This window comes from Rhizobium sp. No.120, assembly GCF_054558365.1.
Genome location: NZ_BAAJNQ010000001.1, coordinates 667109 through 778704 on the forward strand (window position 1 = coordinate 667109; position 111596 = coordinate 778704).

108 protein-coding genes, 1 tRNA gene, 1 other RNA gene and 1 pseudogene (2 of these 111 running past the window's edge) are annotated in these 111596 nt (G+C 59.2%); 59 read left to right on the top strand and 52 right to left on the bottom strand.

Annotated features, from left to right (window positions below):
* Both gcvA and ACYJRZ_RS03310 read left to right on the top strand, forming a co-directional pair.
* Nucleotides 1–618, top strand: partial view of a transcriptional regulator GcvA gene (gene gcvA, locus ACYJRZ_RS03305; protein WP_459456045.1) — the 3' portion only. 273 nt of this gene lie to the left of the window's left edge; only the last 618 of its 891 coding nucleotides appear in the window; its start codon lies off the left edge, out of view; it ends in the stop codon at nt 616–618.
* 173 nt (nt 619–791) lie between these two features.
* Nucleotides 792–2177 carry a polysaccharide biosynthesis protein gene (locus ACYJRZ_RS03310; RefSeq protein WP_459456047.1) on the top strand — a complete coding sequence of 462 codons (1386 nt, stop codon included), beginning with the start codon at nt 792–794 and terminating at the stop codon, nt 2175–2177.
* Between the two features lie 5 nt (nt 2178–2182).
* On the opposite strand, the gene ACYJRZ_RS03315 is transcribed toward ACYJRZ_RS03310, so the two are convergent.
* From ACYJRZ_RS03315 to ACYJRZ_RS03330, 4 genes are all read right to left on the bottom strand, one after another.
* Complete coding sequence (locus ACYJRZ_RS03315) at nt 2183–3268, bottom strand: glycosyltransferase family 4 protein (RefSeq protein WP_459456049.1); 1086 nt, start codon at nt 3266–3268, stop codon at nt 2183–2185.
* A gap of 79 nt (nt 3269–3347) precedes the next feature.
* On the bottom strand, nt 3348–3971 hold the full coding sequence (gene pncA, locus ACYJRZ_RS03320; RefSeq protein WP_459456051.1) for a bifunctional nicotinamidase/pyrazinamidase: 624 nt from the start codon (nt 3969–3971) through the stop codon (nt 3348–3350).
* 111 nt (nt 3972–4082) lie between these two features.
* On the bottom strand, nt 4083–5366 hold the full coding sequence (fucP, locus tag ACYJRZ_RS03325) for an L-fucose:H+ symporter permease (RefSeq protein WP_459456053.1): 1284 nt from the start codon (nt 5364–5366) through the stop codon (nt 4083–4085).
* Between the two features lie 283 nt (nt 5367–5649).
* On the bottom strand, nt 5650–6180 hold the full coding sequence (locus ACYJRZ_RS03330) for a TetR/AcrR family transcriptional regulator (protein ID WP_459456055.1): 531 nt from the start codon (nt 6178–6180) through the stop codon (nt 5650–5652).
* 243 nt (nt 6181–6423) lie between these two features.
* On the opposite strand from ACYJRZ_RS03330, the pseudogene ACYJRZ_RS03335 reads away from it, so the two are divergent.
* Nucleotides 6424–7159 (top strand): annotated as a pseudogene (locus ACYJRZ_RS03335) (SDR family oxidoreductase).
* Nucleotides 7160–7321: 162 nt separating this feature from the next.
* On the opposite strand, the gene ACYJRZ_RS03340 reads toward ACYJRZ_RS03335, so the two are convergent.
* The gene (locus ACYJRZ_RS03340) at nt 7322–9775 is read right to left on the bottom strand and encodes an ATP-dependent helicase (protein WP_459456057.1); all 2454 of its coding nucleotides are present in this window, start codon (nt 9773–9775) and stop codon (nt 7322–7324) included.
* 523 nt (nt 9776–10298) lie between these two features.
* Between ACYJRZ_RS03340 and ACYJRZ_RS03345 the strand changes: the two genes are divergently transcribed.
* Both ACYJRZ_RS03345 and ACYJRZ_RS03350 read left to right on the top strand, forming a co-directional pair.
* A complete protein-coding gene (locus ACYJRZ_RS03345; protein WP_459456927.1) occupies nt 10299–11273 on the top strand; it encodes a flagellin N-terminal helical domain-containing protein in 975 nt (324 codons plus the stop codon).
* A gap of 316 nt (nt 11274–11589) precedes the next feature.
* Nucleotides 11590–12258 (top strand): OmpA family protein, encoded by a 669-nt coding sequence (locus ACYJRZ_RS03350; protein WP_459456059.1) that lies wholly within the window; start codon nt 11590–11592, stop codon nt 12256–12258.
* 59 nt (nt 12259–12317) lie between these two features.
* On the opposite strand, the gene ACYJRZ_RS03355 is transcribed toward ACYJRZ_RS03350, so the two are convergent.
* The gene (locus tag ACYJRZ_RS03355; RefSeq protein WP_459456061.1) at nt 12318–12725 is read right to left on the bottom strand and encodes a DUF2000 family protein; all 408 of its coding nucleotides are present in this window, start codon (nt 12723–12725) and stop codon (nt 12318–12320) included.
* A 14-nt stretch (nt 12726–12739) separates the two neighbouring features.
* Here ACYJRZ_RS03355 and ACYJRZ_RS03360 point away from each other — a divergent pair, with 14 nt between their 5' ends.
* Nucleotides 12740–13627: an AraC family transcriptional regulator gene (locus tag ACYJRZ_RS03360; protein WP_459456062.1), complete on the top strand. Its 888-nt coding sequence runs from the start codon at nt 12740–12742 to the stop codon at nt 13625–13627.
* Nucleotides 13628–13642: 15 nt separating this feature from the next.
* Here ACYJRZ_RS03360 and ACYJRZ_RS03365 read toward each other — a convergent pair whose 3' ends face one another.
* From ACYJRZ_RS03365 to ACYJRZ_RS03380, 4 genes are all read right to left on the bottom strand, one after another.
* On the bottom strand, nt 13643–14368 hold the full coding sequence (locus ACYJRZ_RS03365) for an amino acid ABC transporter ATP-binding protein (protein WP_459456064.1): 726 nt from the start codon (nt 14366–14368) through the stop codon (nt 13643–13645).
* Nucleotides 14346–15005: an amino acid ABC transporter permease gene (locus ACYJRZ_RS03370; RefSeq protein ID WP_113332945.1), complete on the bottom strand. Its 660-nt coding sequence runs from the start codon at nt 15003–15005 to the stop codon at nt 14346–14348. Before ACYJRZ_RS03370 ends, ACYJRZ_RS03365 begins: the two co-directional genes overlap by 23 nt.
* Nucleotides 15002–15673, bottom strand: coding sequence for an amino acid ABC transporter permease (locus ACYJRZ_RS03375; protein WP_459456067.1), 672 nt, complete (start codon nt 15671–15673; stop codon nt 15002–15004). The genes ACYJRZ_RS03370 and ACYJRZ_RS03375 overlap by 4 nt, the downstream gene beginning before the upstream one ends.
* Nucleotides 15674–15736: 63 nt before the next feature.
* A complete protein-coding gene (locus ACYJRZ_RS03380; protein WP_459456929.1) occupies nt 15737–16516 on the bottom strand; it encodes a transporter substrate-binding domain-containing protein in 780 nt (259 codons plus the stop codon).
* Nucleotides 16517–16860: 344 nt separating this feature from the next.
* Here ACYJRZ_RS03380 and ACYJRZ_RS03385 point away from each other — a divergent pair, with 344 nt between their 5' ends.
* Both ACYJRZ_RS03385 and ACYJRZ_RS03390 read left to right on the top strand, forming a co-directional pair.
* A complete protein-coding gene (locus ACYJRZ_RS03385) occupies nt 16861–18273 on the top strand; it encodes an FAD-binding oxidoreductase (RefSeq protein WP_459456069.1) in 1413 nt (470 codons plus the stop codon).
* Nucleotides 18274–18516: 243 nt separating this feature from the next.
* Nucleotides 18517–22224 carry an AsmA family protein gene (locus ACYJRZ_RS03390; RefSeq protein WP_459456071.1) on the top strand — a complete coding sequence of 1236 codons (3708 nt, stop codon included), beginning with the start codon at nt 18517–18519 and terminating at the stop codon, nt 22222–22224.
* 76 nt (nt 22225–22300) lie between these two features.
* Here ACYJRZ_RS03390 and ACYJRZ_RS03395 read toward each other — a convergent pair whose 3' ends face one another.
* The 4 genes from ACYJRZ_RS03395 to ssrA form a co-directional block, all read right to left on the bottom strand.
* Nucleotides 22301–22513: a ribbon-helix-helix domain-containing protein gene (locus ACYJRZ_RS03395; protein WP_459456073.1), complete on the bottom strand. Its 213-nt coding sequence runs from the start codon at nt 22511–22513 to the stop codon at nt 22301–22303.
* A 104-nt stretch (nt 22514–22617) separates the two neighbouring features.
* Entirely contained in the window at nt 22618–22812 is a 195-nt protein-coding gene (locus ACYJRZ_RS03400; protein WP_459456075.1) for a DUF4169 family protein, read from the bottom strand.
* Between the two features lie 55 nt (nt 22813–22867).
* Nucleotides 22868–23380, bottom strand: coding sequence for an SspB family protein (locus tag ACYJRZ_RS03405; RefSeq protein WP_459456077.1), 513 nt, complete (start codon nt 23378–23380; stop codon nt 22868–22870).
* A gap of 118 nt (nt 23381–23498) precedes the next feature.
* Nucleotides 23499–23869: a transfer-messenger RNA gene (ssrA, locus tag ACYJRZ_RS03410) on the bottom strand.
* Nucleotides 23870–24050: 181 nt separating this feature from the next.
* Between ssrA and ACYJRZ_RS03415 the strand changes: the two genes are divergently transcribed.
* Nucleotides 24051–24971, top strand: coding sequence for a thymidylate synthase (locus ACYJRZ_RS03415; RefSeq protein WP_459456079.1), 921 nt, complete (start codon nt 24051–24053; stop codon nt 24969–24971).
* On the opposite strand, the gene ACYJRZ_RS03420 is transcribed toward ACYJRZ_RS03415, so the two are convergent.
* Nucleotides 24968–25411, bottom strand: a complete 444-nt coding sequence (locus ACYJRZ_RS03420; protein WP_459456081.1) for a DMT family transporter — start codon at nt 25409–25411, stop codon at nt 24968–24970. The two genes, ACYJRZ_RS03415 and ACYJRZ_RS03420, sit on opposite strands and share 4 nt — an antisense overlap.
* Nucleotides 25412–25423: 12 nt before the next feature.
* A complete protein-coding gene (locus ACYJRZ_RS03425; protein ID WP_459456083.1) occupies nt 25424–25951 on the bottom strand; it encodes an N-acetyltransferase family protein in 528 nt (175 codons plus the stop codon).
* Nucleotides 25952–26250: 299 nt separating this feature from the next.
* Here ACYJRZ_RS03425 and ACYJRZ_RS03430 point away from each other — a divergent pair, with 299 nt between their 5' ends.
* The 6 genes from ACYJRZ_RS03430 to ACYJRZ_RS03455 all read left to right on the top strand — a co-directional run bounded on the left by ACYJRZ_RS03430 (nt 26251) and on the right by ACYJRZ_RS03455 (nt 32527).
* Entirely contained in the window at nt 26251–26817 is a 567-nt protein-coding gene (locus ACYJRZ_RS03430; protein ID WP_459456085.1) for a helix-turn-helix domain-containing protein, read from the top strand.
* A 102-nt stretch (nt 26818–26919) separates the two neighbouring features.
* Nucleotides 26920–27756, top strand: coding sequence for an NAD(P)-dependent oxidoreductase (locus tag ACYJRZ_RS03435; RefSeq protein WP_459456088.1), 837 nt, complete (start codon nt 26920–26922; stop codon nt 27754–27756).
* Between the two features lie 105 nt (nt 27757–27861).
* Nucleotides 27862–28380, top strand: coding sequence for a dihydrofolate reductase (locus ACYJRZ_RS03440; protein WP_459456090.1), 519 nt, complete (start codon nt 27862–27864; stop codon nt 28378–28380).
* 178 nt (nt 28381–28558) lie between these two features.
* Nucleotides 28559–29683 (top strand): FtsH protease activity modulator HflK, encoded by a 1125-nt coding sequence (hflK, locus tag ACYJRZ_RS03445; RefSeq protein ID WP_459456092.1) that lies wholly within the window; start codon nt 28559–28561, stop codon nt 29681–29683.
* Complete coding sequence (hflC, locus tag ACYJRZ_RS03450) at nt 29683–30621, top strand: protease modulator HflC (RefSeq protein ID WP_459456094.1); 939 nt, start codon at nt 29683–29685, stop codon at nt 30619–30621. The genes hflK and hflC overlap by 1 nt, the downstream gene beginning before the upstream one ends.
* A 193-nt stretch (nt 30622–30814) precedes the next feature.
* Entirely contained in the window at nt 30815–32527 is a 1713-nt protein-coding gene (locus ACYJRZ_RS03455; RefSeq protein WP_459456096.1) for a DegQ family serine endoprotease, read from the top strand.
* A gap of 3 nt (nt 32528–32530) precedes the next feature.
* Here the strand turns inward: ACYJRZ_RS03455 and ACYJRZ_RS03460 are convergent, their stop codons facing one another.
* The 3 genes from ACYJRZ_RS03460 to serB are packed head-to-tail and all read right to left on the bottom strand — an operon-like array spanning nt 32531 to nt 34584.
* Nucleotides 32531–33100 carry a GNAT family N-acetyltransferase gene (locus ACYJRZ_RS03460; protein WP_459456098.1) on the bottom strand — a complete coding sequence of 190 codons (570 nt, stop codon included), beginning with the start codon at nt 33098–33100 and terminating at the stop codon, nt 32531–32533.
* Nucleotides 33097–33660, bottom strand: a complete 564-nt coding sequence (locus ACYJRZ_RS03465; protein WP_459456100.1) for a GNAT family N-acetyltransferase — start codon at nt 33658–33660, stop codon at nt 33097–33099. Before ACYJRZ_RS03465 ends, ACYJRZ_RS03460 begins: the two co-directional genes overlap by 4 nt.
* Before the next feature lie 33 nt (nt 33661–33693).
* Nucleotides 33694–34584 carry a phosphoserine phosphatase SerB gene (serB, locus tag ACYJRZ_RS03470; RefSeq protein WP_459456102.1) on the bottom strand — a complete coding sequence of 297 codons (891 nt, stop codon included), beginning with the start codon at nt 34582–34584 and terminating at the stop codon, nt 33694–33696.
* A 13-nt stretch (nt 34585–34597) separates the two neighbouring features.
* On the opposite strand from serB, the gene miaA reads away from it, so the two are divergent.
* Nucleotides 34598–35479 (top strand): tRNA (adenosine(37)-N6)-dimethylallyltransferase MiaA, encoded by an 882-nt coding sequence (gene miaA, locus ACYJRZ_RS03475; protein WP_459456104.1) that lies wholly within the window; start codon nt 34598–34600, stop codon nt 35477–35479.
* Between the two features lie 9 nt (nt 35480–35488).
* Here miaA and ACYJRZ_RS03480 read toward each other — a convergent pair whose 3' ends face one another.
* The gene (locus ACYJRZ_RS03480; RefSeq protein WP_459456106.1) at nt 35489–37519 is read right to left on the bottom strand and encodes an ATP-binding protein; all 2031 of its coding nucleotides are present in this window, start codon (nt 37517–37519) and stop codon (nt 35489–35491) included.
* 328 nt (nt 37520–37847) lie between these two features.
* Between ACYJRZ_RS03480 and ACYJRZ_RS03485 the strand changes: the two genes are divergently transcribed.
* From ACYJRZ_RS03485 to ACYJRZ_RS03495, 3 genes are all read left to right on the top strand, one after another.
* Nucleotides 37848–39641, top strand: coding sequence for an acetolactate synthase 3 large subunit (locus ACYJRZ_RS03485; RefSeq protein ID WP_459456108.1), 1794 nt, complete (start codon nt 37848–37850; stop codon nt 39639–39641).
* A gap of 85 nt (nt 39642–39726) precedes the next feature.
* Nucleotides 39727–40299 (top strand): acetolactate synthase small subunit, encoded by a 573-nt coding sequence (gene ilvN / locus ACYJRZ_RS03490; protein ID WP_459456110.1) that lies wholly within the window; start codon nt 39727–39729, stop codon nt 40297–40299.
* A gap of 143 nt (nt 40300–40442) precedes the next feature.
* Nucleotides 40443–41474: a capsular polysaccharide export protein, LipB/KpsS family gene (locus tag ACYJRZ_RS03495; RefSeq protein ID WP_459456112.1), complete on the top strand. Its 1032-nt coding sequence runs from the start codon at nt 40443–40445 to the stop codon at nt 41472–41474.
* Nucleotides 41475–41476: 2 nt separating this feature from the next.
* Here the strand turns inward: ACYJRZ_RS03495 and ACYJRZ_RS03500 are convergent, their stop codons facing one another.
* Nucleotides 41477–42322, bottom strand: a complete 846-nt coding sequence (locus ACYJRZ_RS03500; RefSeq protein WP_459456114.1) for an aldo/keto reductase — start codon at nt 42320–42322, stop codon at nt 41477–41479.
* A gap of 206 nt (nt 42323–42528) precedes the next feature.
* On the opposite strand from ACYJRZ_RS03500, the gene ACYJRZ_RS03505 reads away from it, so the two are divergent.
* The 5 genes from ACYJRZ_RS03505 (at nt 42529) to ACYJRZ_RS03525 (ending at nt 45381) form a co-directional block, all read left to right on the top strand.
* Nucleotides 42529–43122, top strand: a complete 594-nt coding sequence (locus tag ACYJRZ_RS03505; RefSeq protein ID WP_459456116.1) for a LysE family translocator — start codon at nt 42529–42531, stop codon at nt 43120–43122.
* Nucleotides 43123–43145: 23 nt separating this feature from the next.
* Entirely contained in the window at nt 43146–43793 is a 648-nt protein-coding gene (gene nthA / locus ACYJRZ_RS03510; RefSeq protein WP_459456118.1) for a nitrile hydratase subunit alpha, read from the top strand.
* Nucleotides 43790–44449: a nitrile hydratase subunit beta gene (nthB, locus tag ACYJRZ_RS03515; RefSeq protein ID WP_459456120.1), complete on the top strand. Its 660-nt coding sequence runs from the start codon at nt 43790–43792 to the stop codon at nt 44447–44449. Before nthA ends, nthB begins: the two co-directional genes overlap by 4 nt.
* Nucleotides 44436–44807, top strand: a complete 372-nt coding sequence (locus ACYJRZ_RS03520; RefSeq protein ID WP_459456122.1) for a nitrile hydratase accessory protein — start codon at nt 44436–44438, stop codon at nt 44805–44807. Before nthB ends, ACYJRZ_RS03520 begins: the two co-directional genes overlap by 14 nt.
* A gap of 175 nt (nt 44808–44982) precedes the next feature.
* Nucleotides 44983–45381, top strand: coding sequence for a hypothetical protein (locus tag ACYJRZ_RS03525; RefSeq protein ID WP_459456124.1), 399 nt, complete (start codon nt 44983–44985; stop codon nt 45379–45381).
* Between the two features lie 51 nt (nt 45382–45432).
* Here ACYJRZ_RS03525 and ACYJRZ_RS03530 read toward each other — a convergent pair whose 3' ends face one another.
* From ACYJRZ_RS03530 to ACYJRZ_RS03540, 3 genes are read right to left on the bottom strand one after another with little or no spacing between them, the layout of a single operon-like run.
* On the bottom strand, nt 45433–46236 hold the full coding sequence (locus tag ACYJRZ_RS03530; RefSeq protein WP_459456126.1) for an anti-sigma factor family protein: 804 nt from the start codon (nt 46234–46236) through the stop codon (nt 45433–45435).
* The gene (locus ACYJRZ_RS03535; protein WP_459456127.1) at nt 46233–46787 is read right to left on the bottom strand and encodes an RNA polymerase sigma factor; all 555 of its coding nucleotides are present in this window, start codon (nt 46785–46787) and stop codon (nt 46233–46235) included. Before ACYJRZ_RS03535 ends, ACYJRZ_RS03530 begins: the two co-directional genes overlap by 4 nt.
* Nucleotides 46771–47151 carry a COG4315 family predicted lipoprotein gene (locus ACYJRZ_RS03540; protein ID WP_459456129.1) on the bottom strand — a complete coding sequence of 127 codons (381 nt, stop codon included), beginning with the start codon at nt 47149–47151 and terminating at the stop codon, nt 46771–46773. The genes ACYJRZ_RS03535 and ACYJRZ_RS03540 overlap by 17 nt, the downstream gene beginning before the upstream one ends.
* A gap of 151 nt (nt 47152–47302) precedes the next feature.
* Here ACYJRZ_RS03540 and ACYJRZ_RS03545 point away from each other — a divergent pair, with 151 nt between their 5' ends.
* Nucleotides 47303–48430 (top strand): ATP-dependent DNA helicase, encoded by a 1128-nt coding sequence (locus tag ACYJRZ_RS03545; protein WP_459456131.1) that lies wholly within the window; start codon nt 47303–47305, stop codon nt 48428–48430.
* Nucleotides 48431–48596: 166 nt separating this feature from the next.
* Nucleotides 48597–49349, top strand: coding sequence for a pyridoxine 5'-phosphate synthase (locus ACYJRZ_RS03550; protein ID WP_459456133.1), 753 nt, complete (start codon nt 48597–48599; stop codon nt 49347–49349).
* A gap of 238 nt (nt 49350–49587) precedes the next feature.
* On the opposite strand, the gene ACYJRZ_RS03555 is transcribed toward ACYJRZ_RS03550, so the two are convergent.
* Nucleotides 49588–50475 (bottom strand): SDR family oxidoreductase, encoded by an 888-nt coding sequence (locus tag ACYJRZ_RS03555; RefSeq protein WP_459456135.1) that lies wholly within the window; start codon nt 50473–50475, stop codon nt 49588–49590.
* Between the two features lie 138 nt (nt 50476–50613).
* Here ACYJRZ_RS03555 and ACYJRZ_RS03560 point away from each other — a divergent pair, with 138 nt between their 5' ends.
* Both ACYJRZ_RS03560 and ACYJRZ_RS03565 read left to right on the top strand, forming a co-directional pair.
* On the top strand, nt 50614–51030 hold the full coding sequence (locus ACYJRZ_RS03560) for a winged helix-turn-helix transcriptional regulator (RefSeq protein WP_459456137.1): 417 nt from the start codon (nt 50614–50616) through the stop codon (nt 51028–51030).
* Nucleotides 51031–51038: 8 nt separating this feature from the next.
* A complete protein-coding gene (locus ACYJRZ_RS03565; RefSeq protein ID WP_459456139.1) occupies nt 51039–52286 on the top strand; it encodes an FAD-dependent oxidoreductase in 1248 nt (415 codons plus the stop codon).
* Here the strand turns inward: ACYJRZ_RS03565 and ACYJRZ_RS03570 are convergent, their stop codons facing one another.
* The 5 genes from ACYJRZ_RS03570 to ACYJRZ_RS03590 all read right to left on the bottom strand — a co-directional run bounded on the left by ACYJRZ_RS03570 (nt 52287) and on the right by ACYJRZ_RS03590 (nt 56575).
* A complete protein-coding gene (locus tag ACYJRZ_RS03570; protein ID WP_459456141.1) occupies nt 52287–53501 on the bottom strand; it encodes an MFS transporter in 1215 nt (404 codons plus the stop codon).
* Nucleotides 53502–53553: 52 nt separating this feature from the next.
* A complete protein-coding gene (locus ACYJRZ_RS03575) occupies nt 53554–54171 on the bottom strand; it encodes a TetR/AcrR family transcriptional regulator (protein WP_459456143.1) in 618 nt (205 codons plus the stop codon).
* Between the two features lie 90 nt (nt 54172–54261).
* Nucleotides 54262–54768, bottom strand: a complete 507-nt coding sequence (locus ACYJRZ_RS03580) for an N-acetyltransferase family protein (RefSeq protein ID WP_459456145.1) — start codon at nt 54766–54768, stop codon at nt 54262–54264.
* Nucleotides 54769–54854: 86 nt separating this feature from the next.
* Nucleotides 54855–55784 (bottom strand): bifunctional helix-turn-helix transcriptional regulator/GNAT family N-acetyltransferase, encoded by a 930-nt coding sequence (locus tag ACYJRZ_RS03585; protein ID WP_459456147.1) that lies wholly within the window; start codon nt 55782–55784, stop codon nt 54855–54857.
* A 71-nt stretch (nt 55785–55855) separates the two neighbouring features.
* A complete protein-coding gene (locus ACYJRZ_RS03590; RefSeq protein WP_459456149.1) occupies nt 55856–56575 on the bottom strand; it encodes an aspartate/glutamate racemase family protein in 720 nt (239 codons plus the stop codon).
* Between the two features lie 155 nt (nt 56576–56730).
* Here ACYJRZ_RS03590 and ACYJRZ_RS03595 point away from each other — a divergent pair, with 155 nt between their 5' ends.
* Nucleotides 56731–57195, top strand: a complete 465-nt coding sequence (locus tag ACYJRZ_RS03595) for an Lrp/AsnC family transcriptional regulator (protein ID WP_459456151.1) — start codon at nt 56731–56733, stop codon at nt 57193–57195.
* 110 nt (nt 57196–57305) lie between these two features.
* Nucleotides 57306–58568, top strand: a complete 1263-nt coding sequence (locus ACYJRZ_RS03600; RefSeq protein ID WP_459456153.1) for an NAD(P)/FAD-dependent oxidoreductase — start codon at nt 57306–57308, stop codon at nt 58566–58568.
* A 54-nt stretch (nt 58569–58622) separates the two neighbouring features.
* On the opposite strand, the gene ACYJRZ_RS03605 is transcribed toward ACYJRZ_RS03600, so the two are convergent.
* A complete protein-coding gene (locus ACYJRZ_RS03605; protein WP_459456155.1) occupies nt 58623–59666 on the bottom strand; it encodes an NAD(P)-dependent alcohol dehydrogenase in 1044 nt (347 codons plus the stop codon).
* A 201-nt stretch (nt 59667–59867) separates the two neighbouring features.
* Here ACYJRZ_RS03605 and ACYJRZ_RS03610 point away from each other — a divergent pair, with 201 nt between their 5' ends.
* The 3 genes from ACYJRZ_RS03610 (at nt 59868) to ilvC (ending at nt 62602) form a co-directional block, all read left to right on the top strand.
* On the top strand, nt 59868–60779 hold the full coding sequence (locus ACYJRZ_RS03610; RefSeq protein WP_459456157.1) for an AraC family transcriptional regulator: 912 nt from the start codon (nt 59868–59870) through the stop codon (nt 60777–60779).
* A gap of 108 nt (nt 60780–60887) precedes the next feature.
* Entirely contained in the window at nt 60888–61538 is a 651-nt protein-coding gene (locus tag ACYJRZ_RS03615) for a TetR/AcrR family transcriptional regulator (RefSeq protein ID WP_459456158.1), read from the top strand.
* 44 nt (nt 61539–61582) lie between these two features.
* The gene (gene ilvC / locus ACYJRZ_RS03620) at nt 61583–62602 is read left to right on the top strand and encodes a ketol-acid reductoisomerase (protein ID WP_037202641.1); all 1020 of its coding nucleotides are present in this window, start codon (nt 61583–61585) and stop codon (nt 62600–62602) included.
* Between the two features lie 49 nt (nt 62603–62651).
* Here ilvC and ACYJRZ_RS03625 read toward each other — a convergent pair whose 3' ends face one another.
* Nucleotides 62652–63239, bottom strand: a complete 588-nt coding sequence (locus ACYJRZ_RS03625) for a class I SAM-dependent methyltransferase (RefSeq protein ID WP_459456161.1) — start codon at nt 63237–63239, stop codon at nt 62652–62654.
* 158 nt (nt 63240–63397) lie between these two features.
* On the opposite strand from ACYJRZ_RS03625, the gene ACYJRZ_RS03630 reads away from it, so the two are divergent.
* A complete protein-coding gene (locus ACYJRZ_RS03630; RefSeq protein WP_459456163.1) occupies nt 63398–64627 on the top strand; it encodes an aminotransferase-like domain-containing protein in 1230 nt (409 codons plus the stop codon).
* A gap of 18 nt (nt 64628–64645) precedes the next feature.
* Here the strand turns inward: ACYJRZ_RS03630 and ACYJRZ_RS03635 are convergent, their stop codons facing one another.
* Nucleotides 64646–65704, bottom strand: coding sequence for an aldo/keto reductase (locus ACYJRZ_RS03635; RefSeq protein ID WP_459456165.1), 1059 nt, complete (start codon nt 65702–65704; stop codon nt 64646–64648).
* Nucleotides 65705–65875: 171 nt separating this feature from the next.
* Between ACYJRZ_RS03635 and ACYJRZ_RS03640 the strand changes: the two genes are divergently transcribed.
* The 8 genes from ACYJRZ_RS03640 (at nt 65876) to ACYJRZ_RS03675 (ending at nt 73751) form a co-directional block, all read left to right on the top strand.
* Nucleotides 65876–66856, top strand: a complete 981-nt coding sequence (locus ACYJRZ_RS03640) for an ABC transporter substrate-binding protein (RefSeq protein WP_459456167.1) — start codon at nt 65876–65878, stop codon at nt 66854–66856.
* Between the two features lie 17 nt (nt 66857–66873).
* Complete coding sequence (locus tag ACYJRZ_RS03645) at nt 66874–68568, top strand: ABC transporter permease (protein WP_459456169.1); 1695 nt, start codon at nt 66874–66876, stop codon at nt 68566–68568.
* Nucleotides 68556–69587 (top strand): ABC transporter ATP-binding protein, encoded by a 1032-nt coding sequence (locus tag ACYJRZ_RS03650; RefSeq protein WP_459456171.1) that lies wholly within the window; start codon nt 68556–68558, stop codon nt 69585–69587. The genes ACYJRZ_RS03645 and ACYJRZ_RS03650 overlap by 13 nt, the downstream gene beginning before the upstream one ends.
* Before the next feature lie 77 nt (nt 69588–69664).
* Entirely contained in the window at nt 69665–70660 is a 996-nt protein-coding gene (locus tag ACYJRZ_RS03655) for an isopenicillin N synthase family dioxygenase (RefSeq protein WP_459456173.1), read from the top strand.
* A 48-nt stretch (nt 70661–70708) separates the two neighbouring features.
* A complete protein-coding gene (locus ACYJRZ_RS03660; protein ID WP_459456175.1) occupies nt 70709–71824 on the top strand; it encodes an endonuclease/exonuclease/phosphatase family protein in 1116 nt (371 codons plus the stop codon).
* Complete coding sequence (locus ACYJRZ_RS03665) at nt 71821–72564, top strand: NUDIX hydrolase (protein ID WP_459456177.1); 744 nt, start codon at nt 71821–71823, stop codon at nt 72562–72564. The genes ACYJRZ_RS03660 and ACYJRZ_RS03665 overlap by 4 nt, the downstream gene beginning before the upstream one ends.
* 69 nt (nt 72565–72633) lie before the next feature.
* Entirely contained in the window at nt 72634–73551 is a 918-nt protein-coding gene (locus ACYJRZ_RS03670) for a PhzF family phenazine biosynthesis protein (protein ID WP_459456179.1), read from the top strand.
* A gap of 124 nt (nt 73552–73675) precedes the next feature.
* Nucleotides 73676–73751: transfer RNA gene (locus ACYJRZ_RS03675), tRNA-Lys, on the top strand.
* Between the two features lie 172 nt (nt 73752–73923).
* Here the strand turns inward: ACYJRZ_RS03675 and ACYJRZ_RS03680 are convergent.
* Nucleotides 73924–74220, bottom strand: a complete 297-nt coding sequence (locus ACYJRZ_RS03680; RefSeq protein ID WP_459456181.1) for a hypothetical protein — start codon at nt 74218–74220, stop codon at nt 73924–73926.
* A 137-nt stretch (nt 74221–74357) separates the two neighbouring features.
* Nucleotides 74358–74480, bottom strand: a complete 123-nt coding sequence (locus tag ACYJRZ_RS03685) for a hypothetical protein (protein ID WP_459456183.1) — start codon at nt 74478–74480, stop codon at nt 74358–74360.
* Between the two features lie 859 nt (nt 74481–75339).
* On the opposite strand from ACYJRZ_RS03685, the gene ACYJRZ_RS03690 reads away from it, so the two are divergent.
* On the top strand, nt 75340–76800 hold the full coding sequence (locus tag ACYJRZ_RS03690) for an FAD/NAD(P)-binding protein (protein WP_459456185.1): 1461 nt from the start codon (nt 75340–75342) through the stop codon (nt 76798–76800).
* A gap of 208 nt (nt 76801–77008) precedes the next feature.
* Nucleotides 77009–77476, top strand: a complete 468-nt coding sequence (locus tag ACYJRZ_RS03695; RefSeq protein WP_459456187.1) for an RrF2 family transcriptional regulator — start codon at nt 77009–77011, stop codon at nt 77474–77476.
* A gap of 21 nt (nt 77477–77497) precedes the next feature.
* On the opposite strand, the gene ACYJRZ_RS03700 is transcribed toward ACYJRZ_RS03695, so the two are convergent.
* A complete protein-coding gene (locus tag ACYJRZ_RS03700; RefSeq protein WP_459456189.1) occupies nt 77498–78715 on the bottom strand; it encodes an SfnB family sulfur acquisition oxidoreductase in 1218 nt (405 codons plus the stop codon).
* Nucleotides 78716–78944: 229 nt separating this feature from the next.
* On the opposite strand from ACYJRZ_RS03700, the gene ACYJRZ_RS03705 reads away from it, so the two are divergent.
* The 5 genes from ACYJRZ_RS03705 (at nt 78945) to ACYJRZ_RS03725 (ending at nt 86397) form a co-directional block, all read left to right on the top strand.
* The gene (locus ACYJRZ_RS03705; RefSeq protein WP_459456191.1) at nt 78945–79091 is read left to right on the top strand and encodes a hypothetical protein; all 147 of its coding nucleotides are present in this window, start codon (nt 78945–78947) and stop codon (nt 79089–79091) included.
* A 306-nt stretch (nt 79092–79397) separates the two neighbouring features.
* A complete protein-coding gene (locus ACYJRZ_RS03710; protein ID WP_459456193.1) occupies nt 79398–80813 on the top strand; it encodes an FAD/NAD(P)-binding protein in 1416 nt (471 codons plus the stop codon).
* Between the two features lie 419 nt (nt 80814–81232).
* Nucleotides 81233–83830 carry a mechanosensitive ion channel family protein gene (locus ACYJRZ_RS03715; protein WP_459456195.1) on the top strand — a complete coding sequence of 866 codons (2598 nt, stop codon included), beginning with the start codon at nt 81233–81235 and terminating at the stop codon, nt 83828–83830.
* 220 nt (nt 83831–84050) lie between these two features.
* Complete coding sequence (locus tag ACYJRZ_RS03720; protein ID WP_459456197.1) at nt 84051–84890, top strand: response regulator; 840 nt, start codon at nt 84051–84053, stop codon at nt 84888–84890.
* A gap of 175 nt (nt 84891–85065) precedes the next feature.
* A complete protein-coding gene (locus ACYJRZ_RS03725) occupies nt 85066–86397 on the top strand; it encodes a diguanylate cyclase (protein WP_459456199.1) in 1332 nt (443 codons plus the stop codon).
* A gap of 40 nt (nt 86398–86437) precedes the next feature.
* Here ACYJRZ_RS03725 and ACYJRZ_RS03730 read toward each other — a convergent pair whose 3' ends face one another.
* From ACYJRZ_RS03730 to ACYJRZ_RS03740, 3 genes are all read right to left on the bottom strand, one after another.
* Complete coding sequence (locus tag ACYJRZ_RS03730; protein ID WP_348627044.1) at nt 86438–87457, bottom strand: GlxA family transcriptional regulator; 1020 nt, start codon at nt 87455–87457, stop codon at nt 86438–86440.
* A 303-nt stretch (nt 87458–87760) separates the two neighbouring features.
* On the bottom strand, nt 87761–87964 hold the full coding sequence (locus ACYJRZ_RS03735; protein WP_459456202.1) for a DUF1127 domain-containing protein: 204 nt from the start codon (nt 87962–87964) through the stop codon (nt 87761–87763).
* A gap of 67 nt (nt 87965–88031) precedes the next feature.
* Nucleotides 88032–88277 carry a hypothetical protein gene (locus tag ACYJRZ_RS03740; RefSeq protein ID WP_459456204.1) on the bottom strand — a complete coding sequence of 82 codons (246 nt, stop codon included), beginning with the start codon at nt 88275–88277 and terminating at the stop codon, nt 88032–88034.
* A gap of 123 nt (nt 88278–88400) precedes the next feature.
* Between ACYJRZ_RS03740 and ACYJRZ_RS03745 the strand changes: the two genes are divergently transcribed.
* Nucleotides 88401–89300, top strand: a complete 900-nt coding sequence (locus ACYJRZ_RS03745) for a LysR family transcriptional regulator (protein ID WP_015340229.1) — start codon at nt 88401–88403, stop codon at nt 89298–89300.
* Between the two features lie 18 nt (nt 89301–89318).
* On the opposite strand, the gene ACYJRZ_RS03750 is transcribed toward ACYJRZ_RS03745, so the two are convergent.
* The 7 genes from ACYJRZ_RS03750 to ACYJRZ_RS03780 all read right to left on the bottom strand — a co-directional run bounded on the left by ACYJRZ_RS03750 (nt 89319) and on the right by ACYJRZ_RS03780 (nt 95633).
* Entirely contained in the window at nt 89319–91319 is a 2001-nt protein-coding gene (locus tag ACYJRZ_RS03750; RefSeq protein WP_459456931.1) for an ASKHA domain-containing protein, read from the bottom strand.
* Between the two features lie 54 nt (nt 91320–91373).
* Nucleotides 91374–91703, bottom strand: coding sequence for a hypothetical protein (locus ACYJRZ_RS03755; protein ID WP_459456206.1), 330 nt, complete (start codon nt 91701–91703; stop codon nt 91374–91376).
* A 1-nt stretch (nt 91704) separates the two neighbouring features.
* A complete protein-coding gene (locus ACYJRZ_RS03760; RefSeq protein ID WP_459456208.1) occupies nt 91705–92673 on the bottom strand; it encodes a methyltetrahydrofolate cobalamin methyltransferase in 969 nt (322 codons plus the stop codon).
* 103 nt (nt 92674–92776) lie between these two features.
* Nucleotides 92777–93883: a methylenetetrahydrofolate reductase gene (locus ACYJRZ_RS03765; RefSeq protein ID WP_459456210.1), complete on the bottom strand. Its 1107-nt coding sequence runs from the start codon at nt 93881–93883 to the stop codon at nt 92777–92779.
* 3 nt (nt 93884–93886) lie between these two features.
* Nucleotides 93887–94465, bottom strand: a complete 579-nt coding sequence (locus ACYJRZ_RS03770; protein ID WP_459456212.1) for a methylenetetrahydrofolate reductase C-terminal domain-containing protein — start codon at nt 94463–94465, stop codon at nt 93887–93889.
* On the bottom strand, nt 94458–94760 hold the full coding sequence (locus tag ACYJRZ_RS03775) for a virulence factor (RefSeq protein ID WP_095435163.1): 303 nt from the start codon (nt 94758–94760) through the stop codon (nt 94458–94460). The genes ACYJRZ_RS03770 and ACYJRZ_RS03775 overlap by 8 nt, the downstream gene beginning before the upstream one ends.
* A 234-nt stretch (nt 94761–94994) precedes the next feature.
* Nucleotides 94995–95633 carry a DUF1638 domain-containing protein gene (locus ACYJRZ_RS03780; protein WP_459456214.1) on the bottom strand — a complete coding sequence of 213 codons (639 nt, stop codon included), beginning with the start codon at nt 95631–95633 and terminating at the stop codon, nt 94995–94997.
* A 19-nt stretch (nt 95634–95652) separates the two neighbouring features.
* Between ACYJRZ_RS03780 and ACYJRZ_RS03785 the strand changes: the two genes are divergently transcribed.
* Nucleotides 95653–95811 (top strand): entericidin domain-containing protein, encoded by a 159-nt coding sequence (locus ACYJRZ_RS03785; RefSeq protein ID WP_113333012.1) that lies wholly within the window; start codon nt 95653–95655, stop codon nt 95809–95811.
* Between the two features lie 66 nt (nt 95812–95877).
* Here the strand turns inward: ACYJRZ_RS03785 and ACYJRZ_RS03790 are convergent, their stop codons facing one another.
* Nucleotides 95878–96579 carry a corrinoid protein gene (locus tag ACYJRZ_RS03790; protein ID WP_459456217.1) on the bottom strand — a complete coding sequence of 234 codons (702 nt, stop codon included), beginning with the start codon at nt 96577–96579 and terminating at the stop codon, nt 95878–95880.
* A gap of 257 nt (nt 96580–96836) precedes the next feature.
* Here ACYJRZ_RS03790 and ACYJRZ_RS03795 point away from each other — a divergent pair, with 257 nt between their 5' ends.
* From ACYJRZ_RS03795 to glf, 6 genes are all read left to right on the top strand, one after another.
* Nucleotides 96837–98417, top strand: a complete 1581-nt coding sequence (locus ACYJRZ_RS03795) for a trimethylamine methyltransferase family protein (protein WP_459456219.1) — start codon at nt 96837–96839, stop codon at nt 98415–98417.
* Between the two features lie 101 nt (nt 98418–98518).
* Complete coding sequence (locus tag ACYJRZ_RS03800) at nt 98519–99211, top strand: ferredoxin (RefSeq protein WP_459456221.1); 693 nt, start codon at nt 98519–98521, stop codon at nt 99209–99211.
* 65 nt (nt 99212–99276) lie between these two features.
* Nucleotides 99277–100023, top strand: a complete 747-nt coding sequence (locus ACYJRZ_RS03805; RefSeq protein ID WP_459456223.1) for a phosphodiester glycosidase family protein — start codon at nt 99277–99279, stop codon at nt 100021–100023.
* Between the two features lie 132 nt (nt 100024–100155).
* Nucleotides 100156–101088 (top strand): CgeB family protein, encoded by a 933-nt coding sequence (locus ACYJRZ_RS03810; RefSeq protein ID WP_459456225.1) that lies wholly within the window; start codon nt 100156–100158, stop codon nt 101086–101088.
* A gap of 81 nt (nt 101089–101169) precedes the next feature.
* Nucleotides 101170–102144, top strand: coding sequence for a hypothetical protein (locus ACYJRZ_RS03815; protein ID WP_459456227.1), 975 nt, complete (start codon nt 101170–101172; stop codon nt 102142–102144).
* 36 nt (nt 102145–102180) lie between these two features.
* Entirely contained in the window at nt 102181–103356 is a 1176-nt protein-coding gene (gene glf / locus ACYJRZ_RS03820) for a UDP-galactopyranose mutase (RefSeq protein ID WP_459456229.1), read from the top strand.
* A gap of 121 nt (nt 103357–103477) precedes the next feature.
* Here the strand turns inward: glf and bmt are convergent, their stop codons facing one another.
* The 4 genes from bmt to ACYJRZ_RS03840 form a co-directional block, all read right to left on the bottom strand.
* Nucleotides 103478–104491, bottom strand: coding sequence for a betaine--homocysteine S-methyltransferase (gene bmt / locus ACYJRZ_RS03825; protein WP_459456231.1), 1014 nt, complete (start codon nt 104489–104491; stop codon nt 103478–103480).
* A 166-nt stretch (nt 104492–104657) separates the two neighbouring features.
* Nucleotides 104658–105710 carry a quaternary amine ABC transporter ATP-binding protein gene (locus ACYJRZ_RS03830; RefSeq protein WP_459456233.1) on the bottom strand — a complete coding sequence of 351 codons (1053 nt, stop codon included), beginning with the start codon at nt 105708–105710 and terminating at the stop codon, nt 104658–104660.
* Nucleotides 105703–106614, bottom strand: coding sequence for an ABC transporter permease (locus ACYJRZ_RS03835; RefSeq protein ID WP_459456235.1), 912 nt, complete (start codon nt 106612–106614; stop codon nt 105703–105705). The genes ACYJRZ_RS03830 and ACYJRZ_RS03835 overlap by 8 nt, the downstream gene beginning before the upstream one ends.
* Nucleotides 106615–106861: 247 nt before the next feature.
* Nucleotides 106862–107860 carry an ABC transporter substrate-binding protein gene (locus tag ACYJRZ_RS03840; RefSeq protein WP_459456237.1) on the bottom strand — a complete coding sequence of 333 codons (999 nt, stop codon included), beginning with the start codon at nt 107858–107860 and terminating at the stop codon, nt 106862–106864.
* Between the two features lie 769 nt (nt 107861–108629).
* Here ACYJRZ_RS03840 and ACYJRZ_RS03845 point away from each other — a divergent pair.
* Nucleotides 108630–109052 (top strand): hypothetical protein, encoded by a 423-nt coding sequence (locus ACYJRZ_RS03845; protein WP_459456239.1) that lies wholly within the window; start codon nt 108630–108632, stop codon nt 109050–109052.
* Complete coding sequence (locus ACYJRZ_RS03850; RefSeq protein ID WP_459456241.1) at nt 109049–110503, top strand: cobyric acid synthase; 1455 nt, start codon at nt 109049–109051, stop codon at nt 110501–110503. Before ACYJRZ_RS03845 ends, ACYJRZ_RS03850 begins: the two co-directional genes overlap by 4 nt.
* On the opposite strand, the gene ACYJRZ_RS03855 is transcribed toward ACYJRZ_RS03850, so the two are convergent.
* Nucleotides 110500–111596, bottom strand: the 3' portion of a protein-coding gene (locus ACYJRZ_RS03855; RefSeq protein ID WP_459456243.1) for a chloride channel protein. The gene runs 700 nt beyond the window's last position; only the last 1097 of its 1797 coding nucleotides appear in the window; its start codon lies off the right edge, out of view — the gene reads right to left on this strand; it ends in the stop codon at nt 110500–110502. The two genes, ACYJRZ_RS03850 and ACYJRZ_RS03855, sit on opposite strands and share 4 nt — an antisense overlap.

The following is a 111596-nucleotide window of genomic DNA, read 5'->3' on the forward strand; positions in this document are numbered from 1 at the left end:
CCGCAACCTCTCAGGCTCACCATCAGCACCACGCCGACATTTGCATCGAAATGGCTGATACCGCGCCTGCCGAATTTTACGGCTCGTCATCCGGATCTCGATCTTCATATCCTCGCCACGGACAGTATGTCGGGCTTTCAGGCGGATGGAGTGGATCTTGCAGTCCGCTATGGGCGACCGCCTTTCGGGCCGGGACTGGCGACCGAACTGCTCTTCGAGCAGGAGATTATCGCCGTTTGTAACCCAGCATTGCTGCAGCACCGAAAGCCGCCGAAGACTGCGGAAGAACTTGCCGATTACGCGCTGCTTCATGATGCCCATAATTCCTGGCCCGAATTCATCGACAAGCATTTCGGGCGGGCGGATCACGCCTCCTATAAAGGGATCAGCTTCAACCAGACATCGCATGCGATCGAAGCGGCGATCGCCGGGCAGGGAATCGTCCTGGCCAACCGCGATTTCGTCGCGCGAGACATGGTGGAAGGTCGTTTGACGCAGGTCATCCAGGGATCGCTAAGCGGCCCCTCTGACTTCTATCTCGTCTGGCCGCGCTATCGCAAATCCGCGGCCCTTGAGACGCTGATCGCTTGGATGAGAGGAGAGGCGAGCAGGAAATAGGGAATAGCGCTCGCCTGGTGTTGCGAACGAGCCGGTTTTTCAGGAATGAAATGCTCGCTGGTTTTCGAAGGCGGGCCATCAGGCGCCGTCGCGCTGCCGAATGCTGCAATTGACCTTCGAGGGTTAGCGCTTTCCTCAATCTTTTCCTGTTATCTGCAGCTATGGCGAAGATCGTGGCATTGGCTGCATATTTCTATCAGGCCGCGGTGGCTTTCGGGCTGCTGATCGCGGTGGCGCATTTGCTGACGCCAGCGGATTATGCTGCCTATTCGCTGTTCATCTCGATCAGCCAGTTTGCCGCGATTCTCTGCTTCGAATGGGTTCGCTTCGCCTGCAGCCGTTTCTATCCGGGACATGGGCCTGGGAGCGAGGCGCTGGAGCGCAAAGCGCTGACGGTAGAATTCGCGGCATGCTCGGCAATCTGCCTGATCGCCGCTTCCGTCTCGATCTTCTTTTCTGTCTCGGCAGAGATTGCCGTGCTTGGCGGCCTGGTTGCAATCTTCCAGGGTGGCAGCGACCTGCATCTTACCATGCTGCGCTTCCGTCAGGAGTTTAGCGTCTTTTCGCGGCTGCAGGGTTCGCGTGCGACGATTCTGGCGATCGGTACGCTTGCGGGTGCGGCGATTGCCCCGACCTTCACATGGACCGTCGCCGGTCTGATGGCCGGCTATCTTGCCTATAGTCTTCTGGCCGTATTTCTGACCCGCAACAGTCTTCACGAAGCGGCTTCATTCGAGAAGGCGCTGGTGCGCAAGCATTTCGTCTATGGCAGCGTCGCTGCGAGCGCCTCCGTTATCGGCATGCTGACGCCGCTGGGATTGAAGTCCATCCTGACAGCCATGTTGGGGGCAGGCGGCGCGGCCGGCGCGTTGCTGGCGCTCGATTTGCTGCAGCGACCTTTCATCCTGATCGTTTCTGCGCTGCAAGCCATTCAATATCCCGATGTCGTGACGACCTATGATCGCGATGGAGCGACGCGTGCCTTTGCCAAGCAGCTTGGTGAATATTATTCGCTGCTGACCGGACTGACGCTGATGACGGCCGCCGGCATTTTCGCTCTGCTGCAACCGGTCGGGCAGTTGGTGATTGCGGCCGGCTTGCGCAACGAATTTCTTGCCGTCGCCCCCTTTGTCATCGGCCTTGCGACATGCCGTGCGCTGACGGCTAATATGCTGCCCACTCCTGCGCATCTACAGCACCGGCTACTGACGATCTTCCTGCTTGCGGTGCTGGATTGCCTATTGCTGAATGCGGGCACGATCATCGGCGGCTATTTCGGCTCTTACGATGATGCCGCCCTTATGGCCGGAGGCATGATCGGCGCGCTATGTGCCATGACGATCGGTGTGAAGGTGATGATGTCCCTTGCCTTCGATTTCGTCTGGCCGCCCGTTATCTTGTCTACCATCGGGCTCGCGGTGCCTGTGCTGGCGACAGTCGGTTTTGGTTACTCGCTGTGGATATCGGTGGCCGGCGGTGCGGTCGGTGGCGCGCTCTTTTGTCTGCTCGGTCTCTACAGCTATTTCGTCATCATGTTCCAGCGGCAAGCGCAGCCATAAAGCTCTCAAAGTGCTTCGAGCATGGAGAGAACGCGATCCGCGCTGCCATCCCAGGAAAAGCGCTTGATATTCTCGTAGCCACGCCGGCGCAAATCTTCGCGCAGCGCATCATCCGTGAGGATCCTGCGCATGGCATCGACGAATTCGTCCTGTCTGAAGGGATCGAAATAGAGTGCGGCGTCGCCCGACGCTTCACGCACGGCAGGTATATCGGCCGCAAGCACTGGGCAGCCTTGAGTCATTGCTTCCAATGGCGGGATGCCGAAACCTTCGTAGAGGCTCGGGAAAACGAAAGCTGTGGCATGGCGTTCCAGAGCGGCGATTTCCGCGTCGGCGAGCCGGCCGGGGAAGAGCAGGGTGTCGTTCGATTGCTGATCGTCCGATTTGAACACGGTCGGCGCGGAGCCGCCCACGACCACGAGCTTCTGATTGGTATCCTTGAGCGCCTCGAAGGCGCGGATCGCAAAAGCGAGGTTTTTGTTCGGCTTCATCGTGCCGACGAGCAGGAAGAAACCATTCGTCTTGAGATCGAGCCGCTGCATCACGGCTTCATCCGGCTCGATGGCGGCGTAATGATCGACGGCATTGTAGACGACGTCGATATCAGTCGATGGCACCCGAAATACGGAGGCAAGCTCCTGCCGCGAGAATTCGGAAACGGTACCGATCTTGGCGGTGCGCGTCAGCACGGTTCCAAGGGCGCCATGCAGCAAGCGGTAGCTGCGCTTGAAGGATTGCGGATGGCGGAAGATCGTCACGTCATGGATGACGACGGCCTGGCGGCGATGCAGCAGCGGCCCGCTGCCGCCAAAGCCGATGAGCCGGCTGCCGCGCGAGCGGGAAAACAGGGATGTCTGTTCCCAGACATGACCGGGGCCGGAGCCGAATTCATCGATTTCGATGGCGGAGAGTTTAAGATCGACGGGCGTGTTTTGCGGCACAGCTAGCCGCCAGAGGACGCCTTTCAGAGACGCCGGTAACATGCTTGCGGAAATCTTGCGATCGAGCGCGAGTGTCAGCTCGCGTGCGAAGCGCTGCACGCCCGAGAGCGGTTGGCCAAGGAAACGCCCGTTGATGACAATAGATTGCACGCACAAACCCGATATTTCATTGATCGGGAACAGCTTGCATCATTTTGTTTAGAGAAGGTTTAGCTGGACTTGCGCGATTTTACGCAAGCGCATCCTTGCTGCTGATCACGGCAACACCACGGGCTCGCATGTCGTCGATCGCCGCCTTGACGCCGGCAGGGTCGATGCCGCGGCTGGCGTCCTCGATAAAACGCACGTTGACACCGGGCAGCATTTCAACGGCGTCGAGGGCAGAGAATTTCACGCAGTAATCTGTTGCCAAGCCGCAAATATCGAGCTTGGTCACGCCCTGGCTGCGCAGATAGGCGGCCAAGCCGGTGAGCGCCGCCTGATCATTGTCGCGGAAGGCGGAATAGCTATCGACTGCGGGATTCTGGCCCTTCTGCTGGATAAAATCGACTGAGCCGATATGGAGATCGGGATGGAACTCGGCATCTTTGCTGTTCTGGACGCAGTGGTCGGGCCACATCATCTGCGGCTTGCCCGAGAGCATGCCGATTTCAAAGGGCTTCTTGCCCGGATGGGAGGAGGCGAAGCTGCCGTGACCAGGCGGGTGCCAATCCTGTGACGCGACGATGAGATCGTATTTGCCGCTGTCGATAAGTTGGTTGGCGACAGGCACCACCTGGTCTCCCTCCGGGACAGGAAGGTTGCCGCCAGAGCAGAAGCCGTTCTGGATATCAATGAGCAGCAGCGCTTTCATGAGGCCTGTCCTTCCGTTTTGTTGCGCTGCACGATGCCAAGCGAAGCGCTTCGGATCAAGCCCCTTACGCCCCGCCGAGGAAGGCGGCGAGGCGCGATGGTTTGTACGGGCCTATGCCGGCTTGTGGCCCTTGAGGCCGTAGAAGGCAATGTAGACGTAGCAGATGATCGGCATCAGGAAGGCGAGGTGGATGCCGATCGTATCGGCAAGGCCGCCCTGGATAACAGGCAGGATCGCGCCGCCGACGATGGCAAGGCACAGAATGCCGGAACCCTGGCTCGTATATTTGCCGAGACCATGCAGCGCGAGGCTGAAGATCGTCGGAAACATGATAGAGTTGAACAGGCCGATCGCCAGCACGGACCACATGGCGACATGCCCCGTCGTCAGCACCGTCACCAGCAGGAGGATCATCGCGGCGATAGCATTGAAAGCAAGCGCCTTGCCGTCATCGATGTGGCGCATGATTGCCGAGCCAACGAAGCGTCCGACCATCGCGCCGCCCCAGAAATAAGAGACGTAATGGGCGGCATCGGCCTCGGAGAGATGGGCGATGTCCGGTTGGCTGAGGAAGTTGACCAGGAAGCTGCCGACGCTGACTTCCGCACCGACATAAACAAAGATGCCGATAGCGCCGAGCACGAGATGGCGATATTGCCAGGCAGAGCCGCCGCCGCGCATCGGCTCGATGGCCTCCTCATCCTCGACTTCCGGAAGTTTCAGCGCCGCAAAGACGGCTGCGAGCACCAGGAAAGCGGCGGCAAGGAGCAAATAGGGGAATTTGACCGCGCCGGCTTCGGCAAGCCGCATGGCGTCTAGCTGTTCCGGTGTCGCGTTGGTGGTTGCAACAGTCGCGGCAGACAGGATCAACATCGCGCCGAAGTAGGGGGCAATCGTCGTGCCGAGCGAGTTGAAGGCCTGCGTCAGATTCAGGCGGCTGGCGGCCGTATCCGGCGGTCCCAATACGGTGACATAGGGGTTGGCGGCAACCTGCAGGATCGTGATGCCAGTGGCGAGCACGAAAAGCGCGCCCAAGAAAAGGGCGTAGACGCGGTAGGTGGCGGCAGGAATAAACAGGGCGCAGCCGACGGCCGCGATCGCAAGGCCGACGACGATGCCCCATTTATAGGTGATGCGCTTCACGAGCGTGCCGGCAGGCAGCGATATGATGGAGTATGCGCCGAAAAAGCAAAGCTGGATGAGCATTGCCTGCGTGTAATTGAGCTGAAAGACGCTTTTCAGGTGCGGGACCAGAATGTCGTTCAGGCAGGTAATGAAGCCCCACATGAAAAAGAGTGAGGTGAGTGCAATGAGCGCGAATTGGTAATTGCCCTGGCCTTGGCGTGCGGACGCACGGGCGCTGGTGGGCGCAGAGCTTGTTGCTGAGCCAGCCACTTTTTTATCCTCGGTTCTTGTTGTTACCAGGCTTCGAGATTCGAGCCGGACGAAAAAGCCCGAACGGGCCGAAAGAAGAACTGGCAGCGGCTTGCCGAGACCTCCGCAGGAAACGCAGAATCCCGAAGCCGCTTCAATCGATATAATCGATTGGATTATCATTGGTAGCTTGCTAGGCATGCGGATTCTGCAATGCTGCAATGCAATCGCTTGCAAGGGCGGAATGTCTAGCCATGCCTTACGGCTTTTTGGGCGGTACATTCGAACGGGGCCGCTGCCGACGTCAGTCGAGGCTGTGCAAATAGCCAAGAACGGCGCGTTTCACGCGCAGAGCCAGCTGGTATCTATTGGTCTCGCCATGTTCTCCGGCGGAATCGACCATTCCCTTAATGATCGCGACCACATCGCGGCTCGCCACATCGATATCGGCCTGCGGCGGTAGATCCGGCCGCAGCAGGGTGGTGCGGGTGAGCTCGAAGAAGCGCCTTTTGACCGCTTCGGTGGCGGCATCGAGCGGCAGCCGCGCTTCCTCGAAATCGAGCAAGCGGGCTAGTGCTGGCCGGCGAAGCTGCTGCTCGACGCAAGGGAGGATGAGCGCCGACAAGGCCTCGCTGCCGGTGGGCTTGTCGGCGGCAATTTCCGCCTCTGCGACGAGGCGGGAAGTCTCGCGCAGGATCAAGGCTCCGATCAGCGCATCCTTGCGTGGAAAATACTGATAGAGCGAGCCGACGCTGACACCGGCCTTCTCCGCGACGGCATTGGTGGAGAAGGCCTCATGGCCGCGCTCCTCCAAAATGCGAGCTGCAGCCTCCACGATCGCCTCAACTGTCGCGAGCGAGCGGGCTTGTCTTGGCGCTTTTCTCGGCGCGGCGCGGCTATGGAGAGGGCTTTCGGACATGTCCCTGGAATGCGAGTAGCAAAAAGCGAATTATCGCTCATATTACGGTTCGCGACCCAACGACACAAGAGCTCCCGCGACATCCGGGGATTGAGTTTCTCGGCGTGTTGGAGGCCTGCGCGACACTGATCGAGCCGCAAGGACAAAGGAGATAAATACATGTCCGGTGAAATCAGAACTGCAATCGTAACCGGCGCATCCAAGGGCATCGGCGCCGCCATTGCGAGGCAGCTTGCCGCGGACGGCTTTCAGACCGTCGTCAATTACGTATCGAGTTCCGGAGAGGCCGCCGATGTTGTTGCCGGCATCACGGCGGCAGGCGGCCGCGCGATTGCAATCCGTGCCGATGTTAGCGATGCCGCGGCAGTAACGGCATTGTTCGACCGCACCGAAGCAGAGTTCGGCAGGGTCGACGTGCTCGTCAACAATGCGGGCATCAGCAAATTTTCGCCGCTGGCTGAGGTTGCGGATGAGGATTTTCAGCAGCAAATCGCCGTCAATCTGACGGGCACGTTCAATGGGATGCGAGAAGGGGCGAAGCGGGTGCGCGATGCTGGCCGCATCATCAATCTTTCTACGAGTATCATCGGTCACTATTCCCCCGGTAATGGCGTCTACGCGGCGACCAAAGCGGCGGTGGAGGCTATGACCCATATCCTAGCCAAGGAACTCGGCACACGCGGTGTCACGGTCAATGCGGTCGCGCCGGGGCCGATCGCGACCGAATTGCTGTTCAAGGGGCGGTCTGAAGCGCTGATCCAGCGGCTGATAAACGACATTCCGCTCCGGCGCCTCGGACTGCCGGAGGACATCGCTCAGATCGTATCATTTCTCGCCGAGCCGCAGAGCGGTTGGGTCAATGGTCAGAATCAGGGCAAATGGCGGGCGTAACTGAGATCGTGGGTGAGGGCGCATAAGCCTTTGCGGGCTTATGTGTGGATCCTCGGGTCAAGCCCGAGGATGACGGCGTGTGTGGGAAGTGAGGAGGCCCAAGCGAGTCAAGTCCAGGCCGAAGATCGTCGCCACCCTCTGGTCCCAAACCAGACGACCTTACAGATCAAACCCTCTCCACAAACCCGTCCAGCACGCGCTTCTGCCCCGCTCGATCAAACTCGATCGTCAGCTTGTTGCCCTCGATCTCCGACACATTGCCGTTACCGAATTTGATATGGAAGACGCGGTCGCCGATGGCGAATTTGGAGGGTTCGGAGGAGGTGGATTTGGCCACCAGCTCGCCGTCGATGGTGCGCACTTTCGGGCCGCTTTCGCCGTAGCCGATGCGTTCGACGGCGTGGCCGGAGCGGCTGCCCCAGTTGTCGCGGGTCGCGTCGTTGCGGTTGGCCTGGGCGCGTTTCCAGCCTGGCGTGGAGTAGCTGTTGGCGAAGGGATCGGCCTTGTCGAAACGGGACTGGCCGTAGCCGCCTCGGCCGTATCCGCCATAGGATTGCTCGACTTCGGCGACCTGAACGTGCGTTTCCGGCAGTTCGTCGAGAAAGCGGGAAGGGATCGTGGATTGCCATAGGCCGTGGATGCGGCGATTGGAAACGAACCAGATGTGGCAGCGGCGCTTGGCGCGGGTGATGCCGACATAAGCGAGGCGGCGCTCTTCCTCAAGGCCGGCGCGACCGCTTTCATCGAGCGAGCGCTGATGCGGAAAGAGGCCTTCCTCCCAACCGGGCAGGAACACCGTGTCGAATTCCAGACCCTTAGCGGAGTGCAGCGTCATGATGGAGACGGCGTCGAGATTTTCGTTCTGCTCGGCATCCATGACGAGGGCGACGTGCTCAAGGAAGCCGCGCATGGATTCGAAGCTATCCATGGAGCGGATGAGCTCCTTCAGGTTTTCAAGTCGTCCCGGCGCTTCTGCTGATTTGTCGTTCTTCCACATGTCCGTATAGCCGGACTCTTCGAGAATCTGCTCGGCAAGATCGGTATGCGGCGTGTTTTCGAGCAGGCCCTGCCAGCGGCGGAAGGACTGCACGACGTCGAATAGCGCCTTGCGCGCCTTCGGCTTCATCTCATCCGTCTCGATGATATCGGCCGCTGCCGCCAGCATCGGGATATCGCGCACGCGGGCGTAATCATGTAGCGTGCGGACGGTGGTGTCGCCGAGACCGCGTTTCGGCGTATTGATGATGCGCTCGAAAGCGAGATCGTCGGCCGGTTGGCAGACCAGGCGGAAATAGGCCATGGCGTCCCGGATTTCGAGGCGCTCGTAGAAGCGCGGACCGCCGACGACGCGATAGTTCAGGCCGAGCGTGACGAAACGGTCTTCGAACTCGCGCATCTGGAAGGAGGCGCGCACGAGGATGGCGATGTCGTTGAGATTGTGCTTGTTGCGCTGGAGCTGCTCGATCTCTTCGCCGATCGCGCGCGCTTCCTCCTCGGAATCCCAGGAGGCGTGCACCTGCACCTTGATGTCGTCGGGGTCGGAGCGATCGGTGAACAGTGTCTTGCCGAGCCGGCCCTCATTATGGGCGATCAGATGCGCGGCGGCACCGAGAATATGCTCTGTGGAGCGATAGTTGCGCTCGAGCTTGATGACCTTGGCGCCCGGAAAATCCTTCTCGAAGCGCAGGATGTTGTCTACTTCCGCACCGCGCCAGCCATAGATCGACTGGTCGTCGTCGCCGACGCAGCAGACATTCTGCGGCTCGCCCTTCTGCCGCTGTGCCAGCAGGCGCAGCCACATGTATTGTGCCGTGTTGGTGTCCTGATACTCGTCGACCAGGATATAGCGGAAGCGTTGGTGATAATCCTTGAGGATATCGGGATTCTGCCTGAATATATTGATCGGATGCAGCAGGAGATCGCCGAAATCGCAGGCGTTCAGCGTCTTCAGGCGGTTCTGGTAGGCGGCATAAAGCTCGCGGCCCTTGCCGTTGGCAAAGGCGCGGGCGTCACCTTCCGGAATATCGGCGGGGCTCAGGCCCTTGTTCTTCCATGTGTCGATCATGCCGGCAAACTGCTTGGCCGGCCAGCGCTTGTCGTCGAGCCCTTCGGCCTGGATCAGCTGCTTGATCAGGCGGACAACATCGTCGGTATCGAGAATGGTGAAGCTGGAGGTGAGGCCCACCAGCTCGGCATGACGGCGCAAAAGCTTGACGCCGATCGAGTGGAAGGTGCCGAGCCAGGGCATGCCTTCGACTGCGCCGCCAACGAGCAGCGCGATACGCTCCTTCATCTCGCGGGCTGCCTTGTTGGTGAAGGTGACAGCGAGAATCTGGCTGGGGAAGGCGCGGTTGGTGGAGAGGATATGGGCGATCCGCGTCGTCAGGACGCGCGTCTTGCCGGTGCCGGCGCCGGCAAGCACCAGCACGGGGCCGTCGAGTGTTTCCACGGCTTCCGCCTGTTCGGCATTGAGGCCGGAAAGATAATCGGGCCGGCGGCCGTTGTCACGTGCAGCCATGGCGCGGGCCGCAATGCTGCCGGCAGCCGGCGCAGAACGGCGCGGTGCGGTGTGCTCCGGCTCCTCGTCAAAGAAGGGAATGTCGTCATGTCCAATGGTCATGCGGCCCAATGTAATGATTCTACCCCGAAAGGCAAAAGAAACGGGCCGAAATTAGAACAAAAAGTGCACATTTGCAGCTCTTAACGCACGTTCGAGACGCGTTTTCCGCGGTGGAGCGGACATGCCGACAAACAGATAAAACGTGTCGTTGTCTGTCTGAGGATTACACTTCTTTCGTGCCAAACATATCGACTCGGCGCTGCGCACGACGCTTGCCAATCCTCGCGCTGCGGAAATGGGGCGAGCATGTTGCGCCGAGCCACGTATGGGCCGGCGCCTAATTATGGTGAATTATGCGTTGTTCTTAGCGCATTTTTAAGCATGTTTGCTAATCATGGCGATATGTAACCGCCAGAGCTCAGGTGTTGTTTTTGCCTGGCTCCCGTTTGCCGACCCAATCGGCCCGCGCGCATGAGCGCCCGCGGCAAGGTTCCGATGTCTCCCTGTATGTGTTGCGTATTGTTGCGTTCGGAGTTCATGTGCTGTGAGTATTTTTTCGACCTTCATCAGGGTCAGTCCCTCTATGAATACAGCGCTGGAAGTGCTGAGGGACACCCAGGCTAAGCTGGGTAATGCCGAACGACAGATGTCGTCCGGCCTGCGGGTTCAAACGGCCAGAGACAATGCTACGTACTGGAAAATCTCGACCTTGACGCATACTGACGTCGGGGCGATTTCGTCGGTTCAGGACGCGCTGGGTCTAGCCGCCTCGACCGTCGGCACGGCTTCCACGGGTGTCGGCAGCGCGATCGATGTCGTGACCGAGATCAGGACGAAGCTTGTCAGTGCCTATGAGACCAGCGTCGACAAGACTAAACTCAATGATGAAATCACGCAGCTGAAACAGCAGCTGCGCAGCATCGGAGAGTCCGCGACCTTCAATGGCGTCAACTGGACCGTGCTGCGGGACGGCGCCAATCCCACGGATCCGCACGAAGTGCCGGGTTCGCTGATCCGCGGCAGCAACGGGACAGTCGCGATCGGCATGCTGAGCTATGCCGGTGTGAGATCGACGACAGGCCCGATCACCTCAGCCGACGCTCGTTATCTGATCGATGATCAGTCGAGCGGCTCCGGCGGATATGGCGTGCTGACTTCGACGTCTTTCGCGACCGAGGTTGGGGCCGCGAGGAATTATGTGCTCGTCAGCAGCCAGAACGGCAATACGAGCGGCCAGGTGGAGATCTCGCTCGATGCCAACACCACGCAGGGAGCCATCGCCGACATGGTCAACACAGTGACGGGAATGTTGAACCAGCTCAAGACGATCGGATCTGCCTTCGGCTCTCTCGAATCGCGCATCGATCTTCAGACCGAGTTCGCCAAGAGACTGAGCGATTCCTTGACCAGCGGTGTCGGGAAGCTTGTCGATGCCGATATGGAGCAGCAATCGAGCAAAGTTCTGGCGCTGCAGGCTCAGCAACAACTTGGGCTGCAATCTCTCTCGATCGCCAATGCAAGCTACAACACGACTTTGCAGCTTTTCCAGAATCTTTGAGAGCCAACCAAAATCATAAAAGGCAGAGTTATGCGTATCCTAATCGCCTCGGTGGCTTTAGCCGTTTTTTCGCTTGGCTGGAGTGTTCGCGGTGCTCTCAGAGGGAACGTCAATGCGATGGTGATATGGCTCGGCTTTGCAATGTTCTGGGGCCTGATGTCTATTATGTATTCGATGGCTCACGCGAGATATTGAAAGATTGTTGCCGAAAGTCGCTTCTATCCCAAAGATATAAGGGCGTTATAGATTTCTCTTCACGATATTGCCGCAATGCTTCATATCTGCTGCGGCCATCGAACCGGAGAGCGATGATTCCATGATCAAGAGAATTGCCATTCTTGCCCTAGCGGCAGCCTTTTTGAACGCATGCACGACCACCGATCCCTATACGGGGGAGCAGAAAGTTTCCAATACGGCCGGCGGTGCAGCGATCGGTGCCGGTGTCGGCGCTGTCGCCGGTCTTCTGATCGGTCACTCGCCGGCCTCGCGCCGCAATGCAGCGCTGATCGGCGCGGGCGTCGGTGCGCTCGCAGGTGCGGGCATCGGCAACTACATGGACCAGCAGGAATCCGAGCTGCGTGCGCAGCTGCAGGGCACCGGCGTCTCGGTGACCCGCGTCGGCGACCGCATCATCCTGAACATGCCGTCGGCAATCACCTTCGACGTCGACCAGGATGCGATCAAGCCGGAATTCTTCCCGACGCTCAATTCCGTCGCGATCGTGCTGCGCAAGTTCAACCGCACGTTGATCGACGTGAACGGCCATACGGATTCGACCGGCAGCCTGCAGCATAACCAGGATCTGTCCGAACGCCGCGCCGGATCGGTTGCGTCCTATCTCGGCAGCCAGGGTATCGATCAGCGCCGCATGTCGGCCATCGGCTTCGGTCCCTCGCAGCCGGTTGCAACGAACGCGACGGAGGCTGGCCGCGCGCAGAACCGCCGCGTCGAGATCCAGATCGCACCGATCACGCAGAACGGCTAAGCCTTTCCGAACAAAAACGGCCGGGTCTCGCGATCCGGCCGTTTTCTTTGCGCGTCCGATCACGCATGCATGCTCGCGCCCTTGGTGATCTTGTCGACGATTTTCCTGTCGGCGCGCAAGGCGATGCCGACGACCTTGGCATCTTCCGGCGCGAATTCGGAAAAGACGGCGCGGTTGGCCGCGTCATGCCCGGTTGAAAACATTTCTTCTATAAAGATGGAAGACATGACGCCTCGCTCCAGCGAGCGGCGATGGATGGCGGCTATGCTCTCCTTATCGGCCGTGAGCACGATGATGGGCTGGATCGACAATGCGTTGTAGACGTTGCCGGTGCGATCGCGATAGGCTTCGCCTATGATATCGGGATTTTGTCCAGCTATGCCTGTCGACAGGAAGGCCGTTACATTCAGCTTTTGCCAGGATTGAAGGTCGCTTCGCAGAACGATCGCGATTTTGGTATCGAACATCGATGGTCACTTTCATGCAGTCTGGAAATGGGACATTGCACGAGGATGTAGCCGGACAGATCTTCGAGGGTCTTGAACGTTTGTGCGTGACGCCGGAGAGCAATCGCATCCTGTCCGCGCCTGCCTATCCGGGCATCGAACGCATTCAGGCGCAGTTTCGCGGCGATGCCTTCGAACTGCACCGGCACGATACCTATGCGCTCGGCGTCACCATGCGCGGCGTGCAGACATTCCGCTATCGCGGCGAACAGCGCTACAGCCTGCCCGGGCGGGTGATCATCCTTCATCCGGACGAACTGCATGACGGCGGAGCCGCGACCGAGGATGGCCTCGTGTACCGGATGCTGTATTTGGAACCATCGGTGCTGTTTCAATGCCTTGAGTTGGCGCGTGTCGGCCTGCCTTTCGTCGATGACCCCGTGGTGGAGGACAATCGTCTCGCCGGCTTGTTGCTCGCGGCGCTTGGCGAGCTCGATCGCGAGCTGGATGAGCTCTTCGTCGACGATTTCGTCTCGCGGCTCACCGACGGACTTGTCCAGCATGCCCGTTTGCCGCAACGGCCCTTGGGCAGCATTGCTTGGGGGCAGGTGAAGACTGCGCGGGACTATCTCGAGGCGCATGTCACGCGGGGTGTGCGCTCGCAGGAATTGGAGCGCATCACCGGTCTTGATCGCTTTGCGCTTGCGCGGCATTTCCGCGCCGCCTTTGCAACAAGCCCGCACCGGTTCCTACTGATGCGGCGGTTGCAACAGGCAAAGGCGATGATCGGCGCGGGGCAGCCGATCGCGGAAGTGGCCGCCGCAACTGGCTTTGCCGATCAGAGCCATCTCACCCGGCATTTCAAGAAGGCATTCGGCATTGCTCCAGGTGCTTGGAACAACATGGTTCAAAGAACCGGTTAGCCGGGATTGCCCCTCTCAATGAAGGCCGAGGAACTGCTTGAGCTCCGGCGTTTGCGGATTGGCGAAGACTTTGCCGGGCGGGCCGATTTCGTGCACACGACCCTGGTGCATGAAGACGACGCGCGAGCAGACGTCCCGCGCGAATTTCATCTCGTGCGTCACCATCAGCAGCGTCATGCCTTCGCTTGCCAGCTCGCGTACGACCGCGAGAACTTCCGCGACCAGCTCCGGGTCCAGCGCGGAGGTGATTTCGTCGCAGAGCAGTGCGATCGGCTGCATGGCGAGCGCTCTCGCGATGGCGACGCGCTGCTGCTGGCCGCCGGAGAGTTCATCCGGATAGGCGTCGAACTTGTGCCCAAGGCCGACGCGATCGAGCATGCGCCGCGCCACCGCCTCGGCTTCGGCCTTGGCGGTCTTCTTGACGACCATCTGCGAGAGCATGACGTTGCGTCCCGCGCTCAGATGCGGGAAGAGATTGAACTGCTGGAAGATCATGCCGACCTTCAGCCGGAGCGCCTTCAGATGAAGGTCGTCGGGCAGTAGCTGTGCGCCCGCGACGGAGATCGAGCCGTCATTGATCGTTTCCAGCCCATTGATGCAGCGCAGCAGCGTCGATTTTCCCGAACCGCTCTTGCCGATAATGGCGATGACTTCGCCGGGCTCGACATCGAGGTTGATGCCCTTCAGGACTTCGTTGGTGCCGAAGCTCTTGCGGACTTCAGTGATTTCGATGAGCGACATTGAGCTTCCTCTCCAGGATCTGGCTGCTTTTCGACAGTGGCCAGCACAGGGCGAAATAGATGAGCGCGACAAAGCCGTAGACGGTGAATGGCTGGAAGGTCGCGTTGGTGATGACGGTGCCGGCCTTCGACAGCTCGACGAAGCCGATGATGGAGGTCAGGGCCGTGCCCTTGACGACCTGCACGGAGAAGCCGACCGTCGGCGGCACGGCGATGCGCAGCGCCTGGGGCAGGATGACGTAGCGCATCTGCTGCAGATAGCCCATCCCGAGACTTGCCGATGCTTCCCATTGGCCCTTGGCCACAGCCTCGACGCAGCCGCGCCAGATTTCGGTCAGGAAGGCTGATGACCAGAGGGTGAGCGCGACGCCGGCTGCCAGCCAGGCCGGAACGTCTATACCGAAGAGCCCGAGACCGAAGAAGGCAAGGAAGAGCTGCATCAGCAGCGGCGTGCCTTGGAACAGCTCGACGAAATATCTGACCGCAATGCGGCCGGCCTTGGCCTTGCCGATGCGAAGGAACAGCAGGATTGCGCCGACGATGGTACCGCCGGCGAACGAGACGAGCGACAGCAATACCGTCCAGCGTGCGGCCAGGAGCAGGCCGCGCAGAATATCCCATGTGGTGAATTGGATCATTGGCGGACCCTGCGTGGAAAGATCATCTTGCCCACGACCGCGAGTACCTGTCGAAGCAGGACCGCCAGCGCGAGGTAGATCGCCGTGGAGACGAAATAGGCTTCGAAGGCGCGGAAAGAACGCGACTGGATGAAGTTTGCGGCGAAGGTCAGATCCTCGGCGGCGATCTGCGAGACGACAGAGGAGCCGAGCATGACGATGACGACTTGCGACGACAGTGCCGGCCAGATGCGCTGCAGGGACGGAACGAGGATGACATGCCGGAAGGTTTCGAACCGGGTCATGGCAAGGCTGGCGCCGGCTTCGAACTGCCCGCGCGGCGTTGCCTGTATGCCGGCGCGGATGATCTCGCAACTATAGGCGCCGAGATTGATGATCATTGCGAGATTGGCGGCGGTCATCTCGTTCATCTGAACGCCGATGCCCGGTAGACCGAAGAAAATGAAGAAGAGCTGGATTAGAAACGGCGTATTGCGGATGAGCTCGACATAGGCGGCCACGAAGGGTTTGAGCCATCTGGGACCGAGTGCACGCGCCCAGGCGCAGGCAATTCCGAGGAGAATGCCAAGCACGGCACCGATAAGGGTCAGCTCCACCGTGACGAGAATGCCCTTGATCAGCGTAGGATAGTATTCGGCAAGCCAGCCGAAATCGAAATGATAGCGCATGGGAGAAAGCCTCGCTCGGACCGATCATGCCGCAGAATCACGGCACGATCGGTCCTGCGTTGATCAGAAGCCGGCCGGCAGGTCGGCGCCCAGCCACTTCTGCGACATCTTGTTCAGTGTCCCGTCCGCCTTGGCGGCGGCAACGATGTCGTCGACCTTCTTCTGCAATGCCGGCTCGTTCTTGTTCAGGCCGATGAAGCAGGGAGAGTTGGTGATGAGGAATTTCATCTCGGGCTTCTTCGGCGGGTTCTTGGCGAGAATGGCCGCCGCGACGACATTGCCGGTGGCAACCAGCTGGACCTGTCCGGACAGAAAGGCGGAGATGGTGCCGTTATTGTCCTCGTAGCGCTTGATTGTCGCATCTTGCGGTGCAACCTTGGTCAATGCCAGATCCTCGATCGCGCCGCGGGTGACGCCGATCGTCTTGCCGGAAAGCTCCTCCGGCTTTGCTGCCGCGACGTCGCCGGGGCCGAAGACGCCGTTGAAGAACGGGGCATAGGCTTGAGAGAAATCGATGACCTTTTCTCGGTCTGGATTCTTGCCGAGGCTCGAGATCACCAGATCCACCTTGTTCGTCTGCAGATAGGGAATGCGGTTGGCGCTGGTGACCGGGACAAGTTCCGTTTTCACACCAAGTTTTTCGCCGATCAGATTGGCCATGTCGATGTCATAGCCCATCGGCGCCATGTCCGTGCCGACGCTGCCGAAGGGCGGAAAGTCCTGCGGGACGGCGACGCGGAGCGTGCCGCGCGAGGTTATGTCGCTCAAGGCATCCGCCCGAGCTGCGCCAGGGGCGGAAATCGTCCCCATTGCCAGCATCGCAATTCCGAGTGCCATGAGCATTTGTCTGCGCTTCATCGAATGTCCTTCCAATCGTGGCTGTATGAAAGCTGCAAGGCGCAAGGCAAGACATATGCCAGTCGACGGAAGACTGCCCGCAGTGTTGCGAGATGGATGAAAGTGATTGCCCGGTGATCGTTGAAGGGAGGAGTTGATTAAAATATAGGCAGAATTCTGCCGCGATGCTTTTTCCGTCGAACGATCGTCACACCTTTGATCAATCGCACGAAACTTGAACTTATACGCGATAGCAGCTCGTTTTCATCACTGGACAGCGCCGCCCCAAATGCCTCATAGAACCAGTCGAGGGTTAACGCCCTTGATGACCGCGATGGGAGATTCAGATTATGGTTTTGGCTGATGCAAAGGCGGGAACGCGCAACGAGGCCGGCATATCCGCCGTTCTCGGTATTCTGAAGCAGGCTTTCGGTGAGCGTTTCCAGACCGGTGAAAGTTTTCGCGCGCAGCACGCCCATACCACCACCTATATTCCATCGCAGCTGCCGGACGGCGTGGTCTTTGCCGAAACGAGCGAGGACGTGCGGACTGTCGTCAAGGCATGTGCCGAACACAAGGTTCCTGTCATTCCTTTTGGTACCGGGTCTTCGCTGGAGGGACAGGTGAATGCGCCCCAAGGCGGCATTTCCATCGATTTCAGCCGCATGAACCGTATTCTCGAGGTCAATGCCGAGGATCTGGATTGCACGGTCGAGCCCGGCGTCACCCGCGAGCAGCTTAATACCTACTTGCGCGATACCGGCTTGTTTTTTCCGATCGATCCCGGCGCCAATGCCTCGATCGGCGGCATGGCATCGACGCGCGCATCGGGCACCAATGCCGTGCGCTACGGCACGATGAAGGACAATGTTCTGTCCGTGACCGTGGTGACTGCCAATGGCGAGGAAATCCGCACCGCTCGACGCGCGAAGAAATCATCCGCCGGTTACGATCTGACACGGCTCTTTGTCGGAGCCGAAGGCACGCTCGGCGTGCTGACTTCGATCACGCTGCGCCTTCAGGGCATTCCGCAGAAGATCGCCGGCGGCGCCTGCGCTTTTCCGGATATCAAGGCGGCTTCCGATGCCGTCATCATGACCATCCAGATGGGTGTTCCCGTCGCGCGCATCGAGCTGCTCGATGCCATGCAGATGCGGGCCTGCAACCGCTATTCCGGCCTAACCTACGACGAGAAGCCGACTCTCTTCCTTGAATTTCATGGCACCGACGAAACTGTTGCGCTGCAGTCGGCACAATTTGCCGAGATCGCAGCCGAATGCGGCGGCGGTGAATTCCTTTGGACAAGCAATGCGGAAGAGCGCAACAAGCTCTGGAAAGCCCGTCATGACGCCTATTGGGCCTGCCGCGCGCTGGCGCCGGAGCTGGCTGCGCTATCGACAGATGTCTGCGTGCCGATCTCACGCCTTGCCGAATGCGTCGCGGAAACCCAGGCCGATATCGAGGCGCATGGCCTGCTGGCACCGATCGTCGGCCATGCGGGCGACGGCAATTTCCATGTGCTCGTCCTGTTCGACGATAAGACCGCGGAAGGGATCGCCGTCGTCGAGGAGTTCGTCGCGCGTCTCAATGCACGCGCGCTTGCCATGGATGGCACATGCACCGGCGAACATGGCATAGGGCAGGGGAAGATGGCATTTCTGGAGCAGGAACTCGGCGATGCGGTCGATCTGATGCGTCAAATCAAGGAGTCGCTCGATCCGGACGGCATTTTCAATCCAGGGAAGATATTCCGCAGGCACTGAAAGATGGAATATTTTCATGATCTTGGCTTGCTACAGCCGCGAATGACGCTAGGCTGCATCCGCACTTTTCCGGTTTTTGCCATGAAAAGCCACTGACATGCGCTAGATGGGGCATATCTCCTGAAAAAAGCGGCTGTGACAGGCGGAGATCGGGTAGAACCGTGCATAGTCTAACTTATGTCGTGTGCGCTCTGACAAGCGACGCCTGCATATGTTGGGAATGAAGATTGGAGACGATACGCGTTGTTAGGTAGGGTCCTGGTTTTTCTGGGTGGATTGCTCGTGGCGGTGCTGTTCCTAGCGCTGCTCGCTCCGCTCTTCATAGACTGGACCGATTTTCGCAAGAATTTCGAAGAACAGGCAAGCCTCATTATCGGTAAGAAGGTGACCGTTCACGGCACGGTCGATGCCCGTCTTCTGCCGTTCCCGTCGGTGACGCTGCACGATGTCCGTGTCGGCCAGGAGGCTGATGGCACGCCGCTGGTGCAGGTGGCCGAATTCTCCATGGATGCGGAACTTGCGCCTTTCCTTTCCGGGGAAGCGCTGATCTTCGATATGCGGGTGTCCAAGCCCAAGGTACGGCTGCGGCTGCTGAAGGATGGCACGCTCGATTGGATGCGCGGCAGCCGGCCGGAAATTCCCGCAAAGTCCGTCGTGCTCGAAAGCGTTCATGTCGAAGACGGCGATATTCTCTTCATCGACGAGCAGACGGGCAGGACCCGGCATGTCACCGGCCTGAACGCACAGATGTCGGCCAGATCGCTTGCCGGCCCTTGGCGGATCGAGGGTGATGGGGCGCTCGACAACGAGCATGGCAATTTCACCGTTTCCAGCAGCCAGCCTGACGACAACGGCGTCTTGCGCGTCCGCACCCGGCTGATGCCGGATCGCCATCCGCTTAACGTCGACCTAGACGGCGAGTTGAAACTCGTCAACAGTAAGCCCGATTACATGGGCTCCTTCACAGCCGGGGTCAACGACAAGCAGACGCGCGATTCTGTCGACCAGAAGGCGCAACCGCGTATCAAGGGCCGTTTCGAGCTGACGAATGACCGCATTCGCGTTCCCGAATACCGCCTTGAAGTCGGTGCCGATGACGATCCTTACGTCGTTACCGGCGAGGCGACGCTGGATACAGGTTCCAAGCCGGAATTCCTGCTGACAGCCGATGGACAGCAGATCGACGTCAACCGTCTCGGCAATAATAAGGGCACGAACGGCAAGACCAATCGCAACCCGGCAATCTCGGCGCATCAGCGCCTGAACACTCTGATTGCGATTGCGGCTGAAATCCCGGTACCACAGGTTCCCGGCAAGGCGACCTTCCGGCTGCCGGCGATCGTGGCGGGTGACACAACCATACGCGACGTGCAGCTCGATCTCGAACCGGCGGGAACGGGATGGAAGATCGATCATGCGATCGGCACCATGCCCGGTCGCACGCAGGTCGAAGCTCGCGGCAATCTGATGCTGATGGGCGAGCCGAATTTCATCGGCAATCTGGTCGTTGCTTCCAACCAGCCGTCGGGATTGGCCTCATGGCTTGTGGGCTCCGTCGACCCGGCGATACGCCAGCTGCGTCAGGCCGGTTTCTCCGCTGATGTCAGCCTGAAGCATGACGAGCAGCGCTTCGAAAATCTTGAGATCGCAATCGGTCCGGCCACGCTGAAAGGCCGTATCGATCGCCAGAACGGGACGGACAAGAGCCCGGCAAAGCTTGCCGTCGATCTAACCGGCGATGCTCTCGACTTAGACGCGCTGAGGGCGCTGACCGGGCTCTTCACCGGCCAGGATAGCGGAGAATCCCTCTTCGATCATCGGATCACTGCGCATCTGCAGGCTGAAAAATTCATGGCCTTCGGCGTGCCGGCAGAGAATGTCGATACGTCCTTCTCCATCGCCGACGGCGCCCTGACGATCGATAAGCTTTCCGTGCGCAATGTCGCCGGTGCCGAAATTACCGCAACCGGCCGCGCCGACGGCTCGCCTTCCGACTACAAAGGATCGGGCGAGATCACCTTCAAGGCCGCCGATCCCGGGCCGTTCTTCGAAATGCTGCGCCAGCATCTGCCGCATCACCCCGTCATGGACCGGTTGGTGCGCAATGCCGCATGGTATGGAAATACGGCTCTTCGCGGGGCGGTGACGCTCGGCGGGGATCAGGACAATGCGCTGACGGTGACGCTTGCTGGCGTTTCCAACGGCAGCCGCGTCAATTTCGATTATCGCATGTCGGATCTTTCGGCTTTCACGGGCAAGGGCACAACGACGCTCGAGGGAACGCTCGAAAATTCGGTGACGTCGATCCTGTTCGGCCAGGCGGGTCTCGATCCGTTGCCCGTCGAAGCTGATGCCAATGGTCGTCTGACGCTGAAAGTGTCTGCAACCGGTACCGATCCGGCCGATGCCGCGCTGACCTTTGCGACCGACAAGACGTCGTTCACTGCAAACGGCAAGGTGGATGTCCGTCCTTCAACCTTCCTCAATGGCAACATATCGCTATCGCTCGAAAGCGCTGATATCGATCCTTATTTCGTAATGAACGGCATCGGTGTTCCCCAGATGGGTGCCGGCTTGCCGCTGAAGTTCCAGGCACATGCCGCGCTGAACCCGGACAAGATCGTATTTTCGGATATGAAGGGGTTGTTTGCCGACAACAACCTGTCCGGCACGCTGACCGTCGATCGGAAGGCTCCGAATTTGAAGGCATCGGGCGAGCTGACAGTCGATAAGCTGGATTTTGAATGGCTCGCGGAGTCCATCTATGGGCCGATTAGCGATCCGAAGACGGGCGTACTCAACAAGGACAAGCTCGGCCTTCCGGCCTTCAGCGGCATGGATATCGGCGTCAAACTTTCGGCAAAGCAGGTATGGCCCGGCATCTTCGGCCTCATTTCGAATTTCACCGCCAATGCGGCCTATAAGGGCGAGGAACTGCGGTTGAACGATCTGGCGGGCGGCTGGAGCGGCGGTACGCTCACCGGAAGCGCGATGTTCGCCAATTCCGATGGTACGGGCCTGCTGCAGACAAAGCTCAGCCTCGCCAATGGCGATCTTGCGACTGTTGCCTGGCAGCGCGATGGAGCGCCGCTTGCGACCGGCCGCTTCGGTCTTGCAATGAACGCGGAAGCGAGTGGCAAGAGCATTGCCGATCTTGCAGCCAACGCCAGCGGTTCGGGCGAAATCAAGCTCGGCGAGACGCATGTGCGGGGCCTCAATCTTTCCATCCTGCCGCCGCTGCTTTCGGCGACGGATCAGGTTCAGGGTGATGTTACCGCCGCTAAGGTGCTGCCGATCGTGCAGACGCTGCTCAATAATGGCGAAGCGGCCCTTCCAGCGACGAGCATCCCTTTCAACATTTCCGCGGGCGTGGTGCGGGCAACCAATATCGCCGCCAGCAATGATCTAGCAAAGCTTTCGGGCAATGCTGAAATCAGCCTGCCGGATGAGCGCATGCGCGGCTCTCTCGGCATCGATTTCAATGCTGGCGCGGAAGCGCAGAGTGGGGCGGAACCGGCCTTGCGTCTCGATTTCGCCGGACCGCTCTCCGCACCTGGCCGGACGATGGATATCACTGACGTCACCAGCTTCCTGTCGGTTCGCGCATTCGAGCGCGAGCGCCGACGAGTGGAGCGCTTGCAGGCTAATGTGCTTGAAAAGCAGCGGCTGCGCCGTGAAGTGGGGCTCTATAAATATGTGGCCGGCGTGCGCGAGGCTCAGCGCCAGCGCGACGCCGCCATCGAGCAGCAACGTCGTGCAGAAGAAGAACGGTTACGCAATTTAGCCCAGCAGGCGGCCGCTCAGAAGCAGGCGGAGGAAGAGGTGCGCGCGAAGCAGGCGGCGGAGGAAGCGGCCAAGGCCAAGGCGGCTGCCGATGCGCGAGCCAAGGCCGAAGCGCAGCATCCGCCGGCACCTTTGAATTTCAATGAGCTGCCGGGAGTTGCCCAGTAAACCAGGAAGTTATGGATCGATTCGCATCTGGTAGGTGAAGCGCTCACGACATCCTCGTGAGCCACTCTGCGACCCCTCAGTGGCGATCCTTCAGCCATTTGAGAACGTAGAGGCGAAGCGCAGAGGAGAGGTTGCTGCCGGCTTCGCGGCCATCGTCGATCTCGGAGATCAGCGCGGCGAGTGAGGTTCCACGCGCATTGGCGATAGCCTTCAGTTCTGCCCAGAAGGCATCCTCAAGGGAAAAGCTCGTGCGATGGCCATGCAGCGTCGCGGAATGTTTACGGATCATCGGCGGATCGATCAAAAATCGGAAATGGCGGGATATTTCTGAAAGTGATTCAAAATGCGGAAGTAAGCAACTGATTTCTGAAGTTTTTTATCTCAACACCCAAATTAGTCTTCGGTCTTATTGGTTTCGATTCGGCCGGCCTCGTGCGCCTTTGCGGTCTTTTCGTTAAGCGTTGTCGTCAGCTTCTTCTCAGCCTTGGTCCGTCCGAAGGCGATGCGGTTTTGCTCCGCTTGCTTTTCCTTGTCCGAGCGGGCCTGCTTCTTACGAAACTGGCGCAGGTTGACGATTTCGGCGCTCATCGATCTCTTCCCATTGCCGATATGAAAAAGGGAAGCGAATGCTTCCCTCCAATGACTATTGCTTCTTGCGGAACGCGTCGAGGGAGACGACCGATCCCGGCTTCTTTTCCTCGCCTTCTTTGGCTGCAGTCGCCGTCGGTTCCTCGCCTTCGACCGGCACCGGATAGGCCGTGATTTCGCCGGAGGACGTCTCCTCTTCTTCGTCGGCGAGCGGCACGTCGAATTCCAATTCGAAATTGACGGAGGGATCGTAGAAACCGCGGATGGCGTTGAAGGGAACGACCAGCTTTTCCGGAACGTCAGAGAAGGAGAGGCCAATCTCGAACTGGCTTTCGCTGATCTTCAGATCCCAGAACTGGTGCTGGATAACGATAGTCATCTGCTCGGGATACTTCGCCTTCAGGTGCTGCGAAATGCGCACACCGGGGGCGCCGGTCAGAAAAGTGATAAAGAAATGGTGGTCACCGGGCAGGCGGCCTGTAGCGCCGACCTCGGTCAGCACCTTGCGGATTACTCCTCGCAGGGCGTCCTGTGCCAAAATGTCGTAGCGGATATGATCCTGCCCCATGCTTTCCTGTCTTTCGTTGGCCATGCTTTTTATAGGCTTATGCCACGCTGAACGGCGCCGGAAAAGCCCTATGCGCGAGTCACCGCGTGTCGATCTATAATATAGCACTGGAGAAGAAGGTGAAGGCTTCTGTTGCCAGGTGCCTTCGAACCCCGCCTAAGAGTGCGACCCCTTAGGACTTTATTTGAAGTGCCACACCGCGATTAAGCAGCGAGACGAGCTTCCGCATAGTTGTCGTTTGCAACTACAATTTTAGCCCGATAACGGCGGTACAATGCCGAGCGAAAAGTCGATCTTTACACCCTTGTCGATCCTGTTTCGCCCCCATCAAAAGCCGGTCTGACGCCAGTCTTGCCGGCCGGTTTTTGGTGGAGGCGCCGGGTACCGCCCCCGGGTCCAATAGGTTTATTACACCGCTCATTTATCGCCATAGCCGGCCCGAAGACCGGCAAGGCTGATATAGTGTTTTCCGCAGGCGAAGGGAAGGGCAATTGTCATAAATGCTTCGCGGAAACATCGGTTTGCCCGCAAGGCAGCGAGATTTGCCTGAATTACGCTTGGCCGCGGTTGGTTTCGCAGCGGCTTGTCATTAGAATTGCAAGAAAGGAATCGGCAGGCCGCTGTAGGGCAGCCTTGCGGCCGAAAAATTCAAGCGATTTCGGAGCGGAAGATGGCTCGTCACCCGGAGTATCAATATCTCGACCTGATGGCGCATCTGCTGGAGCGTGGCGATCGCCGCATCGATCGCACCGGCGTCGGCACCTTGAGCGGTCTCGGCGCGATGATGCGCTTCGATCTCTCAAAGGGGCAGATTCCGATCTTCACGACGAAGCGGGTTTATTGGAAACTCGCCGTCAAGGAGATGCTCTGGTTTCTGACCGGCGACACCAATATCCGCAATCTGCTGAAGGAAAATGTGCGGATCTGGACCGATTGGCCGCTCGCCAAATATCGCAAGGCCACGGGCGAGGAGATCGATCAGGTTGCTTTTGAGAAGCGTATCTTGGAGGACGAGGCCTTTGCTCTGCAATGGGGCGATCTCGGCCCGGTCTATGGCAAGCAATGGCGACAATGGCGCGATGCCGAAGGCCGCGTGCATGACCAGCTTGCCGCTGTTATCAAGGATCTCAAGACCAATCCCAGCAGCCGCCGCATGATCTTCCACGCCTGGAATGTCGGCGAGCTTGCCGATATGGCGCTGCATCCTTGCCATATGGTCTATCAGTTCCACGTATCGAACATCTCGGCCGACGGGGGCAAGCGTCCGCGTCTCAGCCTGATGGTCTTCCAGCGCTCCTGCGATCTATTCCTGGGCAATCCCTTCAACATCTGCCAGCAGGCGGTTTTGCTCGCCATGGTCGCGCAGCAGGTCGATATGGATATGGGCGAGCTCGTCTGGTCGGGCGGAGACGTCCACCTCTATCTCAATCATCTGGATGCCATTCGCGAACAGCTCAGCCGCGAACCTAAGCCGTTCCCGACCTTGCGTTTGCTGCGCCATCCGGACAGCATAGATGATTATCGTATCGAGGATTTCGAGGTTCTGGGGTATGAACCACATGCGGCGATCGCGGCCGAAGTCGCGGTTTAGGCGTTTCGACCAGCAACGAGGACGGCGCCGCTGACGAGCAGCAATGCTCCGACAAGCTGCCATAGGCTGAAGCTGGGCATTGTCTTTCCGGAGATGGCGGCGTCGAATGCCAGGCCGGCCAGGAGCTGGCTTGCGACGAGCACGGCGATGGTGGGGGCCGCGCCGAGCCGTTGATATCCGAGGATACCTGCAAAGACGAAGAACGAGCCGAGCAGGCCCGGCAGCAAGGCCCATGGCCTGATTGCGCCGGCCGCTTCCGCAAGGCCGGCGAGGCCGTTGCGGGAAATCAGGATCGCAAGCAATGCGGTCAGCCCGACCGAGGAGTTGATGACCAGCGTGATCAGCACGGTAGACACTGACTGGGTGATCCGCACCATCAGCGCGTTCTGCAGAACCAGCGATATGCCGGCGAGAATGAGCGTTGCCACCGTGATCGGCATGATGTTTGAGCCTCAGACTGTTGGCTTGCTGTCCGGTTCTGTGCGTTGATCGAGCAGGAGCTGGAGAAATGCCAGATCGAGCCAGCGTCCGAACTTCGTGCCGACCTGTGGCAGAAGGCCGACCTGCTGGAAGCCGAGCTTCTCGTGCAGCCGGATCGAAGCCTCATTGCCTGCCTCGATGCCCGCAACCATCGCATGTTTGCCGATCGCCTGAGCACGCTCGATCAATTCGATTATCAGCGCCTTGCCGATGCCGCCGCGATATTGATCGTTGCGGACGTAGACGGAGTGCTCGACCGTATGCCGGTAGCCGTCGAAGGCGCGCCAGTCGCCGAACGAGGCATAGCCAATGACGTCGCCGCGATCGTCTGTGGCTACTAGCACGGGATAACCGAGCTTATGCCGATCCTGCAGCCACTGCCGGCGATTGGCGATATCGACCAGCGTTTCGTTCCAGATCGCGGCGGTATTGGCGACTGCATCATTGTAGATCGCGGTTATCCCCGCGAGATCCTCGTCTCTCGCATCGCGAATTTGCATTGGTTGGCTCCGTAGGGCATCCACTAAATTGGATGAATATGTGTTTTGTTGCTCTATCCTGTCATACACCGATTTCCATATCTGTCTACTATATTATTACGAAAATCCAGGAAAACAAAACGCTGCCGATGGTTTGTATCTCGGCAACTGCAATAAAATATGCAGAATTTTCAATAGTTAAGCTACTATTTGAGTGAAGCTGCACTTCTTTTCCATACTGCCGAGACCTGTGCGAGTCGATCTTTCGAAGGTGCAGGGCATCGATTGTCATCTCAGCAGAAGTCTACTATAGTAAACGCATGCCTCAACTTGATGATATCGATAGGCGCATAGGCGCACGCATTCGTATCGAACGGGAAAGCCGCGGCTGGTCTTTGACCGAGCTGGCGGACCGCTCCACCGTGTCCCGTGCCATGATCCATAAGATCGAACGCGGCGAAAGCAGCCCGACGGCGACGCTGCTCGGCAAGCTTTCCGGTGCTTTCAGCCTGAGCATGTCGACCCTGATGGCGCGTGCCGAGATGCAGCAGGGCCGGTTTCTCCGAAAGGAAGAGCAGCCCGTCTGGGTCGATCCGCAGACGGGCTATGAGCGCCGGCACGTTTCTCCGAAGTCGGACCTGCCGCTCGATCTGGTCCGCATCGAACTGCCTGCGGGCGCGGAGGTTCCGATGCCCGCATCGGCTTATGCCTTCATGCGGCAGCTCATCTGGGTGCTAGAAGGGCGGCTGACCTTTATCGAGGGGGATGCCAGGCACTCAATGTCGACGGGCGATTGCCTAGAGCTTGGTCCGCCGACGGATTGCGTTTTCAAGAATGAAAGCCGAGAGCCTTGCATCTATGCCGTCCTCGTGCTTCGCAACGCTTGACGGCCGGCGCTAAACTTAGCGTTACCGCAAGGCATTGCGCTCGTCCGGCCGGACGATAGGCGATATGCTGCTATCTTCCTCGATCGGAGAAGGAGATTGGCCGTGGAGATCGCAGTCATCGGGGCCGGTGCCATGGGAAGTGCCATTGGCCAGCGTTTGGTCGAAAACGGGGCGAGGGTGCTCACCTATCTCGAAGGGCGTTCGGCTTCAACTATCGAGCGGGCGAAGGCAGCCGGCATGGAGCCCGCCGGATTGGACGCTATCGCGGCGTCGCCTCTCATTCTTTCCATCGTTCCGCCTGCGGAGGCGATTGCCGTCGCCGAGCAGATTGCCGGCGAAATGCGGCGAAGCGGCCGTAAGCCAACATTCCTTGACTGCAATGCGATCTCGCCGAAGACGATGGCGGAGGTTGCGGCGATCTTCGGCGGCGACTGCGGCGTAGTTCTCGACGGCTCCATCATCGGCGGTCCCCCGAAGCCCGGCCAGAAGGGACCCAAACTTTATGTAAGCGGCGATACAGCGAACGACAGCGGCGTGCTTATGGACCATGGGCTTCAGGTCCGCCGCATCGATGGGGCGATCGGCGCGGCCTCGGCACTGAAGATGTGCTACGCCGGCATCAACAAGGGCGTGACGGGCCTCGGCACGGCCATGCTGCTTGCGGCGATCCGTTCGGGTGCAGATGCTGCCTTGAAGCGCGAACTTCAGGAAAGCCTGCCGGATCTCGATGCGAAATTCGTCTACGGCATTCCGGACATGTATCCGAAAGCCTATCGCTGGGTTGCGGAGATGGAGGAGATTTCCGAGTTCCTCGGCGAGGATGATCCAGCCGCCCTGATCTTCAAAGGCATGGCCGGGCTCTATCGGAAGATGGCCAGAGATCGGGAAAAGGGAGGCCCTTTGGCCGGTCAGCTCGATAAATTGAATAGCGGTGGCTGATGCGAGATTGCGACAGGCGACTTCCATCTGCCGTTGCGGCTAGCATGATGTAAAGTTGCCTCGCCGACTCGCACTGGCGTCGGCGAGGCAGAGCGAGGGAGACGCATGACCCAGCCGATCAAGACCATCGTCGTTGCTGTATCGCGCAACGGCATCATCGGGCGCGAAGGCGATATGCCCTGGCGATTGTCGTCCGATCTCAAACGGTTCAAGGCGATGACGCTCGGCAAGCCTGTCATTATGGGGCGCAAGACGTTCCAGTCGATCGGCAAGCCGCTGCCGGGCCGGCCCAATGTTGTCATCAGCCGTGACGCCGATTTTACAGCCGAGGGAATAATGGTGGCGCATTCGCTCGACGAAGCGATTGAGGCTGCATCCCGTCTGGCGACCGAGAGCAATGTCGACGAAATCTGCATTCTCGGCGGTGGCGAAATCTATCGGCAAGCGATCGGTATGGCAGACCGGCTGCTGGTCACCCATGTCGAGGCCGATGTAGAGGGCGACACACCCTTTCCAAAGATCGATCCGGGCATCTGGCAGGTAGATAGCGAGCTTGCCGTTCCAGCTGGAGAAAAGGATACTTATCCAACGCGTTTCGTTCGCTATTTCAGACGAAAGGCATGAATGCTGCTCCCGAAAAGCAAATATTTTCCAATGAATCCGACGAACTTCCTGAAGTCGCGTTGAAAGCAGGTGCTTCGATACCTATAACGGGAAACAATCGCTGCCGCCTGCGGAGTTCGAGCCATGAGCTCCGCAATTTTCGGCGCGATATCGGGAGTCAACAAACAAAGAGGTTTTGATGCCTTGGAGCAATCAGAATGGCGGCGGCGGTGGCCCATGGGGCGGCGGTGGCGGCGGAAATAATCAAGGACCTTGGGGGCAAGGACCGAACCGGCCGCGAGGCAGCGGCAACGGGGGGCCTCCGGACCTTGAGGATATCATTCGCCGCGGCCAGGACCGCTTGAAGGGCTTCGTGCCCGGTGGCTTCAATGCAGGCGTCGTTCTCATCATCATTGCAGTGATTGCCGTTTTCTGGCTGATCCAGTGCATCTATACCGTGCAGCCGGACGAACGTGGCGTTGAACTGCGCTTCGGCAAGCCGCGCGAGGAAATCTCGATGCCTGGCCTGCATTTTCATGTCTGGCCGATGGACCGCATCGAATTCGTGAAGGTCACTGAACAGCAGCGCAATATCGGCGGCCGCTCCTCGGCCGGTTCGAATGCTGGTCTGATGCTGACGGGCGATCAGAACATCGTCAACGTCCAGTTCTCGATCCTCTATACCGTGACCAACCCGCAATCTTATCTGTTCAATCTCGAAACCCCCGACGAGACTTTGCAACAGGTTGCGGAGAGCGCTATGCGTGAGGTCGTCGGTCGTCGCCCGGCTCAGGATATTTATCGCGACAAGCGTCAGGAAATCGCGACCGAAGTCAGAAGCATCATCCAGGATACGATGGATCGCTACGGCTCCGGTATCTCCATCAATGCCGTTCCGATCGAGGATGTGTCGCCGCCGCGCGAAGTTGCCGACGCATTCGAGGAAGTGCAGCGTGCGGAGCAGAACGAAGACCAGCAGGTGGAAGAGGCCAATCAATACGCCAACCAGAAGCTCGGTCAGGCCCGCGGCCGCGCGGCTCAGATCCGCGAAGAAGCGGCTGCCTATAAGGATCGTATCGTGAAGGAAGCTCAGGGTGAGGCACAGCGCTTCATCTCGATCTACGACGAATACGTCAAGGCGCCCGAAGTTACGCGCAAGCGTCTGTTCCTGGAAACCATGGAGTCTGTCATCGGCAATTCCAACAGCATCATCATCGACGACAAGCAGGGCGTCGTGCCTTATCTGCCGCTGAATGAAATCGGCAAGCAGTCCACGACCCAGGCGGGCAAGCCCGCTGCTGCAACTCAGCCGGAGGCCAAATAATGACATCCAGCCGTTTGCCAGCCATTCTTATCGCGCTTGCGGTAGTGCTGCTGCTTATCTATTCGTCGGTGTTCGTGGTCAATGCGCGTGAACAGGCGATCGTCCTGCGCTTCGGCCAGATTCGCGCCGTGAAGACGGAGCCGGGCATCTACTTCAAGCTGCCGTTTGCCTTCATGGATGCCGATCGCGTCCAGTATGTCCAGCAGCAGGAACTCCGCTTCGATCTGGACAATATCCGCGTCCAGGTTTCCGGCGGCAAGTTCTACGAAGTCGATGCCTTCGTGGTCTACAAGATCATGGACGCGCGCAAGTTCCGCGAGACCGTCTCCGGCGATCGCGATTCGGCTGAATCGCGTCTCAGGACGCGCCTCGACGCTGCTCTGCGTCGCGTCTATGGTCTACGCGGCTTCGAGGCGGCGCTTTCCAACGAACGTGCCGCGATGATGACGGAAGTACGCAACGATCTGCATCGCGATGCGGAAACACTCGGCCTCAACATTGAGGACGTCCGCATTCGTCGCACAGACCTGTCTCAGGAAGTGTCGCAGAACACTTACGACCGCATGAAGGCCGAGCGTCTGGCGGAAGCCGAGCTGATCCGCGCGCGCGGTAACGAAGAGGGCCAGCGCCGCCGGGCGGTCGCTGACCGTCAGGTCGTCGAGATCGTCGCCGATGCGCAGAAGGATTCGGAAGTGCTGCGTGGTGAAGGCGAAGCTGAACGCAACGGCATCTTCGCGGATGCCTCGAAGCGCGATCCGAACTTCTACGAGTTCTATCGCTCGATGGCTGCCTATAATAAGGCGCTTGCCTCGGGTGGCAAGACGCTTGTTCTGCCGCCGAACCAGTCGGACTTCTTCAAGTATTTTGACAGTCCTCAGGGTTCCGCACCCAATTCCGGGGCGCCGGCACTCGCCAATCCGACGCCACCAGCGAACTAAGGCGTTGGTGCTAGCAATGAAAGGGCTGCCTTCCGGCGGCCCTTTTCTTTATGGCGGATTGCATCACCTTTACCATCTCCACAGTGGTGGGACGGAGGTCCGGGGATTTCTCAAAAAGGTGATTTCACGCTTCATCATTCCGCCTTATGTTGATGCTTATACAAGTTTTCCCCTATCTTGATGAGGATGCCTGATGGCTTCGACCAATCGCCTGCCTTTCAGCCGTTCGTTTGCCTTGCTCGCAAGCATTGCACTGATTGCCGGCCCCGTCGCGGGCGTCACAGAACAGGCTTATGCGCAGACGCAGAACAGCGGTGCAGCCGCAGGTGCCCAGCCGCCGGCCGCGACCAACAATCAGACGCCGCCGGCGGCATCTCCCACGATCACGACAAACCCGGCGCTGAATGCCGGGCCGGCATCGGTCGCGGATCTCGCTTCCGGTTTGCTCGACGCGGTCGTCAATATTTCCACATCCCAGAAGGTCAAGGATGAGGGGAATGGACCAGCGACCCCGAAGGTGCCGGACAACTCGCCCTACCAGGATGAATTCAACGATTTCTTCAACAACAAGAAAGATGACGACAGCAATCGCAAGGTGAGCTCGCTTGGCTCCGGCTTCGTCATCGATCCCTCAGGCTACATCGTCACCAACAATCACGTCATTGAAGGGGCCGACGATATCGAGGCGATCTTTCCGAACGGCACGAAGCTGAAGGCCAAGCTGATCGGAACGGATACGAAGACCGATCTTTCGGTGCTCAAGGTTGAGCCGAAGCACCCGCTCACGGCGGTCAAATTCGGCGATTCCTCCAAGATGCGGATCGGCGACTGGGTGATGGCAATCGGCAATCCCTTCGGCCTCGGCGGGTCGGTGACCATCGGCATCGTCTCGGCGCGTGGCCGCAACATCAACGCAGGCCCCTACGACAACTTCATCCAGACGGATGCGGCGATCAACAAGGGCAATTCCGGCGGTCCGCTCTTCAACATGAAGGGCGAGGTGATCGGCATCAACACCGCCATCATCTCGCCGAGCGGCGGCTCGATCGGTATCGGTTTTGCCGTCCCGTCGGAACTGGCTGAGGGCGTCGTCAATCAGCTCCGTGACTTCGGCGAGACGCGCCGCGGCTGGCTCGGTGTGCGCATCCAGCCGGTCACGGACGATGTTGCCAACAGCCTCGGCCTATCCGAGGCCAAGGGCGCGCTCGTGGCCGGCGTTATCAAGGGAGGCCCTGTCGATAACGGCTCGATCAAGGCGGGCGATGTCATCCTCAAATTTGACGGTAAGGATGTGGAGGAGATGCGCGACTTGCCGCGCATCGTTGCTGAAAGCACTGTCGGTAAGGAAGTCGATGTCGTCATCTATCGCGATGGCAAGCAGCAAACCGTCAAGGTGACGCTTGGCCGGCTGGAGGACAGCGATCAGGCGGCAGCGGCAAGCGCCGACAAGAGCAAGAAGCCGCAGCTCGCACCCGATGATAAGGGCAATGGCGACGGTGTCATCAATCCCGACCAGGGAGATGAGGGTGACGACGACGGCATGGATGGGCAGGATCAGGGCGGCGATCCGCAGCAATCGCCGCAGGCTCAGCCGCCAGTTCAGGCGACCTCGAATATCCTTGGAATGAAGCTCTCGACGTTGACCGCCGAAAACCGCAAAAGCTTCGGCATTGCCGACAGTGTCGATGGCGTTGTGATCACTGAAGTGGCACCCGGCTCTCCGGCAGCGGAAAAGGGGCTGAAGCCCGGCGATGTCGTCGTTGAGGTCGCGCAGGAATTCGTCCAGACCCCGGCTGCAGCCTCGGAAAAGGTGGCCTCGCTGAAGCGAGAGGGCCGCCGCAATGCGCAGATGATGATTGCGTCTCCGAACGGTGACTTGCGCTTTATCGCCGTCGCGCTTGAGTAGAATTCAGCTCACCGCCTGCTGCGCCCGCCACTCGGCGGCGCTGAGGCGATAGACGACGTGACGTTTCAGGTGCGGATGTGTCTCCGGAATTTGCGGATGGTCGAAATCCCGGGCCGGATCAGGACGCATGCCAATCTTGCGCATGACCGCCAGGACGCGCCTGTTGTCATGGACGGCAATGGACAGGATTTCTTCGAGGGCCAGGACGGTGAAAGCGTGGCGCATAAGAGCAATGCCGGCTTCAGTCGCATAGCCCTTGCCCCAGTGCTGCGCCGATATTCGCCAGCCGATTTCCACGGAATTTCCGGGCAAATGAGGAGCGAGCTGCAGCCTGGACAGGCCCACGAAACCGATTGCCTTGCCGCTATGCTTCACGGCCAGAGCCAGAAATTCGAAGCCCGGTTCGGGCGTGATGTTTCGGATGATAGTGAAGATGGTATCGGCATCGTCACGGCTACGGCTGAAGGGAAAGAATTCAAGAATGGCCGGATCAGAGCTCAGCTCATAAAACAGCTCGCGATCCTCTTCCAGGCATGGCCGCAGGATCAATCGAGATGTTTCGAGTCTCGTCATTGTCTGGCGCGCCACTCGGCTGCGGTCAGCCGGTAGAGGACATGGCGCTGCAAATGAGGATGCGTGTCGGGAACGTTAGGGTGATCGAAGTCGCCGCCCTCGATGCGATGCATGCCGATCCGCTCCATTACGGCGGTCGATCTGACATTGTTGTGCACGGCGAAGGAAACGATTTGATTGAGGCCAAGCGTTTTGAAGCTATAGGCTAGCAATGCCCGCGCCGCTTCTGTGACCAGCCCCTTGCCCCAGTGGCGCGCCACCAGCCGCCAGCCGATCTCGATCGTTCCGGCCGGGACAAATGGTTCCAGATGATCCGTGCGCATCAGCCCGCAATAGCCGATCGCTTCACGGCTTTCCTTCAGCTCGAGCACGTAAAGGCCGAGCCCGGTTTCCGCGATCATGGACTGGACACGATCGAAGAAGGCGTCCGCTTCCGCGCGATTGCGGCGAAAGGGAAAGAACTCCATGATGGTCTCGTCGGAATTGATCTCGTAGGCCAGGTCGCGATCCTCTTCGCGCCAATTGCGGATGATGAGGCGTTCGGTTTCCGTAATGATCATGGGCGGCCCCCGAGTTCAGCGATTCGCGCTGCTCTATGGTTTGACGAAGTCCGTCTTACGATAGCCCTGGATATAGAGCAGAGCGGTCAGGTCACCGTGGTCAATGCGCATCCTGGCCTGTGCCGAAACGGTTGGCTTGGCATGGAGCGCGACGCCGGAGCCGGCAAGCTGCAGCATACCGAGGTCGTTCGCGCCGTCGCCGACGGCCAGCGCTTCATCGGTGGAAATGCCGAGCCTCTCGGCGATTTCATTCAGCGCATCCACCTTGGCCTGCTTGCCGAGGATGGGCTCCTCAACCAGGCCGGTCAGAATGCCGTTTTCTTCCAGCAGGACATTCGCCCGGTTCTCATCGAAACCGAGGGTCGCTCCGACCCGGCTGGTGAAGACGGTGAAGCCGCCGGAAACGAGGGCGGTGTAATAGCCCTTCGTCTTCATGGTGGCGATGAGCTCAGGGCCGCCCGGCGTCAGGGTAATGCGCTTGGCGACGACACCGTCGACAACTGAGAGCGGCAATCCCTTCAGGAGAGCGACGCGCTCGCGCAGGGCCGGTTCGAAAGCGATCTCCCCATTCATGGCGCGGGCGGTGATATCGGCAACCTTCTCCTTGAGGCCGACTTCGGCAGCGAGCTCGTCGATGCATTCCTGGCCGATCATCGTGGAATCCATGTCGGCAATCAGCAATTTCTTGCGGCGGGTTTCGGCTTCCTGGATGACGAGGTCGATCGGCGCGTTGCCGATCACTGCCAGGATATTGGCCTCGGCTGCCTCGATATCGGTGTCGTCACGCAGCGCGATATCGCAGGCAATACCGTCGGCAAGCCAATAGAGCCCGGACGCTTTAACGGCATCAGCCGCCTGTTCGGCGATGGCCGGAACGAGAACGGGGTTTGACGGATTGGCAATAAGCGTGGCAACGAAGGCCATGAGCAGAAACCCTATGAGCAATATCGACGCGATCCTGATAACCGGGCCGACCGCCAGCGGCAAGTCCGCACTAGCGGTAGAGTTGGCGCGTTCGCATGGTGGCGTCGTCATCAATGCCGACAGCATGCAGGTCTATGACACCCTGCGCGTGCTGACTGCGCGGCCGGATGAAGCAGATATGGAAGGCATTCCGCACCATCTTTACGGCCATGTTCCAGCCGGCCAAGCCTATTCGACTGGCGTCTGGCTGCGCGAGGCAGGCGCCTTGGTCGAACGCTTGCGCGGCGAGGGCAGAATGCCTGTCTTTGTCGGGGGGACGGGTCTTTATTTCAAGGCCTTGACGGGCGGGCTTTCCGATATGCCCGAGATTCCGCCTGGTATCCGCAATCGCCTCCGCGGGCGGTTGCTGGCGGAAGGAGCGGAAGCGCTGCATGGTGAGCTTGCGCAGCGCGACGCCGCCGTTGCGGAAACGCTGAATCCGCAGGACGGGCAGCGCATCGTTCGCGCCCTGGAGGTGATTGAAGCGACCGGCCGGTCCATCGCTGCTTTTCAGGGGAAGACCGGACCAATGGTCATCGATCCCGACCGGGCGCGAAAAATCGTGGTTCTGCCAGAGCGCGCTATCCTGCACGAACGCATCAACAGCCGTTTCGAGAAAATGCTGGCGATGGGAGCGGAAGACGAGGTGAGGGCTCTGTTGGCACTGGATCTTCCGCCGGAAATGCCGGTCATGAAAGCGATCGGTGTTGCGCAGGTCGCCGCGATGCTGAACGATGAGATGACGCGTGCCGAGGTCATCGAAACCGGATCGGCGGCGACCCGGCAATATGCCAAGCGGCAGATGACCTGGTTCCGCAACCAGATGGACGAAAGCTGGGAGCGCTTGAGCCCTTAGTTCCAGATGTCAGTCCTTGTCGTAGAGACTGCTCAAAGGCTTCTTCAGGATACTATCCCGCAACGAAGGGCCGGATTCCCGCCTGAGCGACGGTGGTTGCTCTCTTGCGGGCGTCGGGCGCGCGCCCGTATCGTCGCTGCGAATTTCGCGGCGCAACTCGGCCAGCCTGCTATCGATCGATGTTTGTGTTGAAGCGGTTGGCTGCACGGTGGCGGTGCGGGGCAGCATGTCCGGGCGATAGGGCTCGTTCGATGAAGTATTCGTGTCTGCCGAACGTCTTGCAGGTTGCTCGATGGGCATATCGTCGAATTCGTTTCTGAAATCGGCAGCGTTTTGCGTTGGTGCGGCATAGCTTTGCTGTGGTGCGCCGAGATCAGGCCCCGAGATCGAGCGCATGCGGCTGATGATGGTCCGCAGATCTACTGTGTCAGGTGACTCCTCGCTGACTTTCGCCGCATTGCCGCTGGCTTTCGGAAGCAGCTGTTCGTCAACGCGCGAGAAGCGCATGCGCATCGGAACCGCGATGGCCTCGCCGAAAGCAATGGCTTCGCCATTGCCTATCGAGGACAGGAAACTGATCGTCGAGATTGAAGAGTTCGGGATGGCTGAGCGGATGATTTCCTGGTCGTGATCGTTGGCAAGGCGCATGGCAAACAGCGTCGAGCATTGCGACAGGATCGTCTGATCGAGTTCGCCCGGCCGCTGGGTGATGATGCCGAGCGATACACCGTATTTGCGGCCCTCCTTGGCGATGCGGGCGATGGCTTGCCGCGTCGGGAAGAAGCCGAGATTCGGATCGGCTGGAATGTAACGGTGTGCTTCCTCGCAGACGACCAGCATATGGATCGCGCCGTCGCTCCAGAGCGCCAGTTCGAATGCCATGCGGCAAAGCACAGAAGCGACCGAATTGATGACTTCCGAGGGAATGCCGGCGAGCTGGAAAGTGCAGATCGGCTTGCCGTCGCCTGGAATGCGGAAGATCTTGGCAATGGTCTCCATGATCGTATCGGTGATCGTATTGTTGGAGAACATGAAGTGATAGCGGGGATCGTTGATCGCTGAGATGATGCGCATCTTCAGCGAGCGTAGATGCGGCTTTTCCTGACGGCCTTCCAAGCGGCCAATGCGCTCGTCTATCAGCGCCAGAAGATCGGCCATGCGATAGGGGACCGGCGTATCCGCCGTTACCGAAGACTTTTCCGTCTGGCGGCGCATCAGCGTGGAATCGCTGCCTCGGAAGGCGCGCCTCGCTTCGGGAATGAGATCGCGCAGGGCGTCGAGTTCTTCCGGCACTGCGGGACGGCCGCGGAAAACGACTTCGCTAAACTCGTCGAGCCGCATCAGCCAGAAGGGCAAATCCAGCGTATCTGTGTCGATGACGACGGAGTGCCTCGGAAAGGCGGCGGCGAATTCGTTGTGCGGATCGAGGATCAGCACGCGCAGTTTCGGATCGGCTGTGATCGCCTTGTGCAGCAGCAGCGACACGGCGGTGGATTTACCGACGCCCGTGGAGCCGACGACCGCGAAATGCTTCGACAGCATCGACGGAATATGAATGGCAGCGTCGATACTTTCGTCCTGCGTCAGCTTGCCGATGACGCAGCTATTGCCCTTGCCGGCATCGAAAATGCGCATCAGGTCGGCTGCACGGATGCGGTGCGCGATTGCCCCGAGATAGGGATAGGCCGATATGCCGCTTGAAAACTCCTCGCGGCCATCCGGTCCGACGCGGACTTCGCCGAGCAATTCTACCTCGATGCGGAAGAGATTGTCCTGCCCTTCACCCCAGCCGACGCTTTGGGTGTTCATCGAATAGACGAGGGCTGCAACGCGGTTCTTCCCGACGCTGATGGAAATCAACCGGCCGACGGACCAGAGTTCGGTCAGGTCCGTACCGCCGGCCTCGGCAACAGCGGCGATCGTCGCTCTGGAACCGTTGCACGCGACAACGCGACCGAGGAAGCGATTTCCCGGTTTCAGCTTGTCGCGGCGATCAAGATCTCCCGCGCTGCCTGATGTCTGCAGGTCGTTATTCAGCAAACAGTTACCCCAACTAATAGATGCCGGAGCATAGAGATCTGGGCTTAACAAAACCCTGTCTGCCATCCGCTCTTTTTATAGGGTTATGATGCGGCCGCGATTTTTTATTGCTTCACGCGTTGACGCTTCGAAATTTTCTGTCTATCACTTCGGCCCATGAAAAACTCGATCGTTCTTATCGTGGTGGGAAGGCGCATGGGCAGGATGGTGTAACCATCCGGCGATAGCCACCCATGCGCTAGATGACAGGCTCCCCAAGGGGCCTTTTTTTATGCCCGAAATCGAGATTTCATCTTTCCAAACCTCCAGCAGACAGCGGAACAAACGTATGACCGGCACAGATAATCAGGCGAGCGGCAATCGAATGACAGGCGCGGAGATCGTGTTGCAGGCGCTCAAGGACAACGGCGTCGAACACATCTTCGGTTATCCGGGCGGCGCTGTGCTTCCGATCTACGACGAGATATTCCAGCAGGACGACATCAAGCACATTCTCGTCCGCCACGAGCAGGGCGCCGGCCACGCGGCCGAAGGCTATGCCCGCTCCACCGGCAAAGTCGGCGTCATGCTGGTCACCTCGGGTCCTGGTGCGACCAATGCGGTTACGCCGCTGCAGGATGCCTTGATGGACTCGATCCCGCTCGTTTGCCTCAGTGGTCAGGTTCCTACAACCCTGATTGGCTCCGATGCATTCCAGGAATGCGATACGGTCGGCATCACGCGCCCTTGCACCAAACACAACTGGCTGGTCAAGGACGTCAACCAGCTGGCTGCAGTCATTCATGAAGCCTTCCGCATCGCGCAATCCGGCCGTCCTGGTCCTGTTGTCGTCGATATCCCGAAGGACATCCAGTTTGCCACCGGCACCTATACGCCGCCGGAAGCCCATCATGTCCAGAAGAGCTATCAGCCGAAGATCCAGGGCGACCTCAACAAGATCAGCCAGGCAATCGAGCTGATGAAGAATGCCCGTCGTCCGGTCATCTATTCCGGCGGCGGCGTCGTCAATTCTGGTCCGGAAGCCTCCAAGCTGCTGCGCGAATTGGTCGAGCTGACAAATTTCCCGATCACATCGACGCTGATGGGCCTCGGTGCCTATCCGGCATCGGGCAAGAGCTGGCTCGGCATGCTCGGCATGCATGGTTCCTACGAAGCCAATATGGCGATGCATGATTGCGACGTCATGGTCTGCATCGGTGCGCGCTTCGACGACCGCATTACCGGTCGCCTGAATGCCTTCTCGCCGAATTCGAAGAAGATCCATATCGATATCGATCCGTCATCGATCAACAAGAACGTTCACGTCGATATCGGCATTCTCGGTGATGTCGGCAACGTTCTGGAAGACATGGTTCGCCTGTGGCGCGCCTTGCCGCAGAAGCCGGCAGCCGAGCGCCTCGGCGACTGGTGGGGCGACATCGCCCGCTGGCGCGCGCGCAATTCCTTCGCCTACAAGCCGAGCGACGATGTCATCATGCCGCAATATGCGATCCAGCGTCTCTATGAGCTGACCAAGCATCGCGATACCTACATCACCACCGAAGTCGGCCAGCACCAGATGTGGGCGGCGCAGTTCTACGGTTTCGAACAGCCGAACCGCTGGATGACCTCGGGCGGCCTTGGCACCATGGGCTACGGCCTGCCGGCGGCACTCGGCGTTCAGATCGCCCATCCGGAAAGTCTGGTCATCGACATTGCCGGCGATGCGTCGATCCAGATGTGCATTCAAGAAATGTCGGCCGCGATCCAGCATAATGCACCGATCAAGATCTTCATCCTGAACAACCAGTACATGGGCATGGTTCGCCAATGGCAGCAGCTGCTGCACGGCAATCGTCTCTCCAATTCCTACACGGAAGCGATGCCTGATTTCGTCAAGCTCGCGGAAGCCTATGGCGCCGTCGGACTGCGTTGCGAAAAGCCAGGCGAGCTCGATGCTGCCATTCAGGAAATGATCGACGTCAAGAAGCCGGTCATCTTCGATTGCCGCGTTGCCAATCTCGCCAACTGCTTCCCGATGATCCCCTCGGGCAAGGCGCACAATGAAATGCTGCTGCCGGACGAAGCAACCGACGAGGCCGTTGCCAACGCCATCGACGCCAAGGGCCGTCAGCTGGTTTGATCGATAGCCAAGGGCGCGGCGGAAGCCGCGCTCCGGCCGATCACGCTGGCATATCGAACAAAACCGAGGAAACGGAACAAGGATCATGAACGCACACCTTCAACCCACGGGCTCCGCCTACTTCATTTCGCCCGAGACTGCGGCGGCCGAGAGCCATACGCTTTCGGTACTCGTCGACAACGAGCCCGGCGTTCTCGCCCGCGTCATCGGCCTCTTCTCCGGCCGTGGCTACAACATCGAGAGCCTCACGGTTTCCGAGACGGAGCATCAGGCGCATCTGTCGCGCATCACCATTGTGACCCGCGGCACGCCGCAGGTGTTGGAACAGATCAAGGCGCAGCTCGAGCGCATCGTTCCCGTTCATCGCGTCGTCGATTTGACGGTGCGCGCCCGCGAACTCGGCCAGGAGCGGCCGATCGAGCGCGAAGTGGCGCTGCTGAAGGTGATCGGAAGCGGCGAGGCCCGCGCCGAAACGCTGCGGTTGGCCGACGCTTTCCACGCCAAGGTGGTGGATGCGACCGTCGAGCACTTCATTCTCGAGATCACCGGCAAGTCCTCGAAGATCGATCAATTCATCGCCATCATCAAGCCGCTCGGCCTCATCGAAGTCTGCCGCACCGGCATCGCCGCGATGAACCGCGGCTCGCAGGGAATGTGAGAAGCCTGCAGTGTTGATCGGCTTGCCGATCGGAATCGCGTGAGAAATCAGAGCGGTTTGGTGCTTTCGTGAAGCTCCAAACCGCTCTATCTTTTGCGACGGCCGACTTGGGTCGGCGATATCATTTCTAGCGGGGGAACATTGTGGCAGTCCTTGCCGGCGAGACTTTGCCTGAGATCGGCGAAAGGCCGTGGCACCCGCCAGCTGGCACGCGGCTTGGTGCCGCGCCTTTCGTCCGCGGTGATTTTCCCTGGCTAGGACATTATTTCGGCTCACAGAAACTGACTTCGATCCTTTCTCCTGGAATAGGCGGTGTCCTGTCCTGGGGTGGCCGTGTGCCGGCCAAGATGGCCGCCAGGATTGCGCGGTTTCGGCGGTTGCCTCATTGGCATATCGAGGACGGATTCCTGCGGTCGATGGGGCTCGGCAAGTCCGGCGCCATTCCGCTGTCCATCGTTATCGACGATCTCGGTCTACCCGTCGATGCGAGCAAGCCCTCACGGCTTGAGCGGCTAATAGAAGGTGCCGGGGAGGCGGGAGAGCTCGGCCGCGCAATTCGCGAGCAGATCGTTCTCAACAAGCTCTCGAAATATAATCATCTCCCTCATCGATCGCCTCACATCGAGCAGACGACCAGGCGGCGCATTCTGCTGGTCGATCAGGTCGTTGGTGACGTTTCTGTCGGTCGGGCGCTCGGCTCAAAAGCCTCCTTCGAGAAGATGCTTGCCGATGGGCTGGCGAGCGACGCGCAATGCCTCATTCGCACCCATCCAGATGTCATGGCCGGGCTTCGTAAGGGATATCTTACGAAGGGCGCTTCCAAAGGCGGCGCAATCCTGGTCGACGACGCGGTGTCGGTAGCCTCCATCCTCGAAGTCGTCGATGAAGTCTGGACGGTTTCCAGCCAATTCGGCTTCGATGCGCTTCTACGCGGAATTCCGGTTCGCTGCTATGCAGCACCTTTTTATGCCGGCTGGGGCGTGACCGAGGATCATTTCGGCGTTTACACCAAGGCCGCGCTTGCCGGGCGTCGGACCAAGCGAAGGACCGTCGATCAGATCGCCGTCGCCGCCTTTTCGCTTTATCCGACCTATCGCGATCCGGCCGACTGGCGCGAGATCGACGTCTTCAAGGCGATCGAGTTGATCGTCGCGCAGCAGAAGGCGGCTGCCTGAACCTACAGCATGTCCAATGACTTCTTTCGCGACGGCGGCGGGAAGGCGGCGTCGAGGACGGCCCAACCCTCGTCGGTGATATCGATATCGACAGAGCCACGGTTCTCTTCGACACGCTGCGCATTGGAGGATTTCGGGATCGATATCACGCCCTCGCGCTCCAGCAGAAAGGCAAGTGCGACCTGCGCCGGCGTCGCCTGATAGGTCTTGGCGATGCGGATCAGCTCGGGGTGATGGAGCAGGCGGCCTTGCTCGATCGGCGAATAAGCCATGATCGGAATGCTGCGCTCCTGGCACCAGGGCAAGAGGTCGTATTCGATGCCACGCCGGGAGAGATTGTAGAGCACCTGGTTGGCGGCGACATTGCCGCCGTTCGGCACGGAAAGCAGCTCGTCCATATCCGCGACATCGAAATTCGACACGCCCCAAGCCTCGATCTTGCCCGCCGCTTTGAGGCCTTCGAAGGCTTCCACCGTTTCTTCCAGCGGATAGTTACCGCGCCAATGCAGCAGATAGAGATCGATGCGGTCGGTATTCAGGCGCTTCAGGCTGCGTTCGCAGGCTGCAACCGTGCCCTTGCGGCTCGCATTGGCGGGATAGACCTTGCTGACGAGGAAAACCTCGTCGCGGCGGCCTTCAATCGCCTTGCCGACAATCTCCTCTGAACCGCCGTCGGCATACATTTCAGCAGTATCGATCAGCGTCATGCCGAGATCGAGGCCGGTTTTCAGGCTGGCGATCTCATCCCTGGCGCTTGCTGCATTCTCGCCCATGTTCCAGGTTCCCTGGCCGAGGGCCGGGACCGCGATGCCGGAAGGGAGGGTGGCGGTGGGGATGGGCTCGCGCATGGTCTGTCCTCGCTGCAGAAAACCGAAGGATAGGGGCATTCGACCGGATTTCAATTGGCATCCGTCATGTCACGGTGACAATCATCCTATGGCTTTCGTATGGCCGGCGAACTAATGTCGCATTGTCATGCGCCGTCGCATTTTTGCGCGCGTGAAGAAGAATTTTGGATGCCGCCTTGTCACGATACGGTGTCCCAGGAGGCATCATGGCGCTGGATACATTTCTGGCTCTTTTACTTTTTGCATTCACGACCTCGATCACGCCCGGACCGAACAACATGATGTTGTTTACCTCCGGTGTGAACTTCGGTTTCCGGCGCACCATTCCACACATGCTCGGCATCGGTGTCGGCTTTTTTGTGCTGCTGATTGCAGTGGGATTGGGATTGGGTGCGCTTCTGCACACGGTGCCGGTGCTCTATACCGCGCTTAAATTCGCCGGCGGAGCTTACCTCGTCTGGATTGCCTGGAAGATCGGCACCTCGCGCAGCCTGAGCGAGGCGGAAAGCGATGCAAAGCCGATGAGTTTCATCAGCGCTGCTGCGTTCCAATGGGTCAACCCCAAGGCGTGGGTGATGGCCGTCACCGCCATGGCCACTTACACAAATGAGGAGCTCTATCTCTTCACTGTCCTTCTCGTCGGGTTCGCGTTTGCCGCTGTGAACGTCCCTAGCGTATCGACCTGGGCCGGCTTCGGCTCCGTCCTGCGCGATTGGCTCTCCGATCCCGTCCGGCTGAAATGGTTCAACATAACCATGGCCGTTCTGCTGGTGCTCAGTCTCTGGCCGATGTTAAAGTAGGCGCAAAGAGACAGGAGACGGCCATGTCCCACGACCACCCGCATGATGACGACGACCATCACGATCATCATCATCACGACAATCACTATTCGGACATGCAGGCGCGGGTGAAGGCGCTGGAGACGCTGTTGACGGAAAAGGGGTTGATCGATCCGGCGGCGATCGACCGCATCGTCGAGACCTATGAGACGAAGGTTGGGCCTCGCAATGGTGCGCAGGTCGTTGCGAAAGCTTGGAGCGATCCCGACTTTGCCGATTGGCTGCGGCGCGACGCGACGGCGGCGATCGCAAGCCTCGGTTTTACAGGTCGCCAAGGCGAGCATATGCGCGCTGTGTTCAATACCCCCGAAACGCATAATCTGATCGTCTGTACGCTGTGCTCCTGCTATCCTTGGGCCGTGCTCGGGCTGCCGCCGGTTTGGTATAAGGCGCCGGCCTATCGCTCGCGTGCGGTGATCGATCCGCGCGGCGTGCTTGCCGAATTCGGCCTGACATTGCCGCAGGAGACGAAGATCCGCGTCTGGGATTCGACGGCGGAACTTCGTTATCTGGTGATCCCTCAGCGGCCGGCCGGTTCCGAAGGCATGGACGAGACGGCGCTGGCGGATCTCGTTAGCCGCGACGCGATGATCGGCACGGCGGTCGTCAGAATGCCGGAGGCAGCGTTATGAACGGGCCGCACGATCTTGGCGGGCAGATGGGCTTCGGCCCGGTCGCGCCGGAACAGAACGAGCCCATTTTCCATGCCGAATGGGAAAAGCGGGCGCTCGGCATCACGCTCTCTTGTGGCGCCTTCGGTGCCTGGAGCATCGATGAAAGCCGACACGCACGCGAGAATATTCCGCCCGCCGATTATCTTGCCGCCAGCTATTACGAGGTCTGGACGCGGGGCATAGACATGTTGCTGCAGCGGCATGGTTTTGCGACGGCGGAGGAGTTGCGCAGCGGCCATTCGCTCGAACAGGGCAGGGCGCCGAAGCGAATTTTGAAGGCCGATATGGTCGACGGTGTGCTGGCCAAGGGCGGCCCTTGCGACCGGCCGGTCGATTCTACACCGCTCTTTGCCGTCGGCGATCATGTTCGCACCAAGAACTTCAATCCGACTGGCCACACCCGACTGCCGCGCTACGCCCGCGCCAAGACGGGTGTCATTGAGGCGGTGCAGGGCTCCTTCGTCTTCCCCGACGACAATGCCCATGGTCGCGGAGAAAATCCGCAATGGGTCTACACGGTCGTCTTCGATGGTGCCGAGATCTGGGGCGAGGGTGCCGATCCCTCGTTGACCATCTCGATCGACGCCTGGGAGAGCTATCTTGAGCGCGTGTGAGATCGCATCGCCTCTGGCGCAATCGCCGCAGTTGCCGAAATCTGCCGATGGCGAGCCGGTCTTTCCCGAGCCTTGGGCGGCGGACGCTTTTGCAATGACCGTTCACCTGCACGAGAAGGGCCTGTTTGCCTGGAGCGAATGGGCTGAGCAGTTGTCGGCAGAATTGCATAAGCCCGGTCGCGCGCCTGACGGTAGCGATTATTTTGATTGCTGGGTGGCTGCTCTGTCAGGGCTGTTGGTTGCGAAGGGCATTGCCAATGCCGACGCGATTGTGGCTTTGCAGCAAAGCTGGCAACGAGCCGCGGAGGCAACGCCGCATGGCAAGCCGATCGCGCTTGAAAACGATCCTCAGTGCTGAGAATCAGTCACAAATTGGCCGACGAATGATTTGTTATTTGCGTCACTGGCATAATACGGCCCTGTTTTGCTATGTTGCTATCCGGTTGTTGAATTGCACATCGCAGTTTCCTGAAGAGCTTGTGTTGACCTTCTAAACAAGCATTACCTAACCGCTTATCCATTCGTGAACCGTAATGTCCTCTACTTCTGTGCTAAGCGATATTCCCGGCGGCAAAACTCTGCTTGAATGGTTCGGGCGGCTACCCCGCTTCCACGATGCCAAATTGCTTGAGATCAGCTTTCCGGGCAGCGGAGCAGGGCTGATGCGTATCCACGCATGGAACATGACAGACCAGGTGGACGCCAAAGGTTACTTCCTCCTGGATAAACACGCGATCGTTACGCTTGTCCTCGAGGAGGTGAGCGCCATCAGTTGTGCCGATTTCGAAATGGTACCGGGTACCATCTTCGATTTGGAAATTGCGAGGATGGATGAGAACTTCCGCATAGAATGGGATGCCAGCTACGGAGTGAGCGGTTTCGTCATCGCCAAACACATAAAGATTAGCCTTGTGCCAACAGATTCCGTCTGAGACCGTTTCGTCAACAGCCTGGGGCGACGAAACGCTTCACCTTGAGGCAGGCTACGACGAGAACTGCTTGTAGCACTCATCCGCTATCTGCCGCAGCATGTCGCGAGAGATTTCGCCTGTCACCGCATAGCCGAGATCGCCGTCGATCCAGTAGAAGGTTTCGACGGTGTTGTCGCTGGCGAAACGGAAGCTTGTCGTGGTGTTGCCGCTATTGTGCCCCACCAGCACCGTCAGGCGCTTGCCGCTGGCATTTTCATACATGAACAGGGCTCCGGGCGTGCCGTTGATCGGCAAAAGCCGGCCACCGACCAGCTGGAAGCCTAGTTTCTGCAGGCTCGGTACCCTGAGGCCTGCAATATTCATGCGCTTGCCGAGCCAGGTGGCGAGATGCGCTTCCTGATCCGCGCCGACTTCGACCGGGTGGCGGACATCGCTGGCATAGACCACGAAGGCCGAGTGGGCCTGTTGCGGCAATGCCTCGATCGAGGTCAGCTGCAATTCGGGCCGGGCGAAAAGATCGGCACCGAAGTGGCCAGCCGCCGCGCCGGCGAAGAACAATGCGAATGAGGCAGCGAGCATCATCGGGCGACGGCTCTGGCGTGGCGTTGCTGCGTGCCCGATGGATGTCCTTCCAATTTTCGCGAAGAGGTCCGCATCTCCGTCCCTTGCTTTCGCATAAGGAGAGAACAGCGCCCGGATGTCATCGTTCTGCGCCTGCCATGCGGCAACAGCAGCAGCGTCTTCGGGATTTTCGGCCAACCATGCCTCCAGTTCCGCCTGTTTTTCCGGCGGCAGAAGACCATCGGCAAAGGCGTGAAGTTCTGCTTCGGTGACGGTCGGTTTGTGTTCGTTCATTTTGGTCTCCGAAGCGTGACAACATTGTCTGCATTCAGCAGGCTGGTCATCTTCCGGCGCGCGCGAGACAGGCGCGACATGACGGTGCCGATCGGGATATCGAGCATATCGGCGACATCCTGATAGCTGTAGCCTTCGACGACGACGAGCATCAGCACCGCACGATAGTCTTCACCGAGGCTGTTCAGGGCCATTTCCAGGCGAGATCGCTGCAGTGGGTCGTTGTCGGTTTCTGTTGCGGGTAAGTGGTTGTTGTCATCGATATCGACAAAGCTGCAGTTGCTCTCTCGGCGTCGCCCGTTGCGATAGAGATTGGTCATGATGGTGAGGACCCAGCCGCGCAGGTTTAGTCCGCGCCATTGGCTGCGCCGGATCAGAACCTTTTCGACACAATCCTGAAGCAGGTCTTCGCCATCGGCATCCGAGCGGGTGAGGCTGCGTGAATAGCGCCGCAGCGAGGGGAGGAGCGCCAGCACCTCCGCCTCGAAACTATCCGGCGCGGGGGAGGCTCCCGCCGCGCCATTTTCGGTCCGGTCAGGGCCGTGCGGCATTCCAGACGCCCTTGAAGCCGTCGCCGGCGACATCACCGGATTTTGCGTCCTTAGCGAAGAAATAGAGCGGCATGCCGTCCTTTGCCCACTGTTTCATCCCATCCTTGCGGGTAATGATCGAATATGCACCCTCCGCCTTGGCTTTGCCATCGGCCATGAAGGGCGGCCAGAGTTTTGCGCAGTCGCCGTTGCAATTGGATTCGCCAGCCTTGTCGTTCTTGAAGGTATAGAGCGTCTTGCCGTTTTCGCCGGCAAGGACCTTGCCCTTGGCGCTTTCGACCGTCTTGACCGGCGCTGCGGCGAAAGCGACTGTGGCAAAGACCGATGCTGCAGCGAGCGCGGCCAGGAATCTCATGGTCTTCATGGTGTTTCTCCTCGGGTGGTGAATAATAATTGCTCAGGCGTCGCGTTTTGCGTTGCCGGACATGAGACACCGGCACTTCCGATTTTATTCCCTATCTGCCGGGTATTTTTTACTGCTTGCTTCCATCAGCCGAATCCTGCCAAGTCGAACCATGCAATTCGCGCCGCAACAAGATGAAGCGCTCAAGGCCGTCGCAAACTGGCTGAAAGAGGGGCGCTCGCCGTTGTTCCGTCTGTTCGGCTATGCCGGTACGGGCAAGACGACGCTTGCGCGGCATTTCGCCGAGCATGTGGATGGCGAAGTGCTGTTTGCGGCCTTTACCGGCAAGGCGGCGCAGGTGCTGCGCTCGCGCGGCGCCTCGAATGCCAAGACCATCCATTCCTTGATCTACCGGCCGCGCGGCGAAGAGGCCGTTGAGGACGAAGAGACAGGCAAGACATCGATCGCCCCGATGTTCACGATCAACCGTCAGAGCCCGGTCGCAAAGGCTGCGCTGATCATCGTCGACGAGTGCTCGATGGTGGACGAAGCGCTGGGCAAGGATCTGATGAGCTTCGGAACGCCCATCCTAGTGCTCGGCGATCCCGGCCAGCTCCCGCCGGTTTCGGGCGGCGGTTTTTTCACGAACGAGGAGCCGGATTACCTCCTGACGGATATTCACCGTCAGGCGCGCGACAATCCGATCATCCAGCTCGCCATGCAGGTGCGTGAGGGCAAGGAAATCATGCATGGCGACTATGGCACAGCGCAGGTGATCTCGAAAAACGAGGTCACGCAGCCGCTGGTGCTGGAGGCCGATCAGGTGCTTGTCGGCACCAACAGGACGCGCCGGCGCTACAATCAGCGTCTGCGCGAGCTCAAGGGTTTTACGGCCGATTATCCGCAATCCGGTGACAAGCTGGTCTGCCTGCGCAACGATCCCGCCAAGGGGCTGCTCAACGGCTCGCTCTGGCAGGTGATGACGTCTTCCAGGGAAACGACGAAGCCGGGCATCAATCTTCTGGTGCGGCCGGAAGATGACGACATGGATCGCGGGGCAGCGAAGATCAAGCTCTTGAAGCAGGCCTTCGAGGATGTCGAGGGCGAGATCCCGTGGTCGACGCGCAAGCGCTATGACGAATTCGACTACGGCTATGCGCTGACGGTGCATAAGGCGCAGGGCTCGCAGTGGAACAAAGTCGTGCTGTTCGACGAGAGCTGGGCGTTCCGCGATACGCGCGAGCGCTGGCTCTATACGGCCATTACCCGCGCCGCCGAGACGCTGACGATTGTCCGTTAACAAGACGTCCTGAGCCTTGCGTGAGGGATGTCGCGATGCGGTGACTTGGTTCGATCCTCTCCATCAAAGTTTTGCATGGGTTGATGTCGGAATCTCGTTGGTTTTGCTGCGCATAATGGCCTAAAACGGCTGCTATCATCCGCTTTGAAAATCAGGGATTTCGATCATGCCCGCCAAGCTTTCCGTGAACCTCAACGCTATCGCGATGTTGCGCAACCGGCGTGATCTTCCCTGGCCGAGCGTCACGGGTTTGGGCCGTATAGCGCTGGCGGCAGGCGCCAGCGGGCTGACGGTTCATCCGCGTCCCGATCAGCGGCATGTCCGCTTTTCCGATCTGCCCGATATCCGTGCGTTGATCGACGACGAATTTCCAGAGGCGGAGTTCAATATCGAGGGGTATCCGACCGACGAGTTCTTCGATCTCTGCGCCGCTGCGGAGCCCGAACAGGTGACGCTCGTGCCCGATGATCCCTCGCAGGCGACTTCGGATCACGGCTGGGATTTCCGCAAGAGCCGGGCGCTGCTGGCCGATGTCGTCGCCAAGTACAAGACGATCGGCTGCCGCGTTTCGCTTTTTGCCGATGGCGACGGCGATGCCGAGGCGGTGAAGATCGCCAGGGAAGTGGGTGCCGACCGCATCGAGCTTTACACCGGCCCCTATGGCGGCTGCTATGATGATCCGCAGAAGGCTGCCGTCATCCTCGAAGCACTCGGCAAGACCGCCGATGCTGCTTTTACCAATGGGCTCGACGTCAATGCGGGTCACGACCTGACGGTCGCCAACCTGCCGGCGCTGCTGAAGCGCATTCCGAAGCTCGCGGAGACGTCGATCGGCCACGGGCTGACGGCGGATGCGCTGGAGTACGGTATGGCTGAAACGGTGCGGCGCTTTCGCCGCGCTTGCGGTCAGGTGGTTTAAGGGAAACGGTCCCAGGGCTAGTTAGGCAGGTTTGTCTTGCCGGGCCTTCTTGTTTTGCCTCTCATCCTAGCCTTCCCCCTCAAGCGGGGAGAAGGACGACAGAGCAAAACTGTAACTGCGTCACCCAGTCAGAGTTTGCGAACATGAAAACTCCCTCGCCCCGCTTGCGGGGAGAGGGCTAGGACGAAGGGCCGTATGAGGATTTAGCAATGAAAGTCCTGCCAAACCCTCCCAAAACTCAGCCAGCCAACGCGGTCTTGTGTTCCTCGAAGAAGCTGCGCAGCGTCTGCGGCTCCTTGCCGGTCAGCTTGTTGAAGTCGTTGGTGAGGATGTCGAATTTGCCGGCGCGGGTATTGGCTTCGGAGGAGACGAGCATGTCCACCACAAACTTCGGCAGACCGGCGCCGGTGAGGCCGGCTGCAAGCTGTTCGTCATTGACCTGAACGACTTCGAGCGGACGACCGGTGATTTTGCTGACGACGCTTGCGACGTCCTCGATGGTGACGGCGGTCGAGCCCGTCAGCGTGTAGGTGGCGCTTTCCGTATTGTCGGAAGCCAGGGCAGCGGCGATGGCGAGCGCGCAATCTTCGCGGCTGATGTTGCTAACGCGGCCGCCGCCGGTCGCCGTGTACCATTTGCCGGTTTCGAGATTGTGCGGCAGGCCCATCAGGTAGTTGTCGAAGTACCAGGCGTCGCGCAGGATCGTGTAGCCAATGCCGCTTGCCTTGATGGCATTTTCGGTGCCGAGGTGGTCAGGTGCGAAGGTGACGAGCGAACCGTCCGGGGCTGGCATGGAGGTATAGAGAACATGCTTGACGCCAGCCTTCTTCGCGGCTTCGACAGCAGCCGTGTGCTGCTTCAGGCGCAGGCCGGGGACGGCGAGCGCATCAGTGCTGATAATCAGCAGCCGATCGACACCGGCAAAGGCAGCGGGCAAGCCGGCGGCATCATCGAAGTCGGCCTTGCGGGTGACGACGCCCTTGGCGGCGAGATCGGCAAGCTTCTCCGGGCTGCGCGTAGCGGCGATGATGCGGCCGGGAGCGACCTTATATGTCTCCAGCAGGTGATGGATGACGCGCTGGCCAAGCTTACCGGCGGCGCCGGTGACGAGAAGAGTGCTGCTCATATGTTTTCCCTTGTTGGACCGCCGCACATTAGCAGGGGCCTTGTTACTCTCAAAAAGAGACTAGCACTAGAATAGGAATTGACTTCGCGGTGTAAAGGAGGCAGTTTTTGGGCTCCAAGTTACCAAAAGGGAACCGGCATGGCAGCCAGCGCCGTCGTCAATCTGCACAGCAAGGATCCGCCGCTGCGCGACTTCGATCTCAGCAAACTCGACTTCGGCAACTGTCCCGTGCGTGACCTGATCTCGCAAATCGGTGGAAAATGGTCGGTACTGTTGCTGGAAACACTGGCTAAACGGCCTTATCGTTTTGGCGAATTGCGCCGCCTGGTGCCCGATATCTCTCAGCGCATGCTGACACAAACGCTGCGCGACCTCCAGCGCGACGGCTATGTCGATCGTGAGGTCTTTCCCACCAAGCCGCCGAGCGTCGAATATCGCATGACGGATCTCGGCTACTCGCTTTACGAGCCGCTGGCATTACTTCTGAATTGGGCCGAGGCCAATCATGAGGCCGTGAAGGCCGCAAGAGCCCGTTTCGATCAATCGCCGGACTGAGCCTTATCGTGAAGCCCTTGAAGATCGCTATCGTCGGCGCCGGGCCTGCCGGTCTTGCCGCCTCCCTCTTTCTCACGCGCGCCGGCCACACGACCGATATCATCGAACGGTTCGATAGCCCGGCTCCCGTCGGTTCGGCGCTGATGCTGCAGCCGACCGGATTGACTGTGCTGGAATCGCTGGGGCTTGGTCCAGCCATCCACGCTGCCGGCAACCGCATCGACCGCCTGTTCGGCACGGAAACCACCCGCGGCCGCATCGTTCTCGATGTGCGCTACAATGCCCTGCCGGGAGGGCGCTATGGACTTGGCGTTCATCGTGCTGCCCTGTTCGATACGCTTTACGACGAAGTCTCCGCACGGCGGCATCCGATTCATACGGGACAGCGTGTGATCGGCGTCGTGGAGGAGCGCAGCAAAAACTATCTCTCAGTCGGAGATGGCGAGCGCCTCGGGCCTTATGATCTCGTGATCGATGCCAGTGGTGCGCGTTCCGAGCTGGTGGCGGCATCGCCCGTTGCGCCGCGTTCACGAAACCTCGCCTACGGCGCTTTCTGGGCGACGCTCGATTGCCCGGATGGATTGGTGGACCAAGCGGCGCTAACGCAGCGCTATGACAAGGCCAGCGTGATGATCGGCGTCTTGCCGATCGGCAGCAGACGGCCGGATTTGCCGAAGCAGGCGGCTCTGTTCTGGAGCCTGAAAGTCGCGGATGCGGATGAGGTGCGCAGGCGCGGGCTCGATCGCTGGAAACAGACAATCCGCGGCTACTGGCCTGAATGCGAGCCCTTGCTGGAGCAGATCACCGACTGGGATCAATTGACGCTCGCACGCTATGCCCATCGTACAGTGATGACGCCCTATAGCGGGCGGACTGTTTTCGTCGGCGATGCGGCGCACTCCACCAGCCCGCAGCTGGGGCAGGGCGCCAATATGGCGTTGCTCGACGTTGCGGCTCTGGCGCATGCGCTTGCAGGGCATGAAACCATCGAGGCTGCTCTTGCTGCCTATGCCAAGGCACGGAGGATGCATGTGCGGCTTTTTCAACTGCTGTCTGCGGCCTTTACGCCCTTCTACCAATCGGATTCTGCGGCGCTCGCCTGGATCCGGGACCGGCTGGTCGCGACCATTGCCAAAGTACCGCCCGCGCCGCAGATTCTGGCCGGCATTGTCTCCGGCACGCTGGTAGACCCGTTCCATGGCGCTGGCTTGCGGGAATGTGACTGGCTGCGGCAGGCTGTGCCGCAGCCGTCGTGATCATTTCTCCCGTTCGGTAAGGTAGGCAAGCAGCGCAATGATCGGGAAAGCGACGCCGATCCAGGAGGCCATGCTCCAGCCGCCGGTCGCATAGGCCCAGCCGCCAAGCGCCGAGCCGAGGGCGCCGCCGGCGAAGAAGGTCGCCATATAGAGGCCGTTGAGACGGCTGCGATGTTCGGCGCTGAGCGCGAAGATGGCGCGTTGACCAAGCACGAGATTGGTCTGTACGCCGAAGTCGAGCATGATGCCTGACAGCGTCAGCGTGATCAGTGCCAGAAGCGAGCCACTGCCGGAAAAATGGCCGATCAGGAAGGCAACAATCGCAATCGTCAGCGCGAAGGCCGTGGCAGGCTTCGTCCAGCCGCGATCGGCAACGCGTCCGGCAATCGGCGATGCAACGGCGCCCGCGGCTCCGGCAAGTGCGAAGAGGGCAATGCCGTTTTGCGTCAGGCCGAAGGCAGAGCTTGCCAGCAGCAGTGGCGTTGTCGTCCAGAAGAGGCTGAAGGCGCCGAACATGCAGGCCTGATAGAGCGCGCGCCGTTGCAGGACCGGTGTGCGAAGCGCGAGGTGGCCCATGGAGGACAGCAGCTGCCCATAATGCAGTTTCGTATGGGGCACGCGGGTCGGCAGAACGAGGCGCAGGATAACGATCAGCCCGATCATGACGCCGGCTGAAATGATGTAGACCGCGTGCCAGGACAAAAGCTCGGACAGGAAGCTTGCAGCCGGACGGGCCAGCATGATGCCCACGAGCAGGCCGCTCATGACATTGCCGACGACGGCGCCGCGGCTGGCGTCAGGCGCCATATGGGCGGCGAAAGGAACAAGGACCTGCACCGCGACGGATGCAAGGCCGATGCAGAGAGAGGCGAGCAAGAACAGCGATGGCGATGAGGCAAAAGCGGCGCCTATGAGTGCGATGGCGGACAGCGCCACCAGGGTTAGCACCAGCCTGCGGTTCTCGAGAAGATCGCCGAGCGGAACGATCAGCAGAAGGCCGAGGCCGTAGCCAATCTGTGTCAGCGTGACGATGAGGCCGGTCGCCGCCGGGCTGAAGCCGAGCGACTGGCTGATGGGGCCGGCAAGCGGCTGGCCATAGTAGAGATTGGCGGCCACCAGCCCGCAGGCAGCGGCGAACATGAATGTAAGAAGCGGCGAAAGGGTCTTTTCAGGGAGCGGCGTGCTCTCCCGTCTGGCGGCGGCAGTTGCGGGCATATCTTGTCCTCGATGCGGGCGGGGAGCGCGCTCCCCGAAATTTCAGTGAAAATCAGTTCAGCAGTTTCATGGCCGTCTCGGCGACGGCGAGCATCTGTTCGGTGTTGCGGCCGGTCTTGCCAATCACGCGCATGCCCTTGGTCAGGGCGAGTAGGGTGCAGGCGGTACTTTCCGGATCGACATGCTTCGGTATGGAGCCATCCGTATGACCCAGGCGAATGAGGTCTAAAATGCGCTTTTCGTCGAAATCGAAAGCCATGCCGACACGGCTGGCGACCTCCCCGTCGAAAAGCGCAAGCTCGGTCGCGCTGCCGACCACGAGGCAGCCGCGGCGGCCGATCTCGCCACATGATGCTTCGGCGAAGTATGTCACCAAGGTGCGCAGCTTTTCATGAGCATTCGGCGCCTCGGCAAGCGTCTCATCGATGAGTTGCTGGCGGACTTGGCGATACCGGCTGAAGGCAGCAAGGAATACGCCGCGCTTGTCGCCGAATGCCTTGTAGACGCTGCCTGCCGTGAGGCCCATGGCCTCGGTCAACTCGCTGATGGAGGCGGCATAATAGCCGCGCTCGGAAAAGACGCGCAATGCCTCGTCGAGCGCGGAATCCATATCGAATTCCCGTGGGCGGCCGCGAAGCTTCGGTGCGATGTCGATTGTGTCTGTGGTCATGTCATCCTTTTAGGAAATGATCGTTTCCAAATCAAGCGAATTTTTGCAACGCAGCAAGAATGCGAAGAATAGTAACTGCGACGGGTCTGGCTACTCTTGGAAAAACGCCATGTGGATCGCGTCCTTATAGCGGCCGTCGATGCGGACGGATTTGCGAGCGAGGCCCTCGCGGACGAAGCCGACTTTTTCGTAGAGCGCGATGGCCTTGTCATTGTCGGCATGCACGCTGAGTTCGATGCGTTCTATTCCCGCATCATGTGCGGCTCGCAGCGTCGCTTCGATCAAGCGACGTCCCAACCCCCGGCCGCGATAGATGGGAATGATGCCCATGCCGAGCTTGCCGGCGTGGGCATGGGAGGGAAAGCCATGACGGCTGATGTCGCACCAGCCGACCACCTTCCCATCGGCCAGGGCGACGAACTGCGGATTGCCTTTTGCGATCATGCCAAGCACGAAAATGCGCGTCTCTTCCAGCGGAAAGGCTTCAAGCAGCGACAGATATTTCCGCTCCCGCGCGACCGTATCGAGCGCCTTGTGAAAACCTTCGATATGCTCGGCTGATATGGGTTCTATTCGGATTTCGCTACTTGCGGTCATCGCTGATATCTCAATGTAAATCAGGGAAGCATTGAGGATATGGGCATAATCAAAGGGTGTCCATGCACGTAACCAGTCGGCTGCGCTCAGAGATCGAGCACCCAGGTCTGGCCGTTCAGTTCAGGGCCGAACATCCGGTGTCTTTCCTCCGCTACAAGTCTGAAGCCCGTCTTGATATAGATCGCTCGGGCCGTATCGAGAATGTCATTGGTCCAGAGCGAAAGCGTTCTATAGCCGGCATCGCGCGAGAAGCGTATGCATTCGTCGACCAGCAGCTTGCCGAGGCCGAGGCCGCGCGCTGTCTTGTCGACATAGAGCAGCCGAAGCTTTGCGATGCCGTCGCCGCCATCGGCGATCATGGCGGAGCCGACATTCAGCCCGCCTCGTTCGGCAATCCAGCAGCGATCCTTCTGTGGATTGAAATTGGAGAGGAATTTACCGGCGACTTCCGCCACCAGACCTTCGAAGCGATCGTCCCAGCCGAATTCCTCGGTATAGAAGCGCGCCTGACTTTGCACGATCCAACCGATGTCGCCGGGCCGGTGGTCGCGGATGATCGCGGGTGGTTTACTCGTTTCACCGGCGCCGAGCGCGTCCTGGATCGTCCGCATTGCCGCCACGATACGCTCTGGTTGTCCGATCGCGAGCTTTTCGAAATATCCGGCGATCTGCGCGCGTGAGCGGCGGACGAATTCCTCGAACTGGGCCTGTCCTCGCTCGGTGACCTTTATGACCTGGCTGCGCGCGTCGTTCGGATCGGGTGTCGTCTCGACCAACCCATCCTCGCGGAAGCGCTTCACGATACGGCTGAGATAGGCGGGGTCGAGATGAAGCTCGCGTGTCAGCGCGGAAGCGGCGACGCCGCCGCGGAAGCCGACTTCGAACAGCACGCGCACATCCGTGAGCGTATAGGGGCTATCCAGATAGGCCTTGTTCAGGACGCCGAGAAAATTCGTGTAGAAGCGGTTGAAGTCGCGAACGGCATCGATGGTCGCGAATTCGGCAGCAGGACTCATGGCATCGTCTCCTCAGATACAGGAGACGATGTTGGTTATTTATTGGACTCAGTCAAGTAAATTGATCGAGGTCAGGCAGCGCAGCTCTTGCTGCTCCTTTCATCCGCAAGAGCAAAGTCCACCGCCGCTTCCGCATGGATTGTCGTCGTATCGAAGCCCGGCAGGATCAGCGCCTTCGGATCGAGGATGAGGCAGATCTCGGTGCAGCCGAGAATGACACTGTCGGCACCTTCCGCCTTGGCGCGCTCGATGATGGCGTTCAGCTTCCGGCGCGACTCGTCCTTGATGATACCGGCGCAGAGCTCATTGAAGATGATATCGTGCGTGACGGTGCGATCCTCGGGGCCGGGGATCATGATGGAGACGCCGTTCTCAGCCATGCGCTCGGCATAGAAGCCATGTTCCATCGTGTAGCGTGTGGCGAGCAGCAGAGGCTTGACCCGGCCTGCGGCCTTCAAGGCTGCGGCGGTTTCATCGATGATGTGAATGAGAGGCGCGGAAATGTGCTCCGCAATCTGAGGCGCGATCAGGTGCATGGTGTTGGTGCAGATGAGCACGCATTCGGCACCGGCGGCCTCCAGGCGCTGCGCAGCGTCGGCGAGCCGGTCGGCGGCATCGTTCCAGCGCCCCGCCTTCTGTAGCGCGACAATCTCTTCGAAATTGACGGAATACATGACCAGTTCGGCCGAGGAGAGGCCGCCGAGGCGCTCGCGGACCATTTCGTTGATCAGGCGATAATAGACTGCAGAACTCTCGAAACTCATGCCGCCGATCAGGCCAATGGTGCGCATAATGCTGTTCTCCGCTCCTTAGATGTGGGAATAGTGCGGTGATTCATCCGCCGTATGTTTGCGTTTTTTGAAGCCTATCAAGGTCTATCTGCAAATGTTTGCGCATTTTTCGATTTATGTGCAAAATAACGGCGTATACATGGGGACCACCGCACATGCTGGACGAACGCGACCGAAAGATTCTCGAATTTCTGCAGGCGGATGCCGGCATCTCCGTCACCGAACTTGCCGATCGCGTAGCCCTGTCGGTGTCAGCCTGCTCGCGCCGCATCCAGCGGCTTGAGGAAAGCGGGCATATTGCCCGGCGCATCGTCGTGCTCGACCGCGAGAAGATGGGAGTGCCGACCACGGTCTATGCGATGATCAAGACGGCGCATCACGCCGACGAATGGATCGAATCCTTCCGCAAAGTCATCGGTGATATCCCCGAGATCGTCGAGGCGCATCGGCTTACCGGGAATTATGATTATATCCTCAAGATCGTATTGCCGCGTGTCGAGCATTACGATGTCATCTATAAGCAGCTCGTGCGTAAGGTCGAGCTCTTCGATGTATCCGCATCGATCTCGATGGAGGAACTTAAAAGCGGCGCCTCCGTTCCTGTCGGGTATGCGCAATAGGCGCGTTGCCGTATCGTAGTCGTGCAGAGGTGCCATGCATAAAAGACGATTGCTGCATATCCTTCTCAACCCTACGTTTTTGAGCAGGCTTAATCGCGAGGTGTTGCCATATGCAGGATCATCATGTCGTCGTGGTCGGAGGTGGCTTTGGCGGGGTACAGCTCGCCAACGATCTGAAGGGTGCTCCCGTCCGTATCACGATGATCGATCGGCGCAATCATCACCTCTTTCAGCCACTCTTGTATCAAGTCGCGACTACTCTGCTCGCGACTTCCGAGATCGCCTGGCCGATCCGTAATTTCTTCAGGGACAGGCCTGAAGTGACGACTCTGCTTGCCGAAGTCGTTGGCGTCGATAGCGCGGCGCACGAAGTGCTGCTGAAGAACGGTCAAAAGGTCCATTACGACACGCTGGTACTGGCGACCGGCGCCACCCATGCCTATTTCGGCCATGACGAGTGGGAGCCAGTGGCGCCGGGATTAAAGACCTTGGAGGATGCCACCACCATCCGACGACGCCTATTGCTGGCTTTCGAGCAGGCGGAAATGGAAACCGACCCAGCTGTCCGTGAGGCACTGTTGACCTTCGTGATCGTCGGCGCGGGTCCCACCGGCGTCGAGCTCGCCGGTATCATTTCCGAGCTGGCAAGGACGACGCTGCCGAAGGAGTTCCGCAACATCGACACCCGCAAGGCGAAGATCATCCTCGTTGAGGCCGGCCCAAGGGTGTTGCCCGCCTTTGCACAAGAGCTCTCCGACTATGCGCACAAGGAGCTGGAACTGCTGGGTGTCGATGTTCGCTTCGGCAGACCGGTCACCTCATGCACGGCGGAAGGCGTGACGATCGGCGACGTGTTTGTGCCATGCCGCACCATCGTCTGGGCGGCGGGCGTTGAGGCCTCCCCGGCGGCGAAATGGCTTGGCATTCCAGCCGATCGTGCCGGCCGCGCCATCGTCGACAAGGATCTGAGGGTGCCGGGCAAAGACGATGTTTTCGTCATTGGCGATACGGCAGCCGTCATGCGGGACGATGGCAGCCCAGTGCCGGGGATCGCTCCCGCGGCAAAACAGCAGGGCTCTTACGTTGCCAAGGTGATCAAGGCGAAGCTAGCCAGCCGGCCAGCGCCGGGGCCGTTCCACTATCGCCATCAGGGCAGCCTCGCGACGATCGGAAAAAGTGCCGCGATCATCGATTTCGGCTGGATCAAGCTTAAGGGCTGGCTCGCCTGGTGGGTCTGGGGCCTTGCCCATATCTATTTCCTGATCGGCGTGCGCTGGCGCATCGCAGTCGCCTGGAGCTGGCTATGGATCTATCTCAGCCGGCAGCACAGCGCCCGCCTGATCACGCAGAAGGAAACCATGCGCGAGGAATGAAAAAGGGCAGCCGCAGCGGCTGCCCTTTTCCTATGAGTTGCTGCGCGGCGGTGCTTATGCCAGCGAAGCGATATCAATGACGAAGCGGTAGCGGACGTCGCTCTTCAGCACGCGCTCATAGGCTTCGTTGATGTCCTGGATGTTAATCTTCTCGATCTCGGCGACAATGTTGTGCTCGCCGCAGAAGTCGAGCATTTCCTGGGTTTCCTTGATCGAGCCGATCATGGAGCCGGAAAGGCTGCGGCGGCCGGGGATCAGCGAGAAGGCATGGACCGGAACCGCATGCTCGGGAACGCCGACCAGCACCATGCTGCCATCATATTTCAGAAGGTTCAGATAGGCGTTCCAGTCGATCGCCGTGCCGACCGTGTTGATGATCAGGTCGAAGGTGCCGGCGAGCTTCGTGAAGGTCTCGGCATCGCTGGTGGCGTAGTAGTCCTTCGCGCCGAGCTTGAAGCCGTCTTCCTTCTTCGACAGCGTCTGGCTGAGAACCGTGACATCGGCGCCCATAGCGTGCGCCAGCTTGACGCCCATGTGGCCGAGGCCGCCCATGCCGACAATCGCGACCTTCTTGCCCGGTCCGGCTTTCCAGTGGCGCAGCGGCGAATAGAGCGTGATGCCGGCGCACAGCAGCGGTGCGCCCGAATCGAGCGGAATGTTTTCGGGGAAGGAGAGGACATAGCCTTCCTTGACGACAATCGAGTCGGAGTAGCCGCCATAGGTTGGTGTCTCGCCATCGGCCTCGACGTCGTTGTAGGTCTGGACCAGCCCAGGCATGTAGTGCTCGTAATCCAGGTCGCGCGTGGCGCAGGTCGTGCAGGAATTGACGAAGCAGCCGACGCCGACGCGGTCGCCGACCTTGAACTTCGTAACCTCGGAACCGACGGCGGTCACGATGCCGGCGACTTCATGGCCTGGCACCATCGGATATTTCGAGCCGCCCCATTCGTTGCGGGCCTGGTGAATGTCGGAATGGCAGACGCCGCAATATTTGACGGAGATGACAACGTCGTCCGCGTTCGGCTCGCGGCGCTCGAAAGTGAAGGGGGTGAGCGGCTTGGAGGCGTCGGTTGCTGCATAACCCTTTGCGATAGGCATGGGAGATTTCCTTATCTTTTCGGATGGGTTGGGAGTAGAATTTGAATGGCCCACCATGCATCAGGACCGGGCCACAGCGTTAGAGCGATCCTGCAAGCTTTATGTACGATCCTGCGAATCTAAATGCACGGCAGGTCTTTCGCCATCGAATGGTGTTATCTAGATAAGCATCGATATCTGCTCGAAAACAGTTGGTTGCGCATGACACTGCCTTTCAATCCCAATCAGGAACTCGCATCGATCGTTGCACGTTTCGCTCCGGGGGACGGCGAACACCGCACGCCGATAGACAATCTTAATCTCTATCGGCAGTCGGCCGCGACCGTGTGGCAGCATGGAGCTTATCGGCCCTGTTTTGCAATCGTGGTCCAGGGACGCAAGAACCTGACAATCGGCGCCGAGACCTACAATTACGGTGTCGGCGAGTATATTTTGACCGCGCTCGACCTTCCGGTATCGACGCAGGTCACAAATGTCGGCAGCGATACGCCTTATCTTTGCTTCGGCATGGCGCTCGACAGCGAACGCTTGAAGGAACTGCTGTCGCGCGTCAGCATCCCGCGTCAGGCACTGACCGCCGAACCCGTGCGCGGAATTGCGGTCAATGCCGCCTCGCCGGAACTGCTCGATGCCTCGTTGCGTCTGCTTCGATTGCTTGATCGGCCTGAAGATATTCCTGCCATGGCACCTTTGATCGAGCAGGAGATCCTCTACCGCCTGCTGACTGGTCCGAACGGCCCACGGTTGCTGCAGATCGCCATGGCGGAGAGCCAGAGCAACCGCGTGGCACGTGCCGTCGCCTGGCTCCGCAGCAACTACACGCAGCCCTTGCGTATCGAAGAACTTGCCGAGCGCGTCGGCATGAGTGTTTCCTCGCTGCATCACCATTTCAAGACTGTTACGGCCCTATCGCCGATGCAATATCAAAAGCAGCTTCGGCTGCATGAGGCGCGGCGGCTGATGATCGTCGAGCAGCTCGACGTGGGATCGGCAGGTCATCGTGTCGGCTATCAAAGCCCTTCGCAATTCAGCCGGGAATACAGCCGCCTTTACGGCCTGCCGCCGCTGAAGGATGTCGAGGCGATGCGCAACAACGCGGTTGCGGCCGAATAGTCTCGTTTTAACGCAGTGCAGCAACGAATTCCGCTTGACGGCTGCATTGGTGTCCTGCATAAAGCGGCACGAACCGTACCGTACGGTACGCATTTGGGAGTAACCATCGTGCTGAGCGAAGCAGGACAGTCGAGCGAGTTTTCGCCGCGCCAGAACGCCGTTCTGGAGCAGGCACTGCGTCTGCTCGTCGACGGCGGCGAGAAGGCGCTGACCACCTCTGGTGTCGCGCGCGCCGCCAATTGCTCGAAGGAAAGTCTTTACAAGTGGTTCGGCGACCGGGACGGCCTGCTATCGGCAATGATTACCTACCAGGCCAGCAAGGTTCGCACCTTCGAGCGCAATGGCGAGCGGCTGAATACAATAAGCTTGCATGATCATCTCGTGATCTTCGCGCACGATCTGCTGGAGGTTCTGGCTGGCGACGTTTCTCTCGCCTTGAACCGCCTGGCGATCGGCCAATCGAACCGCGACGGCTCCAAGCTCGGCAAGCTGCTCCTGGAGCGCGGACGCCGGCAGATCGACCGCCGCGCCATCGGTCTCATCGATGCCGGCAAGCGGGCAGGGTTGCTGCGCTTTGCCGATGCGGACGAGGCATATCACACGCTTTATGGGCTCATCGTCTCCGATCTGCATGTGCGCATGCTGCTCGGAGAGCCCGGTTTGAAGGATACGAGCCGTCAGGCTGAGAAGGCGGTCAGCGCCTTCCTCAAGCTTTACGGCACGGAAAAGGTATTGGCGGAAGCAGCAGTGACCGTCTGAGCAGATCCAAGTTTACACCAGACAAGCAAAGGGAAGGACAAACAATGCGCGTCTATTATGATCGTGATGCCGATCTCAACCTCATCAAGTCGAAGAAGGTCGCCGTCATCGGCTACGGTTCCCAGGGCCGGGCTCACGCGCTGAACCTGAAGGACAGCGGCGCACAGAACCTTGTGATCGCGCTGAAGGCCGGTTCGCCTACGATCAAGAAGGCCGAAGCCGATGGCTTCAAGGTCATGACCGTTGCTGAAGCTGCCGCCTGGGCCGACCTGATGATGATGGCGACCCCGGACGAACTGCAGGCCGACATCTACAAGGCCGACATCGCTCCGAACATTCGTGACGGCGCTGCGATCGCTTTCGCACACGGCCTCAACGTTCACTTCGGCCTCATCGAGCCGAAGGCTTCGGTCGATGTCGTCATGATCGCTCCGAAGGGTCCGGGCCACACGGTTCGCGGCGAATACCAGAAGGGCGGCGGCGTTCCCTGCCTCGTTGCCGTTCATCAGAACGCTTCCGGCAACGCCCTTGAACTCGCTCTCTCCTACGCCTGCGGCGTCGGCGGCGGCCGTTCCGGCATCATCGAAACCAACTTCCGCGAAGAGTGCGAAACCGATCTCTTCGGCGAACAGGTCGTTCTCTGCGGCGGTCTCGTCGAGCTCATCCGCGCCGGCTTCGAAACGCTAGTTGAAGCCGGCTACGCTCCGGAAATGGCCTACTTCGAGTGCCTGCACGAAGTGAAGCTGATCGTCGACCTGATCTATGAAGGCGGCATTGCCAACATGAACTACTCGATCTCGAACACGGCCGAGTGGGGCGAATATGTCACCGGTCCGCGCATCATCACCGAAGAAACCAAGGCTGAGATGAAGCGCGTCCTCAAGGACATCCAGACCGGCAAGTTCACCTCCGAGTGGATGCAGGAATACCGTTCGGGTGCTGCCCGCTTCAAGGGTATCCGCCGCAACAACGATAGCCACCAGATCGAAGAAGTCGGCGCCAAGCTGCGCGGCATGATGCCCTGGATCGGCAAGAACAAGCTTGTCGACAAGTCGGTCAACTAAGCTTTTGGCGAGAGCCGCATAGAAGGCCGGGGCGAAAGCTCCGGCCTTTCTATTTATGGGCCGCGATGTAGAGCCATCTTGTCGGCTCGCCATCGAAGCCGCCACCATCGGCTACGGTCATGGTGATGTTCTTCCATCCGCGATTACTCAGCATCGCCTCGAGCCATACCGCGGAAGGATAGTTGTAATAGCGTCCGAACTTGTCATGTCCTTCTGTTTTACCCGCCTTGAAGCTGGCGTGCAAAATGCCGCCCGTTTTCAGGGCCCGTAGAATGCGATCGAAGACATCCGGCAAGACGGATCGCGGAACATGCAGAAGGCTAGCCTCCGCCCATATGCCGTCGAAGATTTCGGTCTCATCCAAGGCTTCGAAGCGCATCACTCGAACAGGCTTGCCAAGAAGCTTTTCCGCTTCTCTCGCAAGTTCGGCGGAGCCGTCCGTGGGCGTAACATTGAAGCCGCGGGACAGCATGTAAGCGGCATCCTGACCAGCGCCGCAACCCAATTCGAGGATGGCTGCGCCCGCGGGCAGGGCGGCCAGAAAGGCATCCAACCTCTGGCGTGGCAGCCTGCGTTCGCGCGCCGCGTAGACGGCGGCGTTATCGGTATAGAAGGATGCTGTCGGGTCGGTGCTCATGCTGGTTAACGTTCATTTCCTTGTAAGAGCATCGTCGATGCTAGCAGGAAAGGCAGACAATATCTGTCACCATGACAAACAAAATAGGTCAGCATTATTGACTTATATTTTGTTGCGTGATCTTGTGTCGGAAAGACCAAAAATTACGAGGAAGCCCCATGTTGAATTGGGAAAATATCTTTGCGACGCGCTCAAGCCGTATGCGTGCATCCGAAATCCGCGAGCTGCTTAAACTCCTGGAGCGGCCGGATATCATCTCTTTTGCAGGCGGCATTCCCGATCCCGCTCTGTTTCCGGATGCCGAATTCAAGCAGGCCTATGCCGATATTTTTTCCGGCCCGACTGTCAATGCAGCGCTGCAATATTCGGTCAGCGAGGGCTACAAGCCGCTGCGCGAATGGCTTGTCGGCCAGATGGGGGCGCTCGGCATTCCCTGCGAGCTCGAAAACGTCTTCATCGTTTCCGGGTCGCAGCAGGGCCTTGATTATCTCGGCAAGCTCTTCCTGTCGCCGAAGGACACGGCGCTTGTGACTGCGCCGACCTATCTCGGCGCATTGCAGGCCTTCAATGCCTATGAGCCGACCTATGACCAGCTGACGCCGAATGGAAACCGCACGCCGGATTCCTATCGCGCCGCGGCTTCGCAGGCCGGCGGCAGGGTGAAATTTGCTTATCTTTCGGCTGATTTTGCCAATCCGACCGGCGAAACGGTCGATCTGGCTGGTCGCAAGACGCTGCTCGACCTTGCCGAAGAGCTCGATATCGCCGTCATTGAGGATGCCGCCTATCAGTCGCTGCGTTATGACGGCGAGCCGGTTGCGCCGATCCTGGCGCTGGAAATCGCCCGCAAGGGCAGCATCAACGACACGCGCACGATCTATTGCGGCAGCTTCTCCAAGACGCTGGCGCCCGGCCTTCGCGTCGGCTTCATCGTCGCCAATGCGCCTGTCATCCGCAAGCTGGTGCTGATGAAGCAGGCTGCCGACCTGCATTCCTCGACCATCAACCAGATCGCCATCCATCAGGTCGCCGAACGCGGTTTTGATGTGCAGGTCGCCAAGATCCGCAAGACCTACAGCCAGCGTCGCGACTGCATGCTGGCGGCGCTTGCGAAATACATGCCCGACGGTACAAGCTGGACGAAGCCGCAAGGCGGCATGTTCGTCTGGATCACCCTGCCGAAGGGTATGGACGGCGCCAAGTTGCTTGCACGGTCTCTCGAAACGGCGAAGGTCGCCTTCGTGCCCGGTCAGGCATTCTTCGCCGACGGTTCTGGCGCGAACACCTTCCGTGTCAGCTTCTCCTGCGCCAATGACGAGATGATCGAAGAGGGCATCTCGCGGCTTGGCAAGCTGATTGCGGGCGAAATCGGAGCAATGGCGGCCTAAGCCGCCACTGCCGTTTTTTTATTTCCCCAGATGCGGGCGGATCAGCGCCAGATCGGCCTCGCTCAGCCGGTCGTTGGCGGTATTGCGCTGATGCCAGTAGGGATACATCAGCGGCTGCAGGCTGACGTCGTCGAGCCGCTTGCGCTCTTCGTCGGTTAGCTTCAGCTCGGCGCTGGCAAGATTGTCCTTGAACTGCGCCTTGGTGCGGCCGCCGATGATGACCGAGGTCACACCCTTGCGGCCGATGAGCCAGGCAAGCGCCACCTGAGCAGCCGAAACGCCGCGACCGTCTGCGATCTCCACCAGTGTATCGACGATGTTCCACAGGCGGTTCTCATCGCGGATCGGCGGTTCCGTCCAGCCAGCGAACTGGCGCGTATCCTCCGGCGTCGCCTGATTGCGGCGATGCTTGCCCGAGAGCAGGCCGCCGGCGATCGGGCTCCAGACGAGAATGCCGAGCCCCTGGTCGATACTAATGGGCACCAGTTCGTTTTCCGCGTCGCGCGCTTCAAGCGTGTAATGAATCTGCTGGCTGACAAAGCGTTCGCGCTTGTCGCGCTCGCTGACGCCAAGCGCCTTCATGATGTGCCAGCCGGAAAAGTTCGAGCAGCCGATGTAGCGGACCTTGCCCTGGCGAACCAATGTGTCGAGCGCTTCCATCGTTTCTTCCAGCGGTGTCTGTCCGTCCCACTCATGCAGCTGGTAGAGGTCGATGACGTCCGTCTTCATGCGCTTCAGGCTCGCCTCACAGGCCTGAATGAGGTGCTGGCGGGAAGAGCCGGCATCGTTGGCGCCCGGCCCCATCGGAAAGCGTGCCTTGGTGGCGATGAGCACGCCGTTCTTGCGGGGGCCGCCAATGATCTCGCCGAGAATTTCTTCCGATGCGCCTTGCGAGTAGACGTCGGCCGTATCGAGTAGATTAACGCCGGCATCTACGCACATGTCGACAAGCTTCTTGGCTTCCTTCACGCCGAGATCGCCGACGGTTTTTGCCCAGCCGACTCCACCGAATGTCATGGTGCCCATGGTGATGGTGGAAACTTTGAGGCCGGAGCGGCCAAGCAGGCGATATTCCATAGATCTATCCTCCTCGATCCCGTCTGAAATACGTGCCTCAGCAAATAGCGCAGGAGTGCCGCGGTCAAGATTCAATCATCATACGAACTGCAATCTATTCAAATTCAACTGTCACAATCATGTTAAGCCCCGCGTTTAGACAACCTCCTACAACCTAGCCGAGGACGTTTCATGAAGATCTTTGTTTCCGCCTTTGCCGGCCTATTGGCCATTGCCCTTTTCTCCGGCAGCGCCAATGCTGCCGATCTCGTCCTCTATACCAGCCAGCCGAATGCCGATGCGCAGGCGACCGTCGATGGCTTCATAGCCGCCAATCCAGGCATCAAGGTCGATTGGGTGCGCGACGGCACGCCGCAGATCATCGCCAAACTGCAGGCCGAAATGCAGGCCGGCGCTCCGGTCGCCGATGTTCTGCTGATCGCCGATACGGTGACGTTGGAGCGCCTGAAGGAAGCCGGCAAGCTGCTCGCCTACAAGTCACCGGAAGCCAAGAACTACGATGCCTCACTCTATGACACCGACGGTTATTATTATTCCACCAAGCTGATCACGACAGGCATCGTCTACAACACCGCCGCCGCAATGAAGCCGGCAAGCTGGCAGGATCTGGTGAAGCCCGAAGCAAAAGGCTTGGTCGCCATGCCGAGCCCGCTTGCCTCGGGCGCCGCTCTCATCCACGCACAGACGCTTGCCGGCGTCGGCAGCCTCGGCTGGGACTACTACAAGAACTTGGCCGAGAATGGTGCGATCGCCTCGGGCGGCAATGGCGCGGTGCTCAAGTCGGTTGCTTCTGGCGAGAAGGCCTATGGCATGATCGTTGACTACATGCCGATTCGCGAAAAGGCCAAGGGCGCCCCGCTGGAGTTCGTCTTCCCGAAGGAGGGCGTTTCGGCCGTCACCGAGCCGGTCGGCATTCTCGCCAGCACGCAGCACGCCGACGCAGCCAAGAAGTTTGTCGATTACGTCCTCTCCGAAAAGGGCCAGGAAGGCTTCTTGAAGCTCGGCTATATTCCGGCTCGCAACGGCACGCTGCTGCCGGAAGGTTTTCCCGCACGTGACAGCATCAAGGTTTTGCCGTTGAATGCAGTCGATGCTCTCAAGAACACGGATCAGGACCTGAAGACCTTCTCCACCTACTTCAAGTCGAAGTAATCCGACCCGGATCTGGAATGTACTCACATGTGCGTCGGGCAAACAGCCAGCCGGCCTGGCTGTTTCCTTTTGTTGTTGCCGTCGTGCTTTTGCTCAGCGTCCTGCCGCTGGCGCGGCTGGCGTTCGTCGGCATCGAGGCGTTGCTCAAAGGCGGCATCTATGAACTCGTCACCGATCCCTCGCTCTGGCGCTCGGCCTGGTACACGATAGAGACAGCTGTGCTTGGCACCGTCGTTTCCGTCTTGCTCGGCTGCCTCTTCGCATTCCTGCTGACATTGACAGATTTGTCAGGCAGGGGATTGCTCGGCTTCCTCTTCGTGCTGCCGATGATGATCCCGCCGCAGGTGACGGCGCTCGCCTGGGTGCAGATGTCAGGACCGTCGAGTCCCTTGCTGAAAGCGTTGCATATCGCGCCGCCGCTCGGCTCGCCGCAGCCGCTCTATTCCGTCGGCGGCATCGCGCTGCTCTATGGCGTTCAGCATGCGCCGCTCGTCTATCTCGCCTTGCGAGCCGGCCTGATGGTGCTGCCGCGCGATGGCGTCGAGGCCGCCAGGCTTTCCGGCGCGTCCGGTCTGCGTGTCTTCCGCGATATCATTCTGCCCTTGTCTCTGCCCGGTGTCATTGCGGGCGCTGCGATCGCCTTTGTCTCCTCGATCGGCAATTTCGGCATTCCGGCGATCCTTGGCATTCCCGCCTCGATCTATACGCTGTCGACCCTGATCTTCACGAAATTCTCCAGCTTCGGGCCGAGGACATTCGGCGATATCGCCGTGCTCTCGACGATGATCGCTGTCATTGCCGTTGTCGGGCTTACCGTACAGGGCAGGGCCTTGAAGGGACGTGATTACCGCGTTATTGGCATTTCCGGCGCGACGGCAGCCTTTTCGCTTGGCCGCTGGCGCTATCTTGCCCTGCCGGTACTCTGCGCCGTCTTGTTCGTCATGCTCGTCGCGCCCTTCCTGGCGCTGGTCGCAGGTGCGCTTGTGCCGGCCTATGGCGTGCCGCTCACCTTCAAGACGGCGTCGCTCAACGCATTTACGGAAATCCTGTTTCGGCAGAGCATAACGCGCACCGCCTTTTCCAATTCACTGTTTCTCGCCGGCATGACAGCTTGTGGTCTCCTGCTGGTGACAGTGCTCACCGCCTATACACTCACGCGGCGCAAGGACGCGCTCAGCCGCATCGTTGGCGGCATGATCGAGATTCCCTATGCGCTTCCAGGCATCATCATCGCCGTCTGCTTCATTCTGGTATTCGCAGCACCCTTGCCGATCCTCAACGTCACCCTTTACGGAACGATCTGGATCATTCTGCTTGCCTATTTCTCCGCCTATTTCGCCGTCAGCCTGAAGCCGGTTATGAGCGCTTTCCTGCAGCTCGATCCAGCACTGGAAGAGGCGGCACGGCTTTCCGGAGCCGGCTTCTTCCGCCGCTTGGCCGATATCATCGTGCCGCTGATCGCGCCGGCGGCGGGCGCATCCGTGATCCTCGTTTTTCTCATCGCCTGCAACGAACTCACTGTTTCGGCACTGCTCTGGTCGGCCGGCACGCAGACGCTCGGCGTCGTCATCTACAATCTCGACGATGGCGGCAGCGCCGACCTTGCCTCGGCGACGTCGGTCATCGTCATTGCCATGGTCGTTATCATGATGGTGCTTCTGGAAATCATGGCCAAGCACCTGCCGAAGGGAGTGGTGCCTTGGCGAAGCTGATCCTCAATCATGTCAGCAAGGATTTCGGCACGGGCGGTCGCGCCGCCGTCAACGCCTTGTCGCTCCACGTACGGGAGGGCGGCTTCCTTGCGCTGCTCGGCCCCTCCGGCTGCGGCAAGACGACTGTGCTCAGAATGATCGCCGGCTTCGAGCAGCCGACCGATGGTTCCATCCATCTCGGCGAACGGCTGCTGGCGGATGCGGCGAGCATGTTGCCGCCCGAACGACGCAACATGGCGATGGTATTTCAATCCTACGCGCTCTGGCCGCATATGAACGTCGCGGACAATGTCGGTTATCCACTCAAGGTGCGCGGCGTCTCCGGCGAGCACTACCGAGAGAAGGTGCGCGAGGCCTTGGCGACGGTGCGTCTTTGCGATTATGCCGAACGCCGTCCCGCCGATCTCTCCGGCGGCCAGCGCCAGCGTGTGGCACTGGCTCGCTGCCTGGTGACATCGCCCGATGTCGTGCTGCTCGATGAACCGCTCGCCAATCTCGACCGTCACTTAAAGAAGGAGATGGAGGAGACCTTTCGCGAGTTTCACCAGCGCTCGGGCGCAACCATGGTCTATGTCACGCATGACCAGAGCGAAGCGATGGCGCTTGCGACCGATGTTGCCGTCATGTCGGAAGGGCGGCTGCTGCAGGTGGCGCCGCCGGCGGAGATCTATGCGCGCCCTGAAGGTAAAATGGTCGGCGGCTTGGTCGGGCAGGGCGCCGTCCTGTCGCTCGCTTTTCCCGACGGCGGTCCGCGCAGCATCGATTGGCCGTTCTTCCGAGGCTTGTGGGAGAATCGGGCAGGTGGCTCGGCCAGCGCGGATATTCTCGTGCGGCCGGAGGACGTGGTTGTCGATGGCGAGGGCATTTCATGCCGTGTCGATTCCGTTCTCTATGAGGGCGAGCGCTATGCTCTGAGGCTGTCGATGCCGGACGGGCAGCTGCTGCGCGCCTTTAGCCGCGAGGCCGTCGCCGCGGGTGACGACTACCGGGTCGCCATCCGCTCGGCCTGGCGGCTTTGATCGGGCAGGGGACAAGATGGTTGTTCCCTGCCGCCTCCTATGCTTGATTTGCTCTAGGTTACGGATGGGAGTCGCGCATGTCCGATCATAGCTTTCCGATTTTCGATCTCGGCGCCTTCGAGGCGGCTGGTCATGAGGAGAAAAAGCGGCTCGGTGCGGAGGTGGATCAGATATGCCGCTCGACCGGCTTTCTGGCGATTGCCAACCACGGCATTGCGAACGCCGTGATCGCCGAGGTCTGGAGGAAAACGCAGGCCTTCTTCGATCTGCCGCCCGAGGTGAAGCAGCGCGCCAAAACGCTCTATCCCGGCTATCCCTACGGCTATCTCGGACCGGGCACCGAAGCGCTGGCAAAATCGCGTAATGTCGACACACCGCCGGACCTGAAGGAGAGCTTCAATGGCGGCCCACTTTCCGTTCCCGCAGGCATGAGCGATCCGGAAGCGCTCGGCTTCTGCTATGCCGCCACCATCTGGCCGGAAGAACCTGATGGATTTGTGGAGGCATGGAAGGCTTATTATCGGGCGATGGAGGATCTGGCGGCGCGCATCATGCGCGTATTTGCCACCGCGCTCGGTCTCGATGAACATTTCTTCGATCCTCACGTCGATGCCCCGATCAGTGCGATGAGGGCGCTGAACTATCCCGAGCAGCATGTGCCACCGCAGCCGGGCCAGCTTCGCGCCGGCGCGCATACCGATTACGGCAGCTTGACGATCCTTCTGCCTCAGCCTGGATCAAAGGGCCTTGAGATCATCGCTCCTGATGGCAATTGGACGCCGGTGCCGCCGGTGGAGGGTGCTTTTGTCATCAACATCGGCGACCTGATGGCGCTCTGGACCAATGATCGCTGGGTTTCCACAGTGCATCGCGTCGTCAATCCGCCGCCGGAGGACGGCGGCATGCAGCGGCGGCAATCCCTTGCCTTCTTCCATCAACCGAACTGGTTTGCCGAGATCGCCTGCCTGCCATCATGCCTGAAGGACGGTGAGGAGCCGAAATATGCACCTGTTCTTTCCGGCCCGTATCTGATGGGCAAGTTCAAATCGACTGTCACAGCCAAAGCCGGATGACGAGAATATAATAAGCCGGCTCACATTCTTTTTAAACTGGAATGCTTTATGTCCCTGCGCCTTGCGACTTTCAATGTCGAAAACCTTCTGACCCGTTTTGATTACACTGGTTTTCGCAACCAGTTGCGCCAGGATCGCGTTCTACAACTCTTCGATGTCCGCAATGAAGAGATCTATCAGCAGCTGGAAGCGGCGCGCGTGATTGCGGCGACCGACGACACCAGGCAGATGACGGCGCTTGCGATTGCGGATGCCGATGCTGACATTATCTGCCTACAGGAGGTGGACAACATGGCGGCGCTGCAGGCTTTCGAATATGGTTATCTCTATCGCATGGTCGGCAACGGCTATCGGCAGAAATTCCTAATCGAAGGCAATGACAGCCGCGGCATCGATGTCGCCGTGATGATGCGCGAGGAGACGCGCGACGGACAACCGATCGTCCTCAACGATATCAAGAGTCACGCTATGGTGACATATGGCAATTTCGGCCTTTTTAACGATGAGCTTGCGGCGCTTGGCCTTCGTTCGGAAGACAAGATCTTCAAGCGCGATTGCCTGGAGCTGTATCTCCACATTGGCGGCGTGCCGTTTTCGCTTTATGTGATCCATCTGAAATCGATGGGGCCGGTACGTGAAGGCGTGGAAGGACGTCATGCGACCATGCCGATCCGCCGAGCCGAGACCATGGCAGTTCGCCGCATTATCGAAGATCGTTTCGGTGCCGGGCGCACGGCGACCAAGAATTTCGCCATATGCGGCGATATGAATGACTATCAGGAATGGGTCGATGTCATCGGCACACGCCGCACCGGCTATCGCTTCGAACCGCGCGGCGAGGAGAAGGGCAGCGCGCTCGACGTCTTCAGCCATGACGGTTTCGCCGAAAACGTCATGCGGCGGCGCGACGAGCTTGACCGCTGGACACTTTATCACGCCCGTGGACCACAGGAGCAACGGCTCTGCCAACTCGATTATATCTGGCTCTCTCCGGCGCTGGCTCGCGCTAATGCAACGCGCATGCCCGATATCATCCGCTCGGGCCAGCCCTTCCGTACTATTTTCCCACCGGGGCAGGAGGTAGAGCGCTACCCACGCGTCGGCTGGGACAGGCCGAAGGCCTCCGACCATTGCCCCGTCGTCATGACATTGGATTTGATATGAGTGTTTCAGAACTGAAGAGCGATATGGCCGGCTGGCCGCCGGAAGCCACCGTATTTCCCATCTCCAGCATCGACCTCGCCGTTTTTCCCGGCGACCATCCCTTTCATCTTCGGGAACGGGAGGCTGCGCAGAAGAACTGGGCAAAGGAAATCGCCGCCAACCCAGCTCTCTTTGATGGCCGCATGGTGTTTCAGCACCGGCTGTCGATTGTTGATGGCGCTGTGAAGGGGGAAGCCTATGTGACGCCATTCTCGACGTTCCTTTGGTGGCGAAAGCAAAAGGAGCGGCAAGGCGGCTTTCACCTTTTCGCATTTCCAGTGGCGGTATCTTTCGACGGTGCGATCATCGCAATCCGCATGTCGCCGCATACGGCTAATCCCGGCCAGGTCTATTGCGCTGCCGGATCGCTAGATGAGAGCGATATCATTGGCGGGCACGCCGATGTCGCGAGCAATATGCGGCGAGAGGTTCTGGAGGAAACAGGTCTGGACCTGGACGACGCGATTGCTGACCCTCAATACTACGCCAGCCATATAAACCGTTCGGTCACGCTCTTCCGTGTTTTCCGCTTTCCCTGGACGGCTGAGGATATGTTGCGGCGGATCGAGGCACATATACTGGTTTCCGAAGAGGATGAAGTCGACGGTGTGGTCGCCATTCGCTCGGCCGATCCCGCCGCGCATCATTACAGCATAGCGATGCTGCCCATTCTTGCGTGGTTCTTCGGAGGCAGTAGATAGCTCTTGGGCTTGCGCTGAGGTCGCTTGCCGGTATGAATAGTTAAGTCTGGAAGCGTGATGGAGGCCAGATTGGCACGCAGCTACAGTGTCTATGATGTGTTCACCGACAACAAACTGGCTGGTAATCCACTGGCGATCATCTTCGATGCCGAGGGACTGAGCGACGAGGCGATGCAGGCGATCGCCAGGGAGATGAACCTTTCCGAGACGGTCTTCGTGCTGCCGGCGCAGAATCCCGCCCATACGGCAAACCTGCGCATATTCACGCCCGGTCGCGAACTGCCTTTTGCCGGGCATCCGACAGTCGGCACGGCAATCGCCTTGGCGGAGAAGGCCCATGCCAATCATGGCGGCGATCTCGATCTCGTTTCCGTTCTTGACGAGCGTGTCGGACCGGTGCGCTGCGCCATCAAGCTGCGACAGAATAAGGCTAGTTTTGCCGAGTTCGATCTGCCGAAGAAGTCGCAGGAGATCCTGCTGCCGCTCGACAGGGCAGATATCGCCAACGCACTCAGCCTGAAGATCACCGAGATCGGTTTCGAGAACCATGTTCCCTCCATCTGGAGTGCCGGCGTGCCGTTTCTTTTGGTGCCGGTGCACGATGTTGGCGCCGCTGAAAGGCTGGAATTCGATCTGCAGCTTTGGGAAAAAACGGTGCCCTTCGTCGACGGAGCACTCGCCTCGGCTTTCATTTATTGCCGCGGTGGCGTCAATCATGTTGCCAAATTCCACGCACGCATGTTCCCCGTGGGAATGGGTATCGTCGAGGACCCAGCGACAGGCGCTGCGGTGGCGGCGCTATCCGGTGCGATCAATCAATTCGACGCCCTGCCGGATGGGCATCATCCTGTCGTCATAGAGCAGGGCATCGAGATGGGACGGCCATCGCTGATTCACCTTCACCTCGATATCAATGGCGGCCTAATCGCCAATGCCCGCATCGGCGGCCAGGCAGTGCGTGTTGCTTCAGGAATTCTTGAGCTTTGATTTTATTGAGTTTTAGGCGGCCTCTGAAATTTTTTTGACAAAAAAACAAAGAAAATTCGTCTGGCCGCTGGACAATCAAACCGATCCTATTTATATGCCCGGTCACGCCGCCAGCAAGCGGTACGGGTGATTAGCTCAGTTGGTAGAGCAGCTGACTCTTAATCAGCGGGTCGTAGGTTCGAGCCCTACATCACCCACCAAAAACTCCTTGAAAACGCTAGATAATTCGAAACGTCTCGAGGTTTTCGGTTGCGCGGTTTTCAACGCGTTAATGTGCGGAGGGCATTGCGGCATACGCCATATGCACTCCTGCGGTCCCTCGCCCAATTGAGCAGAGGTGGACGATATTTTCCCCCAGCAGGGCTCATCGCTCTAGTCGGATAGCCTACCCAACAGAAGCCCGGTAAAGAAGCCGAGGAGCGCCGTCACAAGCAGAACGGAGCTGGTGGCCGTCGGATTTTCCCTTGCGACCTGCACGACGTTTCGGCCCTCGGAACGAGCATGGTCAGCTATAGTCGCAACTTTGACCTTTGCTGAAGAGAGAGCCTCGTCGGTACGATCCGAAGCGCTATCGATCCGCTTTGCCAAGTCGGTGGAGAGCCTATCGATCTGGCTGCGGAGTTCATCGATCTGAGCCTTGATATCCTTGTCCAGCGTGACGCCGGCCATGGTGTCCTCCTTGATAGCGAGTCAGTTCTTTCGAGAACGAACGGGGGCTTGCTTTGGTTCCGCCTCCGGTTGAACGACGTTTTTCGCAGTTGGGCAAGTTTTGAAACGGCGACGGAACGATCGATACGCCAATGGCTTCAGCGCAGATGCAGCAGGAACGCTGTTGGCGCGGTTACCGACATTGTGAAAAGAAATAGGGAAAGCCCATATTTCAGTCTTCGCACGCGGCGCGTCTTGATGCCGTCCCAGTCGTATCCCATAAGTATATCCTCTTTGCTTTATGTTTTATTGATGCTGAGAAATATCCCAGGAATTGTTTGCCCGAAGCTTGTGAATTGCCTTTCGGAAAAATGAATAGGTACATTGAATTATACAATTATGTGATGCACGTTGCGTTTCATTATTGCTGGTATAACCAGGCAGGGTCACTCTTAAACTTGAATGGGTAGGTTCGGATCCTGGTTCGGATCTTGCGTGATCTAAAATCTCTGATTTGACTGAATATTAAGCCCGGGCGCTGCTGCAATTTCCTCGGGACGCTGACCTAGATGAGGCTCAAGATGACTTGGACTTTAAACGGGAAGAGGCTCATCGCGCAGCGCCCGTTCCGCTAAGCTGCCAGCGGAGCTGCCCCATGATTGAACCATGCTCAAAATAACGTCCGACACGTTTTGCCAGACGGCGTTAACTATCAACTTCAACGGCACATAATCAGTGCTTCTTATGTCCGCCCTCCATGACGCTGAATACGAAGATAGCGGCCAGAATCACCATCAGCGTATAATCGAAGGCGGAGAGCAGGCGAAGCAGTTCCATGATGTTTCTCCTCCCGTAGAGAACACGAACCAGAACAACCGCTAGTATGTTCCTCCAGCGGGCATGTGCCAAGTTTTTTGCATCCTGCGGTGCAAAAACAATGTTGTGCAAAGCACAAATAACCACTTGTTTCCAAATGTATATCAGCGATGTATTGATTGCGTCTGGTCGCAGAGAAGGCGAGCGCGCGCGGCAATCGTATTGTCAACAAATTTTGTAGAGTATAGCATCGCCTCCAAGATAAGTCCGATCGCCCAACCCTTGCAGAATTCCCGTGGTGATCGATCTGGAGGGAGTTGGCTATTGACCCTTGACTCTGACCATCAGGCACGTGACCTGCCCGTTGTCGTTATCATCGGCGGTGGCGTTTCGGGAACCGGGGTTGCCTTTCATCTGCTGCAGCGACAGTCGCTACGGGCTGGGCAAGTCTTCATATTCGAGCCGCGGGAGCGTTTGGGGGCTGGGCTCGCTTACGATACACGGGATCTCGCCCATCGCATCAATGTGCCTGCGGCGAGGATGAGCCTGCTGCCGGACGACATCGAGCATTTTCAGCGCTGGCTGCTGGAGCATAATGCACTTGCCGATGATGATGCGGCGGTTGCCGTCGATGGTAGTCTTTTTCCGCGACGTTCCGTTTTCGGGAGCTATATCAACAGCATGATCCGTCCCTTCGCCGAGAACGGGCGGCTCCGCCACGTCAGGCAGAGCGTCGAGCGTGTCCAGAGGACGGGCGGCCGCTGGGCGGTGACCGGTGCTGGCGGCGAGCGCGTGGATGCGGATATTCTCGTCATCGCCACAAGCCATCCGTCGCCTTTGCCGCCGCAGGTGTTGCGGGATGTGCTTGCCCATCATCCGCGCTTTGTTGCCGATCCGACGCGCCCGGATGCGCTTTCGGCCATCCGCGCCGATGATCGCGTTCTGGTCGTCGGCAATGGCTTGACCTCGGCCGATGTCATTGCCTCACTCGAGCTGAGAGGACATAAGGGGCCAGTCACCGCGATATCCCGACGTGGCCTTCGTTCGCGCGGTCATGCGGCGGTCAAGCAGGACGCAGTCGGTGATTTTACCAGTCAGCCGTCAAAGACAGCGGTTGAGCTTCTGCGTAGCGTGAGGGCCGCCATCCGGCAGGCCGAAGGTGAAGCTCTGAGCTGGCATGCTGTTATCGATCAGGTGAGGACGCAGGGGCGGCAAATCTGGCAGGCGCTTTCGATCGAGGAGCGACGCCGGCTGGTACGGCATTTGAGGCCGTTTTGGGATGTGCATCGTTTCCGTGTTGCGCCGCAGGTTGAAGCTGCCAGCGAACGGGCACTCGCGAATGGCAGGCTTGAAGTGCTGGCGGCTTCGGTTGCGGAGGCTAGCATTGCTGATGATGTCATCGATTGCCGGTTGCGATTGAGCCGTTCAGAACGTTTCGTGAGAAGGCAGTTCGATGCGGTCGTCGTCACCACGGGTCCGGGACACCGGGGCATTCTGCAGTCCCAAGCCTGGATCGAGGAGCTGTCGAAATCCGGGTATCTTGCGTTGGACCCGGCCCGCTTGGGATTTTCCTGCGATACACAATCACGCGCCTTGGCGGCCGACGGGACGGTGGTACCGTCTCTATTTATCTCCGGCCCGCTTGCACGCGGAACCTTCGGCGAATTGATGGGATTGCCCGAGGTAGTCGAGCATGCCGTTCTCGTGGCCGACCAGGTGGCTGGCGCAATCGCCAGCTACAGCCGCGGACCAGCCAAGGCATATCTGGACAGTAGTGCCGCCTGAAATCCAAGAAAAGCCGCAAAATCGTTGCTCAGACGATACATTTGCCTAAATTTACTCATATAAACTATACAATTTGTGAGTTACTATCTTGTTCCCAGGAGATTGCGGGGTTACTTCCGCAGTCCCGTGCTGACAGGATCGGCCCGTTGAGTCTCTTTCGAGCCATGCCGGGTTTTCAACAATTGACTTTGCAGTAAAGCGGACGGCGATGCTTACGAAAAAAGGAAAATACGGACTGAAGGCGCTGGTGGATCTCGCACGCCTCGGCCCGGGTGAAACCGCGTTCATCAACGATATCGCGCTACGCAACAATATTCCAAAGAAGTTTCTCGATACCATCCTGCTCGAGTTGCGAAACGCCGGCGTGCTGCGTTCGAAGAAGGGGCCAGGCGGCGGCTATTCGCTGTCGCGTCCCGCATCGGAAATCCGCATCGGCCACGTCATCCGTACGCTGGACGGTCCGCTGGCTCCTATCCGCTGCGCCAGCCGCACGGCCTATGAAGCCTGCGACGACTGTTCCGATCCGGAGCGCTGCCAGGTACGACGCTCGATGACCGAGGTGCGTGACGCGATTGCCGAGATTCTCGATAACATGTCGCTGGAACAATTCGTCGCCGGTGGCGCCGATTTCGAAGCCCCGGAACGGGAAGATCGACGCGCGTCTCATACCGCTTGATTTTCGACCCGCCTTGGCTTTTCAAGGCAACCAACTCTTCAGTGGCTTGACGTCATTGAGGTGGTAGTTGCCGACGATGTGGTATTTCTGGCGGGCCGGTTCATGCAGCGTATGGATGCGGGCGTTGCGCCAATGGCGGTCGAGGTTAAGGCCGATGCCTGCGGAGGCCGTGCCGGCAAGCTCGAACAGCGTATTTGCTGCCTCCATCGCAATATCAGCCGTCATGGTCTGGGCCGCTGCCACCGAGAGCGCAGCATCGATGACGTGGTCTTCCGTGAGATTGATCTGCGCCGCGTCGATCTTGCCGCCAGCCCGTTCCACCGTTGCCGCTGCCGCCTCGATGCGGACGGCAATTTCGCCGATTCTCGTTACGATCAGCGTATCATTCACGGTTCGTCCATCCCTGTCGCTTTCCCCCGGGTGAGAACGAGCCCGCACGAACTCGATGGTCGCTGCCAGAGCGGATCTGGCGATACCAAGATTGATTCCGGCGCGTGTGAGTTGGTTTACGCAATCGATCACCGTCGGCTCGGCTAATTTTTCTCGGTCTGCCAGCAGGGTATCTGCGTCAAGATAGACATTATGCAATATGACCGTGCCGTTTCCAGAGGTGCGTTGACCAAAACCGTCCCAGTCGTCGATGATTTGGATGCCCTCCGTATTTCTTGGCACGACAGCGGCCATCATTCCCTTGCGTTTATCCGCCGCAAATAGCGCGACCCACTCCGAAAAGAGAATACTGGCGGAAGGCCGGCTACGTCCGTTGAGGCGGAAGCCAGGGCCGTCTGATATCAGATGCCAGGAGTGCTGGTCGGCGCCGCTTGCATCGGCCTCGGAAAAGATACTGCCGAAACGATCGCCGACGATGGCGCGATCGAAAAGGGCCGCCCGTTGGTCTTCGCCGCCACCAATTCTCACCGCTTCCAGCACATGAAAATGCGTCTGCAATATCTGCGCGATGGAAGGATCGGCCTCCGCGAGGATGGCGATGACTTCGGCGAGAACACTGTTCGAAATGTCGATGCCGCCATGTTCCGAAGGCGCGGAAATTCCAAGCAACCCCGACTGGGATAGAGCCTCGACTTCGTCATAGGGCAGGATGCGGTTGATATCGCGGTCGCTCGCCTGTTGGGCAAAGGCTGCGGCCAGCGAGCGCGCAATATCGAGCGCCTCCTCTTCGCTTTGAACGCGATGGGCAGGCGGCCTGACGCGTTCATGCAATTGGGAAACAGTCCCCATTCGTCACTCCTCGGTCAGCGCCAGCTCGGCTCATCAAGGTGTGGCAAATCAGCGAGATGCTGATTTCCATAGATGGAGCGTATAGCGGCTTTACTGGCGTATTCGCATCGCACCCTTTCCGTATAATAGGCGCCGGCGGTAAAATTGTAAGCGCTCGACCCATATCAGTCAGGTCGAATAATGAATTCGGCGCCTTTCCCATGCCATTCCATGCACAAGGAAAGCGGCGTTGAAATCTGATCTTAGCGCTCGGAATCGCTTTCCTTTTTGCCGATTCAAACCAAGGCGGGGCATGAAAAAAGCAGCCAGCCGCATGATGTTTTCAAGCCGCATGATCGCCGATCCGACGCTGCCCGAAGAAGAAAGCGCTTGCTAGAGGCGCATTTTCGCGCTTTCATATACGACTAAATAAGTAGACAATGACAATAATCATGCTGCCTGATCGCTTCAAGAAGCAATGGCGGACGATTGCAGGCATCGGATATTGAACCGAGTTGGACCTGCCTGTCGCACCCTTCTTTCGTTGGAGAAGATGGGTGGAATTTTGAGACCCGAAGCGGCTCTTGTGCGTTTGTCAGCCCCCGTTCTTCGGTGTCGAACGTGAAATCAGAGTTTGAGTTCGGGCATTAAGTGACAAGCCCAGGAAAGGCATGATCGACCACCTCTGGCCCCAGGAGTTGATATGACGGTTCAGGGATTCTTTTCCGCCAGGACGAATGCGGCGGCGTCGGCTTACGTGATGCCTCGAATTGCCGTGATCGGACGTGGCTTTTCCGGAATGATGATGGCAATTGCCCTGTTGAAGACAGTGCGCTTTCCTTTCCATCTCCAGCTTTTCGATCCCAATTCCAGTGTCAGCGGCGGTCAGGCGCTCGCCTCGGGACACAGCAGCGAAATCCTCAACAGCCGCGTTCGCGATCTTTCCGTCTCTGCCGGCGATCCCGATGATTTCAATCAATGGCTCTCCGGCAACGCGCCCTTCCGCAGCGCCGTCCCTGCCGCCATACCGGGTTTCCTGCAGATCTTCGTGCCGAAGAGCATTTTTAGCGACTACGTCTACCAGCGCTTTTCGGAAGCCTTCTCATCACGGCGCGATGTGGCGGTGCAGGTTAGCAGCGAGACGGTCTTCGGCCTTCGGCGTGTTCGCGGCGGTCGTTTCGTGGTGGAGAGTGACGGTGCCAGCAACGCACCGTTCGATATGGTGGTGCTGGCAACGGGTTACGGCATCGCCGATCGGGAGGGGCAGGCCGGTGATCTCGTCAGTGTCCCGACGACCGTTCGTGCGCGCCGCCTAGTGTCGCGGCCGCATACGATCCTGCTGGGAAGCGGGCTGCGCGTGGTCGATCGGCTGCTGCAAATGCGCGAAAACGGCTATACGGGGCAGATTACCATCGTTTCGCGGCGGGGCTTTCTGCCGCAGAGCCATACGCGCAACAATGCCGACCCGGTTTTCCCTGCCGATCAGATGCCCGACAAACTGAGCGAAATCGTTCGCTTCATTCGGCGTGCCTGCGAGGAGGCGGAGGCGAACGGGCAGAGCTGGCAGTCCGTCATGAACGGTTTGCGCAAGCATGCCCGATCGCTATGGCGATCTTTGCCGGCCGGTCAGAAGCAGCAGTTCAACCGTCATCTGCGGGCGCTCTATGATAGTCATCGCAATCGGCTGCCCGAAGCCCTGCATGTTCGCCTCAATCAGGAGTTGGCTGAGGGCAACACGCTGTTGCGGCGCGGTCATTTCATCCGGCGGACGCCGACAGGGCTGGTTTTGAGGCCCGCGGGACGGCAGGAGACCGAGCAGCTTTATGCCGATGATGTGATCGATTGTCGGTGCCAGGCGCCCGATCTGAATGCTCCGTTGCTGCGCAGCCTCATCGATGCCGGCCTTGCGGTGCCGGACGAGCTCGGCCTTGGACTTGCCGTCGATGCCGCAGGTGCGCTCGAGGTCAATGGGCGTTCGACGGAGGGTCTCTTTGCTATCGGTCCTCTCGGGCTTGGAAGTCTTCCGGATATCGATCTCGTGCCCGAGATCGTGACGCAAGCCTATGCGGCCGCAGAAAGCGTAGCCGAGCGTTTTCATCCGCAATGCAAGGCGGTCTGACCACTCGCTAGCTTTTCCCCTTCGCGAGCAAGACGGCGAGGCATTTGATTCGCTAAGAATATGGCGTGGCGGCGGAATTGCGGCTTGCCACTGGCGCCGATCAAGGCGTCACCTGCACCCTAATTGCCGAGCGCGTATAATCTGTCATTGCCAAGGTGGTTTCCCGGCCTATTTGCGCGCTGGCAATGGTCCGCGCGATAGGTCATGTCCAATATGAGGCGGCGTTACCAGGTTTTGAGCGAGGTTCCGGAGAGGATAAGGGCGTGGAATGCCTTCGTGTCGCCTTTCTTTGTCTTACAAGGCGTACGCGTAAAGACTATGGAATTCGCAATCATATTATAGGACAACTCGGGTCTCCATTTTTACGGCGATTTCGATCATCCATTGGCTGCGACTTCATGTGCAACGAGGAGCTCTGCTTGCGCCCGCTGAAATCTCGTCTTTTTCTATTGCCTGTTTTGCTGCTGAGATTGGCTGTGTTTGCCATCGTCAGTCCGCTGGGAGGCGGGGATGCTTTCGCGCAGGATCAGCAGCCGGCTCAGCCATCGCAGCAAACGGATCAACAGCCCGGACAGCTCGCCAATGGGCTGTTGGATACGGCCGTTGCCGATCTTGGCAAGGCAAAGAAGACCTACGCATCGCTTCAGGAGGCGGCGAAGCAGGCAGCATCGGACGACGAGACACTCGTGGCGCTCTCCGGCCAGGTTGATGAACTCAATCGCACCACTGCTGCTATTTCCGCACGCCTGAAGCCCCGTACTGCCGAAATCGATGCGCGCCTGACCCAACTCGGTGCCGCCCCCAAGGAGGGCCAGCCGCCAGAGGCGCCGATCGTCACGCAAGAGCGCGACAGGCTCAACGCCGAACGCTCGCAGATCAGCGCCGTGATCCTCGATGCAGACAATCTGACCGCGGAAAGCAACCGGCTTTCGATGCAATTCATGGAGATGCGTCGAAAGTTGTTTGCCGAGACGCTGTTCAAGCGGACGGAGATTTCCACGGCGACATTCGACGATGCGGGGGCCGCTCTGGTCGATGAGGGTGTCAAGTTCAGTACCGCCGTGACGAGTTGGATCGGTTTCGCGCTCAAGGCCAAGCTTGCCTCGCTTCTGGCCGCCGTCTGCCTGTCGATCGGCGCCGCACTGTTATTTCTTGTCGGGGGTTACCGGCTGTTCCGCCGCTACTACGTGCAGGACGAGTCTGTCGAGAATCCGCCCTATATCAGCCGGCTCTCCGTTGCCTTCTGGTCGACCCTCATCCGCACGCTGTCGCTGGCGGCTTTTCTCGTCACATCCTTTTTCTTCCTCTCGAATTTCAATGTGTTGCGGCCTGATATCGCGCCGATACTGGCGGCAGTCTTCGGCTTCATCGGCCTCGTCTATTTCGTCGGTCGCCTCAGCAATGCCGTCTTCGCGCCGTTCCGGCCGCATTGGCGCCTGGTCAAGCTGTCGAACAAGGGGGCGCATTCGCTCACCTGGTGTCTGCAGGCCATGGCTGTCGTCAACGGGCTGGACTACGTCTTCGACCGCATCAGTGAGTCCATGGGATCGCCGGTCGTCGTTACGGTGGTCAAGAGCTTCCTGGCGGCACTGCTGATCGGCCTCATCCTGATTGCGGCCTCCTTCGGCTCGCCGATGCTGGCCAAGAATGGCGATCCGGATGCGCCGGGCCGCCATTGGCCGCATGGCATGGCGATCATTCTCCGCGGTCTCGGCATATTGGTGATCTTCATCTCGTTCATCGGCTATGTCGGGCTGGCCCGCTTCATGGCAACGCAGATGATCGTGACCAGCGCCGTCATCGCGACCATGTATCTCGGCTTTCAGCTCGGCAAGGCCGTATCCAAGCAAGGCGTTTTTGCCGAGACGATCATCGGCCGCTTTCTGGAAAATCGCCTGAAGCTGCGTGAAGTGGCGCTCGATCAGGCCGGTCTTGCAGCTGGGCTTGCGACCTACGCTGTCGCGCTGCTGACCGGCATTCCGCTGATTCTCCTCTCTTGGGGTTTCCATATCCAGGATCTGGAAACCTTTGCCTACCGGCTCTTTACCGAGATCAAGATCGGCAACATGTCGATCTCGCTGCTTGGGATTTTTGTCGGCATCCTGCTGTTTGCGGGCGGCTATCTGGTCACGCGCTGGTTCCAGCGGTGGCTCGACAGCAATGTCATGGCGCGCGGACAGGTGGATTTGGGTGTCCGCAACTCGGTGAGAACAGGCATCGGCTATCTGGGCATAGCATTGGCGGCGATCTTTGCCATTTCCGCTGCCGGCATCGATTTGTCCAGCCTGGCACTCGTCGCCAGTGCCCTCTCGGTCGGTATCGGTTTCGGCCTGCAGAATATCGTGTCGAATTTCGTCTCAGGCCTGATCCTGCTGGTCGAGCGGCCGTTCAAGGTCGGCGACTGGATCGTCTCGGGCACATCGGAAGGCATCGTCAAGCGCATCTCGGTGCGCGCGACCGAGATCGAGACCTTCCGCAAGCAGTCCATCATCGTGCCGAACTCCGAACTCATCAACGCGTCACTCGGCAACTGGACGCATCGCAACAGGCTCGCCCGTTCTGAAATCCCCGTATCCGTCAGCTATGATGCCGATCCGCGCAAGGTGATGGATATCCTACTGGAGCTGGTGCGCTCGGTCCCGAAGGTTCTCAGGAATCCGGAGCCACATGTGGAGTTCCTGCGTTTCGGTCCATCGTCGCTTGATTTCGAGATGCGCTTCTATCTGTCCGATCTCTCCGACGGCATGGAGATCCGCAACAATCTGCGCATCGAAATCCTGAAGCGTTTCAAGGAGGAGGGGATTTCGATTCCTTATCCTCATCAGGAGCTGCACATCGTTCGTGACGGCAGGAGAGGCAGGCAGCTGGATGCTACGGCGGACGCACTGATAGATTCTGCCGACGGGCCTGAGGCCGAGGATGACATTCAGGAAAGCTCCGCTGCTTCGTCCAGCGAAGATAAGGCGCCTGAGGCAAAGGCGGCGAGCCGGCGTCGTGGCCAGACTGCTGCGGAGTAAGTTGCGCACAGACAAATCGTCGCCTGTGTGCTCCAACTGGAAGCTTTTAGCCGACGTCTCACAAGGACAACGCGCTGCCGAAAAGATCGCGCCTTGAGTGGCGCCGTCCGACCAACATAGTTTTCTTCATTTGCGGGAAACCAATCGACTTAATAAATACGCAAAGGCTTTGTTTTAAAACAATACAGAGGGGATCATTTTCAAAAAGCAGGTTTTCATTATGCCATTTCTGGGTGTTTCGGGGATGCAATATTCCGGCGCGTCTCTTGCCGGCTCGCGCATTCTTCTCGTCGAGGACTCCAATCTCTTTACATCGATGGTCAGGGGCAAGCTGAAGGAGCTTCTGGATATCGACGTCGAGATCTGCCGCAATTTCGAAGAGCTGCAGCTCGCCTACGACAAGTCGTCGGAGCCGATCAAGCTGGCGATCTCCAATATGAATCTCCCAGGAGCCGAGAAGGGCGAAGCTCTGGCCTACTTGCTCGATCTCAGCATTCCGACGATCGCCTTCACGGGTACTTTCCTCGAAGGTACGCGCGACGAGCTGATCGCCAAGGACGTGGTGGATTATATTCTCAAGGACAATGTCTTTGCCGTGGATATGCTGGCGGAATCGATCTGCCGCTTTCTGACCAACCACCGTCACCACGTTCTCATCGTTGACGACAGCGCAACTGCACGCGCTTTGCTGTCCAGCCGGCTGAAGCGCTACAATTTCCGCGTCAGCGTTGCTGAGAATGGCGCCAAGGCGCTCCAAATCCTCAAGGCCAGCCCGGATATCGGTCTTATGGTCACGGACTACAATATGCCCGACATGGACGGATTCGAGCTGACACGGCGCATCCGTGCGACCACCGGCTCCCATGAGCTTCGCATTATCGGCGTCTCCTCATCCAACAACCGGCTGCTTTCCGCTCGTTTCCTCAAAGCGGGCGGCAATGATTTCATTCTGCGGCCATTCATCGACGAGGAGTTCTACTGCCGCGTGAATCAGAATCTCGACACGCTGCTGCAGATTCAGTCGGCTCAGCCGCCCGCCAGGGGGATACGGGCCGGCTAATATCGGCTGAAATAATCCCAAGAAAGTGAGGAAAAATCACTTTTATGTAAATCTCCGCAATCAGCGGTTCCAATTTTTTCACGAATCCTGTTCAGGATACGTGCAAGACGGTTTGGCAGACCTGCAATTGACTGAATATTCATACACCTGACGGTGTGGGAGGAATTGACGGGAAATGGTACTGCGTGCAGGAAACATTGACGGCGGCATCGGTCACCGCGATGGCAGCCAGAAAATACTTCTGGTTGAGGATTCGCGCATGTTTTCCGCGGTGCTGTCGCATCGGTTCGAAACCGAGCTCGGTCTTGCCGTCATCCATTGCTCTTCATTGAAAGTGCTGAACGAGATACTGGCAGAGGCGGAACGCAGCTTCACGATGGCGGTGATCGACCTGAACCTTCCGGACGCTGCGCATGGAGAAGCCCTGGACGTTGCCGTCGCTCATGACATTCCCACCATCGTCTTCACGGCGTCTTTCGACATGGCGACGCGCAATCGCATCATGGAGCGCAATGTCGTCGACTATGTGCTCAAGGATGGCGAGTTCGCCCTCGACAATCTCGTCTCCTCCGTCCGGCGCGCCATCGCCAATCGGTCTGTCCGCGTTATGGTTGTCGACGATGTGCCTTCGGCACGGAAAATGCTGACGGATTTGCTGCACGCTCAGCAATTCAAGGTCGCCGAAGCCGGCACGGGTATCGAAGCCCTGGCAATGCTCGAGACATTCGACGACATCGAAATCGTCGTCACCGATTATAATATGCCTGACATGAACGGGCACGAACTGACCCGCCGCATCCGTCACCGCTATGGCTCGGATCGGATGCGGATCATCGGCATCTCGTCTTCAAACGATCGTTTGCTGTCTGCGACATTCCTGAAGGCGGGCGCCAGCGATTTCATCTATCGGCCCTTCGTTCAGGAGGAGCTGCAATGCCGCATCGCATTAAATGTCGAGACGCTGTCGCAGTTGAAGCAATTGCGTGCGGCAGCGGCAAGCGACTATCTGACCGGGCTCTATAACAGGCGCTATTTTTATGATCATGGCCCGCGTCTGGTCAATGAATGCCTGCGCCGCCAGCGTCCGAGCTCTGTTGCCATTCTCGATATCGATCATTTCAAGCATCTGAACGATACTTATGGGCACGAGATCGGAGACCAGGTGCTGAAGGCCGTTGCCAGCAGGCTTCACGGGCTCTTGGAGGGCACGGATAATCTGCTCTCCCGCCTTGGCGGCGAGGAGTTCGCCATTCTGTTTGCGGAAATGAATTCGCGTGCGGCAACCGCGCTGTGCGATGAGGTCCGCCTCAGCTTGGCCGGCCTGAAGGTTCTTGCCGACGATGAAGAGCTTTCGGTGACGGTTTCCATAGGCGTGGCGGAGATTGCCGGCTACGAATCCTTCGACAACTATCTCAACGCCGCGGACCAGTTTCTCTACATGGCGAAGCACAATGGCCGAAACCAGGTCTATTCCGATTTTAAGATGACCCAGGAGGCAGCTCAGTAAGCCGCCTGCCATCATTTGCTTGCTTTGATTTCCGCCACTCTCAGACGACAATACCGGTCCGGTTGGTCGACATGGTCAGCTTGCGCTCCGCGCGCTCCTGCTGTGGCGAGCGATTGTAGAGTTCGCGATAACACTTGGAGAAGTGCGAGGCGGAGACGAAGCCGCAGGCGACCGCTACTTCGACGACCGGCATGGAGGATTGCACCAGCAGATGCCGGGCGCGATCCAGGCGAATTTCAAGATAGTAACGAGCCGGAGAGCGCCCCATTTCCTGCCGGAACAAGCGTTCGATCTGCCGGCGCGACAGGCCGGCATCGTCGGCAATTTCCAGCAGCGACAGCGGCTCGGCGAGGTTGCTTTCCATCAGCTCGATGATCGACAGGACCTTCGAGTTCTGCACGCCGAGACGCGCGCGCAGCGGCAGGCGCTGACGATCGTGCGGACTGCGCACGCGATCGGTCAGCTGCTGCTCGCAGACGCGGTTGACGAGGTTTTCGCCAAAGTCCTGACCGATGAGGTTCAGCATCATGTCGAGCGAGGCGGTGCCGCCGGCGCAGGTGTAGAGATTGCTGTCGACCTCGTAGAGATCGGCGTAGACTTCCGCCTGCGGGAAGGTTTCAGAAAAGCCCGGCAAGTTTTCCCAATGGATCGCACAGCGCTTGCCGTTCAGCAGGCCCGCCTGAGCAAGCACATGGGCGCCCGTACAGAGGCTGCCGACGGCGACGCCGCGATTGTATGTCTCACGCAGCCAGGCATTGACCGACTTGTTGTGGAACTCTTCGACATAGATGCCGGAACAGACCAGCACCATGTTCGGGCGGTTCTCGCCGCCCAGATAACGGCGCTCATCGGTGAGGGAGGAGTTGACCTCCAACCCGATGCCGCTGGACGAATAGACTTTCTGCCCGTCCGTCGAGGCAAGCCGCCATGTATAGGCGGGATAGCCCAGCATGCGATTGGCAATCCGCAGCGTCTCGATCGCCGCGGAAAACGGCAGCATGGTGAAATGCGGAACAAGGAAGAAAACCAGGGAGCGTGTCTTGATCGGGGTCTTGCTCATGTCGTGAAAATCCATGTTCCAGGGCCGTTACGTATTCCTTGCGTCAAAAACGTCGGCCCGATGGTCTATAAGCGACATTGGCATGGATAATCGCGGCCGCAAAGCGATATTTGCGTCTACTCTGAAAAATACGGCTGTGAAGGACGGAAGCGAAGGAGAGGCGAGCAATATGCTCAGGCGGCGAAATATATTTGCGTGTAATTCTCAAGATTAAAGTGCGTTTCGCATCTGGATGCGTAAATGTTCAAAAGGCGACGCTCGTTCGGGTTGAGCGTCGCCTTCAGATGTTATGCTTTTTGATTGTCATCGGGTGGCTTTCGGCTTGTTGATTTCGTTTGCGGCCGGCCAGCCCAAGTCCTTGCGCATGTCATCGGACAGAGATTCGAGCTCGCGAAGGGAGCGCCACTGCTGCCAGCGATTAGCGAGGCGAGAAAAGAAAGGCACGTAACTTCCGCCTGACGGAAACGGGTTCCGTGCGCCGGTCTGTCTATAGCTGATGGTCGTCATTTTCAGGGTCCTTTCAGATGTCAACCGCTCAAAATGTCACGGATTAAATATGGGCCTGCTAGATCTATCAATCAAACGAATAGATCTTATAGTTGCCATTAGTATTATTGAACGAACGCAGTTTGCCAGGTTTGCGCTCCAGCACTGACAACGTCCGATCCGGGGGGAGGCCGCGTGCGTTGACGTCATCGATTAGATGAGCGGGAAAGCGGGCGGCAATCTCGTCCAGCGTATGCTGCGCCATGCGCCGTATTTTGCGAAGGCGTAACAGAGAGAAAAGCCGTGAGGCTTCGTTTGATACCGTGCCAGCCATGATTTTACTCCTTCGAGGCTGTCTGCGATGAATTTCCATTAGCTCTAATATGGTGCTTCGTTGACATTCAGACAAATGAAATGATATGGTGGTTAGGATCAGAAAAATTGAAAGGTAATCGATATGACCGTACCGTTCCGCCGGCCCATACCGTTGCTTGACAATGAAGTTCTGCGTACCTTTGTCGCGATTGCCGAAACGGGGAATTTTTCGACTGCGGCTGACGCAGTCTTTCGCACGCCATCGGCTGTTTCCATGCAGATCAAGAAGCTGGAAGAGCAGCTCGGCGTTACGCTGTTCCTCCGCGATGCGCGTTCTGTGAGCCTGACGCAGCATGGCGAGATGCTGCTTTCCTATGCGCGCAATATACTGGCGCTCTCCAACGAGGCGGTTTCGCGCTTCATCATGCCCGAGCTCAGCGGCGTGGTGCGGCTTGGCGCACCTGACGATATAGGCGAGCGCCTGCTGCCGACCATCCTCAAAAGCTTCTCGGAGACTTATCCGGGCATCATGGTCGATGTCGTTGTCGATATGAGCATCCAGCTGAAGAAGCGCATCGAGGAGCAGCGGCTGGACCTCGCGCTGATCAATTGCGCGACGCGGCCTTTCCCGACCGAGGGAGAGGTTATCTATACGGAGCGTCTCGTCTGGGCTGGCGCCAAGTGCGGCACGGCCTATCGCCGCGATCCGCTGCCGATTTCCATCTGGGAGGAAGGCTGCATCTGGCGGTCGGAGGCTATGGCGCAGCTGGAGCGGCAGAAACGCGCTTATCGCGTTTCCTATCTCAGTGCCCATACGATGGCGCAGCGCGCCGCTATCGTCTCCGATCTCGCGGTCGCGCCGTTCCCGCGCTCCTACATTACCGATGATATGGAAATCCTCGGGCCGAACGAAGGACTGCCGGAACTGACGTCCTTCGACATCCGTCTGCTGACGGCGTCGCAGATGACCGGACCGATGAAGGCGGTGGCAGACAGTATTCGCCAGGCTTTTGTCGAGATCGGACGCAAAATGGCCGCGTGAACCGCGGCCAGTCACTTTTTACTCGCGGCTGCGGCGACGCCTGCGGCCGCCGCCTTCTCCGCCATCGTCGGATATCTGCTTACGCTCCGGCAAGGTCACGACCTTGGAGAGTTCCGGGAAGGCATCTACCTTGTTCGGCATAGCCATGGCGTAGACGAAATGCTCCTGAAACTTTGATTCAAGCGCCGTCTCTATCTTCTCGATTTTCCTAACGGTTTCCTCGATCTCGCGGCGGTGGCCGCGATTGAGCAGTGCCATGCGCGCGCCGGTGCCGGCGGCGTTACCCACGGCCTTGACCTTGTCGAGTTCACAGTCGGGAATGAGCCCAAGCACCATCGCATATTTCGGATCGATGAAGGTGCCGAAGGCGCCGGCAAGGCCGATGCGGTCGACATGATCGATGCCCTGCTTATCCATTAGCAGCTTGACGCCGGCATAAAGCGCTGCCTTGGCAAGCTGAATGGCGCGGATATCGTTTTGGGTGACCGTGATGCGCGGTTCGCCATCGCGCAGTAGATAGGAATAGGTTCGGCCGTTCTGGAGGATGCGTGGCGAGCGCGTCGCCATCGAGCCATCGACGACGCCGTCTTCCGAAATGATGCCAGTGAGGAACATTTCGGCGACGACCTCGATGATGGCCGAGCCGCAGATGCCGGTGACACCGACCTTGGCGGCGGCTTCTTCGAAGCCCGGCTCATCCGACCACGGTTCGATGCCGATCACGCGATAGCGCGGCTCCAGAGTGACGGGATCGATGCGCACCCGTTCGATGGCGCCGGGTGCCGCACGCTGGCCGCTGGAAATCTCCGCACCTTCGAAAGCCGGGCCGGTCGGCGAAGAGGCGGCGACGACGCGGTGACGATTGCCGAGCACGATCTCGGCATTGGTGCCGATATCGACCAACAGCATCATCTCATCCTGGCGATGCGGTCCTTCGGCGAGCGTCGCGGCAGCAGCATCGGCGCCGACATGGCCGGCGATGCAGGGCAGCATGTAGATGCGCGTGCCTGTATTCATCGGCAGGCCGATCTCGGCCGATTTCAGATGCACGGCCCCGGATACGGCTAGCGCGAAGGGGGCGCCGCCGAGCTCCGTCGGGTCGATGCCGAGGAAAAGGTGATGCATGATCGGGTTGCCGACGAAGACGGCGTTCAGAATATCCTGGCGCGACACGCCGCCATCGGCGCAGACCTTGTCGATCAGGCCGTTCAAGGCTTCGCGGACGGCGTTGGTCATCGCCTCGCGGCCATCCGGGTTCATCATCACATAGGAGACGCGGCTCATCAGATCTTCGCCGAAGCGGATCTGCGGATTGGAGGCGCCGGCCGAAGCAACGGTCCTGCCCGACAGTAGCGATGACAGATGCATGGCGATCGTCGTCGAACCGATATCGCAGGCAATGCCGTAAGCTTCGTTCTTCAGATCGGGATAGAGCGCAATGAGGCGAGGGCGCTCGCTATCCTGATCACGATGAATGGCAGCCGTCACCTTCCATTCGCCCTTGCGCAGGATCGACTGCACCTGCGGAATGAGGTGAAAATCCACTTCGAGATTGTCGTATTTCCAATCCGCCGCGATTGCCGCCTTCAGGCGATCCAGATCGCCAAGCGGCTTGTGCATATCGGGCTCCTCGACCTCGACGTAGCACATATGCACGGCCGGATCGCGTGCGATGACGCGTTCGTCGGCTGCCTTGCGCACGACCTGCGCATTGATGACGGTATCCTGCGGCACGTCGATGACGAGATCGCCCTGGATCAAAGCGGAGCAGGAGAGACGGCGGCCTTCAGGCAGCTCGCGCACTTCGGCATAGCGCTTTTCCTTCGGCCCGATCGGCGAAAGGTGATCGTTGGAGGAGACGATCTTGTGCTTGGCGAAATTGCCTTCCTGCACGGAAACTTGGCAGCGTCCGCAGGTGGCCCGACCGCCACAGACGCTCTCGACATAGACTCCGAGCTGACGGGCTGCCTCCAGCACGGGCGTTCCCACGGGGAAGTGGCCGCGCTTGCCTGATGGCATGAAAAGGACGAGGGGTTTGGCGCTGTCGCTGGCTTCGGCCACGGATCAGCCTTTCTATTTGCTAAGGCGGCGCACGTTCGAGCGAACACGCCTGCTATAGGGTTTTATCGCGGCGTGAGCGACAGCATCGGCGATGCTGCGCTTGCTTGTCGCGCCTGCGGCCGTTAGAGCCGCGAAACCCTGTTGCACCATTGCTGCGTTGACGGCAACGGCGCTTTCCGCCGCAGCCATCATCTTCTCTGAGATCATCCGGTTCATTTCGGCCGCGTTCACGCCGCCGGCTAGCGCGTCCATCCACATCTGCTGCATGCGTATCGCGATCACGACAGGCGCCTGCAGCCAGAGCGTTGCAAGATCGTTGGAGAGGTCGCGACCGGATGCCATCTTATTCCCTCGCTGCTCCTGCACCGGCGCGCGCAGCACGTCCACCGCGACGTCCACCGCCGGCGGCAGGGGCTGCCGTTGCTGCGGCAGCTGCAGCGCCGCCTTCTGCCGGCTTGTAATCGCGATAGGTCATAATCCAGTTGGTGCAATTGGCATCTGTGCCGTTCAGCACGTTGGCGGCGCGCACCGCTTCCATTTCCTGCGGACGGCAGGGGTTCATGATCGCCGAGGTCATGCCCGCGCCGATGACCATCGGGATGAAACCGGCGTTGATGCCGTGGCGATGCGGCAGGCCGAAGGAGATATTGGAAAGGCCGCAGGTCGTGTTGACCTTCAGCTCGTTGCGCAGGCGGTGCAGCAGCGCGAAAACCTGACGGCCGGCGTCGCCGAGCGCGCCGATCGGCATGACGAGCGGGTCGACGACGATGTCTTCAGGCTTGATGCCATGATCCATGGCACGCTCGACGATCTTCTTGGCGACAGCGAAACGCACGTCCGGATCCATGGAAATCCCAGTCTCGTCGTTCGAGATGGCGACGACGGGCACGTCGTATTTCTTGACAAGCGGCAGGATGGCTTCGAGCTTTTCCTCTTCGCCGGTCACCGAATTGACCAGAGGCCGGCCCTTGGCAACCTTGAGTGCGGCTTCGATCGCCGCCGTGACCGAGCTGTCGATCGAAAGCGGTACGTCGACCAGACCCTGCACGATCTCCAAGGTCTGCACGAGGAGGCCTGGCTCGGTCTCGTTCGGGTTGACCGAAGTGACGCCCGCATTGACGTCGAGCATGGTGGCACCGGCAGACACTTGCTCCAGCGCGTCCTTGATGACGGTGTCGAAATTGCCTTCGATCATCTCGGCGGCGAGCTTCTTGCGTCCCGTAGGATTGATGCGTTCGCCGATCACGCAGAAGGGCTGGTCGAAGCCTATGATGATCTCGCGGGTGGCGGAGGCAACGATGGTACGCGTCATGTCTGATCCTCTGGTCAGTTGGCCCGATAGCTGGTCTATCGTGCGGTGATCTGGGTTACAAGCCGGTCGGTTTCTCTCCTGGCCCGCTTCTATCGTCTTGAATTCAATGTGCCTGCGGCGGCGTATGGTGGGCGGCGATTTCCGCCATCGCCTGCTGGTTTTCTTCCCTGCCTTCGCTGATCTGGTGCAGTCGTTCGGCAACCAGCACATCTGTGCGGTTTGCCTCGCGTTTCCATGGCTGACGGCCCTTCAACACGCCGGAATCATGCACCATTTCGGCAACATATTCTTCCTGCCGGTAGGCCATGACGTGGATGCCGGAAACGCCCTCGATCTCCTTCACCTCGTTGATGATGTCGATGCAGAGCTGCTTGCCTTCCTTCTTCTGGTCCTGCGCGCCCTCAATGCGCTTGATGACCTCATCGGGAATATGGACGCCCGGCACGTTCGAGCGCATCCAGCGAGCGGTCTTTGCCGAGGCGAGCGGGCCGACGCCGACGAGAATGAAGCATTTTTCGGTGAGGCCGAGGTCGCGCACCTTCTTCATGTATTCGCGGAACATCGGCACGTCGTAGCAATACTGGCTCTGGACGAACTGCGCGCCCGCCTCGATCTTCTTCGCCAGCCGGTAGGGCCGGAAATCATAAGGCGGTGCGAAGGGGTTGATGGCGGCGCCGAGAAAAACCTTCGGCGGCGAGGTCAGCTTGCGCCCGGAGAGGAATTTGGCATTGTCGCGCATGATACGCACGGTTTCGAGCAGGGACATGCAATCGAGATCGAAGACCGGCTTGGCGCCGGGCTGGTCGCCCGCCTGTACGCCGTCGCCGGTCAGGCACATGATGTTGCACACGCCCATGGCAGCCGCGCCCAGCACGTCGCCCTGAATGGCGATGCGGTTCTTGTCGCGGCAGGCGATCTGCATGATGGGCGCATAGCCCATGCGTGTCAGCAGTGCGCAAATCCCGACCGAAGACATATGGCAGTTGGCGCCCGAAGCATCGACGGCGTTGATACCGTCAACCCAGCCCTCGAAAATGGCCGCGCGCTCGTAGACGTCTTCGGCATTGGCGCTGTCGGGCGGGTTGAGTTCGGCAGTCACTGCAAACTCGCCGCGGCGAAGCACGCGCTCCAGCCGCCCGAGCGAGGAGTGGCCGGGCAGAGGATCGAGCGGCAGGTGGACGCCAAGCGGGTTTTCATCGATATGCGACATCGCTCAGGCTTCCTTTTTCGCCGCTTCGCGGGCTGCGGCGGCCTCCGCCGTGACGCGAAGCCACGAAGATGTTTCGCGCAGCGACTGGTTCACGGGCTTCTGCACATTGAGGATCGCGTCCCCATGGGTCATGTTCCTCGAGCCGTTCCAGGCCTGTACCCAGACGCAGGGCATATCGGGCTCCACTTCGCAATTGCCGTTGGCGCGAACGCCGCCGCACGGGCCGTTGCGCAGCTGCTTGGGACAGTTCATCGGACAGGACATGCCCGTCGACGACAGTGCGCACTGGCCGCACATGCGGCAATCGAACAGGAAGCCCTTCACATTGCGCTCAATGACGGTGATCGGGCGCTCCACGCGGTCATAGCCGAGTGCCTTCCATAGCGGATGAAGCAGTAGGAAAGCGTCGGCAAAACGACGGTAGAACCATTCCAAGAAGCGCGAGTGACGGACGGCCCAGAGCCGGACCGTATATTTGCGCCGGGCACGGCGGTTGGGTGAGACGCCGGCTGGCGTATAGGCGCCGCTGGCCGCCTTTGCGCCCGCGGCGGCATTGCCGGGCTTCTGAACGGCATCAGCCATTGTCGCGCCCTCCGGATTTCACCAGCGCCACCAGCCGTTCGCGATCATAAGCGGCCTCGAGCTCGCTCGCGGCCTTGTCTGCTTCAGCTTCGAGATCGTCGGATACTGGCACCGGATCCGCCTTGCGCCATTCGGCGAGATAGTCGTCGGTTTCGGCGGCGCCCGTGCGCATGGCACACATATCGATCGCCTCGGTAAAGCGCAGCGAAAGCTCGCGTTTTGCCGTCTGCCTGCCCTTTTTGATAATCACCTGGGCCGGAATGTCCCGCCAGTAGACGACAATGCGATCCGCCATGCACAAAATCTCCTCTTCACATCAGAATGCACGCCGCCTGATCATGGGACTGCGCTCGCCACGACGCGCCACATGCCGAAAAGCGACGCCGCATGAAAAGCTTGTCCGCAAGCGTTCTCAACGGGCATTTTCCTTTGAAATTCCGGGTTCGAACTGTGATTGAATGTGCCTTGCTCGTCCAGCATGTCGGTGGCGACAAAGAAGCAGCCACCAGGAAACGACAAGGCATCGCGATCAGACGACCGATAGTTCGCGGGCAAGGTCGCCGTAACCGGTGAAGCGATATTCATAGGTCAGGCCGAGATAGGCTGCGGCTTCCTTCGCCTTCGCCTGCAAGGCGGGATCCTCTTCCTGCGAAAGGTAGACCACCTTGCGATAATTGCCGAAATACATGTCGCGCAGCTCGGGATGACGATCCAAGCCCAGTGGGACGACGACGAAGGATTCGAACTGGCGAGCCAGGAAGTCGGTCAGGAAAAACGAGGTGATGTCATCGTCACGCGCCGCGAAAGCCTCGTTGCCCGTAAAGAAGGAATAGCAGTGCGGGCCGGACAGACGCTCTATTCCCTCACGCTCGCAGATCCTGTCGATATCGCCGCCGGTGCCGCAATCGGCATAGCCGATGAAGATCTTCTCGAAGCCCCGGGAGCGGGCATCGGCAATAGCCTCTTCCAGGGCTGGTGCGATCTTCTGCGGATAGGAATGATAGATCGCGGGAAGACAGTGAAGATCGATGTGATCGAGCCCGTTTATTCTGGTGATCGCTAGTATTTCGCGCGCGATTGCGCCGCACGCAATCACATGAACTTTTTGGGTTTGTGTGCGTTTATCGCGCGGAGGGTTCTTCTCCGCATTTTTTTGATCGATATCCACTCAGAGGGGGTTCCCAATCATGACTGCACCGACACTTACGAAAATTGCCACCGCCTGCGTCGTTCTCATGGTGCTTGCCTCTTGCGCCAATACCATACGCGGCGTGGGCAGAGATACTGCAAACGCAGTCCACGCGACGGAGGACGCTGGTCATACCGTCAAGAAGGCGGCTCAATAGCTGATTTGGGATGCCGATGTGCCGGCGACAACCCGTTGATTGTCGCTGGCCCTCAGTTTCTTGCAATCAAGCGCCGGCAGCCAGGCTGTTGTGCTTCCGCTTCATGAATTCCTTGGCAGTCTCCACCGCCACGGCGGCGTCGCGGCAATAAGCGTCCGCACCGACGGCCTTGCCGAATTCCTCGTTCAGTGGCGCGCCGCCGACGAGCACGACGTAATCGTCACGGAGGCCCTTTTCCTTCAGCGTATCGATGACGACCTTCATGTAGGGCATCGTCGTGGTCAGCAGCGCCGACATGCCGAGAATGTCGGGTTGTTCGCGCTCGATGGCGTCAAGATAATTTTCGACTGGGTTGTTGATCCCGAGGTCAATGACGTCGAAACCAGCGCCCTCCATCATCATGCCGACGAGGTTCTTGCCGATGTCGTGAATGTCGCCCTTGACGGTGCCGATCACCATCTTACCGAGCTTCGGGGCGCCGGTCTGCGCCAGAAGCGGCCGCAAGATCGACATGCCGGCCTTCATCGCATTGGCCGAAAGCAGCACTTCCGGAACGAAGAGAATGCCGTCGCGGAAGTCGATGCCGACGATGCGCATGCCTTCGACCAGCGCTTGAGTCAGAACATCATAAGGCGCCCAGCCACGCTCCAGAAGGATATTGGTGGCTTCCTCGATTTCTTCCTTCAAGCCGTCATACAGGTCGTCATGCATCTGCTGCACGAGCTCTTCATCAGAAAGTTCCGAGAGAATGATTTCGTCGTCAGACATGCGCTCCATCCCATTTTCGTGCAGCATCAGAGGCTTGTATAAAACACTGCCGCCATTACGGATAGACCGGAAGGCCGCCAAAACTCTTTTTGAATGCGACGTCGCACGGAACAATCGCGACGGACGAAGAACAGTTGATATTGGCAGCCCATGTCTGTCCTATGCTAATTGCTGGCGCATTAAGGAACGTCCGCTTGGCGGAATCGGGTAGCATGGGGCCTGATAGACGCATCCATGCGCAGGAGTGAGGAAACATCATGGACGATATGATTGAGCAACCGGCTGCAGGCAATGATGGCGGTGGACGGCGTTCGCGCAGCGAGGGCAGGGGCGCGGCAGCGCGGCGTGCTTCGCGCAGCGGCGGCGGGCCGGGTCCTTCGCTCCCTTATATCACCCGTAAGATCGGCGTCTATGAAGTGCTTGACGAGGAGGGTCTGCAGCTCATCGAACGCAATGCCGACACGGTTCTGGAGGAAATCGGCATCGAGTTTCGCGACGATGCGGAAGCTCTGGCGCTCTGGAAGGAAGCCGGTGCCGACGTACGCGGTCAGCGCGTGCATTTTCCGAAGGGTCTTTGCCGCGAGCTTCTGAAGACGGCGCCGAAGGAATTCACCTGGCATGCCCGCAACAGCGCCCGCAATGCCCATGTCGGCGGCAAGGCGACAATCTTTGCGCCCGTATACGGCCCGCCCTTCGTGCGCGATCTCGAGGGCAACCGTCGCTATGCGACGATCGAGGATTTTCGCAATTTCGTGAAGCTCGCCTATATGGCGCCGTCGATGCATTCGTCCGGCGGCACGGTCTGCGAGCCTGTCGATATCCCGGTCAACAAGCGCCATCTCGATATGGTCTATAGCCATATCAAATATTCCGACAAGCCATTCATGGGCTCGGTCACCGCGCCGGAACGCGCCGAAGACACCATCGCGATGGCAAAGATCGTGTTCGGCGACGATTTCGTTGAAAACAATTGCGTGACGCTGAACCTCATCAATGCCAATTCGCCGATGGTATTCGACGAGACCATGCTCGGCGCCTTGAAGGTTTATGCGCGGCACAATCAGGCCTCGGTCGTTTCGCCCTTCATCCTCTCGGGCGCGATGAGCCCTGTGACTGTCGCAGGCACGCTGACGCAGATTCTCGCCGAGGTGCTGGCCGGAGCTTCCTTCACGCAGCTGATCCGTAAGGGCTCGCCGGTCCTGTTCGGCACCTTCGCAGCATCGATCTCGATGCAGTCCGGCGCGCCGACTTTCGGCACGCCGGAGCCGTCGCTGGTTTCCTATGGCGCGGCACAGCTTGCCCGCCGTCTCGGTCTGCCGTTCCGTACCGGCGGCTCGCTCTGCGCTTCGAAGGTGCCGGATGCGCAGGCCGCGCATGAATCTGCCAATACGCTCAACATGACGCTGCTCGCGGGCACGAATTTCGTGCTGCATGCGGCGGGCTGGCTCGAGGGTGGTCTCGTCTCCTCCTACGAGAAGTTCATGATCGACCAGGACCAGCTCGGCATGATGCAGAAGATGGCTGAAGGTATCGATCTCTCCGACAATGGCCAAGCGCTGGATGCCATCCGCGAAGTTGGCCCCGGTAGCCATTATCTGGGCTGCGGCCATACTCAGGCGAATTTCCAGTCCGCCTTCTATCGCTCGCCGCTCGCCGACAACAATTCCTTCGAGCAGTGGGAGATCGAAGGCCAGAAGCGCATCGAGCAGCGCGCCAACGCGCTTTGTCGCTCCTGGCTCGATCACTACGAAGCGCCGCCGCTCGATCCAGCCATCGACGAGGCTCTGCTCGCCTATATCCAGAAGCGCAAGGACTCGATGCCGGACGCCTTCACCTGAAGAGAGCCCGAGGCCGCCAGGGAGCAAGGCGGTGCGACGCGCGTTGCCGACCTGATCCAGAAGGAAGTCTGGCGGCCGCACTATGAATATAAGGGGCCACGATGAGCCGCGGCCCTGTTATACTCGAACAGCTCCGTGCGGCGCTCGGCGTCCACGGAGTTTTCGTTCGAGGCGTGGTCTCCTTCGGCGAAGGTGAAGGGCCGCTATTGGCCGATGGCGTGGCGGCGCGGAGCGTAGTCCTGCTTGGTAATATCGGCGGCTCGATCTGGTCACCGTTCTCGCGCTGGCGGCAATTGCCTGAAAATGCCAGCCGGTCCGACCCGCTCGACGACTGGTCGAAGACAGTCATTCTGCCGATCGCAAGCAGCTTAGGGGCCACGGCCTATTTTCCTTCGGATCCCCCGTGGCAGCCGTTCCAGCGCTGGGCCATGCAGGCCGAAGGCTTGAAGGCATCGCCGCTCGGTATCTTGATCCATCCCGTTTATGGCTTGTGGCACGGCTATCGCGGTGCATTGGGATTTACGCAAGCCATTGAGAACGACACCCTTCCGACATTTTCCCAGCACCCATGCGATACATGTGTCGAGAAGCCCTGTGTCACTGCTTGTCCGGTAGCGGCCGTGAGGACAGTGGATTTCGATGTTCAGGGCTGCCGCTCGCATTTGCGCACGCCAGAGGGGTGGGTCGGCTGCATGGTCGGCGGCTGCCTCGCACGCAATGCCTGTCCCGTCGGGGCCGGCTATCGATATCCCGCCGAGCAGCTTGCATTCCATATGGCGGCACTCCAGCTTTAGCCCTAGCGTTCCTTGTTTCGCCGCATTGCGATGCGTTTTAGCGCCTGTGCTATTGATGCGGAGCTATGCGCTTGATTCGATTGACGCTCATCCTTGCCGTTCTTGCCTTTGCCGCCTCCGCCTCGGCCGGCGAAGATTGCCGGAAGGTTCAGCATCTCGGCGACGGCTACACCGTTTGCACCTTCGATCCGGCCCGTTACGACATCCAGATTTTCCAAAATGATCACAAGGGTAAGCCCTACGGCTCGTTCCGGGCGCTGGAAATGGATCTGCGCCAGGACCGGGTCTATGTGCGCTTTGCCATGAACGGCGGCATGTATCTGGACGATCAGTCTCCCGTCGGTCTCTTCATTGAAAACGGGCGCGAGGTAAAGGCGATCAACACCAACAAGGGCTGGGGTAATTTCCATCTCTTGCCGAACGGAGTTTTCTATGTCGACAAAGGCAAGGCGGAGATCGTGGAAAGCAAGGTCTTCGCTGCTTCCGGCACCAAGCCATTCTACGCGACCCAGTCCGGCCCGATGCTCGTCATCGACGGCAAGCTCCATCCGTCATTTTTGGCCGACAGCACCAGTCTCAAGACCAGAAATGGTGTCGGCGTCACCGTCGATGGGCTGGTCGTGTTTGCGATTTCCGATGGCCCGGTACGTTTCCATGATTTTGCGACGCTGTTTCGCGACGATCTGAACTGCCCGAACGCGCTGTTTCTCGACGGCAGCATTTCCAGCGTCGACATACCGGAATGGCAAAGGCGCGACAGCCTCTTTCCACTCGGTCCGATCATCGCGGTGACGGAGATGCTGCCGGGCTGAGTGCGGCGTCCACATAGAGGCAGGACGCATTCCCGAAGCTCTTCACCAGCCCTCAGCCTCGCAAGGTTTGAGCAAGGCCCATCGCGCAGTTTTCAAGCGAGGGGTTCCAGCGAGTCTTCGAGAAGGATCAACATGCACGCGCAAGCGGAGAAACAGACTGTCGCATCGGATGGCGCGGAACACGCCCTGCCAGCCTTTCCTTTCGGTTGGGAGCATCACAAGGATCGGCACTGCATTTGGATCGTCAGCCCAGAGGGCTACGTTCACAGCCGCGCTTTCGAGGATGTTGCCCTCGGTCTTCACTACGCCTTTGCCGAACTCGGCGGCAGTGCGCCTCTGGTTACCGATCCTCGAGAGTGGAACGGACGGGTGCCGATCGTTTACGGCGCAAATTTGCTGCCGTCGGTCGCAGCGCAATGGCTGCCACCTGAGAGCATCATCGTGAATATGGAGCAGGTCTCGGCTGAAAGCAGTTGGATCAATCATCGGTATCTCGGACTGCTCAAGAAATTCGCCGTGCTCGATTACAGCGAGCGTAATCGCCAGGGGTTGGCCAGGTTCGGCGTTCCCGCCGAAATTCTCGATGTGGGATACAACGGGCATCTGACGCGTGTGCCCCAAGCGCCGGTGAAGGATATCGACATTCTATTTTATGGCTCGGTCAATGAGCGCCGCAAGAATGTGCTGATGGCGCTGCAGGCAAGCGGGCTTAACCTCGTTCACCTGTTCGGTGTTTACGGCACCGAGCGCGACGCCTTCATCGGGCGCTCCAAAGTCGTCCTCAACGTGCATCATTTCGACGCCGCGATCTTCGAGATTTGCCGCGTTTCCTTCCTGCTTGCCAACGGTGCCTGTGTCGTCAGCGAGGGCAATATCCATGACCCGGAAGTGGCTGCTTTTGCCGAGGGAATGGCATTTTGCAATTATGATCGGCTTGTCGAAACCTGCATCGAACTCGTTCGTGACGACGAGAGACGGTCGGCAATTGCGAGCCGCGGCTTCGGCCTCATGTGCGAGCGCCAGCAGGCGACTATCCTTTCCGCTTTGATGGCGAGGGGCGGCTAGGTTTTTTTGAGCATTTTGGCGGCGAACCGGGCGCCTGTGGCGGGTGGATCGGCAAACGACATGTGAAGGCGGACTGCGACTATGACTGGAAATGAAACGATCTACATCCTCTGCCCACCGAATCATATGACGGGCGGGCCGGAAGCCCTTCACCAACTCTGCGCAAGGCTGACCAAAATCGGGCGCAGCGCCAGGATGGTCTATACCAACGGTTCCGATCACTCCCTGATGCCGTCCCCTGATGGCGAAACCACAATGGTATTTCGGGAATACGAGAATGCCGTTCATCCGCAGTATCGGGCCTACGCGACCGAAAGCTCGGACTATATCATCGATAACGAAAACGCGATCGTGGTGTTTCCGGAGATATGGCCGCATCTGATTCCACTCTTCAAGAAGGCGACTAAAGCCTATTGGTGGCTGAGTTTCGATTACGGCATGGGACATCTGATGCCGTTGGGCGGCGTGCCGTTCCTTCTGGCGAACGACTGCAAGATGCTGTCGCAATCCTCTTATGCCACGGCGCAGCTCAGTATTTTGGGCTTCAGCGATGTCTTGCGGATCTCGGATTTTACCACGCTGGCAAACAACGTGACGCCACAGCCGATTCAGCAGCGGCGCGATCTGGTTTTGTTCAACAATAAGGCCGAGGCCTTCGGGCGCCAACTGGCGACCATGTCTCCGCAATATGAATTCAAGATCCTCAGCAAGATGTCGCCGACGGAAGTCCATCAAAACATGGCGCAAGCCAAGCTTTACGTCGACTTTGGTCCACATGCCGGCAAGGATCGCATGCCGCGCGAAGCGGCGCTCCTCGGATGCTGCGTGATCACCGGCCGGAACGGCTCGGCCAACAATTTCGAGGATTTGCCCATTCCGGCCAAATACAAGTTCGGCAATCATCCCCAAAGAACGCACGAGATTTCAAGAGCGATCGATGACGTGATCCAGAATTTCCCGGAGAGGTTCGAGGATTTCGGTATCTATCGGCGCTCTATAGCCGTCGAAGAGACAAAGTTCGAATTGGAGGTCTTCAGTGTATTCGGGCAGGTCTGATCGAAAGTTGGCGGCAAGAAGGTTGGTCTCGCGATCATGATCAATTTCGCCGATGTTGACTTGCTTGTGGTTGGCGCCGGCTTTTATGGCGCGACGCTCGCGGAGCGGGTGGCCAACGAGCTGCAAAAGAACGTGCTTCTGATCGACCGCCGGAAACATATCGGCGGCAATGCCTATAGCGAGTTCGACAGCGAGACCGGTATCGAGGTTCACCGCTATGGCGCGCATCTTTTTCATACGCCGAACGAAGTGGTCTGGACCTATCTCAACAGGTTCACCGCATTCACCGATTACAAGCATCGTGTCTATTCGACCTATCGCGATCAGGTCTATTCGATGCCGATCAACCTCGGCACGATCTCGCAATTCTTCAATCGACGCCTTTCACCCGACCAGGCGAGGGCACTGATTGCGGACCACGCGGGGGAAATGGCCGGTCGTCATCCGGCAAACCTCGAAGAGAAGGCGATTTCTCTGATCGGGCGGCCCTTGTATGAGGCGTTTATCCGCGGCTATACGGCGAAGCAGTGGCAAACGGATCCGCGTGACCTGCCCGAACACATCATTACGCGTCTGCCCGTCCGCTATACCTTCGACAATCGCTATTTCAACGACAAGCATGAGGGCCTGCCGGTCGACGGTTATACGGCGATCTTCGAGAGGATGTTGAAGCACCCGAGAATCCAGATTGCCCTGGGCGTCGATTTCTTCTCGCTGAAATCAACGCTGCCGGCCGGTCTCCCGATCGTCTACACCGGCCCGATCGACCGCTACTTCGACTATTCCGAAGGTGAGTTGGGCTGGCGTACCATCGACTTCGAAAAGGAGACGCTGGACACCGGCGATTTCCAGGGGATGGCCGTCATGAATTATGCCGATGAAACAATCCCCTACACGCGTATTCTCGAGTTTCGTCATTTCAACCCCGAGCGAAGCTACCAGACCGAAAAGACGGTTATTGTGCGGGAATATTCACGATCGGCGAAGCGCGTCGATGAACCTTATTATCCAATCGACACGCGTCAGGACAAGGAAATCTTCCTGCGCTATCGCGAGCGGGCCGAGGCGGAGGCGAATGTCCATTTCGGCGGGAGGCTCGGCACCTACCGATATCTCGACATGCACCAGGCCATCGGGGCTGCCTTGAAGGCCTTCGACAACCGAATCGTTCCGCATTTCGCCGAAGGCCGCGCTATCGGCGGTGAGAGATAGGCAATTGCCCGGTGCACGCCGGTATTTGGCGCGTATCTATCGGCAGTGCCAAACAAGGTTCATGGCGAGAATACCCGATCCTCAGGTGGAAGCCCGGTTATCGGGCTTCCCTTAGATTACTTTATCCACGTCTGCGACGTTCACGCGCGGGAGCGGCGCCGCCTTCGTTGGCCGTCTTGTTACGCAGAGGGCCAATCCGCTCGATAATCGTCTCCAGCGTCGGGCGAGTGCCAGGAACATAGCTGTCCAGCGCCTCCCGCATGGCGGCCAAGTGGCCGCAGGAGGTGCCGCAGCAGCCGCCGATGATCTTGGCGCCGGCATCGCGGGCAAGGCGGGCATAATCGGCCATCAGCGGCGGCGTGCCGGAATAATGGATTTCGGCGCCGCGATATTCGGGAATGCCGCAATTGCCCTTGACGATGACGATCGCGGAAGCATCCGCTTCAGTCATGTCGAGAAGGCTGGAGAGGATGTCGGAAGCGCCGACGCCGCAATTGGCGCCGACGGCGAGCGGGCCTGCGCCGATATCGGTGGCGACGGCATGAATATCCTTCGGATGCAGGCCCATCATGGTCTTGCCGGCCGTGTCGAACGAGCCGGTATAGGTGTAGGGCAGGCCGACCTTGGCGGCGGCTTCTGCTGCAGCCCGGATTTCTTCCGGCGATGACATGGTTTCGATCCAGGCGACATCTGCACCACCCGCCTGCAGGCCTTCCATCTGCTCGACGAAGGCAGCGACGGCATCTTCATAGGTCAAGGCGCCGAGCGGGACCAGCAGTTCGCCCGTCGGTCCGACGGAACCGCCGACGATGACCTTGCGGTCGGCCTTGTCGGCAACGGCGCGAGCGATCTCAGCCGCCGTCTTGTTGAGGCTATGCACGCGATCCTGCGCATTGTGGAGCTTGAGGCGATGGCGCGTGCCACCGAAGGTGTTGGTGAGGATGATGTCGGCGCCGGCATCGACGAAATCCTGATGCAGCTTCGTGATCCGGTCGGGATGCTGCTCGTTCCAGAGCTCGGGCGCTTCGCCGGCCTCCAGGCCCATGGCAAAGAGGTTCGTGCCGGTTGCGCCGTCGGCAAGCAGTACGCCTTTTTCAGCAAGCAGGTCAGTCAAGGGATTGGTGGCGACGGTCATAGTGTGTCCTCGGATGCGGCGGCTCTAAAGAGTGTCAAATGCAGATATAAACATTTCTTTATGTGAATACAACGACAAGATGGCTGGCCCATATGTCGACACGGCAGCAAGACAGAAAAAGCGCCCCGGCAAGGGCGCTTTGTCACTTGCGATGAAAATCGCGCCGTCAGGCTGCTGCCATTTCTGCCGTGTCGTGTGTCGTGGGCGTGACCATGGCGGCGATGATGCTTTGCAGATCGATCGTGCCGATTGGCTTGCCGCTCGCATCCGTGACGAGGGCTCCTGTCTGCCCCGCCTCGGTGATCTGCTTGGCGGCGACTTCCAGCGTCATGTCGCCGGGCACGCGCGCGCCGCCCGGCTCGCCGGCAAGCGGCTTCATGATCGTCTGGGCCTGGATGACGCGGCCGCGGTTCACTTCTTTCACGAAGGCCGTGATATAGTCGTCGGCAGGTTGCAGCACGATCTCCTGGCCTGTGCCCTGCTGCACGACCTTGCCGTCGCGCAGGATCGCGATCTTGTCGCCAAGGCGCAGCGCCTCGTCGAGATCGTGGGTGATGAAGACGACAGTCTTCTTCAATTCCTTCTGCAGATCGAGCAGCACCGTCTGCATATCCACGCGGATCAGGGGATCGAGCGCCGAATAGGCCTCGTCCATCAGCAGGATGTCGGCATCGTTCGTCAGCGCACGGGCAAGGCCGACGCGCTGCTGCATGCCGCCGGAAAGCTGGTTCGGATAGTGCCTCTCAAAGCCCTTCAGCCCGACGCGTTCGATCCAATACTGGCCCTTCTTTTCGCTCTCGGAGCGCGGCACGCCTTGGATATCCAGGCCGTAGATCGTGTTCTCGATGACGGTTCGATGCGGCAGCAGCGCGAATTTCTGGAACACCATCGCCGTCTTGTGGCGGCGGAATTCGCGCAGGTCGTTTTCGTTCATCTTGCAGACGTCGACGCCGTCATAGAGCACTTCGCCGACCGTCGGCTCGATCAGCCGGTTGATATGGCGGATTAACGTCGATTTGCCCGAGCCGGACAGGCCCATGACGACAGTGATGGCGCCGGCGGGCATGTCGATGTTGATATCCTGCAGGCCGAGCACATGCCCATGCGTTTCATTGAGCTCGGCTTTGCCCAAGCCGTTCTTGACTTGATCGATATAATCGCGTCCGCGAGGACCGAAAATCTTATACAGGCTTTTGATCTGGATCGCGTGACTAGCCATGGATGACCTCCGAGTGCTTCTGGAGCCGTCTGCCATAAGCCTGGCTCGTACGGTCGAAAATAATGGCGATGGCGACCAGTGCGAAACCGTTCAGGAAGCCGACGGTGAAGAACTGATTATTGATCGCCTGCAGCGTGTTCTTGCCGAGGCCACCGACGCCGACCATGGAGGCGACAACGACCATGGCGAGCGACATCATGATGGTCTGGTTGATACCGGCCATGATGGTGGGCAGCGCGAGGGGGATCTGCACGTTGAACAGTTTCTGGCGATGCGACGACCCGAAGGCGTCAGCGGCTTCCAGCACCTCCTTGTCCACCAGGCGGATGCCGAGATTGGTCAGGCGGATCATCGGCGGCACGGCATAAATGACCACGGCAATGAGGCCTGGCACCTTGCCAATGCCGAAGATGACGACGACGGGAATGAGATAGACGAAACTCGGCATGGTCTGCATAACGTCGAGGATCGGATTAACGACCGCTTGCAGGCGGTCGGAACGCGCCATTAATATGCCGATCGGTAGGCCGATGACGATGGCGATGAGCGTGCAGACCGTAACCATGGCGAGGGTGACCATCGTGTCGGTCCAGAGGCCGAAGACACCGATGAGGATCATGGAGATCGCTGTGCCGGCAACGATTCTAAGGTTGCGGCTTGCGGCATAGACGACGATCATCATGACGATGAGTACGATGAACCAGGGCGTATTGGTGAAGGCCCATTCGAGATAGTTCAGAAACCATTGCAGCGGCTGCACGATGGCGTCGATGAGAGTGCCGTAGGCGCGCACGGAAGCCCTGAAGCCGTCATCGATATTCTTGCGTGCGAGACGGATGATCGATTCGTCTATTGCCGGAAAGTTGCAGAGCACATTCGGCAGGATCGTACACTGGATAGCCATGTATTTCCCCTTCTTGGTCCGGTTTTGTCCTGCTCCGCGCGTGTGGCCTTCACGCGTGGATGGCTTGCAGCGCTGCGACCGGTTCTTCAGGCTGCCCTTGCATTCTTACTATATTCGCCACCATCAATCTGCACTCGTTGCGACCTTGCGCCTTGCCGCACCGTCGGTATGAGCGTCGTTTGGGTCGTTCTGCGCGAATATGAAATCGGCGGCAGGCACGAAGCCGCCGCCGATGAAGCAACATGGATCAGAGCGAAGCCTTGATCTTGGTGGCGACGTCCGGCGCGACCCACTTGGTCCACATGTCGGGGTAGGTCTTGAGGAAGTACTTGGCGCCGTCCTCGTTCGTACCCTGATTGTCGGTCATCCAGGCGAGAACCTTGCCGACCGTGGCGTTATCCCATTTGCGGGTTTTCATGTAGTCCATGGCGATGCCGGCCTTTGCGGCAAAGTCCTTGGTTACGACGGTATAGACGTCCGAAACCGGATAGGAGTTCACCTTCGGACTGGCGCAATCCTGCTGTGACGTGCAGGCATCCCATTCCTTCTTGTCGTGCGGCACGTTGAAGCTCAGACGAACCATGTCGTATTTGCCGAGGATTGCGGTCGGCGCCCAGTAGTAGCCGAGCCAGCCGGTCTTCTTTTCAAAGGCGTTGGCAATCGAACCGTCGAGACCTGCAGCGGAGCCGGTATCAACAAGGGTGAAGCCAAGCTTATCGGCGCCGAGAGCCTTGTAGAGGTTGGTCGTGGATATCTGGCAGTTCCAGCCCGCCGGGCAGTCATAAACGGCGCCCTTCGAGGGATCTTCCGGGGCAGGAAAGAGCTCGGGATGCTTGAGGGCGTCCTGAACGGTCTTGATGTCCGGATGTGCGTCGGCGACGAACTTCGGAATCCACCAGCCTTCGACGCCGCCATCGCTCAGAAGCGGCGCGGCCACGATCAGGCGGCCTTCGGATACGGCCTTGTCGAGCGCGGTGCGCACGGCGTTGACCCAAAGCTCTGGTGCGACGTCAGGCTGGCCTTTTTCGTTCATGGAGGCAAAGGTCGGCTGTGTATCGCCAGTCACCAGGGTGACATTGCAGCCGTAACCGTTCTGCAGGATCAACTTGTCGACCTGCGCGGCAACGCCTGCGGATGCCCAGTTCATTTCAGCAATGGATACGCTGCCGCAATCTGCGGCGTGCGCCGAGCCAGCCAAAGCATAGGCGCCGAATGCGAAGATGGCTGAAGCGAGAAGCTTCTTCATTGATATCGTCTCCCAATTTTTCGTTACGTTGCGGAAATCGACTCTAACGCGTTCGATTTCTGTCGATCCCCCTGTCAGCGCGGTCTAATTGCAACCGTTCACACGCCGCTGACGACGCCGGTACGGTCCCCTTTGCTGCTGTCATGCATTTGGTCTTTTTGCGACCGCGGAACTATGTCTCGGCCGGGCATTCTTTGCATCGACATCAGGCAGCGTAAGGATTTGGATGAAGAAATCAACAGCCCGTCGGCCGATGGACGTTATCGTGCCTCTTGGAGAAGCTTAAATAAGCACCTGAATTAGCCTGTTTTCTGCCATTCGTGGCTGCAAAACGTCCATCACATGCTTCTACAGGGCCCAGCCGCCCAGGCGGATTTGAATAGCACTCAAATATCGCGTCCCTGAAAGACGTTTTATATCCGATTTGCGTCGTTTGCGACTTCTCAACGCAACGGGGAAAATTTTCAAAAAATTTTCCGATTCACTCTAATTTAAGCACTTAATAACCCTCCGGTAACGATGTCGGTTTATCAATTGATGCGTGGCGGGGGACAAACCGCTGCTTCCCGGGATCAGGTATAGCGTACCGGGAAAGCGAACCTTGCGGTGTTTGTGCAGGGAAGCCGGCGTTTTTGGCAAACCGCGTGGATCTCCGGATCGCGCGGTTTTCGCGTTTATAAGAGTGCCATTATGGGGCAGTCATTTGTGGAAGCGGAAATTGGCTCCGATCCCGCCAATAAACCAATAATAAAGCCGCCGATGCTGTCGCATGGCGGCTTCTCATGTGTCGGCTTGGCAGCTTGACGCGCAGTCAGCCAACATTATAGGTGCGGATAAAGCCAACCGTGCCGAAGCGCGTATCGAGCTGCTGCAGGCGGCTCTCGGGGCGATGAGCCGGAAGTTTGCCATTCCAGGCGATCTGGATGGAATTCTGTCTGTTGAAGATGAAAAGCATTGGGGTATCCTCCGACCCGGACCGGCCGGTTTCGTTGTTTGTTTTCACGATGCAGATAATCCTCCTTTGCGTAACTCACAATGGATGAAATCGTCATCCCATGTCGCAAACGGAGCATGTTGGAGTGTGATGCATTTTTGTATCGTGGCGGTGGGCTATGAGGGTGGAGATCGCGGCAAAATCAAGGCGAAATCCAGCGTTTTCAATGGCTGTAGCATATCGAGGGAATGGGAATGACGAGAGCGATCATGCTGCAGGGAACCGGCTCCGATGTCGGAAAAACGGTATTGGTCGCGGGCTTGTGCCGTCTGTTCGCAAACAGGGGTGTAAGGGTGCGCCCCTTCAAGCCGCAGAACATGTCGAACAATGCTGCCGTTGCGGAAGATGGCGGCGAGATCGGACGCGCTCAATGGCTGCAGTCGCTGGCGTCGCGCGTTCCCTCGTCGGTTCATATGAATCCGGTGCTGTTGAAGCCGCAATCGGAAACCGGCAGCCAGATCATCGTGCAGGGCAAGGTCTGGGGACAGGCCAAGGGCAGGGACTATCAAGCGCTCAAGCCGCAATTGCTCGGCGCAGTGCTCGAAAGCTTCGCCACCATGCGCGCAGGAACCGATCTCGTGATCGTCGAGGGGGCGGGTTCGCCCGCCGAGATCAATCTTCGGCGCGGCGACATCGCCAATATGGGTTTTGCGACACGCGCCAATGTCCCCGTCGTGCTGATCGGCGACATAGACCGCGGCGGTGTGATCGCGTCACTGGTCGGCACATATCACGTCTTGCCGGAGGAAGACCGGAGGATGATCCGGGGCTATCTGATCAACAAGTTCCGCGGCGATGTCTCACTGTTTGGTGAGGGCATAGAGGCGATTGGCAGTTTCACAGGCTGGCAATGCCATGGTGTCGTGCCCTGGCTGAAGGCGGCGGCACGTCTACCTGCGGAGGATTCGGTCGTATTGGAGCGACTTGTTCGAGGTTCCTCTGGCGCGCTCAAGGTCGCCGTACCCGTGCTGTCGCGCATCGCCAATTTCGACGACCTCGATCCGCTGCGGGCTGAACCAGATGTCGATCTGGTCTTCGTCCGCGCTGGGGAGCGTTTGCCTGCGGATGCGGGGCTTGTCGTATTGCCCGGTTCCAAGTCTACGATCGGCGACCTGTTGGATCTGCGCGAACAAGGGTGGGATCGCGATATTGCCGCTCATGTGCGTCGCGGCGGCCGCGTCATCGGTATTTGCGGCGGCTATCAGATGCTCGGCCATATCGTCCATGATCCACTTGGTATCGAAGGATCGGTAATCGAAACGCCCGGATTGGGTCTGCTGGATGTCGAGACGGAGATGGCGCCGGAAAAGACCGTGCGCAACAGCACTGCCATCTCCAGGGAATATGACGTGCCGCTATCGGGCTATGAAATCCATCTTGGCGTGACACGAGGCCCGGACTGCGAACGGCCATCAACGATGATCGATGGACGGCCCGATGGAGCGGTATCGCCGGATGGCCGCGTCATGGGCACATATCTGCATGGGCTCTTCGGCAGTGATGCTTACCGGGCAAAACTGCTGGCAAGCTTCGGCCTTTCCGGCGAGCGCATGAACTATCGCGCCAGTGTCGACGCAGCACTGGACGACGTTGCGGCAGAGCTGGAAGCTGTGCTCGATCCTGCCTGGCTTGACAGCCTGATCAGCTAAAGTTCGCCGGAGACCTCCCGTCTGCGGCGGTCGAGTTCTTCGCTGTAGCGACGCAGCGTATAGCTCTCCGTCAGCAGGCCGATAACCTTGCGTTCGATCAGGTCGTTGACCACGACGAGCGCTTCGCTCTTTGTCTGTTCGAACATGGCGGCTGCCTGCTTGGCGTTCATTTGCGGCTGCAGGAACTCGTTGCGCAGCCGGATGAAATCGGACAGGCCGTGTTCCTCGTCGTCCTTTTCGATCGGGCTCGCATAGACATCGGGCACGACCACCATTCCGGAATATTTCTCGTTCTTGTCGACCAAGATGACGCGCTGCGCCGAACCGATCGGGAAATTCTTGCGGAAGTCCTCAATGCTCATGTCGATGCTGGCCATATGCACATCGGGGCGCATCATGCGGGCGACGGTCAGATTGCGGATCCAGCCGACATCGTGAGCGCTGCGGATGCTCTCGCCGCGCAAGTGGAAGCGCCATGTGGCGAAGGAGTAGCCGAAGGTCGTGCGCACCACCAGCGAGGAGGTGATGACGGCCGCCAGAACTAGGGCGGTGATCGGGAAATCCCCGGTGATTTCCAGCGCCAGGAAGGTCATCGTCAGCGGTCCACCGATGATCGCGACGGCGAGCGAGCTCATGCCGACGACTGCATAGACGGCCGGCGTAAGCGTGGCATGATCGAAATAGGGTGCGCAATAGGCGAAGATCTTACCAAGCAGCGCACCCATGAACAGGGAGGCAAAGAAGAGGCCGCCTCTGAAGCCGGAGCCGATCGAAACCGCAGATGCCAGCGATTTCAGGATGAAGACGCCGACAAGTGCGCCCAGCGTCACATCGGTCGAAAGGTTAAGATGCAGAGCGCCATGGCCAGCAGACAGAACCTGTGGCGAGATTAGCGCCAATGTTCCGACGACCAAGCCGCCAAGCGCGGGGCGGAAGGGCGGCGCGATGGAGCTTTTGCGCGCCAGTTCCTCGACCCATGCGACGCCCTGCATGATCAGGATGCCGATACCGGCACAGAAGGCGCCGAGCAGGATGGCAGGAAGATAATCCGCCGGAACGATCGCGCCGAAATGATCGATATCGATGGCAAAAT

Bases quoted from the DNA above. Each gene is read 5' to 3' on its own strand.
- pncA (WP_459456051.1), bottom strand. From the start codon at position 3,971: ATGAAAGCGCTGCTGCTCATTGATATCCAGAACGGCTTCTGCTCTGGC.
- ACYJRZ_RS03340 (WP_459456057.1), bottom strand. From the start codon at position 9,775: ATGACCATTGGACATGACGACATTCCCTTCTTTGACGAGGAGCCGGAG.
- ACYJRZ_RS03345 (WP_459456927.1), top strand. From the start codon at position 10,299: ATGAATACAGCGCTGGAAGTGCTGAGGGACACCCAGGCTAAGCTGGGT.
- ACYJRZ_RS03350 (WP_459456059.1), top strand. From the start codon at position 11,590: ATGATCAAGAGAATTGCCATTCTTGCCCTAGCGGCAGCCTTTTTGAAC.
- ACYJRZ_RS03355 (WP_459456061.1), bottom strand. From the start codon at position 12,725: ATGTTCGATACCAAAATCGCGATCGTTCTGCGAAGCGACCTTCAATCC.
- ACYJRZ_RS03360 (WP_459456062.1), top strand. From the start codon at position 12,740: ATGCAGTCTGGAAATGGGACATTGCACGAGGATGTAGCCGGACAGATC.
- ACYJRZ_RS03365 (WP_459456064.1), bottom strand. From the start codon at position 14,368: ATGTCGCTCATCGAAATCACTGAAGTCCGCAAGAGCTTCGGCACCAAC.
- ACYJRZ_RS03370 (WP_113332945.1), bottom strand. From the start codon at position 15,005: ATGATCCAATTCACCACATGGGATATTCTGCGCGGCCTGCTCCTGGCC.
- ACYJRZ_RS03375 (WP_459456067.1), bottom strand. From the start codon at position 15,673: ATGCGCTATCATTTCGATTTCGGCTGGCTTGCCGAATACTATCCTACG.
- ACYJRZ_RS03380 (WP_459456929.1), bottom strand. From the start codon at position 16,516: ATGCTCATGGCACTCGGAATTGCGATGCTGGCAATGGGGACGATTTCC.
- ACYJRZ_RS03385 (WP_459456069.1), top strand. From the start codon at position 16,861: ATGGTTTTGGCTGATGCAAAGGCGGGAACGCGCAACGAGGCCGGCATA.
- ACYJRZ_RS03395 (WP_459456073.1), bottom strand. From the start codon at position 22,513: ATGATCCGTAAACATTCCGCGACGCTGCATGGCCATCGCACGAGCTTT.
- ACYJRZ_RS03400 (WP_459456075.1), bottom strand. From the start codon at position 22,812: ATGAGCGCCGAAATCGTCAACCTGCGCCAGTTTCGTAAGAAGCAGGCC.
- ACYJRZ_RS03405 (WP_459456077.1), bottom strand. From the start codon at position 23,380: ATGGGGCAGGATCATATCCGCTACGACATTTTGGCACAGGACGCCCTG.
- ACYJRZ_RS03415 (WP_459456079.1), top strand. From the start codon at position 24,051: ATGGCTCGTCACCCGGAGTATCAATATCTCGACCTGATGGCGCATCTG.
- ACYJRZ_RS03420 (WP_459456081.1), bottom strand. From the start codon at position 25,411: ATGCCGATCACGGTGGCAACGCTCATTCTCGCCGGCATATCGCTGGTT.
- ACYJRZ_RS03425 (WP_459456083.1), bottom strand. From the start codon at position 25,951: ATGCAAATTCGCGATGCGAGAGACGAGGATCTCGCGGGGATAACCGCG.
- ACYJRZ_RS03430 (WP_459456085.1), top strand. From the start codon at position 26,251: ATGCCTCAACTTGATGATATCGATAGGCGCATAGGCGCACGCATTCGT.
- ACYJRZ_RS03440 (WP_459456090.1), top strand. From the start codon at position 27,862: ATGACCCAGCCGATCAAGACCATCGTCGTTGCTGTATCGCGCAACGGC.
- hflK (WP_459456092.1), top strand. From the start codon at position 28,559: ATGCCTTGGAGCAATCAGAATGGCGGCGGCGGTGGCCCATGGGGCGGC.
- hflC (WP_459456094.1), top strand. From the start codon at position 29,683: ATGACATCCAGCCGTTTGCCAGCCATTCTTATCGCGCTTGCGGTAGTG.
- ACYJRZ_RS03455 (WP_459456096.1), top strand. From the start codon at position 30,815: ATGGCTTCGACCAATCGCCTGCCTTTCAGCCGTTCGTTTGCCTTGCTC.
- ACYJRZ_RS03460 (WP_459456098.1), bottom strand. From the start codon at position 33,100: ATGACGAGACTCGAAACATCTCGATTGATCCTGCGGCCATGCCTGGAA.
- ACYJRZ_RS03465 (WP_459456100.1), bottom strand. From the start codon at position 33,660: ATGATCATTACGGAAACCGAACGCCTCATCATCCGCAATTGGCGCGAA.
- serB (WP_459456102.1), bottom strand. From the start codon at position 34,584: ATGGCCTTCGTTGCCACGCTTATTGCCAATCCGTCAAACCCCGTTCTC.
- miaA (WP_459456104.1), top strand. From the start codon at position 34,598: ATGAGCAATATCGACGCGATCCTGATAACCGGGCCGACCGCCAGCGGC.
- ACYJRZ_RS03485 (WP_459456108.1), top strand. From the start codon at position 37,848: ATGACCGGCACAGATAATCAGGCGAGCGGCAATCGAATGACAGGCGCG.
- ilvN (WP_459456110.1), top strand. From the start codon at position 39,727: ATGAACGCACACCTTCAACCCACGGGCTCCGCCTACTTCATTTCGCCC.
- ACYJRZ_RS03500 (WP_459456114.1), bottom strand. From the start codon at position 42,322: ATGCGCGAGCCCATCCCCACCGCCACCCTCCCTTCCGGCATCGCGGTC.
- ACYJRZ_RS03505 (WP_459456116.1), top strand. From the start codon at position 42,529: ATGGCGCTGGATACATTTCTGGCTCTTTTACTTTTTGCATTCACGACC.
- nthA (WP_459456118.1), top strand. From the start codon at position 43,146: ATGTCCCACGACCACCCGCATGATGACGACGACCATCACGATCATCAT.
- nthB (WP_459456120.1), top strand. From the start codon at position 43,790: ATGAACGGGCCGCACGATCTTGGCGGGCAGATGGGCTTCGGCCCGGTC.
- ACYJRZ_RS03525 (WP_459456124.1), top strand. From the start codon at position 44,983: ATGTCCTCTACTTCTGTGCTAAGCGATATTCCCGGCGGCAAAACTCTG.
- ACYJRZ_RS03530 (WP_459456126.1), bottom strand. From the start codon at position 46,236: ATGAACGAACACAAACCGACCGTCACCGAAGCAGAACTTCACGCCTTT.
- ACYJRZ_RS03535 (WP_459456127.1), bottom strand. From the start codon at position 46,787: ATGCCGCACGGCCCTGACCGGACCGAAAATGGCGCGGCGGGAGCCTCC.
- ACYJRZ_RS03540 (WP_459456129.1), bottom strand. From the start codon at position 47,151: ATGAAGACCATGAGATTCCTGGCCGCGCTCGCTGCAGCATCGGTCTTT.
- ACYJRZ_RS03545 (WP_459456131.1), top strand. From the start codon at position 47,303: ATGCAATTCGCGCCGCAACAAGATGAAGCGCTCAAGGCCGTCGCAAAC.
- ACYJRZ_RS03550 (WP_459456133.1), top strand. From the start codon at position 48,597: ATGCCCGCCAAGCTTTCCGTGAACCTCAACGCTATCGCGATGTTGCGC.
- ACYJRZ_RS03555 (WP_459456135.1), bottom strand. From the start codon at position 50,475: ATGAGCAGCACTCTTCTCGTCACCGGCGCCGCCGGTAAGCTTGGCCAG.
- ACYJRZ_RS03560 (WP_459456137.1), top strand. From the start codon at position 50,614: ATGGCAGCCAGCGCCGTCGTCAATCTGCACAGCAAGGATCCGCCGCTG.
- ACYJRZ_RS03570 (WP_459456141.1), bottom strand. From the start codon at position 53,501: ATGCCCGCAACTGCCGCCGCCAGACGGGAGAGCACGCCGCTCCCTGAA.
- ACYJRZ_RS03575 (WP_459456143.1), bottom strand. From the start codon at position 54,171: ATGACCACAGACACAATCGACATCGCACCGAAGCTTCGCGGCCGCCCA.
- ACYJRZ_RS03580 (WP_459456145.1), bottom strand. From the start codon at position 54,768: ATGACCGCAAGTAGCGAAATCCGAATAGAACCCATATCAGCCGAGCAT.
- ACYJRZ_RS03585 (WP_459456147.1), bottom strand. From the start codon at position 55,784: ATGAGTCCTGCTGCCGAATTCGCGACCATCGATGCCGTTCGCGACTTC.
- ACYJRZ_RS03590 (WP_459456149.1), bottom strand. From the start codon at position 56,575: ATGCGCACCATTGGCCTGATCGGCGGCATGAGTTTCGAGAGTTCTGCA.
- ACYJRZ_RS03595 (WP_459456151.1), top strand. From the start codon at position 56,731: ATGCTGGACGAACGCGACCGAAAGATTCTCGAATTTCTGCAGGCGGAT.
- ACYJRZ_RS03600 (WP_459456153.1), top strand. From the start codon at position 57,306: ATGCAGGATCATCATGTCGTCGTGGTCGGAGGTGGCTTTGGCGGGGTA.
- ACYJRZ_RS03605 (WP_459456155.1), bottom strand. From the start codon at position 59,666: ATGCCTATCGCAAAGGGTTATGCAGCAACCGACGCCTCCAAGCCGCTC.
- ACYJRZ_RS03610 (WP_459456157.1), top strand. From the start codon at position 59,868: ATGACACTGCCTTTCAATCCCAATCAGGAACTCGCATCGATCGTTGCA.
- ilvC (WP_037202641.1), top strand. From the start codon at position 61,583: ATGCGCGTCTATTATGATCGTGATGCCGATCTCAACCTCATCAAGTCG.
- ACYJRZ_RS03625 (WP_459456161.1), bottom strand. From the start codon at position 63,239: ATGAGCACCGACCCGACAGCATCCTTCTATACCGATAACGCCGCCGTC.
- ACYJRZ_RS03630 (WP_459456163.1), top strand. From the start codon at position 63,398: ATGTTGAATTGGGAAAATATCTTTGCGACGCGCTCAAGCCGTATGCGT.
- ACYJRZ_RS03635 (WP_459456165.1), bottom strand. From the start codon at position 65,704: ATGGAATATCGCCTGCTTGGCCGCTCCGGCCTCAAAGTTTCCACCATC.
- ACYJRZ_RS03640 (WP_459456167.1), top strand. From the start codon at position 65,876: ATGAAGATCTTTGTTTCCGCCTTTGCCGGCCTATTGGCCATTGCCCTT.
- ACYJRZ_RS03645 (WP_459456169.1), top strand. From the start codon at position 66,874: ATGTACTCACATGTGCGTCGGGCAAACAGCCAGCCGGCCTGGCTGTTT.
- ACYJRZ_RS03655 (WP_459456173.1), top strand. From the start codon at position 69,665: ATGTCCGATCATAGCTTTCCGATTTTCGATCTCGGCGCCTTCGAGGCG.
- ACYJRZ_RS03660 (WP_459456175.1), top strand. From the start codon at position 70,709: ATGTCCCTGCGCCTTGCGACTTTCAATGTCGAAAACCTTCTGACCCGT.
- ACYJRZ_RS03665 (WP_459456177.1), top strand. From the start codon at position 71,821: ATGAGTGTTTCAGAACTGAAGAGCGATATGGCCGGCTGGCCGCCGGAA.
- ACYJRZ_RS03680 (WP_459456181.1), bottom strand. From the start codon at position 74,220: ATGGCCGGCGTCACGCTGGACAAGGATATCAAGGCTCAGATCGATGAA.
- ACYJRZ_RS03685 (WP_459456183.1), bottom strand. From the start codon at position 74,480: ATGGGATACGACTGGGACGGCATCAAGACGCGCCGCGTGCGAAGACTG.
- ACYJRZ_RS03695 (WP_459456187.1), top strand. From the start codon at position 77,009: ATGCTTACGAAAAAAGGAAAATACGGACTGAAGGCGCTGGTGGATCTC.
- ACYJRZ_RS03700 (WP_459456189.1), bottom strand. From the start codon at position 78,715: ATGGGGACTGTTTCCCAATTGCATGAACGCGTCAGGCCGCCTGCCCAT.
- ACYJRZ_RS03710 (WP_459456193.1), top strand. From the start codon at position 79,398: ATGACGGTTCAGGGATTCTTTTCCGCCAGGACGAATGCGGCGGCGTCG.
- ACYJRZ_RS03720 (WP_459456197.1), top strand. From the start codon at position 84,051: ATGCCATTTCTGGGTGTTTCGGGGATGCAATATTCCGGCGCGTCTCTT.
- ACYJRZ_RS03725 (WP_459456199.1), top strand. From the start codon at position 85,066: ATGGTACTGCGTGCAGGAAACATTGACGGCGGCATCGGTCACCGCGAT.
- ACYJRZ_RS03730 (WP_348627044.1), bottom strand. From the start codon at position 87,457: ATGAGCAAGACCCCGATCAAGACACGCTCCCTGGTTTTCTTCCTTGTT.
- ACYJRZ_RS03735 (WP_459456202.1), bottom strand. From the start codon at position 87,964: ATGACGACCATCAGCTATAGACAGACCGGCGCACGGAACCCGTTTCCG.
- ACYJRZ_RS03740 (WP_459456204.1), bottom strand. From the start codon at position 88,277: ATGGCTGGCACGGTATCAAACGAAGCCTCACGGCTTTTCTCTCTGTTA.
- ACYJRZ_RS03745 (WP_015340229.1), top strand. From the start codon at position 88,401: ATGACCGTACCGTTCCGCCGGCCCATACCGTTGCTTGACAATGAAGTT.
- ACYJRZ_RS03750 (WP_459456931.1), bottom strand. From the start codon at position 91,319: ATGCCATCAGGCAAGCGCGGCCACTTCCCCGTGGGAACGCCCGTGCTG.
- ACYJRZ_RS03755 (WP_459456206.1), bottom strand. From the start codon at position 91,703: ATGGCATCCGGTCGCGACCTCTCCAACGATCTTGCAACGCTCTGGCTG.
- ACYJRZ_RS03760 (WP_459456208.1), bottom strand. From the start codon at position 92,673: ATGACGCGTACCATCGTTGCCTCCGCCACCCGCGAGATCATCATAGGC.
- ACYJRZ_RS03765 (WP_459456210.1), bottom strand. From the start codon at position 93,883: ATGTCGCATATCGATGAAAACCCGCTTGGCGTCCACCTGCCGCTCGAT.
- ACYJRZ_RS03770 (WP_459456212.1), bottom strand. From the start codon at position 94,465: ATGGCTGATGCCGTTCAGAAGCCCGGCAATGCCGCCGCGGGCGCAAAG.
- ACYJRZ_RS03775 (WP_095435163.1), bottom strand. From the start codon at position 94,760: ATGGCGGATCGCATTGTCGTCTACTGGCGGGACATTCCGGCCCAGGTG.
- ACYJRZ_RS03785 (WP_113333012.1), top strand. From the start codon at position 95,653: ATGACTGCACCGACACTTACGAAAATTGCCACCGCCTGCGTCGTTCTC.
- ACYJRZ_RS03790 (WP_459456217.1), bottom strand. From the start codon at position 96,579: ATGTCTGACGACGAAATCATTCTCTCGGAACTTTCTGATGAAGAGCTC.
- ACYJRZ_RS03795 (WP_459456219.1), top strand. From the start codon at position 96,837: ATGGACGATATGATTGAGCAACCGGCTGCAGGCAATGATGGCGGTGGA.
- ACYJRZ_RS03800 (WP_459456221.1), top strand. From the start codon at position 98,519: ATGAGCCGCGGCCCTGTTATACTCGAACAGCTCCGTGCGGCGCTCGGC.
- ACYJRZ_RS03805 (WP_459456223.1), top strand. From the start codon at position 99,277: ATGCGCTTGATTCGATTGACGCTCATCCTTGCCGTTCTTGCCTTTGCC.
- ACYJRZ_RS03810 (WP_459456225.1), top strand. From the start codon at position 100,156: ATGCACGCGCAAGCGGAGAAACAGACTGTCGCATCGGATGGCGCGGAA.
- ACYJRZ_RS03815 (WP_459456227.1), top strand. From the start codon at position 101,170: ATGACTGGAAATGAAACGATCTACATCCTCTGCCCACCGAATCATATG.
- glf (WP_459456229.1), top strand. From the start codon at position 102,181: ATGATCAATTTCGCCGATGTTGACTTGCTTGTGGTTGGCGCCGGCTTT.
- bmt (WP_459456231.1), bottom strand. From the start codon at position 104,491: ATGACCGTCGCCACCAATCCCTTGACTGACCTGCTTGCTGAAAAAGGC.
- ACYJRZ_RS03830 (WP_459456233.1), bottom strand. From the start codon at position 105,710: ATGGCTAGTCACGCGATCCAGATCAAAAGCCTGTATAAGATTTTCGGT.
- ACYJRZ_RS03835 (WP_459456235.1), bottom strand. From the start codon at position 106,614: ATGGCTATCCAGTGTACGATCCTGCCGAATGTGCTCTGCAACTTTCCG.
- ACYJRZ_RS03840 (WP_459456237.1), bottom strand. From the start codon at position 107,860: ATGAAGAAGCTTCTCGCTTCAGCCATCTTCGCATTCGGCGCCTATGCT.
- ACYJRZ_RS03845 (WP_459456239.1), top strand. From the start codon at position 108,630: ATGGCGGCTTCTCATGTGTCGGCTTGGCAGCTTGACGCGCAGTCAGCC.
- ACYJRZ_RS03850 (WP_459456241.1), top strand. From the start codon at position 109,049: ATGACGAGAGCGATCATGCTGCAGGGAACCGGCTCCGATGTCGGAAAA.